This is a genomic window from Streptomyces sp. SudanB25_2051 (genome assembly GCF_964272635.1).
GTDB lineage: Bacteria > Actinomycetota > Actinomycetes > Streptomycetales > Streptomycetaceae > Streptomyces.
Genome location: NZ_OZ186787.1, coordinates 4,934,162 through 5,049,504, shown reverse-complemented (window position 1 = coordinate 5,049,504; position 115,343 = coordinate 4,934,162). Strand labels below are relative to the sequence as shown.

General features: G+C 72.7%; 81 protein-coding genes, 1 tRNA gene and 3 rRNA genes (2 of these 85 running past the window's edge). 30 read left to right on the top strand and 55 right to left on the bottom strand.

The window, feature by feature from the left end; all coding sequences use genetic code 11:
* Positions 1–206 carry the beginning of an RNA polymerase sigma factor gene (locus ACSUPT_RS22670; protein WP_351965029.1) on the bottom strand. 1,348 nt of this gene lie to the left of the window's left edge, so the window shows 206 of its 1,554 coding nt (coding positions 1–206); it begins with the start codon at positions 204–206; its stop codon lies beyond the left edge, outside the window.
* On the opposite strand from ACSUPT_RS22670, the gene ACSUPT_RS22665 reads away from it, so the two are divergent.
* Positions 139–288 (top strand): hypothetical protein, encoded by a 150-nt coding sequence (locus ACSUPT_RS22665; RefSeq protein WP_187645443.1) that lies wholly within the window; start codon positions 139–141, stop codon positions 286–288. The two genes, ACSUPT_RS22670 and ACSUPT_RS22665, sit on opposite strands and share 68 nt — an antisense overlap.
* Before the next feature lie 754 nt (positions 289–1,042).
* Here ACSUPT_RS22665 and ACSUPT_RS22660 read toward each other — a convergent pair.
* The 5 genes from ACSUPT_RS22660 to ACSUPT_RS22640 form a co-directional block, all read right to left on the bottom strand.
* Positions 1,043–1,927 carry a FadR/GntR family transcriptional regulator gene (locus ACSUPT_RS22660; RefSeq protein WP_351965030.1) on the bottom strand — a complete coding sequence of 295 codons (885 nt, stop codon included), beginning with the start codon at positions 1,925–1,927 and terminating at the stop codon, positions 1,043–1,045.
* Positions 1,928–2,096: 169 nt separating this feature from the next.
* Positions 2,097–4,139 (bottom strand): ATP-binding cassette domain-containing protein, encoded by a 2,043-nt coding sequence (locus ACSUPT_RS22655; RefSeq protein WP_436945385.1) that lies wholly within the window; start codon positions 4,137–4,139, stop codon positions 2,097–2,099.
* 130 nt (positions 4,140–4,269) lie between these two features.
* Complete coding sequence (locus ACSUPT_RS22650) at positions 4,270–5,040, bottom strand: NUDIX hydrolase (RefSeq protein ID WP_351965032.1); 771 nt, start codon at positions 5,038–5,040, stop codon at positions 4,270–4,272.
* Between the two features lie 604 nt (positions 5,041–5,644).
* A complete protein-coding gene (locus ACSUPT_RS22645) occupies positions 5,645–7,708 on the bottom strand; it encodes a glycogen debranching N-terminal domain-containing protein (protein WP_436945384.1) in 2,064 nt (687 codons plus the stop codon).
* A gap of 115 nt (positions 7,709–7,823) precedes the next feature.
* Positions 7,824–9,386, bottom strand: coding sequence for a DUF4192 domain-containing protein (locus ACSUPT_RS22640; RefSeq protein WP_436945383.1), 1,563 nt, complete (start codon positions 9,384–9,386; stop codon positions 7,824–7,826).
* 112 nt (positions 9,387–9,498) lie between these two features.
* On the opposite strand from ACSUPT_RS22640, the gene ACSUPT_RS22635 reads away from it, so the two are divergent.
* Entirely contained in the window at positions 9,499–11,670 is a 2,172-nt protein-coding gene (locus tag ACSUPT_RS22635) for a RecQ family ATP-dependent DNA helicase (RefSeq protein WP_365724609.1), read from the top strand.
* A gap of 217 nt (positions 11,671–11,887) precedes the next feature.
* Positions 11,888–12,517, top strand: coding sequence for a hypothetical protein (locus tag ACSUPT_RS22630; protein ID WP_351965036.1), 630 nt, complete (start codon positions 11,888–11,890; stop codon positions 12,515–12,517).
* Between the two features lie 377 nt (positions 12,518–12,894).
* On the opposite strand, the gene ACSUPT_RS22625 is transcribed toward ACSUPT_RS22630, so the two are convergent.
* From ACSUPT_RS22625 to ACSUPT_RS22610, 4 genes are all read right to left on the bottom strand, one after another.
* Positions 12,895–13,527 (bottom strand): hypothetical protein, encoded by a 633-nt coding sequence (locus ACSUPT_RS22625; RefSeq protein WP_436945382.1) that lies wholly within the window; start codon positions 13,525–13,527, stop codon positions 12,895–12,897.
* 89 nt (positions 13,528–13,616) lie between these two features.
* Positions 13,617–14,327 (bottom strand): ribonuclease HII, encoded by a 711-nt coding sequence (locus tag ACSUPT_RS22620; protein WP_351965038.1) that lies wholly within the window; start codon positions 14,325–14,327, stop codon positions 13,617–13,619.
* 240 nt (positions 14,328–14,567) lie between these two features.
* Positions 14,568–15,479 (bottom strand): ADP-ribosylglycohydrolase family protein, encoded by a 912-nt coding sequence (locus tag ACSUPT_RS22615; protein WP_361657753.1) that lies wholly within the window; start codon positions 15,477–15,479, stop codon positions 14,568–14,570.
* 85 nt (positions 15,480–15,564) lie between these two features.
* Positions 15,565–17,175 carry an ABC-F family ATP-binding cassette domain-containing protein gene (locus tag ACSUPT_RS22610; RefSeq protein ID WP_436945381.1) on the bottom strand — a complete coding sequence of 537 codons (1,611 nt, stop codon included), beginning with the start codon at positions 17,173–17,175 and terminating at the stop codon, positions 15,565–15,567.
* A gap of 109 nt (positions 17,176–17,284) precedes the next feature.
* Between ACSUPT_RS22610 and ACSUPT_RS22605 the strand changes: the two genes are divergently transcribed.
* Entirely contained in the window at positions 17,285–17,989 is a 705-nt protein-coding gene (locus tag ACSUPT_RS22605; RefSeq protein WP_436945380.1) for a TetR/AcrR family transcriptional regulator, read from the top strand.
* Positions 17,990–18,101: 112 nt separating this feature from the next.
* Here ACSUPT_RS22605 and ACSUPT_RS22600 read toward each other — a convergent pair whose 3' ends face one another.
* A complete protein-coding gene (locus ACSUPT_RS22600; RefSeq protein WP_351965042.1) occupies positions 18,102–18,707 on the bottom strand; it encodes a YdbC family protein in 606 nt (201 codons plus the stop codon).
* A gap of 133 nt (positions 18,708–18,840) precedes the next feature.
* On the opposite strand from ACSUPT_RS22600, the gene ACSUPT_RS22595 reads away from it, so the two are divergent.
* On the top strand, positions 18,841–19,365 hold the full coding sequence (locus ACSUPT_RS22595; protein ID WP_351965043.1) for a TerD family protein: 525 nt from the start codon (positions 18,841–18,843) through the stop codon (positions 19,363–19,365).
* A gap of 211 nt (positions 19,366–19,576) precedes the next feature.
* On the opposite strand, the gene ACSUPT_RS22590 is transcribed toward ACSUPT_RS22595, so the two are convergent.
* Entirely contained in the window at positions 19,577–22,462 is a 2,886-nt protein-coding gene (locus ACSUPT_RS22590; protein WP_351965044.1) for a vitamin B12-dependent ribonucleotide reductase, read from the bottom strand.
* A 155-nt stretch (positions 22,463–22,617) separates the two neighbouring features.
* Positions 22,618–23,127, bottom strand: coding sequence for a transcriptional regulator NrdR (gene nrdR / locus ACSUPT_RS22585; protein WP_351965045.1), 510 nt, complete (start codon positions 23,125–23,127; stop codon positions 22,618–22,620).
* 519 nt (positions 23,128–23,646) lie between these two features.
* Between nrdR and lexA the strand changes: the two genes are divergently transcribed.
* Positions 23,647–24,447: a transcriptional repressor LexA gene (lexA, locus tag ACSUPT_RS22580; protein WP_351965046.1), complete on the top strand. Its 801-nt coding sequence runs from the start codon at positions 23,647–23,649 to the stop codon at positions 24,445–24,447.
* Positions 24,448–24,647: 200 nt separating this feature from the next.
* Here the strand turns inward: lexA and ACSUPT_RS22575 are convergent, their stop codons facing one another.
* Positions 24,648–26,621 carry an ATP-dependent DNA helicase gene (locus ACSUPT_RS22575; protein ID WP_351965047.1) on the bottom strand — a complete coding sequence of 658 codons (1,974 nt, stop codon included), beginning with the start codon at positions 26,619–26,621 and terminating at the stop codon, positions 24,648–24,650.
* Positions 26,622–26,780: 159 nt separating this feature from the next.
* Positions 26,781–28,118: an aminotransferase class III-fold pyridoxal phosphate-dependent enzyme gene (locus ACSUPT_RS22570; protein ID WP_436946252.1), complete on the bottom strand. Its 1,338-nt coding sequence runs from the start codon at positions 28,116–28,118 to the stop codon at positions 26,781–26,783.
* 479 nt (positions 28,119–28,597) lie between these two features.
* On the opposite strand from ACSUPT_RS22570, the gene ACSUPT_RS22565 reads away from it, so the two are divergent.
* On the top strand, positions 28,598–29,776 hold the full coding sequence (locus ACSUPT_RS22565; protein WP_361657767.1) for a trypsin-like serine peptidase: 1,179 nt from the start codon (positions 28,598–28,600) through the stop codon (positions 29,774–29,776).
* A gap of 70 nt (positions 29,777–29,846) precedes the next feature.
* Here ACSUPT_RS22565 and hflX read toward each other — a convergent pair whose 3' ends face one another.
* The 6 genes from hflX to miaA form a co-directional block, all read right to left on the bottom strand.
* Positions 29,847–31,340, bottom strand: coding sequence for a GTPase HflX (hflX, locus tag ACSUPT_RS22560; protein ID WP_351965049.1), 1,494 nt, complete (start codon positions 31,338–31,340; stop codon positions 29,847–29,849).
* 135 nt (positions 31,341–31,475) lie between these two features.
* Positions 31,476–32,978, bottom strand: coding sequence for a M1 family metallopeptidase (locus ACSUPT_RS22555; RefSeq protein WP_436945379.1), 1,503 nt, complete (start codon positions 32,976–32,978; stop codon positions 31,476–31,478).
* Positions 32,979–33,174: 196 nt separating this feature from the next.
* Positions 33,175–35,256: a RelA/SpoT family protein gene (locus tag ACSUPT_RS22550; protein ID WP_436945378.1), complete on the bottom strand. Its 2,082-nt coding sequence runs from the start codon at positions 35,254–35,256 to the stop codon at positions 33,175–33,177.
* A 301-nt stretch (positions 35,257–35,557) separates the two neighbouring features.
* Positions 35,558–36,430 carry a diaminopimelate epimerase gene (gene dapF / locus ACSUPT_RS22545; RefSeq protein ID WP_361657778.1) on the bottom strand — a complete coding sequence of 291 codons (873 nt, stop codon included), beginning with the start codon at positions 36,428–36,430 and terminating at the stop codon, positions 35,558–35,560.
* Between the two features lie 191 nt (positions 36,431–36,621).
* Positions 36,622–37,092: a hypothetical protein gene (locus tag ACSUPT_RS22540; RefSeq protein ID WP_351965100.1), complete on the bottom strand. Its 471-nt coding sequence runs from the start codon at positions 37,090–37,092 to the stop codon at positions 36,622–36,624.
* 105 nt (positions 37,093–37,197) lie between these two features.
* A complete protein-coding gene (gene miaA / locus ACSUPT_RS22535) occupies positions 37,198–38,136 on the bottom strand; it encodes a tRNA (adenosine(37)-N6)-dimethylallyltransferase MiaA (RefSeq protein WP_351965053.1) in 939 nt (312 codons plus the stop codon).
* Positions 38,137–38,318: 182 nt separating this feature from the next.
* Here miaA and ACSUPT_RS22530 point away from each other — a divergent pair, with 182 nt between their 5' ends.
* Entirely contained in the window at positions 38,319–38,612 is a 294-nt protein-coding gene (locus ACSUPT_RS22530; protein WP_399219384.1) for a hypothetical protein, read from the top strand.
* Positions 38,613–38,681: 69 nt separating this feature from the next.
* Positions 38,682–38,951 (top strand): antitoxin, encoded by a 270-nt coding sequence (locus ACSUPT_RS22525; RefSeq protein ID WP_351965055.1) that lies wholly within the window; start codon positions 38,682–38,684, stop codon positions 38,949–38,951.
* 147 nt (positions 38,952–39,098) lie between these two features.
* Here the strand turns inward: ACSUPT_RS22525 and ACSUPT_RS22520 are convergent, their stop codons facing one another.
* Positions 39,099–39,833 (bottom strand): class III extradiol dioxygenase subunit B-like domain-containing protein, encoded by a 735-nt coding sequence (locus ACSUPT_RS22520; RefSeq protein ID WP_351965056.1) that lies wholly within the window; start codon positions 39,831–39,833, stop codon positions 39,099–39,101.
* 304 nt (positions 39,834–40,137) lie between these two features.
* Positions 40,138–41,652 (bottom strand): tRNA (N6-isopentenyl adenosine(37)-C2)-methylthiotransferase MiaB, encoded by a 1,515-nt coding sequence (miaB, locus tag ACSUPT_RS22515; RefSeq protein ID WP_361657786.1) that lies wholly within the window; start codon positions 41,650–41,652, stop codon positions 40,138–40,140.
* A gap of 703 nt (positions 41,653–42,355) precedes the next feature.
* On the opposite strand from miaB, the gene ACSUPT_RS22510 reads away from it, so the two are divergent.
* The 4 genes from ACSUPT_RS22510 to ACSUPT_RS22495 all read left to right on the top strand — a co-directional run bounded on the left by ACSUPT_RS22510 (position 42,356) and on the right by ACSUPT_RS22495 (position 47,882).
* Entirely contained in the window at positions 42,356–45,697 is a 3,342-nt protein-coding gene (locus ACSUPT_RS22510; RefSeq protein WP_404148682.1) for an ALF repeat-containing protein, read from the top strand.
* A 96-nt stretch (positions 45,698–45,793) separates the two neighbouring features.
* On the top strand, positions 45,794–46,171 hold the full coding sequence (locus ACSUPT_RS22505; RefSeq protein ID WP_361657792.1) for a hypothetical protein: 378 nt from the start codon (positions 45,794–45,796) through the stop codon (positions 46,169–46,171).
* A gap of 103 nt (positions 46,172–46,274) precedes the next feature.
* A complete protein-coding gene (locus tag ACSUPT_RS22500) occupies positions 46,275–46,769 on the top strand; it encodes a hypothetical protein (protein WP_436945377.1) in 495 nt (164 codons plus the stop codon).
* Between the two features lie 99 nt (positions 46,770–46,868).
* Positions 46,869–47,882 carry a TAXI family TRAP transporter solute-binding subunit gene (locus ACSUPT_RS22495; RefSeq protein ID WP_436945376.1) on the top strand — a complete coding sequence of 338 codons (1,014 nt, stop codon included), beginning with the start codon at positions 46,869–46,871 and terminating at the stop codon, positions 47,880–47,882.
* Positions 47,883–48,010: 128 nt separating this feature from the next.
* Here ACSUPT_RS22495 and ACSUPT_RS22490 read toward each other — a convergent pair whose 3' ends face one another.
* Both ACSUPT_RS22490 and ACSUPT_RS22485 read right to left on the bottom strand, forming a co-directional pair.
* Positions 48,011–49,435, bottom strand: a complete 1,425-nt coding sequence (locus ACSUPT_RS22490) for a sensor histidine kinase (RefSeq protein ID WP_351965062.1) — start codon at positions 49,433–49,435, stop codon at positions 48,011–48,013.
* A 32-nt stretch (positions 49,436–49,467) separates the two neighbouring features.
* Entirely contained in the window at positions 49,468–50,205 is a 738-nt protein-coding gene (locus ACSUPT_RS22485; protein ID WP_351965063.1) for a response regulator transcription factor, read from the bottom strand.
* 429 nt (positions 50,206–50,634) lie between these two features.
* Here ACSUPT_RS22485 and ACSUPT_RS22480 point away from each other — a divergent pair, with 429 nt between their 5' ends.
* The 5 genes from ACSUPT_RS22480 (at position 50,635) to ACSUPT_RS22460 (ending at position 56,094) form a co-directional block, all read left to right on the top strand.
* Complete coding sequence (locus tag ACSUPT_RS22480; RefSeq protein ID WP_365726254.1) at positions 50,635–51,420, top strand: amino acid ABC transporter ATP-binding protein; 786 nt, start codon at positions 50,635–50,637, stop codon at positions 51,418–51,420.
* Between the two features lie 55 nt (positions 51,421–51,475).
* A complete protein-coding gene (locus ACSUPT_RS22475) occupies positions 51,476–52,300 on the top strand; it encodes a glutamate ABC transporter substrate-binding protein (protein ID WP_351965065.1) in 825 nt (274 codons plus the stop codon).
* Positions 52,301–52,416: 116 nt separating this feature from the next.
* Complete coding sequence (locus ACSUPT_RS22470; RefSeq protein ID WP_436945375.1) at positions 52,417–53,091, top strand: amino acid ABC transporter permease; 675 nt, start codon at positions 52,417–52,419, stop codon at positions 53,089–53,091.
* A complete protein-coding gene (locus tag ACSUPT_RS22465) occupies positions 53,088–53,966 on the top strand; it encodes an amino acid ABC transporter permease (protein ID WP_351965067.1) in 879 nt (292 codons plus the stop codon). Before ACSUPT_RS22470 ends, ACSUPT_RS22465 begins: the two co-directional genes overlap by 4 nt.
* A gap of 268 nt (positions 53,967–54,234) precedes the next feature.
* On the top strand, positions 54,235–56,094 hold the full coding sequence (locus ACSUPT_RS22460; protein WP_436945374.1) for an FAD-dependent monooxygenase: 1,860 nt from the start codon (positions 54,235–54,237) through the stop codon (positions 56,092–56,094).
* Positions 56,095–56,676: 582 nt separating this feature from the next.
* Here the strand turns inward: ACSUPT_RS22460 and recX are convergent.
* Both recX and recA read right to left on the bottom strand, forming a co-directional pair.
* Positions 56,677–57,246, bottom strand: coding sequence for a recombination regulator RecX (recX, locus tag ACSUPT_RS22455; protein ID WP_436945373.1), 570 nt, complete (start codon positions 57,244–57,246; stop codon positions 56,677–56,679).
* A 3-nt stretch (positions 57,247–57,249) separates the two neighbouring features.
* Entirely contained in the window at positions 57,250–58,380 is a 1,131-nt protein-coding gene (gene recA / locus ACSUPT_RS22450) for a recombinase RecA (RefSeq protein ID WP_351965070.1), read from the bottom strand.
* Positions 58,381–58,825: 445 nt separating this feature from the next.
* On the opposite strand from recA, the gene ACSUPT_RS22445 reads away from it, so the two are divergent.
* The 5 genes from ACSUPT_RS22445 (at position 58,826) to ACSUPT_RS22425 (ending at position 65,550) form a co-directional block, all read left to right on the top strand.
* Positions 58,826–60,046: a sensor histidine kinase gene (locus ACSUPT_RS22445; RefSeq protein WP_351965071.1), complete on the top strand. Its 1,221-nt coding sequence runs from the start codon at positions 58,826–58,828 to the stop codon at positions 60,044–60,046.
* Positions 60,043–60,711: a response regulator transcription factor gene (locus ACSUPT_RS22440; protein ID WP_351965072.1), complete on the top strand. Its 669-nt coding sequence runs from the start codon at positions 60,043–60,045 to the stop codon at positions 60,709–60,711. Before ACSUPT_RS22445 ends, ACSUPT_RS22440 begins: the two co-directional genes overlap by 4 nt.
* Before the next feature lie 386 nt (positions 60,712–61,097).
* Positions 61,098–62,405, top strand: coding sequence for a cytochrome ubiquinol oxidase subunit I (locus ACSUPT_RS22435; protein ID WP_436945372.1), 1,308 nt, complete (start codon positions 61,098–61,100; stop codon positions 62,403–62,405).
* Positions 62,406–62,420: 15 nt separating this feature from the next.
* Positions 62,421–63,206 (top strand): cytochrome d ubiquinol oxidase subunit II, encoded by a 786-nt coding sequence (locus ACSUPT_RS22430; protein ID WP_365726265.1) that lies wholly within the window; start codon positions 62,421–62,423, stop codon positions 63,204–63,206.
* Between the two features lie 37 nt (positions 63,207–63,243).
* Complete coding sequence (locus tag ACSUPT_RS22425) at positions 63,244–65,550, top strand: MMPL family transporter (protein WP_436945371.1); 2,307 nt, start codon at positions 63,244–63,246, stop codon at positions 65,548–65,550.
* A 43-nt stretch (positions 65,551–65,593) separates the two neighbouring features.
* Here the strand turns inward: ACSUPT_RS22425 and ACSUPT_RS22420 are convergent, their stop codons facing one another.
* Together ACSUPT_RS22420 and ACSUPT_RS22415 are read right to left on the bottom strand one after the other, a co-directional pair.
* Positions 65,594–66,925 (bottom strand): AI-2E family transporter, encoded by a 1,332-nt coding sequence (locus tag ACSUPT_RS22420; protein WP_436945370.1) that lies wholly within the window; start codon positions 66,923–66,925, stop codon positions 65,594–65,596.
* Positions 66,926–67,005: 80 nt separating this feature from the next.
* Positions 67,006–67,200: a DUF3046 domain-containing protein gene (locus tag ACSUPT_RS22415; RefSeq protein ID WP_351965077.1), complete on the bottom strand. Its 195-nt coding sequence runs from the start codon at positions 67,198–67,200 to the stop codon at positions 67,006–67,008.
* Between the two features lie 79 nt (positions 67,201–67,279).
* On the opposite strand from ACSUPT_RS22415, the gene ACSUPT_RS22410 reads away from it, so the two are divergent.
* On the top strand, positions 67,280–68,206 hold the full coding sequence (locus ACSUPT_RS22410) for a hypothetical protein (protein ID WP_436945369.1): 927 nt from the start codon (positions 67,280–67,282) through the stop codon (positions 68,204–68,206).
* A gap of 79 nt (positions 68,207–68,285) precedes the next feature.
* On the opposite strand, the gene ACSUPT_RS22405 is transcribed toward ACSUPT_RS22410, so the two are convergent.
* Genes ACSUPT_RS22405 through ACSUPT_RS22395 form a run of 3 tightly spaced genes read right to left on the bottom strand, consistent with a single transcriptional unit; the run spans position 68,286 to position 70,259 of the window.
* On the bottom strand, positions 68,286–68,603 hold the full coding sequence (locus ACSUPT_RS22405; RefSeq protein ID WP_351965078.1) for an AzlD domain-containing protein: 318 nt from the start codon (positions 68,601–68,603) through the stop codon (positions 68,286–68,288).
* Entirely contained in the window at positions 68,600–69,376 is a 777-nt protein-coding gene (locus ACSUPT_RS22400) for an AzlC family ABC transporter permease (RefSeq protein WP_436945368.1), read from the bottom strand. Before ACSUPT_RS22400 ends, ACSUPT_RS22405 begins: the two co-directional genes overlap by 4 nt.
* A gap of 10 nt (positions 69,377–69,386) precedes the next feature.
* A complete protein-coding gene (locus tag ACSUPT_RS22395; RefSeq protein WP_351965080.1) occupies positions 69,387–70,259 on the bottom strand; it encodes an AraC family transcriptional regulator in 873 nt (290 codons plus the stop codon).
* 90 nt (positions 70,260–70,349) lie between these two features.
* On the opposite strand from ACSUPT_RS22395, the gene ACSUPT_RS22390 reads away from it, so the two are divergent.
* Positions 70,350–74,975 (top strand): ATP-dependent helicase, encoded by a 4,626-nt coding sequence (locus ACSUPT_RS22390; RefSeq protein ID WP_361657849.1) that lies wholly within the window; start codon positions 70,350–70,352, stop codon positions 74,973–74,975.
* A 77-nt stretch (positions 74,976–75,052) separates the two neighbouring features.
* Positions 75,053–75,856, top strand: a complete 804-nt coding sequence (locus ACSUPT_RS22385) for a DNA-formamidopyrimidine glycosylase family protein (RefSeq protein ID WP_436945367.1) — start codon at positions 75,053–75,055, stop codon at positions 75,854–75,856.
* Positions 75,857–75,923: 67 nt separating this feature from the next.
* Here ACSUPT_RS22385 and ACSUPT_RS22380 read toward each other — a convergent pair whose 3' ends face one another.
* The 10 genes from ACSUPT_RS22380 to ACSUPT_RS22335 form a co-directional block, all read right to left on the bottom strand.
* On the bottom strand, positions 75,924–76,256 hold the full coding sequence (locus tag ACSUPT_RS22380) for a hypothetical protein (RefSeq protein ID WP_351965083.1): 333 nt from the start codon (positions 76,254–76,256) through the stop codon (positions 75,924–75,926).
* Positions 76,257–76,690: 434 nt separating this feature from the next.
* Complete coding sequence (locus ACSUPT_RS22375; protein WP_351965084.1) at positions 76,691–77,161, bottom strand: Dps family protein; 471 nt, start codon at positions 77,159–77,161, stop codon at positions 76,691–76,693.
* Between the two features lie 167 nt (positions 77,162–77,328).
* Positions 77,329–77,712: a helix-turn-helix domain-containing protein gene (locus ACSUPT_RS22370; RefSeq protein WP_028963738.1), complete on the bottom strand. Its 384-nt coding sequence runs from the start codon at positions 77,710–77,712 to the stop codon at positions 77,329–77,331.
* A gap of 109 nt (positions 77,713–77,821) precedes the next feature.
* The gene (locus ACSUPT_RS22365; RefSeq protein ID WP_436946251.1) at positions 77,822–78,337 is read right to left on the bottom strand and encodes a CinA family protein; all 516 of its coding nucleotides are present in this window, start codon (positions 78,335–78,337) and stop codon (positions 77,822–77,824) included.
* Positions 78,338–78,411: 74 nt separating this feature from the next.
* Positions 78,412–79,149 (bottom strand): CDP-diacylglycerol--glycerol-3-phosphate 3-phosphatidyltransferase, encoded by a 738-nt coding sequence (pgsA, locus tag ACSUPT_RS22360; protein WP_351965085.1) that lies wholly within the window; start codon positions 79,147–79,149, stop codon positions 78,412–78,414.
* A complete protein-coding gene (gene rimO / locus ACSUPT_RS22355; RefSeq protein WP_351965086.1) occupies positions 79,146–80,633 on the bottom strand; it encodes a 30S ribosomal protein S12 methylthiotransferase RimO in 1,488 nt (495 codons plus the stop codon). Before rimO ends, pgsA begins: the two co-directional genes overlap by 4 nt.
* Positions 80,634–80,885: 252 nt before the next feature.
* Complete coding sequence (locus ACSUPT_RS22350; protein ID WP_351965087.1) at positions 80,886–81,764, bottom strand: helix-turn-helix domain-containing protein; 879 nt, start codon at positions 81,762–81,764, stop codon at positions 80,886–80,888.
* A 187-nt stretch (positions 81,765–81,951) separates the two neighbouring features.
* Positions 81,952–84,792 carry a DNA translocase FtsK gene (locus ACSUPT_RS22345; RefSeq protein WP_436945366.1) on the bottom strand — a complete coding sequence of 947 codons (2,841 nt, stop codon included), beginning with the start codon at positions 84,790–84,792 and terminating at the stop codon, positions 81,952–81,954.
* A 131-nt stretch (positions 84,793–84,923) separates the two neighbouring features.
* Positions 84,924–85,604 (bottom strand): response regulator, encoded by a 681-nt coding sequence (locus ACSUPT_RS22340; protein WP_361657864.1) that lies wholly within the window; start codon positions 85,602–85,604, stop codon positions 84,924–84,926.
* 244 nt (positions 85,605–85,848) lie between these two features.
* Positions 85,849–91,332, bottom strand: a complete 5,484-nt coding sequence (locus ACSUPT_RS22335) for a HAMP domain-containing protein (RefSeq protein ID WP_436945365.1) — start codon at positions 91,330–91,332, stop codon at positions 85,849–85,851.
* A 350-nt stretch (positions 91,333–91,682) separates the two neighbouring features.
* Between ACSUPT_RS22335 and ACSUPT_RS22330 the strand changes: the two genes are divergently transcribed.
* A complete protein-coding gene (locus ACSUPT_RS22330) occupies positions 91,683–94,334 on the top strand; it encodes a SpoIIE family protein phosphatase (RefSeq protein ID WP_436945364.1) in 2,652 nt (883 codons plus the stop codon).
* A gap of 55 nt (positions 94,335–94,389) precedes the next feature.
* Here ACSUPT_RS22330 and ACSUPT_RS22325 read toward each other — a convergent pair.
* From ACSUPT_RS22325 to thyX, 7 genes are all read right to left on the bottom strand, one after another.
* Positions 94,390–94,462, bottom strand: a tRNA-Thr gene (locus tag ACSUPT_RS22325).
* A gap of 253 nt (positions 94,463–94,715) precedes the next feature.
* A 5S ribosomal RNA gene (rrf, locus tag ACSUPT_RS22320) occupies positions 94,716–94,832 on the bottom strand.
* Between the two features lie 77 nt (positions 94,833–94,909).
* Positions 94,910–98,033: ribosomal RNA gene (locus ACSUPT_RS22315) — 23S ribosomal RNA — on the bottom strand.
* 316 nt (positions 98,034–98,349) lie between these two features.
* Positions 98,350–99,877 (bottom strand): 16S ribosomal RNA (locus ACSUPT_RS22310).
* Together the 16S, 23S and 5S rRNA genes with 1 tRNA gene alongside form the textbook arrangement of a ribosomal RNA operon.
* 492 nt (positions 99,878–100,369) lie before the next feature.
* Positions 100,370–102,055, bottom strand: coding sequence for a ribonuclease J (locus tag ACSUPT_RS22305; protein ID WP_351968107.1), 1,686 nt, complete (start codon positions 102,053–102,055; stop codon positions 100,370–100,372).
* A gap of 123 nt (positions 102,056–102,178) precedes the next feature.
* Positions 102,179–103,078 carry a 4-hydroxy-tetrahydrodipicolinate synthase gene (gene dapA / locus ACSUPT_RS22300; protein WP_351968108.1) on the bottom strand — a complete coding sequence of 300 codons (900 nt, stop codon included), beginning with the start codon at positions 103,076–103,078 and terminating at the stop codon, positions 102,179–102,181.
* 209 nt (positions 103,079–103,287) lie between these two features.
* Positions 103,288–103,968, bottom strand: a complete 681-nt coding sequence (thyX, locus tag ACSUPT_RS22295; RefSeq protein ID WP_351968142.1) for an FAD-dependent thymidylate synthase — start codon at positions 103,966–103,968, stop codon at positions 103,288–103,290.
* Positions 103,969–104,213: 245 nt separating this feature from the next.
* Between thyX and ACSUPT_RS22290 the strand changes: the two genes are divergently transcribed.
* Positions 104,214–104,453 carry a hypothetical protein gene (locus ACSUPT_RS22290; protein WP_351968109.1) on the top strand — a complete coding sequence of 80 codons (240 nt, stop codon included), beginning with the start codon at positions 104,214–104,216 and terminating at the stop codon, positions 104,451–104,453.
* Positions 104,454–104,549: 96 nt separating this feature from the next.
* Positions 104,550–105,101 carry a hypothetical protein gene (locus ACSUPT_RS22285; protein ID WP_351968110.1) on the top strand — a complete coding sequence of 184 codons (552 nt, stop codon included), beginning with the start codon at positions 104,550–104,552 and terminating at the stop codon, positions 105,099–105,101.
* A 109-nt stretch (positions 105,102–105,210) separates the two neighbouring features.
* Here ACSUPT_RS22285 and ACSUPT_RS22280 read toward each other — a convergent pair whose 3' ends face one another.
* The 6 genes from ACSUPT_RS22280 to eccD form a co-directional block, all read right to left on the bottom strand.
* The gene (locus ACSUPT_RS22280; RefSeq protein ID WP_351968111.1) at positions 105,211–105,663 is read right to left on the bottom strand and encodes a tetratricopeptide repeat protein; all 453 of its coding nucleotides are present in this window, start codon (positions 105,661–105,663) and stop codon (positions 105,211–105,213) included.
* A gap of 3 nt (positions 105,664–105,666) precedes the next feature.
* Complete coding sequence (gene dapB, locus ACSUPT_RS22275) at positions 105,667–106,419, bottom strand: 4-hydroxy-tetrahydrodipicolinate reductase (RefSeq protein WP_351968112.1); 753 nt, start codon at positions 106,417–106,419, stop codon at positions 105,667–105,669.
* Positions 106,420–106,471: 52 nt separating this feature from the next.
* Entirely contained in the window at positions 106,472–107,851 is a 1,380-nt protein-coding gene (locus ACSUPT_RS22270) for a M16 family metallopeptidase (protein ID WP_403499207.1), read from the bottom strand.
* Positions 107,848–110,076, bottom strand: a complete 2,229-nt coding sequence (locus tag ACSUPT_RS22265) for a polyribonucleotide nucleotidyltransferase (protein WP_351968143.1) — start codon at positions 110,074–110,076, stop codon at positions 107,848–107,850. Before ACSUPT_RS22265 ends, ACSUPT_RS22270 begins: the two co-directional genes overlap by 4 nt.
* A gap of 364 nt (positions 110,077–110,440) precedes the next feature.
* Positions 110,441–110,731 (bottom strand): 30S ribosomal protein S15, encoded by a 291-nt coding sequence (rpsO, locus tag ACSUPT_RS22260; protein WP_175409976.1) that lies wholly within the window; start codon positions 110,729–110,731, stop codon positions 110,441–110,443.
* 281 nt (positions 110,732–111,012) lie between these two features.
* A complete protein-coding gene (gene eccD, locus ACSUPT_RS22255) occupies positions 111,013–112,515 on the bottom strand; it encodes a type VII secretion integral membrane protein EccD (protein WP_365725287.1) in 1,503 nt (500 codons plus the stop codon).
* Between the two features lie 265 nt (positions 112,516–112,780).
* On the opposite strand from eccD, the gene eccCa reads away from it, so the two are divergent.
* Positions 112,781–115,343, top strand: partial view of a type VII secretion protein EccCa gene (gene eccCa / locus ACSUPT_RS22250; RefSeq protein ID WP_436945363.1) — the 5' portion only. The gene runs 1,406 nt beyond the window's last position; only the first 2,563 of its 3,969 coding nucleotides appear in the window; it begins with the start codon at positions 112,781–112,783; the stop codon falls past the right edge of the window.

Sequence of the window (115,343 nt, the reverse complement as noted above, 5' to 3'; positions counted from 1 at the left end):
AGCGTCACACCCTCTTCCTCGAGGATCTGATTGAGGCTGCGCAGAACATTCTTCCACTGGGTTGGCGGAATCTGGTCAGCCTCGAAGGCCCGACGCACGTCATCGCCCGCGATCTGCCCATCAGCCTTTCCCCGCTCGATGAGCGCCATCACAGACTCGGACTCGGCGATCTCCGGCGGGAGCGTACGGGATGTGCTGGCCGACACGAACAACCTCTCGGAACGATGGAAACGGCTTCCGGCCCCGCCCATGATCGGGCCGGAGCCGACGACCGCCGGCGGGGAATGAGCCGACGACGCGGGCTGAACCTCGGAGGTGCACAGCGCCATGCTCGGCTGCTGTATTCCCTCTTCGGCTGTCACCTCTTAGGTCATCGCCGTGCTTCGAGGAGCGTTACGCCCAATCCGCGTGGCCCGAGTCACACCACAAACGGGACGAATGGGGCATTACGTGATCACTTGGCCATTACGCGGCCAAGGTGTGCGCTCCAGCGAGGCCGTGCTGATGGTGCCGCCGCGAGGGCCGCGCGACGCCTTCCCGGACGGCCGCCCCCTCGGGCCGCCCCCTCTGGTTCAGGCCGCGGGCTGCGATTCGGGCCGGCTCCTCTGGTCGGCCGCTCTCGCCGGCTGCCTCTGGTGGGCTGCTCTCGTCCGGACCCGCGCTTCGGCGGTGCGGTGACGGTGGCCCTTCGTGGCCCTGGGTGCGGGGCCGGGCGGCCGGGACACTCGGTGTCCGGTCGGGGGTGCCCCTGGACCCGGTGCGGGGTGGCCGGGGTGCTCGGGAGCCGTAGGGGGTGCCACTCGACCGGGCCGCCGGGTTGAAGGTGGCGCCCCGGGCTGAGGGTGGCCTCAGGTCTCGGGCCCGGGCGGGACCGTGGAGGCGGGGCCCGGTTCGGTCCCCACCGGGGCCCCGCGGCACCCGTGCGGCCCCGCGGCACCCGTCCGTGCGGCGATGCGCGCAGGACGGCTGCCCGTCCCGTACGAGCAGGGCTGCCCCGGCGTCGTACGTCACCGCGCGTGCGGCCGGTGGCCACGGTCCGCGGTCAGTGCTCGCGCGGAGCCGGTACGACCCCCGCGTCGGGCTGCACGGTCAGGAGCTGCCGCATGGCGGCCTCGGCGGCGGCGCCGTCGTCGTCTGCGAGGGCCTGGACGATGCGGCCGTGGTGGTCGAGACACGCCTCGCTGGGGCGGTCGCAGCTGATCGGCGGGGCGCCGGAGACCTGGAGCGCCGCCGAGACGATGCCGGAGAGGTGCTCCAGCATGCGGTTGCCGGCGAGCTGGATGAGGAGGGAGTGGAACTCGGTGTCGGCGCGGGAGAAGGTGAGGGCGTCGCCCTGGGCGAGGGCGTGGCCCATGATCTCGACCATGTCGGCGAGCCGCTGCTGGACGTCCGGGCGGCTGTGGCCCGCGGCGAGGCGGGCGGCGAGCGGCTCGATGGTCCAGCGGAGATCGGCGAGCTCTCGGCGCTGGGCGTCGCGCTGCGGCCCGAAGGCGCGCCATTCGATGATGTCGGGGTCGAGGAGATTCCAGTCGCTGACCGGGCGGACCCGGGTGCCGACGTTGGGCCGGGCGCTGACGAGGCCCTTGGCCTCCAGTACGCGCAGGGACTCGCGCACGACGGTGCGGGAGACCTCGAATCGCTGGCCGATCTCCTCGGGGACAAGCGGGCGGTCGGCGCCCAGATCGCCGGAGACGATCATCTGACCGAGCTGCTGGACGAGTTGGCCGTGGAGGCCGCGGCCCCGGTTGCCCGCGGAGCGGCGGCTCGCCCGGCCCAACTCCGTTTCACCGGCGTCCCACGCGGGGGCTCCGACGCGGTCGGCCGCGGCGCCCTCCCCGTAGGGATAGCGGTCAAGACCGCCCGGAGCGGGAAGGCCGGCGTCGGCGGCGCGGGCGGCGGTCATCATGGTGTGCGCAAGGGTACTCACGCATCCTTTGTCGGCGCCCTTTCCAAACCTCTTGAGGTCTTTGGTGAAAAGCACACGAAAGGGTGATCGGCGCCCGCGCGGCAATTGACGCCTTATCGGAAGGAAGCGGGCAAATTCCAAGGAGTCGCGACCGATTGGCACGCAATGATCAGTTCTGATCGCCGCACGGTCACCAACGGGCGTCTCGTCGTAGCCCTGTGAGCAGAAACGCGCAGAGGAGCGCGGTGAGGGAGAGGGCGAGTGCCGCGCCGACCGGTTGGGCGAGGACCCGCAGGGCCCCGTCGAGCCAGCGGTCCGCCTCCTGCGGCCAGCGGGGCCAGGCGAGTTCGCGCACGCGGGCGGGCAGCCCCGCGACGGTGCGGACGGCCGGGCCGAAGAGGGCGCCCTCGACGGCCGGGGCGATGAGCACGGGTACGGCGAGGACGGCGGCGATCCCCGCGGCGGCGGCCCGGAACACCCCTGCCGCCAGCAGCCCGGCCCACGCGCAACCGACCACGAGCGCGGACCAACTGACGCACAGGGCGGCCCAATTGCGCGGTACGGGAATCAACGCGCCGCCGTAGACGAGACGCAGCACCTCCAGGTCGACGACGGCGACGACGACGGCGAGCAGCAGGGCGGTGACCGCCGTGACGGCGAGCTTGGCCAGCAACAGCCCCAGGCGGCGCGGGGCGGCACCCAGGGAGGTGGAGAGCGCCGGGTAGCGGTACTCGTCGCCGAACGCGAGCGCCCCGATGAGGCCCGCCCCCAGGGCTGCGGGCGGGAGCGGCAGCAGTTCCGGCCAGGCGGCGACGGCGACGGGCGCCGGGGTGCCCGCGGAGCGGCCCAGCAGGACGGCGAGCAGGGCGGAGCCGGCGACGGTGCCGCCGAGCGCGAGGGCCGTGGAGGGCACGCCCATGAGGCGCCGGAGCTCGTAGCGCAGCGGCCGCGAGGGCCCCCGCCGCACCCTGCGGCGACGCCTACGGGGCGTCGCGGTGTGGAGGCCGCGGGTCCCCTCCGCGGCGGGGCTCCGGGATGTGGATGCCTGCCGGTCGGCGGGGGTGGTGGGGGGCGGCGTTTCGTGGTCGGAGGGTGGGGCGGCGTGGATGGTCGCCGGGGCGGCGTGGGTGGTGGGCGGGGCCGGGTCCCCGGTGGGCCGCACCGGGTGGTCGGCGAGCGGGGTGGCGTGGTCCGTGAGCGGGGCGGCGTGGCCCACGGCCGGGGTGGTGTGGTCGGCGCGCAGGGACGCTTGCCCGGCGGGCGGGGCCGTGTGGCCGGTGGGCGGGGTCTGGAGGTCTGCTCGGGCCTGCGGGTCCTGGGCGGTGCCGCCGGGCCCGGGGGGCGCGGTGCGGGACGGCTCGGGGGCGGGGCCCGTCTCCTCGGCGAGGCGGTGGAGGAGGATGCCGTGGCGGAACGCGGTCTCCCCGACCTCGGCGCAGTCGCTGCCGTACACGTACAGGCGGTTGCCGCGCTCGGTGACGGTCTCGACGGTGCGGCGGGCGGCGCGCGCCTCGCGGGCGAGCTGCGCGGCGAGGCGGGCGGCGTGCGGGGTGCGGACGGCGACACGGGGGCGCAGTCGCGTACGGGCGAAGGCGGCGGCGTCCTGGTCGGCGACGAGGCGCCCGGAGCGGATGGCCACGACGTGGTCGGCGGTGCGGGCGGCCGCCTTGGTGTCGGTGGTCGTGTAGAGCACGGTGCCGCCTGCCGCGGCATGGGTGCGCAGCACTCCGTACAGCCAGGCCGCCTCGTCGGGTGAGATTCCCCTGGCCGGTTCGTCGAGGATCAGCGTGTGCGGATCGCCCAACAGGGCGGCGGCGAGGCCGAGTCGGCGGTCCATGCCGCGGGAGAGGGCGCCCAGGCGCTGGTCGGCGAGGGCTTCGAGACCCACCGCGTCGAGCAGGTCGTCGGCGCGGGACGCGGGGACGCCCGCGGCGGCGCAGAGCATCCGCAGCTGGCCGCGCACGGTGCGCGCGGGGTGCCCCGGCACGTCGCCGAGGAGGACCCCGACCTCACGCATCGGGTGGGCGACGCGGTGGAGGGGGCGGCCGCGGAAGTAGGTGACGCCGCGGCCCTGTTCGAGGCCCAGCATGAGACGCAGCGCCGTGGACTTGCCCGAACCGGCGGGGCCGAGGAGGGCCGTGACCTGTCCGGGCCTCGCCTCGAAGGTGAGGTCGTCCACGGCGGGCGGGCGGTTCCGGCGCGGCGTGCTGGTGAGTCCGATTGCCTGGAGCATCGCTTCTCTCGCGGTAGGTGAGACCGCTCGGCGGCAGGGCGTACCGCAGCACGATAACCCGGCATTTCGGACTTTTTGCGCAGGCTGGGAGGCCGCGGGGTGCCGGATTCCGGCACGGCCCGCGGGCTGCTCAGACTTCCGGGCGGAGCATCGGCGGGTTCAGCAGCGTGGCGCCGCCGGCGCGGAACAACTGCGCGGGGCGGCCGCCCTGGCGGGTGGTGGTCCCGCCGGCGGGCACCAGGAAACCGGGCGTCCCGGTCACCTTGCGGTGGAAGTTGCGCGGGTCCAGCGCCACGCCCCACACCGCCTCGTACACCCGGCGCAACTCCCCCACCGTGAACTCCGGCGGGCAGAAGGCCGTGGCCAGCGAGGAGTACTCGATCTTCGAGCGGGCCCGCTCCACGCCGTCCGCGAGGATGCGGGCGTGATCGAACGCGAGCGGCGCGGGCGGTTCCTCCTCGCCGCTCAAGCCGCTTTCGGGGGACAGCAGTTCCTCCACGGGCGCCCAGCGGACACTGTTGGCGTCACCGCCCGGCCGGGGCGCGGGCAGATCGGGCGCGAGGGCGAGGTGCGCGACGCTCACGACCCGCATGCGGGGATCCCGGTCGGGGTCGCCGTACGTGGCGAGCTGCTCCAGGTGCGCACCGGTGCCCGGCGGCGGCGTGGGGTCGCCCGGGTCGTGGACGCACAGCCCAGTCTCCTCGGCCAGTTCCCGCGCGGCGGCGGCGCCGAGGTCCTCGTCGGCGCGCACGAATCCCCCGGGCAGCGCCCACCGCCCCTGGAACGGCGGCTCCCCGCGCCGGACGACCAGTGCGCACAGGGCATGGCGGCGCACGGTGAGGATGACCAGATCGACGGTAACGGCGAAGGGCGGGTAGGCCGAGGGGTCGTAGGGGGGCATGCCGCGATCATAGTCGTCTTCCTGACGATAAACACGCTCGTCGCGCACTCCGGCCGCGGTGATCGACGCGTTCCCGCCTGCCGGTCCGCGCGCTCGCCGGGGTCCGCCGGAAGCCTGGCGGGGCCGGGGTGCGCTCAGGCTGCCCGGCGGGGTGTGCTCAGGCTGCCGGGCGGGGTGTCGGGCAGCCGTCTGGGGCCTGTCCGCCCTCTGTGGCGGCCGTGCGCCCGGCTCACCGGCCGCCACACTTCGCGGCGGCCCGTGCGCCCCGGCCCACCGGCTGCGTGAGGGTCCTCCGTCGGCATGGTCTGCGGCCAGGCGCGGGCTCGGTGTCCGCGTGCGGGCCCGGCGGGTGCAGCGGACCGCGTACGGTATCGCCGCCCCGTCCGCTACGCCCGCGAACTCCGCCCGCGCCCTGACGGTGGCGCGCCTCCCGGGCTGCGGGCCGTGCGGTGGGCACGCGGCCTGGTGCGGGGCTCGAAGAAGGCCGCAGGACGGCGGAGTTCGGCCGGGCGGAGTGCCCGACGGCACCGGCGGCAGCCGACCCGGCGGGCGGCTCACCCTCCGGCGCCGGGCCGCGGATTCGGACACCGCCGCCCTCCGGTCGTCACGCCCCCAATTGCAGTCCCGCTGCGGCCTCCTCGACCATGCCGAGCCCCAGCTTGCTCACGCGTACCGCGAACGGTTCCCCCGCGACGCTGAGTCCGGAGAACCGGATCGCCCCCAAGGGGGCACTGCGCACCGGGTGCAGCGCGACCGCCCGGTCCGGGACGTCCGGGCGGACGCCCGTGAGCGCGGTGAGCACGTGGACGGCCGCGGCCGCCGCCACGGCGGCCGGACGGCACGCCGCCGGGTGCGGCACCGGGGCGTCGCCCTCGGTGCGCTGCTCCCCCGCGTACATCTCCGGCAGCCGGTACGCGAACGCCTCCGCCGCGTCCAGCAGGCCGCGCAGCAGCCCGGACGCCTCCTTCTCGTACCCGGCGGCGGCGAGGCCGGACACGGCGACGGCGGTCTCGTGGACGCGGACCGCCCCGGCGCGGTGCCCGAACGGGTTGTGTCCAGGCTCCCTTGCGCCGAGGCTGCGCAGGCCCCAGCCGGAGTCGAGCGCGGGCCCGCCGAGCAGCCTGGCGACCTGTTCCGTCCGTACCCGGTTCAGCAGCCCTTCGGCGTGGCGTCCGCCCGCCACGAGGCCGGTGTCGAGGAGGTGGGCCATGGCCCCGCCCAGGTGGGACAGGGGGCGGCCGTCCGGGGTGAGGGCGGCGGCCGGGCGACCGCCGGACCGGTCGTCCAGCCAGAAGTCGTCGCGGAACCGCCGTCGCATGGCCCGCGCTCGGTCGGGCCACTCGTCGGCGCCCGGCCGGCCGCAGCCTTCCAGGAGCTCGGCGCCGAGGACGGCGGCCCGGTGTGCGTGGGCCTGGGTCTCGGCACGCCGTACGGGCCCTGCCGGGCCGGGCTCGGGGAGCAGTCCGTCGCCGTCCAGTGCGGTGCGCAGCCATGCGAGGCAGCGCTCGGCGGCGGGCAGCAGCGCCGTGACGTCCTGTTCGGGGAGGCCCCAGAGGCGGGCCTCGGCCAGTACGGCCGGGAAGGCGAGCGTGGCCTCCACTCCGGTGCACGCGGGCGGCAGATGGGGGCCGGCGTCGCGGAGCGGCCCCGGTACGCGCCCGGACGCCCCGGGTGCGGTGTCCAGCGTCCGGGCGACGACGCGCAGGGTGTCGGCGGCGAGCCGGGTGCCGAGGGGCAGGAGCATGCGGGCGGCCCAGAGCGCCTCGGCCGGTGCGCGGCCCGTACGCCAGGGCACGCCGGCCGCGAGGTGCAGGTCTGACGGGTGGCCGGGGTCGCGGACGAGCAGGCCGCGCAGGTCGTCGAGGGCGGCCTCCAGGAGCTTGCCCGCCCGTGGGTCGTCGGCCTCGGCGCGGGCTCCCGGAAGGTGCGGGAGTCCGGCGCGGCCCGCCGGTCTGAGGGGGCGCCCCGCGTGGACGGACAGGTGGATCCCGCGGTCCTCGCCGGGGGCCAGGTCCAGCTCCCAGCGCAGGAGCCCGGCCGACGCGAGGGCGTCGTGCGGTGGGGGGTCCGCCGTGACGTGGGCCTGGGCACCGTCGGGTGCCGTCCAGCGGAGCCCCGAACCGTGGACGGTGGCCGGCAGTTCCGGTCCGGGCCTCCCGGAGACGACGGCGCCGAGCGGGGCGAGGTCCGTGCCAAGGGCCAGCTCCACGGGGAGGTGCAGGGGGCGGGCGGTCGTGTTGCGCAGGGTGATCCGCTCCGTGCCGTCGGCGTCCCGCGACCGCTCGACGACGATCCCCGGGTCGGGGCCGGGGTCGGCGGCGGTGCGGACGACGGCCACGAACCGGGCGCTTCCGGCGGAGGCGAGTCTCCCTTGCACGGTGAGCGGTTCGCGGTCGAGGACGCGCAGCCGGCAGCGGGAGAGCAGGCGCCGGCCCGACTGGTAGACGCCTTCCAGGCCGTGCCCGGTGAGCTGCCCGTGTTCGGCGGAGACGGCCAGGCCGGGTAGCGCGACGGCAACGAGGGCGTGGTGCACCGGCGGCAGTTCGCCGGGGCGGCCTCCGTGCACGGGCCCGCGGCCACTGGCGGACGGCTGTCCTGGCCGCCGCGCGGACCGGGCGGGTGCGGAGGCGGCGTGGTCGGTGGTCGGGGTGGGGAGGGTGAGGTCCATGGGTCGTCTGCTGAGCCTTCTCTGCGCTCCGGACAGCCGCTGGAGGTACGGCGGCACGGGTCGGGCGACTCCGCCATCCACGTGAACGGCCGTACCGGGGCGGGGGTCACGGCCGTCACCGCGAGCTCCCCTGACCGCTCGTCTCCGCGCCTCCCGGCGTGGAGGGGCCGTCGCCGGGTGCGCCGCCGGGCGTTCCCCCCGACGTGGGGCGGGCCGCACGCCGTTCCCCGCTCGCCCCGACCGCGTCAGTGGACCGGGTGGTGCCGGGCCCCGTGGCGGGCCCGCGCCGGCTAGGGGCGGGCCTTGTGACGGGCCGGCGCCGGGTGGTGCCGGGACCCGTGGAGGGGCTGGCCTCGCTGCTGCCCGGACCCGTGGAGCGGCCGCCCTGGGTGGTGCCGGGCCTGCCGACGCGGGCGCGCAGCCCTCGTCGTACCGCCCGGGCGCCCGCACGCGCCGCCGTCCGGCTGCCCGTGGCGCGGCGCACGTCGGCCTGCGTCCGGGCCTCGCGCTCGCCGCGCAGGCATTCGCGGAGCGTTTCCGGGTCCAGCTGCTCGTTGCACGCCTGGTGCAGCAGCCGGGCGAAGACGTACTCGGGGTCGGCTTCGAGGGCCAGGCCGAGGGCGACGCGGGCGCCGGGCTCGTCGGCCGTCGACCAGGCGACCCAGCCGGCGAGGCTGAGAGGCGCGGCGGCGTGTTCGCCGTAGATGCCGACGCAGCGGCGGGACAGGGCGCGCCACAGGCGCAGCGCGAGGTCGGCCTCGCGGCCCTCCATCCATTCGGCGGCGCGGTCGCGGGTGCGGCGGTCCTGCAGCCCGACGATCAGTTCGGCGGCCTCCTCGTGGGTGATCAGCGCGTCGTCCCTGGCGTCCGAGGTCTCCGGCTCGGCCAGCGGCGGATGGTCCGCGAGCCGGTCGATGAGCCGCTGCGCCAGGCGGATCATGTCGTCGCGGACGCCTCGGCGTTCCGTCGTGTCGAGGATGCGGCGGACGAGGGCGGCGCTCGCCGAGTCCAGGGCGCGCTCCTGGGCGGCGACCATGGCGCGGGCGGTGCGCGGCCTGAGCCGGGCCTCCATGTCGCGCAGCGAACCGCGGACGTGGATGCCCGCGTACGCGGCGGCGGCCGCCATGACGGAGGTGCCGGTCGGGGTGAGCGCGGTGCCGTCGGGCGGGCAGCAGTCGCTGTCGGGGCAGAGGTAGGACCAGAACCGGCCGTCGGAGAGGCACAGCGCCTCGTACACGGGGACGTCGAGGGCGCCGCACGCCGTGCGGAGCTTCTGCGCGAAGGGCCGCAGCCGCTCCATGACGCGGCGGGGGCTCTCCCCTTCGGCGGGGTCCTGGCAGAGGAAGACGACGATGCCGTCCGGTCGGGAGCCGCGCCGCTCGCACCCCTCGACGAGGCATTCGGCGAGCCGCTCGGCGGTGGGCGCCCAGTCGCGGGGCGAGGAGGGAATGCCGAGCCGCAGCCTTCCGCCGAAGCGGCCGTGCTCCTCGCCGTGCAGGGCGACCATGACCACGGAGTCGGTCGGGTGGAAGCCGAGCAGATACGGAAGGGCCTCGGCCAGTTCCGCCGGCCCGCGCAGCGTGATCTTCGGCTCCTCGGTGAAGCCGGTGGTGGTGGCGGGCAGCTCGGCGCCGGACGGGGAGCGGTGGCGACCGGTGTGGTCGTGGTGTGCGTTCATGGCTCGACGGTCTCGTTCACCCCACGATCCGTCGACCCCTGTGGATAACTTTGTCCACAGGCCCGGGTCCACCGTTCGCCCGTTGTCGGTGCCGTGCTGTTCCATGTGAGGCATGGAGCTCACGAACGACCAAGACCTGCGTGCCGCCGCGGACGCCGTGCTGGCCCGCCTCGTCGGTGACACCACCGGCACGGCACGGCTGCGCGAGGACCAGTGGCGGGCCATCGAGGCGCTGGTCGCGCACCGGAGACGTGCGCTGGTCGTGCAGCGGACCGGGTGGGGCAAGTCGGCCGTGTACTTCGTGGCCACGGCCCTGCTGAGGGCTCGGGGCGGCGGGCCCACGGTGATCGTGTCGCCGCTTCTCGCCCTCATGCGCAACCAGGTGGAGGCCGCCGCCCGGGCCGGTATCCACGCCCGGACGATCAATTCCTCCAACACCGAGGAGTGGCAGGACGTCCAGAGGGAGATCGCGGACGGTGCCGTGGATGTGCTTCTGGTGTCACCGGAGCGGCTGAACAATCCGGATTTCCGCGATCAGGTGCTGCCCGCCCTGGCCGCGGCGACGGGCCTGCTCGTCGTGGACGAGGCGCACTGCATCTCCGACTGGGGCCACGACTTCCGCCCTGACTACCGGCGTCTGCGCACGATGCTCGCCGAGCTGGCGCCCGGTGTTCCGGTGCTCGCGACGACGGCGACGGCCAATGCCCGGGTCACGGCCGACGTGGCCGAGCAGCTCGGCACGGGCGCGGAGTCCGACGCCCTGGTGCTGCGCGGTCCCCTCGACCGGGAGAGCCTGCGCCTCGGGGTCGTACGGCTGCCGGACGCGGCGCACCGGCTGGCCTGGCTGGCGGATCATCTCGGCGAGCTGCCGGGATCGGGCATCGTGTACACGCTCACGGTCGCCGCCGCCGAGGAGGTCGCCGCCCATCTGCGGCAGTGCGGCTACGCCGTCGCCTCCTACACGGGTCGCACGGAGAACGCCGACCGGCAGCAGGCCGAGGAGGACCTGCTGGCCAACCGCGTCAAGGCGCTGGTCGCGACGTCGGCGCTCGGCATGGGCTTCGACAAGCCGGACCTCGGCTTCGTGGTGCATCTGGGCTCGCCCTCCTCGCCCATCGCCTACTACCAGCAGGTCGGGCGCGCCGGCCGCGGCGTGGAGAGCGCCGAGGTGCTGCTGCTGCCGGGCAAGGAGGACGAGGCGATCTGGCAGTACTTCGCCTCGGTGGCGTTCCCCCCGGAGGAACAGGTGCGGCGCACGCTGGACGTGCTGGCGCGGGCGGACCGCCCCTTGTCGCTGCCCGCGCTGGAGCCGCTGGTCGAGCTGCGGCGCACACGGCTGGAGACCATGCTCAAGGTCCTCGACGTGGACGGTGCGGTGCGCCGGGTGAAGGGCGGCTGGACGAGTACGGGCCGCCCGTGGACGTACGACACGGAGCGGTACGCCTGGGTGGCGCGGCAGCGGGCCGCGGAGCAGCAGGCCATGCGGGACTACGTGGCGACGGACGGCTGCCGGATGGAGTTCCTGCGGCGGCAGCTGGACGACGAGGAAGCGGCGCCGTGCGGCCGGTGCGACAACTGCGCGGGGCCGCGTTTCGACGCCAAGGTGTCGGCGACCACGCTGGACGCGGCGCGGGGCGAGCTGAGCAGGCCGGGTGTGGAGGTGGAGCCGCGCCGGATGTGGCCGACGGGGCTGCCCGCGGTCGGTGTCGACCTGAAGGGCCGCATCCCGGCTGGCGAGCAGTCGTTCACGGGTCGCGCGCTGGGGCGCCTGTCGGACATCGGCTGGGGCAACCGGCTGCGGCCGATGCTGGCGGAGGGCGCGCCGGACGGGCCGGTGCCGGACGACGTCGTGGACGCGGTCGTGCGGGTCCTGGCCGACTGGGCGAAGGGCCCGGGAGGCTGGGCGGCGGGCGGCCCGGACGCGCCGCCCCGGCCGGTGGGCGTGGTCACGGTGGAGTCGCGGACGCGGCCGCGGCTGGTCGGTTCGCTGGGCGAGCGGATCGCCGAGGTGGGCAGGATGCCGCTGCTGGGCTCCGTCGGCTACGCGCCGGAGGCGGCGGACGTCCGCATCTCCCGCACCAACAGCGCGCAGCGGGTGCACGGTCTGCACAGGGCGTTGGAGGTTCCGGCCGATCTGGCAGATCGGCTGTCGTCGGTGGACGGGCCGGTGCTACTGGTGGACGACTTCTCCGACAGCGGCTGGACGCTGGCGATGGCGGCGCGGCTGCTTCGCAGGGCCGGAGCGACCGGGGTGTTTCCGCTGGTCCTCGCGGTGGCGGGGTGATCGCGGCCGGCGAAGGGAATTGTTCCGGCCGGGAATTGGGTGTCATAACAGCCCATTCCCGTCAGGGGCCGCAATTGCTCGTTGCCGCCCGCCCGTGTGGCCAGCAAGAATTGGATTCCGCCCCGCACGGTCCGTTCGCGGTCCGGAGGGCTGTGTCGCGGCGGGCCCTCACCCGACCCCTGCCCGCTGACGTGGGCGCGTATGCGAAGGGAGGACCGTGACCTTCGGATTCGCTCCGTCCGCAGCCGGCTCGTTCGCCTCGCCTACCGGTTCCGCCAGCCGTCTCGCCCGTATGCTCGAGCCCGCCGAGTGGGCGGCGGCCGGAATTCCCTTGCTGCGCAACCCGCGTGACGTCGTCACCGGGCTGCACGCCCGCCATCTGCCGAGGCCCGCGACCGCGGTGGTCGCCGTCCTCGACCACGAGGAACGGCTCATCGCGAGCGCGTCGTTCACCCCGAGGCCGATTCCCGCGGACGGCTGGGACTTCCGCAATGCGCTGCTGGCGCACCTGCGTCGGGTGATCCCGCACGATCTGCGGCGCCGCACCCCGGCGCGTACGGCCGTCCTGCTGTTCTGCCGCGAGGGCGACGCGCGCTGGACGGAGGAGGACGGGGCGTGGATGTGGGGCCTGCGCGACGCCTGCACGCTCCACGGATTGCGTTGCGGGGCCTACATCACCCTGACCGGTGACGGCTGGCAGGTGATGGGTGAGGGCCGCGGAGGTCGCAGCCCACACGCGTCGTCACCGCCGACCGACCTGTCGGAGGCCGGCGCGGACGACGCCCCGCACACGCTGCGCCGGGCCGGCGGCGCCGCCGAGGTCCTGCGGCGCACGGCGGCCCGCTGAACCGGCCGACGCTCCCGCCGCTCCGAACCGGCCTGCGGCACACGCGGACCGGCGCTTCCGGCACCGCCTCCCGCAGGCCGGTGGTCCCGGCACCGCAGCTCGCAGGCCAGCGGTCCCGGGTCACTACGGGGGACCGGCACCGCGGCCGGCGCCCGGCGGTCCGGCATCACAACCGGCAGGCCGGACCTGGTGTCGGCGCTCCAGCACCGGACCGACGGACCAGTACCGGACCAACGGGCCGGAACCGCGACCGACAGTCCGGTCGTGTGTCCCGCGGGCGGAACTCCTGGTGCGGAACCAGCGGGTCGGCCGCGCGATCGGCGGAGGCTCGTACCGTGCCGGGCGGGAATGCCGCCCGGCACGGCCACGAGCCTGCGTCAGAACGCGGTGCCGAGCGCGGCGTTGATCCGCTTCGGCTCGCCGCACACGATGAGCAGTGCGCCGGCGCGGCTCAACGCGGCGGGCAGCGCCCGGGCGGTGGTGGCGTCGTCGCCGCCGTTGACCGCGACGACGACCACGGGCCGGGCCGAGGCGCGGTCCAGAGCCGACGCGTCGGCGAAGAACACGTCGTCGCGGGCGTCGTGCTGCGCCCAGTACGACGCCTCGCCGAACGACAGCTCGTGCGCCGCCCACGGGTGCTGCTCGCCGGTGGTGAGCACCAGGATGTCGCCGGGTGCGCGGCCGGTCTCCAGCAGCAGGTCGACGGCCTCCTCGGCGGCGTCGAGCGCGCCGTCCAGCGGGGCCGGGATCAGCTGGATCTGCGGTTCGTTCCGGGACTGCCCGGAACGGTTCTCCGGCCGGGCCGCCTGCTGGGTGCCGGAGGCCTGCGGGCGCGGCGCCGCAGGCGTGGGCCTGGCCGGGCCGGGACCCGGACGGCCGGGGCGGGGCGAGGCCGCGGTGCGCGGGCCGGGTACGGGTCGGGGGGTCGGCGCGGGACGGCTGGCGGCCGGCGTGGCGCGGGGACCCTGGGCACTCTCGTGAATCTGAGGCTCCTCGGGGGTGAGAGGCATAATCGGATGTTTATCAAACGCCGGTGCGAGTGGCATCGGCGGGTGGCTCATATGCGACAGCCCGTCGTTGCGGGCCGTCTGGCGGTGGGTCAGAAGTCGAAGCCGAGCTGGCCCCCGCTTTCCAGTGCGGCCGCCTCCGCGGAGACACGGACCTTCTTCAGGTGCCGCCACCGGGGCAGCGCGTCCAGGTACGCCCAGGTCATGCGGTGGTGCGGGGTGGGGCCGAGCTCGGCGAGCGCGGCCTTGTGCACGGGCGACGGGTAGCCGGCGTTGGCCGCGAACCCGAAGGGCGCATATGTGTCGTACTGCGACTCCAGTTCGGCCATCATGGCGTCCCGCCGCACCTTGGCGATCACCGATGCGGCCGCCACGGCGACGCAGGACTGGTCGCCCTTGATCACCGTGCGGACCTGCCAGGGGTCGCCGAGGTAGTCGTGCTTGCCGTCGAGGATGACCGCGTCGGGGCGCACCGGCAGCGCGTCCAGCGCCCTGACGGCGGCCAGCCGGAGCGCGGCCGTCATGCCGAGCTCGTCGATCTCCTCCGGTGAGGCGTGCCCGAGCGCGTGGGCCGTGACCCACTGCTCCAGCTCCACGGCGAGCTCGGCGCGGCGCTTGGGGGTGAGGAGCTTGGAATCGGTGAGCCCGGCGGGGGGCCGGCGCAGTCCGGTGATGGCGGCGCACACCGTGACGGGCCCTGCCCACGCCCCGCGTCCGACTTCGTCGACTCCGGCGATGACCTTGGCGCCGGTTGTCGCCCGGATCGAGCGCTCGACGGTGTGTGTGGGTGGTTCGTACGGCATGGCGCCTGACAGGTTACGCCGCCCGTCCCCTCCCGCGACACCCGGATTGGCATCCCGTGCCTTCCGCCGCTCCGAGCGGGGTCGGCGGACCGGGGTGCGGAAGGCCGCGGCGGTGGCGGGGCGGCAGTCGCCACCGCGTTCCCGACACCATCATAGGTACGCCGATGCGGCCGTCGGCCAGCCCTCTGACCTGCGCGGGGACCGTTCGTGGGCGAGCGCGGGCACGGGGGTGGGCAAGCCTCAGCGGGCGGGGCCGGCCGGCATCCAGTCGGGGAAGTCCTCGGTGCGGGCCACCCAGTCGGCGGGCGGGGCGCCGGCGGGTGTGGCGGCGACCACACCGCCGACGATGGCGCAGGTGGTGTCGACGTCGCCGCCGGCCTGCGCGGTCGTCCAGAAGGCGCGTTCGTAGTCGCCGAGGGCGCGGGCCGCGGACCACAGGGCGAACGGCACCGTGTCATGGGCCGTGGTCCGCCGCCCGCAGCCGAGGACCGCGGCGACGGTCTGGGTGTCGTCGTAGTCCAGCATGTCGCGGGCGCGCCGCAGGCCGGCGCCGACGGCGCTGCGCGGTACGAGGGCGATGACGGCGTCGAGGAAGTCGGTGGCCTTGGGGGGTCCCTGGGGTGCCGCGGCGAGGGCGGCGGCGGCCGCGACCGCCATGCAGCCGACGACCGCTTCGCGGTGCTGGTGGGTGGTGTAGGAGGAGATCTCCGCCTGGTGGGTGGCCTGCTCGGGGTCGTCGGCGTACCAGGCGCCGAGGGGGGCGATCCGCATGGCCGCGCCGTTGCCCCAGGAGCCTTGGCCCTGGAACAGTCCTGCGGCGAGTTCCCGCCAGTCTCCGCCTTCCCGGACGAGGCGGAGCATGCGGTTGACGGCCGGGCCGTAGCCGCGGTCGAAGTCGTGGTGGACGGCGAAGGAGTGGGCGAGCGCGTCCTGGTCGATGCGGCCGTGGTCGGCGAGGACGGCCACGACGGAGCAGGCCATCTCGGTGTCGTCGGTCCACTGCCAGGGGTCGGGCGGCAGCTCGCGCCGCTTCAGGAGGGGGTAGTTGGCGGGGACGAAGAACTGGGAGCCCAGGGCGTCCCCCACGGCCAGTCCGCGGAGACTGGCGAGAGCGCGTTCGAAGCGCCGGTCGGGAGAGAGGTCAGCGGTCATCGCCCTGCCACTCTATCCGGTGACGTCTCTCCCGTCCGGGTTCAGCTTGCGAGGCGTCCGGGCTCGGCGGGCGAGGCGTCCGGGCTCAGTTTGCGAGGCGTCCGGCCTCCAGTCGCTGGACGCGGCCGGTGAACCGGCGGCGGAGCAGCCGGTCGTGGGAGACGACGACGAGGGCGCCGGTCCAGTGGTCGAGGGCCTCGTCCAGTTCTTCCACCAGGCCGAGGGCGAGGTGGTTGGCCGGTTCGTCGAGCAGCAGCAGGTCGGCGGGGCGGGCCAGGAGCCGGGCGAGCGCAAGCCGGCGGCGCTGCCCGGCGGAGAGGGAGCCCACGGGCGTGTGGAGCTCCCTGGGGCGGAACAGCCCGTATGACAGCAGGAGTTCCTCCTTCTCGTCGTCCGTTCCGGTGAGGCCTCGGCCGAAGGCGGTGAGCAGCCGCTCCGCCGGGCGGCCGACGGGTATCTCCTGGGCGAGGTACCCGATGCGGCCGCGCCGGGTGACGGTGCCGGTGTCCGGGGTGAGCTGTCCGGCCATGACGCGCAGGAGTGTGGACTTGCCCGCGCCGTTGCCGCCGTGGACGAGCAGCCTCTCCCCCGCCGCGACGGTGAGCCGCTCGACGGCGAGGCGGTCGCCCACGCGCACGTCCGAGAGGGTCACCAGGTCACCGTCGGCCGTGCCTGCGATGGGCCGGGCGGAGAACGCGAGGGGGCGCGGGGGCGGCGGCACCGGGTCCTCGTGGAGGCGGCGCAGCCGCTCGCGCGCGGCGCGGACGCGCCCGGAGACCGACGCCTGGACCCGTCCGGCCGCCCGGTCGTAGGCCATCTTGTTGTTGTCCTTGATGCCGCGGCCCGCGGCGACACCGTGGGCGGTGGTGGCGGCATACGCCTCCAGCCGGGCGGTCTCGTCGCACCAGTCGGCGTAGGACTGCTCCCATCGGCGGCGGGCGGCGGCGCGCTCCTCGCGGTAGCCGGCGTAGCCGTTGCCGTAGCGCACGACGGTGTGGCGGTCCGCGTCCACGTCGAGCACGGTGGTGGCGACGCGCTCCAGGAACACGCGGTCGTGGGAGACGGCGACGACCGTGCCGCGGTGGGCGAGGAGGGCGTCCTCCAGCCAGTCGAGGGCCGTCTCGTCCAGGTGGTTGGTGGGCTCGTCCAGCAGCATCACCTCGGGGGCGGCGGCGATGAGGCAGGCGAGGCCGAGGCGGGCCTGTTCGCCGCCGGAGAGGCTGCCGAGGAGCCGGTCCCGGCCTGTCCCGGCGAGGCCCAGGCCGTGCAGGGCCTTGTCGACCCTGGCATCCGCCTCGTAGCCGCCGCGCAGTTCGTACGCGGTGAGCAGCTCGCCGTACGCGGTGAGGGTCGCTTCGTCGGCACCGCCCAGGGCGGCTTCGAGGTCGCGCAGTCGCCGCTCCATGGCGCGCAGCTCGTGCAGGGCGGCGTCGACGGCCTCACCGACCGTGCGGTCCGGCGGCAGCTGCGGCGTCTGGGTGAGGAGACCGGCGCCGCCCTCGGCGAGCGTGATCACCTCCCCCTCGTCGGGGGTCTCCGTGCCGGCCAGGAGGTGCAGCAGCGTCGACTTGCCCGCGCCGTTCTCCCCCACGATGCCGATCCGCTCACCGGGGCGCACCGTGAGGGACACGTCATCGAGCAGCAGCCGCTCACCTCGGGACTTGGTCACGTGGTGCAGGGAGATCTGTGTGGGCAAGGGCACCTCCGGTCGCGCGGCAGCGGGAACGAGCACCACTAAACGCAACTTCAGTGGCGTTATGGAGAGTGTGGCACACTCGTTCCATCTAACGCAACAGGAGTAGCAATTGGCTGACGAAGAGGACCGGGCGAACCACCGGCCCGAGACCGAGCGCTCCGATGTCGGCCGCCCGGGAACCCGCCGCCCGGGCGGCCGGACGGCCAGGACCCGCGCGGCCGTCCGCGACGCGGTGCTGACGGGGCTGGCCGAGCACGGCTATCCCGGTCTCACCGTGGAGTACGTGGCCGAGCGGTCGGGCGTGCACAAGACGACGCTGTACCGCAGGTGGGGAGGGGTCGAGGAGCTGGTCGCGGACGCCCTCGACCTGGCGGGCGAGGACTCCTGGACACCCCCGGACACCGGCGGCCTGGAGGGCGACCTGCGGGCGCTCGCGCGGGAGGTGTGCGACTCGTTCGCCGACCCGGCGGCGGCGGCCGCGCCGACGGCGTTCATCGCGGCGGCGTTCCAGTCCGAGCGCGCGGCCGACGCGTTGCGGGCCTTCTACGCGGAGCGGTTCGCGCGCTGCGAGGCCGTGGTCGAGCGGGCGGTGGAGCGGGGCGAGGCCCCGGCCGGTACGGACGCGGGCGCCGTCGTACGCGCCGTCTCGGCCCCGCTGTTCCTCCGGCTGTTCGTGACGCGGGAGCACGTGGACACGGCGCTGGCCGACCAGGCGGCCGCGGCGACGATCGCGGCGGTACGGGCGGGGGCCTTCACGCCCCGGACGGGCTCGGACCGGGCGGTCCGCGCGAGCGCACCGGCCGCGCGGGACTGACCACCCGGCCGACCGCCACGGGCCGGGCACCGGGCGGCAGGCCACGAGCCACCCCGCGCCGGGACGACGACCGGCAAGGCCCGTGCCGCCGGCGGCGCCGCCCGCCGCCGTGTCACACCGTCCAGGCCGCCTCGAGGTCCACGACGTCCCCGGTCAGGGCGACGACGTCCACGGCCAGTTGGGCGCGCAGCGCGAGCCGCTCCACCCGCTCGGCGCGGTACTTGCCGTGCTCGGCCGCCGACTGCCACATGGACAGGACCAGGAACTCGTTGCCGGGGGCCTCGCCGAACATGCCCCGCAGCATGCCGGGCGATCCGGCCATGGCCGGGTTCCAGACCTTCTCCTGCATCAGGGCGTAGTGCTCGACCCGGTCCTCGCGGATGCGGCTGTGGGCGACCCGTACGACATCGGCGTCCGTGAAGCGCGGCTCGAAGCCGGTCTTCACGTCGAAGCGGTAGTCGAACAGCTTCACCTGCGCGTCCTTGAAGGTGCCGGACTGCGCGGCGGCGAGCCGGTCGTGGGAGCGCGCCATGAAGGAGTCGTAGAAGGGGCGGCTCTCCCAGAAGGAGAAGACATGGGCCACGCCGGGGCGCAGCCGGCTCCAACCGCCGCCCTGTCCCCGGAAGCCGGGCTCCCCCGGCAGCCCCGCCCATTTCCGCTGCCCCCGTTCGAACCCGCGACGGTCCACCACGGTGCAGCGAATCCACTTGACCAGCACCGCGCCATCGTACGGCGCCGGGAACCGGCCTATGAGGCGTTCGTCACTGACGCTCCGTGACACCATGGACAACGGGTTCGCAGCGAAGGGGACTTGGCCCCTCCGCTGGACCGCACCCGGAGAGGGGGAAGCAGTGAGCAGTCTCAACAAGGGCGTGGCCAAGGTCGAGGTGGCCCTCAAGTGGGACCCGAGCAGCAGCGGCCCGGTCCACGACCTCGACATCATCGCCGCGGTCTACGGCGCGGACGCTCCGACCGGCGAACCGGCATACCTGGTCCACTTCGACAGCCGCTCCCCGGACGGCACGATCACGCTGAACCGGGACAGCCGTACGGGGCAGGGCTTCGGCATCGACGAGTCCATGACGCTGGAGCTCAACCGGCTCGCGCCCGCCTACGCGCGCGTAGTGGTGGGCGTCGCCATCCAGCAGGGCGCCGGACGGGTCACCTTCGGCGACGTGGCGAACACCGGCGTGATCGTCAAGGAGGGGTACGACGAGCTGTTCCGCGACGACTTCGGCGCCGTACGGGACGCCACGTCCGCGACGGTCGTGGAGTTCACCCGCGAGGGGCCGAACACCTGGACGTACAAGCCCGCGGTACGCGGCTTCGACTCCGACCCGGACGCCTTCACCCGGCTGATGGGGGCGCCCCGGTAAGGCCCGGCACCGTCGGCGGCCTCCGGTGCGTGTGCCGCCCCCGGGCGCAGCGGTGGGACAGCAGGCCGGCCGTCCGGAGCGGCGGGGCCGGTCCCGCACGCAGGTCAGCGGTACGCCGAAGGGGACCGGCCAAGGATGGTCGGTCCCCTTCGCGTGCTGCCGGTCAGCCGGCCCTACGGGCCACCGCCCGCGGCGACCGCCGGGCCCGGTATCAGCTGCAGCCGCTGGTCGAGCCGCAGCCCTCGCAGATGTAGCAGGAGCCGGCGCGCTGCATCTTCGTGCCGCACGAGAAGCACAGCGGGGCGTCGGCCTGGATGCCCAGCTGCATCTCCACCAGCTCGGCGGACGTGTGCGCCTGCTTCGGGGCCGGGACGGCCGCCGGGGCCTCCGCCTTGGGGGCGGGGGCGGCCTTCGGGGCCTCCTGCTGGCGCGGGGCGGACTGGGCCAGGCCCTCGACGTCCACCTCGTCGTCGGCCGGCTCGTACGAACCGGTCTCCAGGTGGCGCTGGCGCTCCTCGGCGGAGTGGATGCCGAGCGCCGAGCGGGTCTCGAACGGCAGGAAGTCCAGCGCCAGGCGGCGGAAGATGTAGTCGACGATCGACTGCGCCATCCGCACGTCCGGGTCGTCCGTCATACCGGCCGGCTCGAAGCGCATGTTCGTGAACTTCGAGACGTACGTCTCCAGCGGCACGCCGTACTGCAGGCCGACCGAGACGGCGATGGAGAAGGCGTCCATCATGCCCGCGAGGGTCGAGCCCTGCTTGGACATCTTCAGGAAGACCTCGCCCAGACCGTCGTCGGGGTAGGAGTTGGCCGTCATGTAGCCCTCGGCGCCGCCGACCGTGAAGGAGGTGGTGATGCCGGGACGTCCCTTCGGGAGGCGCTTGCGGACCGGGCGGTACTCGACGACCTTCTCGACCTTGGCGGGCTCGACGACCTCGGCCTTCTTCTCCTCCTCCTTCTTCTTGGCGGAGAGCGGCTGGCCGACCTTGCAGTTGTCGCGGTAGATCGCGAGCGCCTTGACGCCCATCTTCCACGCCTCGAAGTAGATCTCCTCGACCTCCTCGACGGTCGCCGTCTCCGGCATGTTGACCGTCTTGGAGAGCGCGCCGGAGATCCACGGCTGGATCGCGGCCATCATCCGGACGTGGCCCATCGGGGAGATGGCCCGCTCGCCCATGGCGCAGTCGAAGACCTCGTAGTGCTCCTGCTTGAGGCCCGGCGCGTCGATCACATTGCCGTGCTCGGCGATGTGGGCGACGATCGCCTCGATCTGCTCCTCCTGGTAGCCCAGGCGGCGCAGGGCCTGCGGGACCGTGCCGTTGACGATCTGCATGGAGCCGCCGCCGACCAGCTTCTTGAACTTGACCAGGGCGAGGTCGGGCTCGAGGCCGGTGGTGTCGCAGGACATCGCGAGACCGATGGTGCCGGTCGGGGCGATGACGGACGCCTGGGAGTTGCGGAAGCCGTTCTTCTCGCCGAGGCGGAGCACGTCCTGCCAGGCCTCCGTGGCGGCGGCCCAGATCGGCGTGTCCAGGTCGTCCATACGGACGGCCTCGGAGTTGGCGTCGGCGTGCTGCTTCATGACGCGCTTGTGCGCCTCGGCGTTGCGGGCGTAGCCGTCGTACGGGCCGACGACGGCGGCCAGCTCGGCGGAGCGGCGGTACGAGGTGCCGGTCATCAGCGAGGTGATGGCGCCGGCCAGGGCGCGGCCGCCGTCGGAGTCGTACGCGTGGCCGGTCGCCATCAGCAGGGCGCCGAGGTTGGCGTAGCCGATGCCCAGCTGGCGGAAGGCGCGGGTGTTCTCGCCGATCTTCTCGGTCGGGAAGTCGGCGAAGCAGATGGAGATGTCCATCGCCGTGATGACCAGCTCGACGACCTTCGCGAAGCGCTCGATCTCGAAGGACTGGTTGCCCTTGCCGTCGTCCTTCAGGAACTTCATCAGGTTCAGCGAGGCGAGGTTGCAGGACGTGTTGTCCAGGTGCATGTACTCGCTGCACGGGTTCGAGCCGTTGATGCGGCCGGACTCGGGGCAGGTGTGCCAGTGGTTGATCGTGTCGTCGTACTGGATGCCCGGGTCGGCGCAGGCCCAGGCGGCCTCGGCCATCTTGCGGAAGAGCGCCTTGGCGTCGACCTCCTCGATGACCTCGCCGGTCATCCGGGCGCGCAGGCCGAACTTGCCGCCGGACTCCACGGCCCTCATGAACTCGTCGTTCACGCGGACGGAGTTGTTGGCGTTCTGGTACTGGACGGACGTGATGTCGTCGCCGCCCAGGTCCATGTCGAAGCCCGCGTCGCGCAGGGCGCGGATCTTCTCCTCCTCCTTCACCTTGGTCTCGATGAAGTCCTCGATGTCGGGGTGGTCGACGTCGAGGATGACCATCTTGGCGGCGCGGCGGGTGGCGCCGCCGGACTTGATGGTGCCGGCGGAGGCGTCGGCGCCGCGCATGAAGGAGACCGGGCCGGAGGCGTTGCCGCCGGAGGACAGCAGCTCCTTGGAGGAGCGGATGCGGGAGAGGTTCAGGCCGGCGCCGGAGCCGCCCTTGAAGATCATGCCCTCTTCCTTGTACCAGTCGAGGATCGACTCCATGGAGTCGTCGACGGACAGGATGAAGCAGGCGGAGACCTGCTGGGGCTGCGGCGTGCCGACGTTGAACCACACCGGCGAGTTGAAGCTGAAGATCTGGTGGAGGAGGGCGTAGGCGAGCTCGTGCTCGAAGATCTCCGCGTCGGCGGGCGACGAGAAGTAGCCGTACTCCTCGCCGGCCTTGCGGTAGGTCTTCACGATGCGGTCGATGAGCTGCTTCAGGCTCGTCTCGCGCTGCGGCGTGCCGACGGCACCCCGGAAGTACTTGCTGGTGACGATGTTGACCGCGTTCACCGACCAGAAGTCGGGGAACTCGACGCCACGCTGCTCGAAGTTGACCGAGCCGTCGCGCCAGTTGGTCATGACGACGTCACGGCGCTCCCAGACGACCTCGTCGTACGGGTGCACGCCGGGGGTCGTGTGGATCCGCTCGATGCGCAGGCCCTTGCCCGCCTTGTTGGACCCCTTGGCGCGGGAGCCTCGTGCCGGGCCGCTCGTCGTCTCTGTCATGCCGCCTCCCATATACGGGCAAAAACGCCCTGATGTGCCCAGATCTTCCCAAGGCACGGTTTCCGTCTGTTGTCGTGAGCACTGCGAACAGCACCCGTGACAGGTCGATTGGCCGCTCCGCGGCCGGTCGCCGGACGCCGGGTCCGGCCGGCCGCTCAGTCGGCGGAGGCCGCGGGCACCGGGACCGCGGGGGTCGCGCCGGTGCCGCCCTCCTCCGCGGGCCGCCGCTCGCGCAGCTCCGCGATGGCGGCCTCGAAGTCTTCCAGCGTGTCGAACGCGCGGTACACGGACGCGAAGCGCAGGTACGCGACCAGGTCGAGCTCCCGCAGCGGGCCGAGTATGGCGAGGCCGACGTCGTGCGTGGTGAGCTCGGCGCTGCCGGTCGCCCGGACGGCCTCCTCGACCCGCTGGCCGAGCTGCGCGAGGGCGTCCTCGGTGACGGGGCGTCCCTGGCAGGCCTTGCGCACGCCGTTGATGACCTTGGTCCGGCTGAAGGGCTCGGTCACCCCGCTCCGCTTCACGACCATCAGCGAGCAGGTCTCCACCGTGGTGAAACGGCGGGAGCAGTCGGGGCACTGGCGGCGGCGTCGGATGGACGTCCCGTCGTCGGTGGTGCGACTGTCGACGACACGGCTGTCGGGGTGCCTGCAGAAGGGGCAGTGCATGGTCCCAAGCCTCCTTCACAGCACGACTGAATAGCCTCGCGAGGCCCTCCCGGACCCCCTCGAAGCAGCCACAAGCATAGGCGATGCCCAGCCCCCGATTGGACGGGGGACCACAACTTCTAGGTGGCTGTCACCATGCAACCACTACATGTAGGGGCCGAGCCTCATTCGCGGCGCAGCGCGTGTCGCGCCGCCCACCGGCTTGCGGGCCGCGCACGAGCCTACGGCACCGCCCGCCCCGGACCCCTGCGGGGCACCCCGCGCCGAGCCGCTGGGAACGCTCGGCGGACGGCGTGTCGCGCCGCGCCGCGGGGGGTGCGCGATTTTCCATGAGCGGCGGGCGATACCGTAATAGCCCGAATTGCCTCCGCGCCGCCGGCGGCGAAAGGTCGCACATACACCCAGGCGCACGCACACGTAAGCCATTCCGCGTTTTTTCACTCGAACGTGTGTTTGGCGCAACCTTTCGAAAGCAACTACCGTTGTGCCAGCCAGGGAGACCATTCGAGAGGGGCCGACGTGACCACCACCGCAGACAGTGCCACCATCACAGCCCAGGACCGCTCCCAGGGCCGATTCGAGCCGGTACACGCCATGACCGTGAAGAACGCGAACGATGCGGGCACGACGCCCGAGCCCGCCAAGCCCGCACGAGCGCTCCCCGGCCGACCTCCCGGCATCCGGGCGGACAGCTCGGGCCTCACGGACAGGCAGCGGCGGGTGATCGAGGTCATCCGCGACTCGGTCCAGCGACGGGGATACCCACCGTCCATGCGGGAGATCGGCCAGGCGGTCGGCCTGTCGAGCACGTCCTCGGTGGCGCATCAGCTGATGGCGCTGGAGCGCAAGGGCTTCCTGCGGCGCGACCCGCACCGCCCGCGCGCGTACGAGGTGCGGGGCTCCGACCAGCCGAGCACCCAGCCCCCGGACACGGCCGGCAAGCCCGCCGCGTCGTACGTCCCGCTAGTCGGCCGGATCGCCGCCGGTGGTCCGATCCTGGCCGAGGAGTCCGTCGAGGACGTCTTCCCCCTCCCCCGGCAGCTGGTGGGCGACGGTGAGCTGTTCGTCCTGAAGGTCGTCGGCGACTCCATGATCGAGGCCGCCATCTGCGACGGCGACTGGGTGACGGTCCGCCGCCAGCCCGTCGCGGAGAACGGTGACATCGTGGCCGCCATGCTCGACGGCGAGGCCACGGTCAAGCGCTTCAAGCGCGAGGACGGCCATGTCTGGCTGCTCCCGCACAATGCCGCCTACCAGCCCATCCCTGGCGACGAGGCGACCATCCTCGGCAAGGTGGTGGCGGTTCTGCGGCGGGTCTGACACCCGCCGGCCCCCGACCGGGCCCCGGGACCCCTGCGCCGGTCCCGGGGCCCTGCCATGCCCGGCGCACCGGCGGTGCTGGGCGCGCCGCCGCGTTTCGGCCAGTCGACGATGCCGTGTCATGTCCGGCCGCGCTGTGCCCGGCGCACCGGCGGTGCGGGGCGCGCCGCCGTGTTTCGGCCGCCGTGGCGCCTCCGGCCTCAGACCGCCGTCTTCTCCTTCGCCGCCTGGTCGATGGCCGCCAGGGAGCGGCGCACCTGATTGCGGTCCGTCGTGTACCAGAAGTCCGGCATGGAGGCGCGCAGGAAGCTGCCGTACCGGGCGTTCGCCAGGCGCGGGTCCAGGACCGCCACCACTCCCCGGTCGCCCGTCGCGCGCACCAGGCGGCCCGCGCCCTGCGCCATCAGCAGCGCGGCGTGCGTCGCGGCGACGGCCATGAAGCCATTGCCCCCGGCCTCCTCCACGGCCTTCTGGCGGGCGCTCATCAGCGGGTCGTCGGGGCGCGGGAACGGGATGCGGTCCATCACCACCAGCTGGCAGTTGGGGCCCGGCACATCGACGCCCTGCCAGAGCGAGAGCGTTCCGAACAGGCAGGTCTCCGCGTCGTTGGCGAACGCCTTGATCAGTTCACCGAGCGTGTCCTCGCCCTGGAGCAGCACCGGCACGTCCAGGCGGCCCCGCATCTCCTCAGCGGCCGCCTGCGCGCCCCGCATCGACGAGAACAGGCCGAGGGTCCGGCCGCCGGCCGCCTCGATCAGTTCCGCCAGCTCGTCCATCATGTCCGTGCGGCTGCCCTCGCGCCCCGGCGTCGCCAGGTGCCGGGCCACGTAGAGGATGCCCTGCTTGCGGTAGTCGAACGGCGAGCCGACGTCGATGCCCTTCCACACCGGGAGGTCGTCGCCCTCGACCCCCTCGGGGGCGAGTCCCAGCGAGGCCCCCACACCGTTGAAGTCCCCGCCCAGCTTCAGCGTGGCCGACGTCAGCGTGACCGACCGGTCCGCGAACAGCTTCTCGCGCAGCAGTCCGGAGACGGACAGCGGCGCCACCCGCAGGGACGCGCCGAAGCGGTCGTGCCGCTCGTACCAGACGACGTCGTACTCGGAGCCGTTCGCGATGCGCTCCGCGACCGCGTGGACGTTCTCCACGGACGCCAGGGCCTGCTTGCGGACGGCGTCCTCGTCCTGGACCGACCGGTCGCGGGTGTTGCCCAGCGCCGTGATCACCGTGCGCGCCGCGTCCCGCAGCGCCATCAGCGCGTACGCCAGGTCCTCGGGAAGCTCCTGGAGGCGGCCCGGCAGGGCCAGCTCCATCAGCTTCTCGAACCCCTCGGCCGCCGTCTGGAGCTGGTCGGCGGCCTTCTCGTCGACGAGCTTCGCGGCCCGCCGCACCGCCCGGTTGACCTGGCCGGGCGTGAGCTCGCCGGTGGCGACACCGGTGACCCGGGAGACCAGCTCATGCGCCTCGTCCACGATCAGCACCTCGTGCTGCGGCAGGACCGGGGCGCCCTCGATGGCGTCGATCGCGAGCAGCGCGTGGTTGGTCACGACGACCTCGGCGAGCTTGGCGCGCTCCCGCGCGGCCTCGGCGAAGCACTCGGCGCCGTACGCGCACTTGGTGGCCCCCAGGCACTCGCGGGACGAGACCGACACCTGCCCCCAGGCCCGGTCGGAGACGCCCGGCGTCAGGTCGTCGCGGTCGCCGGTCTCCGTCTCGTCCGACCAGTCGCGCAGGCGCAGCAGGTCCTGCCCGAGCTTGCTGGTCGGCGCGGTGGCCTCGAACGGGTCGAAAAGCCCGTCCTCCTCGTCTTGTGGGACGCCCTCGTGGAGGCGGTGGAGGCACAGGTAGTTGGAGCGGCCCTTGAGCATGGCGAACTCGGGGCGGCGGCGCAGCAGCGGGTGGAGCGCGTCGACCGTGCGGGGCAGGTCCCGCTCGACCAGCTGGCGCTGGAGGGCGAGCGTGGCCGTCGCCACGACGACGCGGTCCCCGTGCGCCAGGGCGGGCACCAGATAGCCCAGGGACTTGCCGGTGCCGGTGCCGGCCTGGACGAGCAGGTGCGTCCCGTCGTCGATGGCCTGGGCGACGGCCTCGGCCATGGCGACCTGGCCTGGCCTTTCCGTACCGCCGACGGCGGCGACGGCGGCGTGGAGGAGCTCGGGGAGGGATGGCTTCGTCATAGCCCGTCCACCCTACGGGGCCGCACTGACAGTCGGCCCGTCCCGCGGGGGTCCCCGTCCGGTTCCGGCCACTCCCCCGGCGGCGGCCGCCCCGCGCAGAAGCCGGAATTCCCCGTGCGAGGGGATTCCGGCACGTCGGATTGACGGTCGGGGCGGTTCTCAGCCGCGCTGGGCCCGTTCGGCCGCGGCGAGGGCGTCGGCGAACCGGTCCAGTACGGCGTCGGCCTGCCCGTCGGTGAGCGTCAGCGGCGGGAGGAGACGCACGACGCCGGAGTGCCGCCCTCCCGTGCCGACGATGAGGCCGCGCTCCAGGCACTCCCGCCGTACGGCCTCCGCCAGTGCCGGCGCGGGCGGCGGCACGTCCCCGAAGCGGGCGTCCGTGTCGACCAGTTCGACGCCGATCATGAGCCCGCGCCCCCGGACGTCCCCGACGGCGGGGTGCGCGGCGGCGAGTTCCCGCAGCCGGGCCAGGAGCCGGGCGCCGAGCTCCGCGGCCCGTTCCGCGAGGCGGTTCTCCCGTACGTAGCGGAGGGTCGCCGTCCCCGCCGCCATCGCCAGCTGGTTGGCCCGGAAGGCGTCGGCGCGCCCGCACGGCCCGCCGCGGTCGAGGGCGGAGCGGTAGACGATCACGGACAGCGGGAGCGAGCCGCCCAGCGCCCTGGACACGACCAGCACGTCCGGTACGACCCCGCTGTGCCCGACCGCCCAGAACGCCCCCGTACGCCCGAGACCGGTCAGCGTCTCGTCGGCGACCAGCGGGACCGACCGGGCGGCGGTGATCTCCCGCATGCGGCGCAGCCAGCCGTCGGGGGCTGGCACCACCCCGCCCCCGGCCTGGACCGGTTCCACGATCATCGCGGCGGGCGGGTCTGTCCGGAAGTCCGGGGCGTCGAGGAGGGTCTCGGTCCAGCGGGCGGCGAGGTCGGCGCCGCCCCCGCCGCCGACGCCGAACGGGCAGCGGTACGGGTGCGGGTACGGCAGCCGCGTCACCCGTCCGGTGCCGCTCGGGGCGCCGGGGCGGCCGGGCGGGGCCTCGCCGCCGTACGGGGCTTCGCCGCCTGCCGGGGCCCCGGCGAAGGCGAGCAGGCCGGTGCGGCCGGTCGCGGCGCGGACCAGGTCGAGCGCCGCGTCCACGGCGTCCGTGCCGGCGGGCCCGCAGAACTGGATGCGGGCCTCCCGTGCGAGGTCGGGCGGCAGGGTCGCGAACAGTTCGGTGGTGAAGGCGTCGCGGACCGGGGTGGCGAGGTCCAGGACGTGGAGCGGCGCCCCGGAGTCGAGGACCTTCTTGACGGCTTCGAGGACGACCGGGTGGTTGTGTCCGAGTGCGAGGGTGCCCGCGCCGGAGGTGCAGTCGAGGTAGCGGCGGCCGTCCGCCCCCTCCACGGTCACGCCGCGGGCCCGTACGGGGACGACGGGCAGCGAGCGGGCGTAGGTGCGGGCGGCCGGTTCGCGCAGGGTCTGCCGCCGCAGGATGCCCTCGGGTCCGGCGGGCGGGATTCGCTCGCATGCGGCGGCCCCGACGGCCGGGAGGCCGGTGGGCGGGGTGGCCTCGCCCGGGGCGGGCGCGATGCCGGGGGCGCCGGCGGGCGGGGCGGTTCCGGGGCCGGCGGGCGGTGCCGCCGTGGCTGGTTCGGTCGCGGCCACGTCTGGGGTCCTCCCGTCGGTAGGGGTGTCGCACATCGGTACGGCGCCCGGCCGCCCCGCGTTCGCCTCGGGGCCGCCGGGGCGTCCGCCCGTACCAACGACGACATCTCCGGGGGATCACGGTCATATCGAAGATCCGTCTTAGGGGGAACCGCCGCCCTGCCGCACGCCGTCCCCAACGGCACCGGCATAGTGGGGGCCGCACTTCGGCGTCCGGCGCCCCGGCAGCGCCCGGTGCCGCCGGAGTGCGGAGTTCCGTACTCCGTAGTTCCGCGTTTGGAGGAGCGCTTCCGCGGAGGCGCTCGGTTCACGAAGTCCCAGGGGGATCACTCATGCGAACGATTCGTCCGCTGCTCGCGTCGACCGCCGTGGCGGCGGCGCTGGCGCTGACCGCCACGGGCTGCGGTCCCGAGGAGGACCCGGCCGCCGCGCCCAGCGCCTCCGCGGTGCAGACGCCCGGCGGGGACGGGAAGATCACCATCCCGGACGATCTGAAGGACCGGCTCAAGCAGCACGGGATCGACCTCGACAAGTGGCGGGGCGGTGAGTGGAAGAACTGGGACAAGGACAAGTGGCTGCGTGAGGCCCAGGACTTCGTCAACCCGATCATCGAGGACCTGTGGGACCCGGACCGCATGCGGGAGGCGGAGGAGCCGGACCAGCCCGTCGAGGACGGTGACCTGCCCGACGACGCCGGGGTGACCGACCCGACCCCGAAGCGGATCGAGGCCACGCAGGTCGAGCCCGAGTACCACAGCAGCGCGCCGGAGGCCGGCAAGCTGCTGTTCGACGGCCCCAAGGGCTCGATGGTCTGCTCGGCCACGGTCGTGAAGGACCCGGCGAACCCCGGCAAGTCGAACCTCGTGTGGACGGCCGGGCACTGCGTCCACGCGGGCAAGAACGGCGGCTGGTACCGGAACATCGCGTTCGTCCCGTCGTACAACGACAAGGGCCTGTCGACGGCCGAGCTGGAGAAGGCGTCCCGCGAGGAGATCGCGCCGTACGGCGTGTGGTGGGGCGACTGGGCGCAGACCTCGCAGCAGTGGATCGACCAGGGCGCGCCGACCGGCGGCCAGGGCGCCCCGTACGACTTCGCCGTCATCCATGTGACGCCGGAGAAGGGCAGCGGCGGCAAGTCGCTGGAGGAGACGGTCGGCTCGGCGCTGCCGGTCGAGTTCGCGGCGCCGGCCGTGTCGAAGATCGCCAGCATGGAGGCGACCGGCTACCCGGCCGCGCCGCCGTACGACGGTCAGAAGCTGTTCCAGTGCGCCGACAAGCCGGGCCGGCTCTCGGTGAAGGCCGACCAGCCGACGATGTACCGCATCGGGTGCAGCATGACCGGTGGCTCGTCGGGCGGTGGCTGGGTGGCCACGGGCAAGGACGGCAAGCCGGCGCTGGTGTCGAACACCTCGATCGGGCCGGTGCAGGCGGGCTGGCTCGCCGGGCCGCGCCTCGGCGCGGAGGCGAAGGGTGTCTTCACGGCGGTCAGCGAGAAGTTCGCCGGACGCTGAGCGGGCCCTCCCGGCAGAGTGAAGCGGGGCCCCGGCCGATGTGGCCGGGGCCCCGCTCCATGTTTGTCGGTCAGGCCGTCACGGCGCTGAACGGAGCCAGCAGCGCGGCGAGCTCGCTGTGGACGCGCGCCTTGAGCAGCGTGCCCTCCGGGGTGTGCTCCTCGGAGATCACCTCGCCCTCGGCGTGCACCCGCGAGACGAGTCCGCCCTGCGTGTACGGGACGAGCGCCTCGACCTCGACCTCCGGGCGGGGCAGCTCGGCGTCGATCATCGCGAGCAGTTCCGCGATGCCCTGGCCGGTCCGCGCGGAGACGGCGATCGAGTGCTTCTCGACCCGCAGCAGCCGCTGCAGGACGAGCGGGTCGGCCGCGTCCGCCTTGTTGATCACGACGATCTCGGGGACGTTGGTCGCGCCCACGTCGCGGATCACCTCGCGCACGGCGGCGAGCTGCTCCTCCGGCGCCGGGTGCGCGCCGTCCACCACGTGGAGGATCAGGTCGGAGTCGCCGACCTCCTCCATGGTGGAGCGGAACGCCTCGACCAGGTGGTGCGGCAGGTGCCGGACGAAGCCGACCGTGTCGGCCAGCGTGTAGAGCCGGCCGCTGGGCGTCTCGGCCCGGCGCACCGTCGGGTCGAGGGTGGCGAACAGCGCGTTCTCCACCAGCACGCCCGCGCCGGTCAGCCGGTTGAGCAGGGACGACTTGCCGGCGTTGGTGTAGCCGGCGATGGCGACCGAGGGCACCTTGTTGCGGCGGCGCTCCTGGCGCTTGATGTCGCGCCCGGTCTTCATCTCCGCGATCTCCCGGCGCATCTTCGCCATCTTCTCGCGGATCCGCCGCCGGTCCGTCTCGATCTTGGTCTCACCGGGGCCTCGGGTGGCCATGCCGCCACCGCCGCCGCCGCCCATCTGCCGGGACAGCGACTGACCCCATCCGCGCAGCCGCGGCAGCATGTACTGCATCTGGGCGAGCGCGACCTGCGCCTTGCCTTCGCGCGACTTGGCGTGCTGGGCGAAGATGTCGAGGATCAGGGCGGTCCGGTCGACCACCTTGACCTTGACGACGTCCTCCAGGTGGATGAGCTGGCCGGGGCTCAGCTCACCGTCGCAGACGACCGTGTCCGCGCCGGTCTCCAGCACGATGTCGCGCAGCTCGTCCGCCTTGCCCGAGCCGATGTACGTGGCCGGGTCGGGCTTGTCGCGGCGCTGGATGACGCCGTCCAGGACGAGCGCGCCCGCCGTCTCGGCGAGGGCGGCCAGCTCGGCCAGGGAGTTCTCGGCGTCCTGCACGGTCCCGGAGGTCCAGACCCCGACCAGCACGACGCGCTCGAGGCGCAGCTGCCGGTACTCGACCTCGGTGACGTCTTCGAGCTCGGTGGAGAGGCCTGCCACACGGCGGAGCGCGGCGCGCTCCTGGCGGTCGAACTGGTCGCCGTCGCGCTCTCCGTCGATCTCGTAGCTCCAGGCGACGTCCTCTTCCATCAGGGCATCGGCCCGAAGGCTCTCGGCGCGGTTCGGCTCCGCGGAGCTCTGCTTGTCCTGGGAAGGGGATGAAGAGGAGGTCATTGGGTCCTTACGTCGATGGAAAAGTGATTCGTCGGACTCAACGCCCGCACTTCACGGATGATTCCCGGAAAGGGGCGGGCCACTCCGCTGCGGCGCCGCCGACGTGACGATGGTCGCACGGCCGCGCCGGACCCGTCACGCGGGTTTCCGCCCGTGTGCGGCCGGGGCCTGGGGCGGGGCAGGGGCCTTCGTCGCGGTCGGGGCCTTGCTGCGCCAGTCGGGGTGGCCGGGCATCGGCGGGGTCTTCTCGCCGTACAGCCAGCCCCGCAGGAAGCCGGTGAGGTCGCGGCCGGCGACGGCGGAGGCGAGCCGGACGAAGTCATCGGTGCCCGCCGTGGAATGCGCGTGGTCGCTGACCCAGCGCCGCTGGAGGGTGTCGAAGGCGGCGGTGCCGATCTCCTGCCGCAGGGCGTACAGGACGAGGGCGCTGCCGTCGTAGACGACCGGCCGGAACAGGCCGCTCTTGCCGCCGCGGCCGGGCGGGCGGGGCGCGGCCGGGGGTCCGCCGGCGGCGCGCCAGCCGTCGGACGCGGCGTACGCCTCGCGCATCCGCCGCTCCAGCGAGGCGTGGCCGGTCTCCTCGGCGTACAGGGCCTCGTACCAGGTGGCGTGCCCCTCGTTGATCCACAGGTCGGACCAGGCGCGGGGCGTGACGCTGTTGCCGAACCAGTGGTGGGCCAGCTCGTGCACCATGATCGATTCGACGTACCACTGGGGCAGGTCGGGGTCGGTGAACAGGCCGCGCTCGAAGAGGGAGAGCGTCTGCGTCTCCAGGGCGAAGCCGGTGGTCGTGTCGGCGACGAGCACGCCGTACGTCTCGAAGGGGTACCGGCCGGTCCTGGCCTCCATCCAGCGCAGGTGCGCGGGGGTCCTGCGCAGCCAGCGCTCCATCCGCTCCCGGTCGGCGGCCGGGACGACGTCGCGCAGCGGCAGTCCGTGCGGGCCGGTGCGGCGTACGACGGCGGAGCGGCCGATGGAGACCTGCGCGAGCTCCGTCGCCATCGGGTGGGCGCCCCGGTACGTCGTGGTCGCCGTGGGTCCGGCGACGGCGTGGGCGACGGCGCGGCCGTTGGCGACGGCGACGAACTCCTTGGGGGTGGTGACGCGGATGGTGAAGTACGCCTTGTCGGCGGGGTGGTCGTTGCAGGGGAAGACGCGGTGGGCGGCGTCGGCCTGGTTGGCCATGGCGAGGCCGTCGGCGGTGCGGATCCACCCGCCGTCGTCCCCGGCGGCGGCCGGATCGCTCGTGTGGGTGACGGCGATGGTGAGCCGCTCCCCCTTGGCGACGGGCCGGTCGGGGTGGATGACCAGGTCTTCCTTAGCGGCGCTGAAGTCGGCGGGGCTGCCGTCGACGGTGACGGAGGTGACGGTGCCGTGGGAGAAGTCGAGGTTGACGCGGTCCAGCCGTTCGGTGGCCCGTGCGTCGATCTTGGTGAGGGTGTCGAGGGGCTTGCGGTTGTCGCCGGTGTAGGTGAAGGCGATGTCGTACGCGAGGACGTCGTAGCCGGGGTTGCCGAGGTGCGGGTACAGCGGGTCGCCGATGCCGAGCGGCTCGGGTGCGGGTACGGCCGCCGCGATGAGCCCCGCGGACGCCGCGGCGAGGAGGGCGGCGCGCAGGCGTGGGGAGGTGAGGGTCATGGGTCACCGCTATCAGCGTGCGGGGCGCGCTCCGGGGCGGCGCGCGCCCGGCGCACCCGAACGAGGGCGGCGCGCGGGCGCACGGTGGTCCGTCCGGCGGGGTCGGCGCGCTGGACAGGGGCTACCGGGGCGAGGCCGGGTGCTGGGCGCGGGACGGCTACCGGGGCGGGGCCGGACGTGCTGGGCCCGGGCAGGGCTACTGGGCCGGGTGCTGGGCGCGGCTCACGTCGTACACGCCGGGTACGTCGCGCATGGCGCGCATCAGCGCGGGCAGGCCGCTCGCGTCAGGCAGCTGGAGCGTGTAGGTGTGGCGGACGCGCTGTTCGGCGGGGGGTTCCACGGTGGCGGAGACGACCGCGGCACCGGCCGTGGCGATGGCCTCGGTGAGGTCGGCGAGCAGCCGGGGGCGGCCGAACGATTCGGCGACGAGCGTGACGCGGCAGGGTGCGGCACCGCTCCAGCGCACGGCGACGGGCTGCCGGCCGAGTTTCTCCATACGGCGTACGGCGGGGCATTCGGTGCGGTGGACGGTGACGGCGCCGCCGCGTACGGAGAATCCGGTGACGGCGTCGGGCGGTACGGGCGTACAGCAGCCCGCCAGGCGGACGCCCGTGTGGGGGGCGTCCACGACGGCGTTGGCGGTGGGCTGGGGGCCGGTGACGACGGCGGCGGCGGGCGGGCGCGGGTCGGCGGCCGGGGTGTCCGGGTCGTGGGGGTGGGTGGCCAGCCAGTGGCTGATGGCGATGCGCGCGGTGGGGGTGATGGCGTGTTCCAGCCAGTCGGGGGACGGACCGGAGCCGGCGTCCTCGGCGAGCAGCGGCTGGACGGTGTCGCCGTCGTGGAGGACGGTGCCGAGGGTGGCGAGCCGGCCGTTGACGCGGGCGCCGACGCAGGCGTGGGCGGCCGTGCCGTGCTGCTCGTACGCGGCGTCCACGCAGGTGGCGCCGGCGGGGAGGGCGAGGGTGCCCCCGTCCGGGAGGAAGACGGTGATCTCGCCGTCCTGGGCGAGATCGGCGCGCAGCGAGGTCCAGAACGTGTCGGGGTCGGGGGCGGACTGCTGCCAGTCGAGGAGGCGGGAGAGCCAGCCGGGGCGGGTGGGGTCGGCGCGCTCGCCGTCGTCGGCGGTGTCGGAGCCGTCGGCGGGGGCGGCGTAGGGGTTGCCGAGGGCGACGACTCCGGCCTCGGCGACCTTGTGCATCTGGTGGGTGCGGATGAGGATCTCCGCGACGGCGCCGTCGGGCGCGGCGACGGCGGTGTGCAGCGACTGGTACAGGTTGAACTTGGGCGCGGCGATGAAGTCCTTGAACTCGGAGATCACCGGGGTGAAGCAGGTGTGGAGCTCGCCCAGCACGGCGTAGCAGTCGGCGTCCTCGGAGACGAGGACGAGCAGCCGCCCGAAGTCGGTGCCGCGCAGTTCGCCGCGTTTGAGGCTGACGCGGTGCACGGAGACGAAGTGCCGGGGGCGGACGAGGACTTCGGCGCTGATGCCGGCGTCCCGCAGGACGGTGCGCATGTCGTCGGCGACGGTCGCGAGGGCGTCGCCCGCGTCGGCGTTGCGGGCGATGAGGGCGCGGGTCCGCTCGTACTCGACGGGGTGGAGGATGGCGAAGACCAGGTCCTCCAGTTCGGTCTTGAGGGCCTGGACGCCGAGCCGCTCCGCGAGGGGGATCAGGACGTCGCGGGTGACCTTGGCGATGCGCGCCTGCTTCTCGGGGCGCATGACGCCGAGGGTGCGCATGTTGTGGAGCCGGTCCGCCAGTTTGATGGACATGACGCGGACGTCGTTGCCGGTGGCGACGAGCATCTTGCGGAAGGTCTCGGGCTCGGCGGCGGCGCCGTAGTCGACCTTCTCCAGCTTGGTGACGCCGTCGACCAGGTAGGCGACCTCCTCGCCGAACTCCTCGCGGACCTGGTCGAGGGTCAGGTCGGTGTCCTCGACGGTGTCGTGGAGGAGGGAGGCCGTCAGTGTCGTGGTCTCCGCGCCGAGTTCGGCGAGGATGAGCGTGACGGCGAGGGGGTGGGTGATGTACGGCTCGCCGCTCTTGCGGAACTGGCCCCGGTGGGAGGACTCCGCCAGCTCGTACGCGCGGCGCAGGACGGCGAGGTCGGCGTCGGGGTGGTGGGCGCGGTGCGCGTCCGCGACGTGGCCGATGGCGTCGGGCAGGCGGTCGCGGGCGGTGGGGCCGAGCAGTGCGGCCCGGCCGAGCCTGCGCAGGTCGATTCTGGGGCGGCCGCGCCTGCGGCCGGTGGCACTGGGGTTGGTGGCCTCTGCGCTCATGGGGCACCTCCGGCGGCGTCGACCGGCGGTGGGCGGGTACGGCGTGGCCGCCCTGCCGGTGCTTGATGCTACCGAGCCCACCACGTGGCGCAGTCGCGCTCTCGCCCAGCGTGAACGGGATCACCCATTCGAGGGAGGCTCGCGCGCGTACGGTTTCGCCCGCTGACCGAACCTGTGCCGAGACGGCCGTTTCGGCCCGTGCCCTGACGGCGGCGTGCGCCCCGCACGCGAACGGCCGTCCCGGCGCTCCGCCCGGACGGCCGCTCCTGTCCCGTGCCGGGACGGCCGATTCCGCCTGTGCTCAGGCGGCCGTCCCGGAGAGCCAGGCGGGGTCGATGTGCCCCTCGGCGACGATCACGGCGGGGCCGGTCATCTCGATCTGCCCGTCGGGCCGCTCGGTGATCACCAGCGTGCCGCCGAGGACGTCGACGGTGTACGTGACGGGGGTGCCGGTCTCGGCCGGGTCGAGCCCGTCGCGGCGGGCGGCGGCGACGGCGACCGCGCAGGCGCCCGTGCCGCACGAGCGGGTCTCGGCGGCGCCGCGCTCGTGGACGCGCATGGCGACGTGCCGGGGGCCCCGGTCGGCGACGAACTCGATGTTGACCCCGTCGGGGTAGACGGCGGCGGGGGCGTACGGCGGCTCGGTGTGGAGGGTCCCCGCGTGGGCGAGGTCCTCGACGAAGGCGACCGCGTGGGGGTTGCCCATGTTGACGTTGCGCGCGGGCCAGCTGCGGCCGTCGACGGTCACCGTGACCCCGGCCTCGGGGAGCACGGCGCGGCCCATGGAGACGGTCACGTCGCCGTTCTTCGCGAGGTGGACCGGCTTGACGCCGCCGCGGGTGGCGACGGCGACATCGCCCGCGGTGACGTGCCCGGCGTGCATCAGATAGCGGGCGAAGACGCGGACGCCGTTGCCGCACATCTCGGCGATGGAGCCGTCGGCGTTGCGGTAGTCCATGAACCACTCGGCCTCGTCGGCCATGTGGCGGGCGTCCGGGTGGGCGGCGCTGCGGACGACGTGCAGCACCCCGTCGCCGCCGATGCCGGCGCGGCGGTCGCAGAGCCTGGCCACCAGGTCTGCGGGCAGGTCGATGGCGTTGTCCGGGTCGGGCAGGATCACGAAGTCGTTCTCCGTGCCGTGTCCCTTGAGGAAGGCGAGGGGTGCGGTGGTCACGCGATCAATCGTACGGGTCCGGTACGACAAAGCACCGGGCGGGCGTGCGGCCACGGGCCGGGAGCGCGTCCCGCCTGGTGGCTTCGGGCGGTGCTCGGTGGCGCCACGCGGTGGGGCTGGTGCGCCCGCCCGGTGATGCCGCGCGGTGGGGGCGCCCGGCGGGGCGTGCCACCCCGCCGTGCGGACGGGTGTCAGCGCAGGCGGGCGACGCGCCAGACGGCGAGGGCGACCATCAGGGTGACCCCCGCGGCGTACAGGGCGATCACGCGCCAGTCGGGGCGCTCACCGGAGCCGCGCGGCGGCAGGCCGGGCCAGGTGTAGCCGACGCGGCGGGCGGCCATCATGCCCCAGCCGGCCGCGCAGCCGCACAGCAGCAGCCCGAGCATCGCGAGGACGGCGCCGCCGTCGCCGGAGCCGAAGGCCAGCGGGAAGGCGAACATCAGGGAGCCGAGCGCGCCGAGGCCGACGATCGGGGCGAGCTGCCAGATGCGCAGGCGCCGCTGCGGGCGCAGCTCCACCTCGACCTCGTCGGGGGTGATGTCCTGCGCCCCGTCCTCGGTCAGCTCGGGGCCGTCCGGGCTGAGCCGCGGCGCTTCCGGCGCCTGCGGTTCTCCGCCGTCCGGCGCCTCTCGCCGTTCTCTGTCGCGAGGGCCGGCCTCCATCGCCACGCGCCCTCCCCACTCGGTCCACTGGTCGATCGATGCTCGATGATGGCACGGCCACGGCCACGGAAATGACGGGCAGGGCGTCCCGATGCCATCACGTGATCAGGCTGTAACCGCTCGTTCGACCAACGTCAGGGCACGGCGCGGGAGTTCCCCGCGGTCCGCGGCGCCTCCGCTGAGCCATCTGACCCGCGGGTCACGGCGGAACCAGGAGTCCTGGCGGCGCGCGAAGCGCTTGGTGGCGCGCACGGTCTCCTCGCGCGCCTCCTGCTCGGTGCACTCCCCCGCGAGCGCGGCGAGGACCTGCTGGTAGCCGAGGGCGCGGGAGGCGGTGCGGCCCTCGCGCAGGCCGCCGCGCTCCAGCTCGCGCACCTCGTCGACGAGTCCGGCCTCCCACATGCGGTCCACCCGCTCGGCGATCCGGGCGTCCAGCTCGGGGCGCTCGACGTCCACGCCGATCTGGATCGTGTCGTACACGGAGTCGTGGCCCGGCAGGTTGGCGGTGAACGGCTTGCCGGTGATCTCGATGACCTCCAGGGCCCGCACGACGCGCCGTCCGTTGCTGGGCAGGATGGCGCGGGCGGCCTCGGGGTCGGCGGCGGCGAGCCGGGCGTGCAGGACGCCGGAGCCGCGCTCCTCCAGCTCCGCCTCCAGACGGGCGCGGACGGCCGGGTCGGTGCCGGGGAACTCCAGGGCGTCGATGGCTCCGCGTACGTACAGGCCGGAGCCGCCGACGAGGACGGGCGTGCGGCCCTCGGCGAGCAGCCGGTCGATCTCCGCGCGCGCGAGGCGCTGGTACTCGGCGACGCTGGCGGTCTGGGTGACGTCCCAGATGTCGAGGAGGTGGTGGGGGATGCCGCCGCGCTCCTCCGGGGTCAATTTGGCGGTGCCGATGTCCATCCCTCGGTACAGCTGCATGGAGTCGGCGTTGACGACCTCGCCGCCGAGCCGCTGCGCCAGGTGGACGCCCAGATCGGACTTTCCGGCTGCGGTGGGGCCGACGACGGCGATGACGCGGGGGGCGGGGACTGTGCTGCTCACCGCCCCAGTCTCGCAAACGCCGGGGGGTGTCCCCGAACGAGCTACGTGACGGGGCGCTGACGGCGTCGTTGCCAGTTGCGAGGTTCCGCCCGCCGGTCCGGGTACCGGCCTTGCCGGGCGACGCAATGGGGCGCTCCGGACAGCGCGGGATTTCGCCCACACGAGTACGCTATGGAGTTGAAATGGGCGTTTTTGCATGGTTTCGCCGGAAGGGTGAGAAAGGCGAGCAGTCCGCGGAAGCCGTCGGTGACGCACCGGCGGCGGGTACCACGCCGACGGCCGACCCGCAGGAGCCGGCCGCCGCTCCGTCCGGTGTGACGGGATCCGGGGAGCGCTCCGAGGAGCCCGCGGCCGAGGCGGAATCCGGCCAGGACGCGCGGGAGGAGCGGGAGGAGGCCGAAGGCGTGGAGATCCCGAAGCAGCAAGCGGCCGACGAGGCGGCCGACCGCGAGGCAGGCGAAGGCGCCCGCGCGTAAGCAGGGCCGGCGGAACTGGTCCGTCCGGCCGGTCCGGTGCTAACCGGCCAGTTCGAGGGAAGGTGGGCCATGGGCTTCCTGGACACGCTGAAGACCAAGCTCGGCCCGGCCAAGGGCAAGGTCTCGGACCTCGCCCAGCAGCACGGCCACAAGATCGACCACGGCATCGAGAAGGCCGCCCGGATGGTCGACCAGAGGACCAAGGGCAAGTACACCGACAAGATCGAGACGGGCACCGTCAAGGCCAGGCACGCCGTGGACCGGCTCGCTCACCGGGACGACGGGCACGACACGCCGCCGGGGCCTTCGACGACGCCTCCCACGCCGCCGCCGGCCTGAGCTGCCGGTCCCGGGCGTCATGGACGGGCGGCCCGGACGCGGTCCGCCGGCCAGTGCGGCCGGATGGGACGACGGCACAGCGGGCGGTCGCGGAGCACGGTGCTCCGCGGCCGCCCGCCGCTGTGCGGGGGGCTGTTTCCGGCCGCGTCAGGACCAGGCGGCGACCAGGTAGCCGACGCCGTACGGGGCGTCGTCGTACAGCAGCCGCCCCTCCGGCGAAGCGGTGTGCGCGGCGCCGGCCAGGACCTGCCACGGGGCGCGCCCGGCAGCCTTCAGCTCGTACGCCAGGGGGGCGTCCAGCGCGGCGATGGCGCCCGTGTCGGCGGCGCCGAGGGCGCGGGCGGCGCGGGCGTCGAAGTCCGCGGCCCGCTCGTCGAGGTAGCCGGGCGCCTTCACGGATCGGCAGGCGCTGCCGTCGCCCATCACCAGCAGGGCCACGCGAGGAGCCCGTACGGCCAGCTCACGGCCCAGCTCCGCGCAGCGCTCGGGTGCCAGCCGCTCGGCCACCCCCAGGCCCTCCACCGGCGCGTCCGCCCAGTCGGCGCGCTGGAGCAGCCAGGCGGCCACGGCCAGGGACGGGGGCAGCGCGCGTGCCCCGGCGCCGTCCCGCGCCCCGCCCGCGCCGAGCCGCACGTCCACGTCCACACCGAAGCCCCGGAAGTCGCCCGGCGCTCCCTCCGGGTACGTCACGGCGCCCGCCGCCCCCGGGTCGGCCTCCGGGTCGGGGCCGACCACCACGAGGAGGTCGGGGCGCGAGGCGGCCAGCACGCCCAGCGCGTCGAGGCAGGCGGCGCGCGCGTCGTCCAGTTCGGGCGCGGCTCCGGTGGCCACGGCGGGGACGAGGAGCGGCGGGCAGGGGCAGACGGCTGCGGCGACAAGCATGATCCGCAGCGTAACGCGGGAGCCGCCGGGGCTCGGCGCGGCGGACCGGTACGGGCGCACGCCCGCCGCTCCGCGCGGTGGCCGGGGTGCGGCGAGCCCGGGGCGCGCGGAGTCTGGGGCGTGCGGTGCCCTGGGCGCGCGGAGTCTGGGGCGTGCGGAGTCTGGGGCGCGCGGTGCGCGGGGCGTGCGGAGTCCGGGGCGCGCGGAGAGAACGGGGGCCGCGGCTCACCGCGCGGGCGCCCGGCTGCCGGGCGTCACAGCCGCCCCGCCGGCGGCCGGTACGTCCCGGCCGCCGAGGCCCGTCTCAGCTGACCGCGCAGCCGTTCTCGGCCGGCGGCAGCGGGGCCGGGACGCCGATCTGGGGCAGGCCCAGCATGACGCCCGCCGGCTTGGGCGCCTGGGCGCCCTGGCGCTTCTCCCAGGCGTCGCCCGCGCGCGTACGGCGCACGGCGGCGACGGGGCCCTCCGCGAGAAGGTGGTGCGGGGCCGCGTACGTGATCTCGACGGTCACCACGTCACCGGGGCGCACGTCCTCGTCCGGCCGGGTGAAGTGGACGAGGCGGTTGTCGGGGGCGCGGCCGGAGAGGCGGCGGGTGGCGTCGTCCTTGCGGCCCTCGCCCTCCGCGACCATGACCTCCAGCGTTCGGCCGACCTGCTTCTTGTTCTCCTCCCAGGAGATCTCCTCCTGGAGGGCGACCAGCCGCTCGTAACGGGCCTGCACGACCTCCTTGGGGATCTGGTTGTCCATCTCGGCGGCGGGCGTGCCGGGCCGCTTCGAGTACTGAAAGGTGAACGCCTGCGCGAAGCGCGCCTCGCGGACGACGTGCAGCGTCTGCTCGAAGTCCTCCTCGGTCTCGCCGGGGAAGCCGACGATGATGTCGGTGGAGATCGCGGCGTGCGGGATGGCGGCGCGGACCTTCTCGATGATGCCGAGGAAGCGCTCCTGCCGGTACGAGCGGCGCATCGCCTTCAGGACCGTGTCGGAACCGGACTGGAGCGGCATGTGCAGCTGCGGCATCACATTCGGCGTCTCCGCCATCGCCGCGATGACGTCGTCGGTGAAGTCGCGGGGGTGCGGCGAGGTGAAGCGGACGCGCTCCAGGCCCTCGATCTTCCCGCAGGCGCGCAGGAGCTTGCTGAACGCCTCGCGGTCGCCGATGTCGGAGCCGTACGCGTTGACGTTCTGGCCGAGCAGGGTGATCTCGGAGACGCCCTCGGCGACGAGCGCCTCGATCTCGGCCAGGATGTCGCCGGGGCGGCGGTCCTTCTCCTTGCCGCGCAGCGCGGGGACGATGCAGAACGTGCAGGTGTTGTTGCAGCCGACGGAGATCGAGACCCAGGCGGCGTACGCGGACTCGCGGCGCGTCGGCAGCGTGGAGGGGAACGCCTCCAGCGACTCGGCGATCTCGACCTGCGCCTCCTCCTGGACGCGGGCGCGCTCCAGCAGGACGGGCAGCTTGCCGATGTTGTGCGTGCCGAAGACGACGTCGACCCACGGCGCCTTCTTGACGATGGTGTCGCGGTCCTTCTGCGCGAGGCAGCCGCCGACGGCGATCTGCATGCCGGGCTTGCGGGCCTTGACGGGGGCGAGGCGCCCGAGGTTGCCGTACAGCTTGTTGTCGGCGTTCTCGCGGACCGCGCAGGTGTTGAAGACCACGACGTCGGCCTCGTCGGCGCCCTCGGGCGCGCGTACGTACCCGGCGTCCTCCAGCAGGCCGGAGAGGCGCTCGGAGTCGTGGACGTTCATCTGGCACCCGTAGGTGCGAACTGCATAGGTACGCGTGACGTCCACTGTCTGGCTCCGGTCGCTGCTGGTCATGGAACAAGGGTAAGGGGGCGCAAGGACACCCCTCTCTACGGCGTCTCCGCGACGCCCGGGAGCGCGCGGTGCGGCGCCCTGGCGCCCGACGGGCGGGGCGGGCGGTGGCCGTACCGGGTGGCGGGTGCCGGGCGACGGTCCCGCCGTACGGCGGGGCGGCGGCCGTACCCGGTGGCGGGTGCCGGTCCCGTGATCGCCCCGCACGGTGGGGGCACGGGTGCCGGATGTCGCCGGGGCGCGGGTGCGCCGGTGCGCGGTTCCACCTGCGGGGCGCGGCAGCCCCCGTACGGAGCCGCAGGACGTCGGCGGTGCCCCGCGCGCCCCGCACCGCATCGGGCGCGGCCGCCGCGCCCCGGCGGCACCCGGCACCCGGCACCCGGCACCCGGCACCCGGCACCCGGCACCCGGCACCCGGCACCCCCGACGGGATGAGCGCCCGTCAGGTTGCCTGTAGCGGGCACGCTTTCGCGCCAAATTCCGGCCGCCGGGCGAGGCAAACCAGACAAGTCCCCCGCGCCATGGCGCAAAATCGCTCCCCCGTGAAAAGAAGTCGATCTTTCCCCCGGACGGGTCGCGAACACCTGTACTAGGGTCGCGGCTGTTCCTCCGGACGCGCTTTGGCTCGCCAACACGCCTCGTGGGCACGGGGGTTGGGCGACAACGCGTCCGGGCCGTCGTATCCCTTAGGGGAAGGATGCACGCGTTGTCGCAGACGTTCTGGAGCAGACGCCGGGTACTCACCGCCGCAGCGGGAGCCGCCGCCGCGCCCGCGCTCCCCTCCGTCCTCACCCTGGCCGCGAGCCCCGCCCACGCCGCCGGGACCTCCACCGAGACCACGGGGCTGCCCGACACGGACCGCGGCCGGGCCGTGTGGGCGTACAAGACCGGCGGCCGGGCCGTCCGCGAGGCGGCCGCCGCCGCGCTCGCCGGTTCCCCGGCGGCCGTCTCCGCGTTCCTCACCAGCGAACTGCCCGTCGCCAAGGCGGACGACAACCGCTTCGCGCTGATCAGCGGCCTGTCCTACGCGGGCCGGTCCGTGCGCGGCTCGGCGGGGGCGGCACTGGCCGCCGGTGACGACGCGATCGCCGCCTTCCTGCGCGACGGGTTCACCTCCGCGCTGGAGACCGACATGCGGGCGGCCGTCTTCACGGTGATGAACAACGGCGGCACCGCTGTGAAGCGGGAGGCCAACGCGGCGCTGAACGCCGGCACGACGGCGGCTCTGCGGACCTTCCTCCAGGAGACGCAGTACACCGCGCAGCAGGAGGACGAGAAGGTCGAGGTCTTCACGATCCTCAGCACCGCGTCCCCGCAGGTGAAGCTGTACGCGGAACGTGCCCTGTCCGACGGGTCCCCGGAGGCCATCCGGCAGTTCCTGGTGTCCGGGCAGTACATCGCGCGGGCCCGCGACGAGGAGGCGGCGACGATCGCCCAGCTCGTCGACATCGTGGAGCGCGAGGGACGGCGGGCGAAGCTCCAGACGGAGAAGGCCGTCGCCGCGTCGGACCGCGCGAAGGAGGCCGCCGAGAAGGCCAAGGCCGCCGCGCTCAAGGCGGCCGAGGAGGCGCGCCTCGCCCAGCAGGACGTGCGCCGGTCCGCCAGGGCGGCCAACGACGCCGCCAGCGCCGCGCGCGGGGCCGCCGACGCCGCGAACACCGCGATCGCCGCCTCCCGCACCGCGCAGGCCGCCTCCAGCCGCGCCGCCGCGGCCGCGCAGGCCGCCGCCGCTGCCGCCGCGTCGGCGGGCAACGCCGCCTCGCGCGCGTACAACGCCGCCATCGCCGCGTCCAAGGACGCCACCAAGGCGTCCGCCGCCCGCGCCGCCGCCCAGGGCGCCCGCGACGCCGCCGCCCGGGCGCGTACCGCCGCCGCCGCGGCCGACCAGGCCGCCATCGCCTCCCAGCAGGCGTCGTCCGCCGGCTCCGCCGCGGCGAGCGCCGCCTCCAACGCCGCCGCGGCCGCGAACGCCGCGGCCGACGCGGCGGCCTCCGCGGGCATCGCCCAGAGCCAGGCCGCCAAGGCCCGCCAGGCCGCCGCCGAGGCGAACGCCGCCGCCGCGCGGGCCACCCGGGCGGCGGGCACCGCCCAGGCGCTGGCGAACCGCGCCGCCGCGGCGGCGCGCGTGGCGCGCGACGCCGCGAACAGCGCCGCCGCCCACGCCGAGAAGGCCGCCGCGGCGGCGGACGAGGCCGCGGCGAACGCCGGCAAGGCCATCGAGTACGCCACCCGCTCCACCGCCTACGCCGAGGCGGCCATGCAGGCCGCGACCACCGCCGCCAACGCGGTGAAGGAGGCCCAGGCCGTCGAGCAGGCGGCCCGCGAGGCGGAGGCCGCGCGGATCGCCGAGGACACCGAGCTCGGCATCCTGGAGGCCCGCGCGAGGGCCCAGGCCGAGGCCGAGGACGCCGCCCGGATCAACCGGGAGCGCACGGAGGCGGACAAGGCCGCCACCGAGACCAAGGACCTCATCGCCGCAGCCGAGGCGGCGCTGCGGTCCGGCGACACCGCCACGGCCGTGGCGACCGGCCGGAAGGCCGCCGTACGCCTCCTCGACGCGCCCGGCACCTGGACGCGGGAGGCCGCCGAGTTCGCCCTCGCCGGCACCGACGAGGACGTCGTCAACTGGGTGAGCGCCGACCGGGTGCTGGCGCAGCAGCAGGACGACCGCGAGAGCGTCCTCGCCATCGCGAAGGCCGGCAAGGCGGCCGTCGCCGAGGCCGCGGCACGCGCGCTCGCCAGCGACGCGCCGAACGCCTGCGGCGACTTCCTCACCACCGGTGTCATCGAGGCGTCCGCGACCGACAACCGCGTCCTGGTGTTCAAGGTTCTGTCGGAGAATCCGGGCCCGGCCGTGAAGGCCAAGGCGGAGGCGGCGCTGAACGCGGGGACGGCGCAGGCCCTCCACCGCTTCCTCACGGTCGAGCTCGCCGAGGCGATCAAGGAGGACGACAACGTCGAGGTGTTCCGCCTGCTGAACACCGGCGGCCCCTACATGCGGTCGGCGGCGCAGATCGTGCTGGAGGGACCGGCACGGATGCGGCGGAGCTTCGTCAGCCGGGACAAGTACCACATCGCCCGTCTCGACCACGACCACGCGACCCACGTGGCCGCCATCCGCGCCGCCATCGCCCACGCCGCGAAGATCGCGGCGAAGGCGCTGGAGGACGCCGCCCTCGCGTCCAAGGCGGCCGCCGAGGCCCGCCAGGCCGCGGCGGAGGCGGCCGACTGGGCGCAGAAGGCGCAGGGGTACGCCGCGGACGCCGCCGCGTCGGCGCGCGAGGCCCAGGAGAACGCGGCCGCCGCGGACCAGTCGGCGGCCGCCGCCGCCCAGTCCGCGCAGAGCGCGAAGAACGCCGCGACCGTCGCCCGGGGCGCCGCGGCGTCGGCGAACTACGCGATGAAGCAGGCCGTGGCGTCCGCGCGGCAGGCTGTCACCTACGCCTCGAGCGCCCAGTCGTCCGCCGCGCAGGCGCACGCCTCCGCCCTCCAGGCGGGCAAGGACGCCCGGGCCGCCGCCGACGCGGCGAGCCAGGCCCACAGCATCGTGGTCGCCAAGCGCAAGGCCGAGGCCGCGGCGGCCGCCCAGGCGGCGGCCGAGGAGGCCAAGCGCCACCAGGCGGCCGGCACGACCCCGGTGAAGCAGGACGACGACGGCGACACCAAGTGGCTCGGCATGTGGCCGGAGGACGTCTCGGACCCGAAGGACTGGGCCGAGGCCACCGGGCACTGGAGCACGGTCGCCGGCGGTGCCGCCGTCGTCCTCGGCGGCATCGGCATCTTCTTCCCGCCGGCCTTCGCGGCGGCGGGGATCGCCGGTGCCGTGTCGTGGGGCCTGCAGGGTGTGAGCAGCATCCTGACCGGCTTCGGCTACGGCTGGGACAGCGGCAAGTTCCACGAGGCGCTCGGCATCTTCCTCGTGGGCGGCGTGTTCTTCGGCAAGGGCCAGCTGTTCAAGAGGTTCGGCGTGGCGGAGGAGGTCGGCGCCAAGGTGTCCACCGTCGTCAGCGACGCGGCCACCACGGTGATCGGCTGGCTCGGCTGGTAGCGGGTACCGGCGTGCAGGGGAGGGCCGGGTCGCGTTCCGCCGCGCCCGGTCCTCCCGGCGCGCCGCCGCCCTCGACGTACGACGGAAGGAGAAGGGGTGCTGACCTCGTCGCTGTCCCCCGGCCAGTGGTGGATCGCCGCCGTCCTCTCGGGGGCCGCCCTCGCCGTGGCGGCCCAGTCGATGGCCACCACACGGCGGGACAAGCTGATCGCGGTGTCCCTGCCGCTGGCGGGCGCGGTCAGCATCGCCCTGGCGTCGGCGGCGCGCGGGTACGAGGGCCCCATGCCCCTGGTGCTGTACACGGCCACCATGATCGTGCTGGTGGTCCTGCGGATCGTCTTCGCGCCGTACATCGCCCGGCAGCTGCGGCTGAAGCGCGCGGGCCGGCCGATGGAGGAGGTGACGCGGAAGCAGTCGTGGATCTTCCTGGTCGTCTTCGTGGTCACGCTCGTCGGCGTGGCCTTCGTCCTGTGACCGCCGTGCGGCGCGCGTCCGCGGTGAGTTCCGTGACCACCGGGCGGCCCGCGCGGTCGGGAGCGGCCGGCCGGTGTGGTGCGCGAGCGGCGAGGAGTCGTGGATGACGCTTCCCCTGTGGGTGGTGGCGGCGCTCCTCCCCGAGGTGGTGCTCACCTGTGTGCTGCTGCGGTGGCTGCCGGTGCGGCACGAGCGGTGGATACCCGCGGTGCCGCTGCCGGTGACGCTCGTGGTGGCGCTGGGCCTGCGCTTCGTGGCCGAGCTGCCCTGGGCGGCCGTGCTCGCCGGGTGCGCCGGGTTCCTGTGGGGTGTCCTGGCGGCGCTGCTGCCGTTCCGCGGCTGGGTGTCGTCCTGGACGCTTCCCGTGCGCGGCGACGGACGGCTGCGGTGGCGCGAGGTGGGCCTGGTCGCGCTGGGCGCGGTCACGCCGCTGTCGACCGGGGCGGTCCGCGCCGCGATGGACAAGGCCTTCGCCGTACGCCGGGTGGTGCGGGCCCGGGGCGGCTTCCCGCCGCTGGTGGGTGTGGCGCTGCTGGTCCTGCCCGTCGCGGGCGCGGTGGCCGCCGGCTGGGTGGTGTCGGCGGTCGGTGCCGGCTGACCCGCGGGACGGCGCACCGGGTCGCGTACCGGGGTGGTGTGCCGGGGGCCGGGCGGCCCGCGGTTCCCTTCGCCGGGAGGTGCTGGCAGGATCGCGGGCATGTCTGGCGTCCCGTCCCCCGCCGCCCCCGCGCCCCGCGCCGCCCGCCGCCGTGTCCTGTGGTCGGCCGCGGCGCTGCTCGCGGTGGCCGGCCTGCTGCTGTGGTGGCTGGTGCCGTTCGGCCCGGAGCAGCCGAGCGGGAAGATCACGTTCAGTACGGGTGTGCGGACCGGCGTGTACCAGCGGTACGGGCAGCTGCTGAAGGACGCCCTCGACCGGGAGCTGCCCCGGGTGGCGGTGACGCTGCGCGACAGCGAGGGCTCGCAGCAGAACCTCGCGCGCGTGGCGTCCGGCGAGGCCGACTTCACGATCGCCACGGCGGACGCGGTCGCCACGTACCTCCAGGAGGGCCGGCCGGGCGCGGAGAGCCTGCGCGGCTGCACCCGGCTGTACGACGACTACGTGCAGCTCGTCGTCCCGAAGGGCTCGCGGGTCCGGTCGGCGGGCGACCTCAAGGGGCTGCGCGTGGGCGTCGGCCAGGAGGGTTCGGGCGTACGGCTGCTCGCGGACCGGCTGCTGTCGGCGGCCGGCCTGGACCCGGCGGCCGATGTGCGTCCGGTGCCGGCCGGGATCGACACGATGCCGGGGCTGCTGGAACAGGGCAGGCTGGACGCGTTCTTCTGGTCCGGCGGCCTGCCGACCAACGCGGTGCTGCGGCTCTCCGAGCGCTTCCCGGTGCGGCTGGTGCCGCTGGACCAGAAGCTGGTGGACACGGTCCACGCCGAGGGCGGGCCGAGCCGCTACTACCGCTCGGCGGTCATACCGGCCGACGCCTATCCGCTGGCGCAGGACGAGCCGGTGCAGACGGTCGCCGTGCCGAACCTGCTGGTGACGACCGACCGGATGGGCGCGGCGCTCACGGAGGGCGTCACGCGCACGGTGATCGGCAGCCGCGACCGCGTGGGCCGCGAGGTGCACCCCGCGCAGGTGGTGGACCTCCGGACGGCCATCTACACAAACCCGCTGCCGCTCCACGACGGCGCCCGCCGCTACTACCGCTCGGTCAAGCCGTAGCGGTCACGGGCACGCCCTGCCGGTCGGCGGGGCTGAAACGGGCAGGGGCGCCCTACCGGTCGGCGGGGCCGTAGCGATCGCGGGTACACCCCACCGGTCGGCCAGGCTGCGACGGTCAGGGGCGCGCCCTACCGGTCGGCGGGGCCGTAGTCGCCGCGCGCCGGCGCCGGCTCGGTGCGCGGCACGGCGATCGTCACGCGCAGCCCGTGCGGGTCGTTGTGGGCGTACGTGAGGGAGCCGCCGCCCGCGGCGAGCAGGGCCCGGCTGATGGACAGGCCCAGGCCGGACCCCTTGACGTTCTGGTGGCGGCCGCTGCGCCAGAAGCGGTCGCCCACGCGGGCCAGTTCCTCGTCGGTCAGGCCCGGGCCCCGGTCGGCGACGACGATGGTGGACGTGTCGCCGCCGGCGTCGACCTCCACGGTGACCTCCTCGCCCTCCGGGGTGAACTTCAGGGCGTTGTCGATCACGGCGTCGAGGGCACTGGACAGGGCGATCGGGTCCGCCCAGGCGGTGACCGCGGGGCCCGTACCGGTCAGGCGTACGCCCCGCTCCTCGGCGAGCGGCCGCCACGCGGCGACCCGTTCGGCGGCGAGCTCCTTGATGTCGGTGAGCTTCAGGTCGGCGGATGCGTGCTCGGCGAGCGCGAGGTCCAGCAGGTCGTCGAGGACCCGGGCGAGGCGCTTGCCCTCCGCCTGGACCGAGGCGATCTCCTCGTTTCCCTCGGGCAGTTCGAGCGCGAGCAGTTCGATGCGGAGCAGCAGCGCGGCGAGCGGATTGCGCAGCTGGTGGGAGGCGTCGGCGACGAACGCCCGCTGCTGCTCCAGCACCTGTTCGACGTTGTCGGCCATCTCGTTGAACGAGCGGGCGAGCCGCCGCAGTTCGGGAGGGCCGCCGGCCGCGGCCACGCGCGAGTTGAGGCGGCCGGTGGCGATGTCGTGGGTGGCCGCGTCGAGTACCCGTACGGGCTTGAGCACCCAGCCGGTGAGCCGGAACGCCGCGCCGACGGCGAGCAGCATGGCGGCGCACTCGCCGGCGGCGATGAGCAGCCAGCCGCGCAGGATACGGCTCCGCAGCGCGCCCGTCGGCGAGTCGGTGACCACCACGGCGACGACGTCCCCGTCCCGTACGACGGGCGAGGCGACGGCCAGGCGCGCGTCCGGCTGCCAGGGCCACACCTGCGGCGGGTCGTGGGAGCGGCGCCCGAGCCGCGCCTCGACCAGCGCGCGGCGCAGCTCGCCGTCCTCGGGGATGCGCCAGCCCTCGGGGGCGGCGGCCATGGCGGTGCCGTCGCGGTAGAAGACGCCGGCGTCGATGCCGTACACCTCCCGGTAGCGGACCAGCTCCCCCTGGAGGGTGGACTTCCGCTCGTCTATGCCGGGCCCGCTGTCGGTGACGTACTGGGCGAGCGCCGCGAAGCGGGCCGTGTCGTCGATGCGGTCCACGACGACGGTCTGCTGATAGGCGGAGGCGAGGCTCCCCGCGAGGGGGAACCCCAGGGCCAGCAGGACGCCGGCCATGAGGACGATCAGCAGCGGGAGGAGGCGTGTGCGCAAGGGGCGGCCCGTCGTTTTCGTCCTGTGGGGTGCTAGACGCGCGGGGGCGCGGCCGGGGCGACGAGCCGGTATCCGACGCCGCGTACCGTCTCGATCAACGCGGGCATCCTCAGCTTGGAGCGCAGGGACGCCACGTGGACCTCCAGCGTGCGGCCGGTCCCCTCCCAGCTGGTGCGCCACACCTCGCTGATGATCTGCTCGCGGCGGAAGACCACGCCGGGCCGCTGGGCGAGCAGCGCGAGGAGGTCGAACTCCTTGCGGGTGAGCTGGACGGCCGCGCCGTCCACGGTGACGCGGCGGGTGGGCAGCTCCACGACGACCTGGCCGAGGCGTACCGGTTCGGCCGGGGCGCCGAGCACGGGGTGGGAGCCGGTGTCCTCCGGGTCGCCGGGGCCGGTCGCGCGCCGGCTGACGGCGTGGATGCGGGCGAGCAGCTCGCCCGTGTCGTACGGCTTGACCACGTAGTCGTCGGCGCCGAGGTTCAGGCCGTGGATGCGGGAGCGGACGTCGGCACGGGCCGTCACCATGATCACGGGGGTGGTGGTGAGCTTCCGGAGCTTGCCGCAGACCTGGTAGCCGTCCTGGTCGGGGAGGCCGAGGTCGAGGAGGATGACGCCGAACGGGGGCCGTCCCGGGTCGTCGCACGGGAGGACGGCCTTGAGCGCCTCCTCGCCGTTGCGGGCGTGGGTGACGGTGAAACCGTGCTTCTTGAGGACGGCGGACAGAGCGGCGGCGACGTGGTCGTCGTCCTCGACCAGCAGCAGTCTCATTCGGGCCCCCCTCCGGAAGTGGCTCACAGGTCTCGCGTGTACGCCGCGTGCGCCGCGCCGTGGCGGCGCGGTGTGCGGACACGCGGATGGCGCCGCCTTCGTTCCCCGGGGTGGCGCGTGGTCGGTCGTACGGCGTGTCAGCCTGCCAGGTGCAGCGGCGTCGGTACACCCGGAATGGTGCCAGGACATGACGGTCCCCGGGCACTGTTGCGACATGAGCATGAATCCTGATGCGGAGGCGCGAGTCAAGAGCTCTCCGCTCCGGGGCGCACATCCGTTATGCAGCCGTACTCCGACACACCGCCCCGTTCACGCGGAGTGTCCGGTTGCGGCCGGATCGTTATGCTCAATTTCCGCTCAGATGTAATGACGCTGCTCGCAGGGCGTGCTTAATGTCCTGTGCAACCGAGCAGGACGGAGCGAGAGGCGATGAGCGGAGTGTCAGTGACCAAGGGAGCAGCGAACGCCGCACCGACGGCGGGCGACCTGGTCGTACTGAGCAACGTGAACAAGCACTTCGGCGCGCTGCACGTGCTCCAGGACATCGACCTGACGATCGCCCGTGGCGAGGTCGTGGTCGTGATCGGGCCGTCCGGGTCCGGAAAGTCCACGCTGTGCCGCACCATCAACCGCCTGGAGACGATCGACTCGGGCACCATCACCATCGACGGCAAGCCGCTGCCCGACGAGGGCAAGGAGCTCGCCCGGCTGCGTGCCGACGTCGGGATGGTCTTCCAGTCCTTCAACCTCTTCGCGCACAAGACGGTGCTGGAGAACGTCACGCTGGGCCAGATCAAGGTCCGCAAGGCGGACAAGAGGGACGCCGAGCAGAAGGCGCGGGCGCTGCTGGACCGCGTCGGGGTCGGTACGCAGGCCGACAAGTACCCGGCGCAGCTCTCCGGCGGCCAGCAGCAGCGCGTCGCGATCGCGCGGGCGCTGGCGATGGACCCCAAGGTGATGCTCTTCGACGAGCCCACGTCGGCGCTCGACCCGGAGATGATCAACGAGGTCCTCGAGGTGATGCAGCAGCTGGCGCGCGAGGGCATGACGATGGTCGTCGTCACCCATGAGATGGGCTTCGCCCGCTCCGCGGCGAACCGGGTGGTCTTCATGGCCGACGGCCGGATCGTCGAGCAGGCCACACCGGACCAGTTCTTCAGCAACCCGCGCAGCGACCGGGCCAAGGACTTCCTGTCGAAGATCCTTCACCACTGACCACCCCCCTGCGCCGGACGACCACGGCCGGACCACGACACAAGGGATGTTCACCATGCAGTTCCGCAAGACCAGTGCGGCCCTCGCCGCGGTTCTGACCCTTTCGATCACCGCGACCGCGTGTGGCTCCGGCAACGACAAGGGCGGCGACGGCGACAAGATCACCATCGGCATCAAGTTCGACCAGCCCGGTCTCGGCCTGAAGACGGCGGACGGCAAGTACACCGGCTTCGACGTCGATGTCGCCACGTACGTCGCCAAGGAGCTGGGCTACAGCGCCGACAAGATCGAGTGGAAGCAGGCTCCCAGCGCCGAGCGCGAGAACCTGATCCGCAACGGTGACGTCAAGTTCGTCGTGGCCAGCTACACGATCAACGACAAGCGCAAGGCCGTCGTCGACTTCGCCGGCCCGTACTTCCTGGCCCACCAGGACCTGCTGGTCCGCGCCGACGACAACTCGATCAAGAAGGCCGAGGACCTCAACTCCAAGAAGCTCTGCTCGGTCACCGGCTCGACCTCCGCGCAGAACGTCAAGACCAAGCTGGCCCCGAAGGCCGACCTGCAGCAGCTGGGCGGCTACTCGGAGTGCCTCACCGGCCTGGAGAACAAGGCCGTTGACGCTCTGACGACCGACGACTCCATCCTCGCCGGATACGCGGCGCAGAAGGAGCACCAGGGCAAGTTCAAGCTTGCCGGTCTGAAGCTGAGCGACGAGCCGTACGGCATCGGCCTGAAGAAGGGCGACAAGGAGCTCCGCGACAAGATCAACGCGGCGCTCGAGAAGATGAAGTCGGACGGCTCCTGGGACGCGTTCGTGAAGAAGAACTTCGGCCCGGCCAACTACAAGAACGAGCCCGCGCCGCAGATCACCGAGAAGTGAGCCGCGCCGCCGCGTGAGCGGCGGGAACGTGAGAGGCAACAGCAGCGAGGCGCCGTCGGCCCCGGCCGGGCCGGCGGCGCCTCCCACGATCCAACCAGGGGAGAGCGCGGGTCATCGTGTTCGACTTTCTTGATTCTCCGCAGTACGACCTGCTCGGCGCCTTCTGGGTGACCGTCCAGCTCACCCTCTACTCGGCGCTGGGCTCCCTGATCTGGGGCACCCTGCTGGCGGGTATGCGGGTGAGCCCGGTACCGCTGATGCGGGCCTTCGGGACCGCGTACGTCAACGTGGTCCGGAACACCCCGCTGACCATCGTGATCGTCGGCTGCTCGCTGGTGCTCAACCAGACGCTGGGCTTCGCGCTGGGCGGGGAGACGTTCAAGGACATCGGCTTCCGGATGGCCGTCCTGGGTCTGGTCGCGTACACGGGCACGTTCGTCTGCGAGGCGCTGCGCTCGGGCATCAACACGGTGCCGGTCGGGCAGGCGGAGGCGGCCCGTGCTCTGGGCCTGAGCTTCTTCCAGGTACTGACCATGATCGTGCTGCCGCAGGCGTTCCGGTCGGTCGTGGCCCCGCTGGCCAACGTCCTGATCGCGCTGGCGAAGAACACGACCGTCACGGCGGCGATCGGTGTCGCGGAGGCGGCGCTGCTGATGAAGGAAATGGTCGAGAACGAGGCCGACGCGCTGTTCGCCGTATTCGGCGTCTTCGCCCTCGGGTTCGTGCTCCTCACTCTGCCCACCGGCCTGATCCTCGGCTGGGTGGCCAAGCGCGTGGCGGTGAAGCGATGACCTCCGTTCTCTACGACACCCCGGGACCCCGGGCCAAGCGGCGGAACCTCCTCTACTCGGCCGTCTTCCTGGTCCTCCTGGCTCTCGCGATCTGGTGGTTCCTGTCGGTCATGGCCGACAAGGACCAGCTGACGGCCGAGAAGTGGAAGCCGTTCGTCACGGACGGCGCCGTCTGGACCACGTTCCTCCTGCCGGGGCTCGGCGAGACGCTGAAGGCGGCGTCGCTGGCCTTGGTGATCGCCCTGCCGCTCGGCGCGCTGCTCGGCATCGGCCGGTTGTCGGACCACGTCTGGGTGCGGGGCCCTGTGGGCACGGTCGTGGAGTTCTTCCGCGCGATCCCCGTCCTGCTGATGATGGTGTTCGCCAGCGCGGTCTTCGCCCAGTTCACCCCCATCGAGTCGGATGTCAGGCCGCTGTACGCGGTGGTGACCGGCCTCGTCCTGTACAACGCGTCCGTCATCGCGGAGATCGTCCGGGCGGGCATCCTGTCCCTGCCGCGCGGGCAGACCGACGCCGCCAAGGCCATCGGTATGCGCAAGGGCCAGATCATGGGGTACGTCCTGCTGCCGCAGGCGGTCACGGCGATGCTTCCCGCGCTGGTCAGCCAGCTGGTGGTCATCGTCAAGGACACCGCTCTGGGCGGCGCCATCCTGGGCCTGAGCGAGCTGCTGTTCCAGATCCGTCCGATCACCGCGAACTACGGCGCCAACACGATCGCCGCCTTCACCGTGGTGGCGCTGATCTACATCGTCGTGAACGGGGCGCTCACCCAGTTCGCGTCGTGGCTGGAGGCCAAGCTCCGGGGCCGCAAGAAGAGCACCGGCGCGGTCGTCGAGGTCAAGAAGGTCGACGCCAAGATGGGCGGTGGCGCGTAGCCGCGAGGCCGGCGGACTCGGCGCGCGAGAGCGCGTCGGGGAGCGGCACGGCGCGGGCGGTGGTCCGCGGGATCGTGTGAAGGGGCGGTGGCCGAGGGGCCGCCGCCCCTTCGCGCGTCCGCCCCTCACTGCCCCGTCACTTGACGCAAGCACGAGCAGTGGGTTGCATACGTTCTGTGATCACTCACCGGGTTCCAGTCGTATATTCATGCGTTTCCCCTGTTCATCGGAGGGCCATCCGAGTCTCAGGAGCCACAGGAGTCACGCCGTGGACCCGGTGATCATCGTGGGCGCGGGTCCGGTCGGACTCGCGCTCGCCCTGGCTCTGGCCGCCCGGGACGTGCCCTCGGTGGTACTGGACGAGGGGACCGGCGAGGACGAGTACCGGCCCGCCCGCACGGTGGTGCTGCGCGCCGACACCGCCGGGTTCGTGGAACGGCTCGGCTGCGCCGGTGCGCTGCGCGCCGACGGCGTGCGCTGGACCGGGTGGCGCTCGATGCGGCGCCGCCAGCTCGTCCACCGGGTGGTCTTCGCGGAGACGGATGACGGCGCGGGGACCGGCGGGGCCGCCACCGAGGCATCCGGCCCGTTCGACGCGTCCGAGCGGGGCGGTGCGCGGCCGGGGTCCGCGTCCGATGGCGTGGCGGCCGCCGGACCGCGCGGCAGGGTGGCCCCCGCCAGGGCCGGGGCGGGCGTCGACAGGGCGCCCGGTACGGGCGGCGGCGTCATGGGTGCGCCCGCGGGGGCGACCGACGAGGACGGCGAGGAGGCCGCGGCCGGGTACGCGGCGACGCCGCTGCACATCCCGCAGCACGCGCTGACCGCCGCGCTGCGTACCGCCCTGTCGACGGGGCCTGCCGCCCGGCTCGTGCGGGTCGTCACGGAGTGCCGCGTCGACGCGCTGGAGCAGGACGCGACCGGCGTGGCGGTCCACACGCGGGGGCGGCAGGAGACGTGGTGGCGCGGGAGCCATGTGGTGGGCTGCGACGGGGCGCGCTCGACGGTCCGCAAGCTGCTGGACATCCGCTTTGCCGGGCGCACGGCGGTGGAACGGCACGCCGTCGCGATGCTCCGCGTCGGACTGCCGTGGCCCGGCGAGGGCGTGCTGCACCGGCGGCCGCCGTGGCGGGGCGGCGGCGATGAGGTGACGGCGCGCCCGCTCCCCGGCGACGGCTGGCGGCTGGACTGGCTGCTGCCGCCGCGTGGCGACCTGGTGACGCCGGAGGCGCTGGTGGCGCAGATCCGGGAGACGCTGGCGGGCTGGTGCGACGACACGCCCGCGTACGAACTGGTCGACACGGGCGTCTACACCCTGCACCACCGGCTCGCCCGGCGCTGGCGCGTGGACCGGGCGTTCCTGGCGGGGGACGCGGCGCATCTGCTGGGTGCGCTGGGCACGCAGGGCCTGGACGAGGGACTGCGCGACGTGGAGAACCTGGCGTGGAAGCTCGCCGAGGCGTGGCATGACGGCGGCCCGGCCGAGGTACTGCTGGACAGCTATCAGGCGGAGCGGCGCACCGCCGTCGCCGCGCGGCTGCGGGCCGCGGACCAGTCGCTGCCCGTTCTGCGGGGCGGGGGCGGACTGCGGACGTACCTGCGGGGCGGTGCCCGGCAGCATGACGCACTGCTGACGGACGGGCACCTGGGCCGAGGCCCGCTGGGCGCCCCTCCCGCGTACCCGCACTCGCCGCTGGCGCCTCTGGACCCGGAGGGCGCCGTGGAGGTCGGTACCGCGGCGGGCGCCCCGGTCGCGGATGTGCCGGTGACCGCGCCGGACGGCACGACGGGGTGGCTCCGGGACCGGCTGGGGCGTGGGCTGCTCGTCGTGCTGGTCGCGCCGGGCACGGGGGTGTGGGACCGGCGCCACTGGGTGACCGCCGGTGTCATGCCCCGGCTGGCCGAGACGGTACGGACGCTGCCGCTGCGGGGCGAACTGCTGGTCACGGAGGCGTACCCGGGCGCGGCCGCCCACACGGTGCTGCTGGTACGCCCCGACGGCCACCTGGCCGCCGCTTTCACGGGCGTCCACCCTCCGTCCCTCCACGCGGCGGCGGAGGCCCTGCGCGGCAACGCCCCCGGTCAGGCGCCCGCCGAAGCCCCTGAGGAGGCGACTGCCCAGGCCCACTGAGCGCCCCGCCCGACATGGGCGGGATCCACATCAGGGACTGGCCCACATCCGGGGCTGGCCCACCTGGTGCGGGGGCGGCGCTGGCGGGGGCGGCGCCGACGGCTGCTCGGACCACGGCCGGCCCGACAGGGGCAGGTGGACCCACCCAAGTACGGGCGCGGTGGCGGCGGCTGGGCGCGCTGGCCCCACATGGGCGATGGGTGCACCGAGCTCCCGGCACGGGTGCTCGGTGCCCAGAGCGCGTGGGCGGGCGGTGTGCAGAGCGCCGGGCGGCCGCGCGCCGGGCGGCCGGGCGGTACACAGAATCCGCGCGCGGTCGGTGCACAGGGCTCGCGGCGGGCATGTACCCACAGCGCGCGGGCGGGCGGTCAGTGCGTAGGGCGCGCGGATGGGCGGTCCGGGCGCAGAGCTGTCGCGGGCGGGCCGTGCGTGAAGCTCGCGGCGGGCAATCGGTGCGCAGAGCTCTCGGGCCGGCGGTCCACATCGTGGGTGCGTCGGGCGGCCGCCCGACCTGTCGGCCCCGGGCCCGCCCTGCCCGGTGATGTCGGCCGACTGCCGCGGCCCGCCCCCGCGATCAGTCGGTCAGGTCCCGTCGAGGTCCAGGTCCTCCGTGTCCTCGCCCTCCTCCTCCAGGGCGCGGCGGACCACCCGGAGGGCGAGGCCCTCGGGGTAGCCCTTGCGGGCGAGCATGCCGGCGAGGCGGCGCAGGCGGCGGTCCCGGTCGAGGCCGCGTGTGGAGCGCAGCTTGCGCTGGACGAGCTCGCGGGCCGTCGCCTCCTCCTGATCGGCGTCGAGCTGCCCGACCGCCTCGTCGATCACGGCGGAGTCGACGCCCTTGGTCCGCAGCTCCCGGGCGAGGGCGCGACGGGCCAGGCCCCGCCCGTGGTGCCGGGACTCCACCCAGGCCCCGGCGAACGCCGCGTCGTCGATCAGTCCGACGTCCTCGAAGCGGGACAGGACGTCCTCCGCGACGTCCTCCGGGATGCCCCGCTTGTGCAGCGCGTCCGCGAGTTGCTTGCGGGTGCGCGGCATCCCGGTGAGCAGGCGCAGGCAGATCGCCCGCGCCTGCTCAGCCGGGTCCTGGGGCGGCAACTCCTTCTCGGCCCTCGACGAGTCGGTGCTGCCGCCCGGCCATTCGGTGCGCCGGGCCATGGGTTACGCCTTGGCCGCTGTGGCCTTGGTCGCCTTGGTCGCCTTCACCGCCGGTGCGGGCACCGACTTCGTGGCGTCGGCCGGGGTGTCCGCCGCGCCCGCGGCGTCCGGGGCCGGCTCCGCCGCTGCGGCGTCCGGCCGGACACCCACGCCCAGCTTCTCCTTGATCTTCTTCTCGATCTCGTTGGCGAGGTCGGGATTGTCCTTGAGGAAGTTGCGGGCGTTCTCCTTGCCCTGGCCGAGCTGGTCGCCCTCGTACGTGTACCAGGCGCCGGCCTTGCGGATGAAGCCGTGCTCGACGCCCATGTCGATCAGGCCGCCCTCGCGGCTGATGCCCTCGCCGTAGAGGATGTCGAACTCCGCCTGCTTGAAGGGCGGGGCGACCTTGTTCTTGACGACCTTGCAGCGGGTGCGGTTGCCGACCGCGTCCGTGCCGTCCTTGAGCGTCTCGATGCGGCGGATGTCGATGCGCACCGAGGCGTAGAACTTCAGTGCGCGGCCACCGGTCGTGGTCTCCGGCGAGCCGAACATCACACCGATCTTCTCGCGGAGCTGGTTGATGAAGATCGCCGTGGTCTTGGACTGGTTGAGCGCGCTGGTGATCTTCCGGAGCGCCTGGCTCATCAGGCGGGCCTGGAGGCCCACGTGCGAGTCGCCCATCTCGCCCTCGATCTCCGCGCGCGGCACGAGCGCGGCGACGGAGTCGATGACGATCAGGTCGAGCGCGCCGGAGCGGACGAGCATGTCCACGATCTCGAGGGCCTGCTCGCCGTTGTCCGGCTGGGAGAGGATCAGGTTGTCGATGTCGACGCCGAGCTTGCGCGCGTACTCGGGGTCGAGCGCGTGCTCCGCGTCGACGAAGGCGACCTGGCCGCCGGCCTTCTGCGCGTTGGCCACGGCGTGCAGGGTCAGGGTCGTCTTACCGGAGGACTCCGGTCCGTAGATCTCCACCACACGGCCGCGCGGCAGGCCACCGACGCCGAGCGCCACGTCGAGCGCGGTCGAGCCGGTCGGGATGACCTCGATGGGCTCCTTCGACCGCTCGCCCATGCGCATCACGGCGCCCTTGCCGAATTGCCGTTCAATCTGTGCGAGCGCGGCGTCGAGCGCCTTCTCGCGGTCGGTTCCTGCCATGGGTTCCACCCGGTTTGCTTGAGTCGATCGCTTCACGTCAAAGACGCTAACCCCTGCCACTGACAATGCGCCTCGACGTGCCTCCCGGCCTGTGGATAACCCCCGCCTCATCGCACGGAGGACCAGGCCACGCCCCCATAAGAATGGATGTTCGATTTTAGTGTCAAGCGAGCCACACCGGCTGTGGACAACCTCCGGACCAGGTGGCCCGGGCCACGGGTCGGGGGCGCCGACGTGCCGCAGGGCAGGCTCGGACCCCGAGCCGACCGGGGACGCCGGGGCGGCCGGGGACGGCGGGGCGGCCGGGGCCCTGGGCAGACCGGGACCCCGGGGCGGCCGGGGCCCTGGGGGCAGGGGTGCCGGGCAGGCCGGACCCTGGTGGGCGGGCCGGGGCGGCACGCCCGATGCGCTCGGGCGCGGCCGCCGGGCGCCTATCCTTCCTGGCATGGCCCTCCCCTCCCCCGTGCGACGCGGCCGGGTGACCGCGCGGACGGCCGACCTGGCCGTGACCGCCGTCGTCACCGCCTTCGTGGCCGGCTGGACGGCCCTGTCGATCGCGTCCGCGCCCTCCGGGAGCGAGCCGCTGTCCCGTACGGTCCTCGGCTGGCTCATCGTCGCCGTGGGGTGCGGGGCGCTGCTGTTCCGGCGCCGCAGACCGGTCGCCGTCGCCGTCGTCACCCTGCTCGCCTCGGCGCTCTACTACCCGACGAGCTCGTATGACGGGCCGCTCATGGTCACGTTCGCGCTGGCCCTGTACACGACGGCTGCCGAGGGGCGGTTCGTGGCCGCCGTCGCCCTGGCCTCCGTGACGCTGCTCGCCGTCGGGCTGGGCGAGATCCGCCAGGACGAGGGACGGCGCCAGATCGACGACACGTCCCTGGTGATGCTGGCCGGCTGGCTGATCAGCCTGGTCGCCGTCGGCCGTGCCCAGCGGACCCGGCTCGCCTACCTCCACGAGGTGGAGCAGCGCGCCCTGGCGGCGGAGCGGGAGCAGGAGGCCCGCGCCCGGCAGAGCGCCACCGAGGAGAGGCTGCGCATCGCGCGCGAAGTACACGACGTGCTGGGCCACAGCCTTTCCTTGATCAACGTCCAGTCGAGCGCGGCCCTGCACCGGCTGGCCAAGAAGCCCGAGCCCGCCGAGGCCCTGCCCGCCGCGGCGGAGGCGCTGGAGGCGGTCAAGGCGACCAGCAAGGACGCCCTGCGCGAGTTGCGCGGCACGCTCGGGGCGCTCCGCCAGGCCGACGAGGAGGCGCCCACCGCGCCCGTCTCCGGCCTGGACCGGCTGGACGAGCTCGTCGGCCGGGCCCGCGCCGCCGGTCTGGACGTCACGGCCCGCACGGAGGGCACGCCCCGACCGCTGCCGCCCGCACTGGACCTGGCCGCGTACCGCATCGTGCAGGAGTCGCTGACGAACGTGACCCGCCACGCGCGCGCCCGTACGGCCCTGGTCACACTGTCCTGGGCGGACGACGCGCTGGAGCTGCGCATCGAGGACGACGGGGAGGGCGCGCCCGACGCCGGGGCGCACGGCAGCGGCCTGCGCGGTATGGCCGAGCGGGCGCGTGCCTTCGGCGGCGAGCTCACCGCGGGGAACACCGGCCGCGGCTTCCGGGTCTTTGCCCGCCTGCCGTTCACCAGCAGCCTCACCACCAGGGGGACCGAATGATCCGCGTCGTGCTCGCCGACGACCAGACCCTCGTACGGGCCGGGTTCCGGTCGATCCTCGCCGACGAGGCGGACATCGAGGTCGTGGGCGAGGCCGCCGACGGCGAGCAGGCCGTCGCCCTGGCGCGGGAGCTGCGCCCGGACGTCGTCCTGATGGACATCCGCATGCCCGGCACGGACGGCCTGGAGGCCACGCGACGGATCACCGGGGACCCGCGTCTCGAAGGGGTGCGGGTGGTCATCCTCACGACCTTCGACATGGACGACTACGTGTACGGGGCCCTGCGGGCGGGCGCTTCGGGCTTCCTGGTGAAGGACACCGAGCCGATGGAGCTGCTGCACGGCGTCCGGGTGGTGGCGCGCGGCGACGCGCTGATCGCCCCGGCGGTGACCCGCCGGCTGATCGCCGAGTTCGCGGGGCGCGGCGGCCGGCGGCCGGACCCGAGCCCCCGGCTCAACGCGCTGACGGAACGGGAGCGCGAGGTGATGGGCCTGGTCGGGGCGGGGCTGACCAACGACGAGATCGCGCAGCGGCTGGTGCTGTCGCCCGCCACGGCCAAGACCCACGTCAGCCGGATCATGACCAAGCTGGACGTCCGCGACCGCGCGCAGCTGGTGATCCTCGCGTACGAGTCGGGCATGATCACGCCCGGCTGGCTCGCCTGACGCGGGGCGCCCGGCCCCGAGGGGGCCGGGCCCGCGGGGGCCTCGCCCTCAGCGCGTCCGCCCTCCAGGCACCGCCCCGAAGACACACCCGACCCCGAGGCGTCCGGCCCTGAGGGCGTCCGGCCCTGAGGGCGCCCGGCGGTGAGGGCGTACGCCCCTGAGCGCGCCGGTCCGACGACGCGCCGGTCCCTGAGGGCGTCCGGCCGCCCGCTGCCGGGGGACGCGGCCCCGGACCCTGATGCCATCCCTGACTTCCCCCTGACCCGGCGGGCCCTCCGGCGCAACCACCGGTGTACGCCGCCGGGGCGACCCGCAACCGCTGGGGTAGGGGCACTGCCCACCGGCGGGTGACGACGGGGACGCAGCCGTGATCCGACGCTGTCCGCGTGAATCCAGACGCCTCGGAAGTCCTCGACCTCGCCCGGCTGCAGTTCGCGCTCACCGCGGGCGGCCACTTCCTGTTCGTCGCCCTCACCCTGGGCCTCGCCACGGTCATCGCCTGCCTGCAGACGAAGGCGGCCGTCAGCGGCAGCGAACCGGACGCCCGCCAGGTGCGCTTCTGGGGGCAGCTGTACGTCATCAACTACGCAGTCGGCATCGTCACGGGCATCGTCATGGAGTTCCAGTTCGGCCTGAGCTGGAGCGGTCTGACGCACCACGCGGGCAACGTCCTCGGGGCGTCGCTCGCCGTGGAGACGATCGTGGCGTTCTTCGTGGAGTCGACGTTCCTCGGCCTGTGGATCTTCGGCTGGAACCGGATGGGCCGCTGGACGCACCTCGCGGCCATCTGGATCGTCACGCTCACCGCGTACGCGTCGGCGTACTGGATCCTCGTGTCGAACGGCTTCCTGAACAATCCCGTCGGCCACCGCGTGGAGGACGGGCAGGTGGTCCTCGACGACCCGGTGGCCGTGCTGACGAACCCGAGCGCCCTGCTGGCGTTCGGGCACATCATGGCCGGCGCGCTGGTCACGGCCGGGTTCTTCATGGCGGCCGTCAGCGCGTACCACCTGTTCCGCAGGACCCCCGAGTGGGCGTTCTTCGGGCGCGGCCTGCGGATCGGGGTGTTCCTGTCGTTTCCCGCCGCGATGGTCACGGCGGTCTTCGGCGGGCTGCAGCTGCAGTCCATCGCGACGCTGCAGCCCGTGAAGTCGGCGGTGTTGCGCGACGACACGGCGGAGCTGGCACGGCTCCAGGCGGAGCTGACCGCCCGCTTCGGGCCGGGTGACTACATCCCGTCGGAGGCGTGGACCAGGGGCGCCGCGCTGATCATGATGATCGCCTTCGGTCTGATGATGTACTTCACGCTCGCCGGGTTCGTCCTGGCCTTCTTCCGAAGGGCCGTCTTCCGGTTCCGGCTCTGGCACGTGGCGCTGATCGCGGCCGTCCCCCTGCCCTACATCGCCATGATCAGCGGCTGGGTCTTCCGCGAGGCGGGCCGCCAGCCGTGGGTGGTGTACGGGCTGCTGAAGACCGAGGACGCGGTCTCCGACCTGTCCCCCGCCGCGATGCGCACCTCCCTCGTGGCCTTCACCGCGCTGTTCGCGCTGCTCGCCGTCGTCAACACATGGCTGCTGGTGCGCCACGCGCGGCGCGGCCCCGCCGACGTGGGCCTGGGCCGGGACGAGCGGCCCGCAGCGGACGGCGACAGCCGCGTAGACCCCGCCGACGCCCTGCCCGCGCCGCGCTACTGACCGAAGGAGCTTTCCGTGGAGACCCTCGCCATCGCCCTGCTCGGCTTCTACGCCGCGGGCTACTTCGTCCTCGCCGGCGCGGACATCGGGACCGGGATGGTCGCGCCGTACCTGGGGCGCACCGACCGTGAGCGGCGGCTCGTCATCGCCTCGTTCGCGCCGTTCTTCCTGGGCAACGAGGTGTGGCTGGTCGCCACCGCCGGTCTGCTGGTGGGTTGTTTCCCGGTCCTGGAGGGCGAGCTGCTGAGCGGCCAGTTCGCCGTGGTCGTCCCGCTGCTGGTGGGCTGGGTCGTCCGCGACGCCGGTCTGTGGATGCGGGGGCGGGTGACCGGCCGGGCGGGGCGGGCCTGGCGGGCGGGGTGCGACGGCGCGGTCGTGTGCGGCAGCTGGACGGTGGCCCTCGCGTGGGGCTGGCTGCTGGCGGGGGTGCTGAGCGGCACGCCGGAGCGGGCGGCGGGCGGGGCCGTGGCGGTAGTCACGGCGGTCGCCGTCGCCGCGCTATTCGCCGCGCACGGGCTGGGCTTCGCCGCGGCCCGGCTCACGGGACTGCCGTACGAGCGGGCCCGGCGGCTGGTGGGGCGTACGCGCTCCTGGCAGTCGTTCGCGCTGACCGGCGCCCTGATGGCGTGCGTCCCGGTGGCCGCCGGGGCGGCGCTTCCCCTGGCCCGGTCCGCGGCGGACGGGGCGACGCTCGCGCTGCTCGTTCCTGCCCTGCTCGTGGTGACGCCGCTGCTCGTCGCCGTACAGGCCTGGACGTGGTGGGCGTTCCGCCGCCGCGTGACCGGCCCCTCCTACCTGTGACCGGGCTCGCGGAGCCCTCTGCCGAAAGGACGTGCACATGATCACGAAGGATGCGGTCGGGGAACGGGCGGCCGAGCCGGGGCGCGCCAGCGTCTTCGAGCGCCTGGCGGCCTTCTCGTACCGCCACCGCTGGGGTGCCGTACTGCTGTGGGTGGTGCTGGTGGCGGGGATCACCGCGGCCTCGTCGGCCGTCGGCAGCGGCTACCACAACGACTTCTCGCTGCCGGGCACGGACTCGCAGCGGGCCAGGACGGTCCTGGAGCGGCACGGAGCCGCGCAGGCCGGTGCGACGGTGCAGATCGTCGTGCGGTCCGACGACGCGGACGGGGTGCGGGACGCCGCCGTGCAAAGGCGCGTCGAGGCGCTCCTGGGCACGGTCGCGGAGCTGCCGGGGGTCACCGGCGTGCGGAGCCCGTACGAGGACACCGCGGCCGTCTCGCGGGACGGGGCGGTCGGCTACGCGACGGTGACGTGGGCGGAGTCGGCGGAGAACGTGCCGCAGGAACAGGTGCGGAAGCTCCTCAGCACGGTCGACCGGGCCGCCGGCGACGGCTTGCAGACGGCGGTCGGCGGTGACGCGGTGCGCGGCGCCGAGGAGGGCGGGGGCGGCGCGGCAGAGGGCGCGGGCATCCTGGGCGCGCTGGTGATCCTGGTGTTCCTGTTCGGGTCGCTGGTGGCGGCGAGCCTGCCGGTGATCACGGCGGTGTTCGCGGTGGCCGGTTCGATCGGGCTGATCGCGCTCGCCTCGCACCTGGCGACGGTCGCGGATTTCACTCCGCCGGTGATGATGCTGGTGGGGCTGGGGGTCGGGATCGACTACGCGCTGCTGGTCTTCTCCCGGTACCGGGGCGAGCTGCTGGCGGGTGCCTCGCCGGAGCGCGCCACACGGGCCGCGCTGGACGCGGCGGGCCGCACGGTGTTCTTCGCGGGCTGCACGGTGATCATCGCCCTGATGGGTCTGGTGGCGCTGGGCCTCGGTTCGCTCCAGGGTGTGGCGCTCGCCGTCGCGCTGACCGTCCTGGTGACCATGGCGGCGTCGCTGACGCTGCTGCCCGCGCTGCTCGGCGTGTTCGGGGCGCGGATCGCCCGCCAGGTGGCGCGTCGCGTGGAGCGGCGGGCGGCGCGGGGCGGCCGGGACGAGGGCGCCGGGTGGCGGCGCTGGGCGGCCGGGGTGCAGCGGCGCCCGGGCGCGGCCCTGCTGGTGTCGCTCGTCGCGCTGGGCGCGCTGGCGGCGCCCGCGGCCGGCATGCGGCTGGGCTTCGCGGACGCGGGCAACGATCCGGCCGCGTCCTCCAGCCGGCGGGCGTACGACATGCTCGCCGACGGGTTCGGGCCCGGCTTCAACGGCCCGCTGGTCGTCGTCGTGGAGGCGGGCCGCGCCGGGGGCTCCGCCAGCGAGGGGGCCGGCGGCTCCGGACCGGCGGCCGGCGCGGGCGGCGACGCCATGGCTGCGGGGGCGGCCGTGCGGGACGCCCTGGACGGCGTGCCGGGCGTCACGGCGCTGGCCGGACCGTTCCCGGCGGCGGGCGGCGACCGGGTCCCCAGCGGTGGCGCGGCGGCGGGCGGCGACCGGCGCGGTGGTGGCTCGGCGGCGGGCGGCCCGGTGGCGACGGTGCTGGTCTTCCCGTCCTCCGCGCCGCAGGACGAGGCGACGGCCGAGCTGGTCGAGCGGCTGCGCTCCGATGTGCTGCCGCCCGTGGAGCGCGCGTCCGGCGCGGACGTGCTGGTCGGCGGACCGACCGCCGCCACGGAGGACTTCGCGGCGACCGTCGCCGAGCGGATGCCGCTGTTCGTGGCGATCGTCGTCGGCCTGTCCGCCCTGCTGCTGCTCGCCGTGTTCCGGTCGGTGCTGATCCCCGTGAAGGCCGCGCTGCTGAACCTGGTGAGCATCGGGGCGGCGCTCGGTGTGATCACGCTGGTGTTCCAGCACGGCTGGTTCGGCGTCGAGGAGGGACCCATCGAGGCGTTCATCCCTGTGATGATCTTCGCGATCGTCTTCGGGCTCTCCATGGACTACGAGGTGTTCCTGCTGTCCCGCGTCCACGAGGAGTGGCGGCGCGGCCTGGACCACCAGAGCGCCGTGCGGGAGGGCCTGGCCGCCACGGGCCGGGTCATCACCGCGGCCGCCGCCATCATGATCGTGGTGTTCGCCGCGTTCATGCTGAGCGATGACCGGATGCTCCAGCAGTTCGGCCTCGGACTGGCCGTGGCGATCCTGCTGGACGCGGTCGTCATCCGCTGCCTGATCGTCCCCGCCGTGATGCAGGTGCTGGGACGGCGCGCCTGGTGGCTGCCGTCCTGGCTGCGCCGCGCCCTGCCGGAGGTGGAGCTGGAGCGCCACTGAGGCCCGCGCCGCCCCCGTACGGCTCCGGGGGCGGCGTCCCGGATCAGGCGCCGTCCTCGGGCGGCGCCTGGTCGCGCCCGGTGCGCAGCGCCCGCTGGAGCCTGGCCAGCACCATCTCGCCGTGCCGCCGGTGGCCGTGCACGCGCGGGTCCTCCGTCACCGCGTACCGCTTCACGTACGCGCCGAGGAACGCCTGCAGCGTGGCGACCGCCGGGATGGCTATCAGCGCCCCGACCGCGCCGAGCAGCGCCGTGCCCGCGACGACCGAGCCGAAGGCGACCGCCGGGTGGATGTCGACGGTCCTGGCGGTCAGCTTCGGCTGCAGCAGGTAGTTCTCGAACTGCTGGTACACGACGACGAACGCCAGCACCCACAGCGCGTACCAGGGGGCGACGGTGAACGCGATCAGCATCGGCAGGGCGCCCGCCAGATAGGTGCCGATGGTGGGCAGGAACTGCGACACCAGGCCGACCCACACGGCGAGCGCGGGCGCGTAGGGGACGCCCAGGAACTCCAGCAGGATGTAGTGCGACACGCCGGACGCCAGCGCCATCAGGCCGCGCGAGTAGAGATAGCCGCCGGTCTTGTCGACGGCGATCTCCCACGCCCGCAGCACCTCCGCCTGCTTCGCCGGCGGCAGGACCGAGCAGAGCGCGCGGCGCAGCCGGGGGCCGTCGGCGGCGAAGTAGAACGAGAACAGGAAGATCGTCAGCAGTTTGAAGAGACCGCCGAGGACCGTGGCCGAGACGTCCAGCACGCCGCTGGCGCTGTTCTCCACGTACTGCCGCAGCCAGTCGGAGCGCAGCAGGCTGTCCTGGACGGCGACCCGCGAGAGCTCGGTGTGGAACGTGTGGTTGATCCAGTTGATCAGCGAGTCGAGGTACTTGGGGATGTCCTCGACCATGTCGACGATCTGGCCGGCGAGCATCGACCCGAGGAGCACGACGAAGCCGACGCTGACGACGAGGACGCCGAGGAACACCAGGAAGGTCGCGAGGCCCCGGCGCATGCCCCGTGCGGCCATGCGGCCCACGGCGGGCTCGACGGCCAGGGCGAGGAAGAACGCGATCAGGATGTTGATCAGCAGTCCGATGAGCTGGTGGAAGGCCCAGCTGCCCAGCTGGAAGCAGGCGTAGAGGGCCAGCGCGAGCACCATCGCCTTGGGCAGCCAGCGCGGCATCCGGCCGGGGGCCGCGACGGGCCGGGCGGGTGCGGCGGGAGGAGCCGCCGGTGTGGGCGAGCCGGTCGGTGCGGCCGTCGTCCCGGCCGCAGCGCCGGTCGACGCGGCGACCGCCGAGCCCGCCGCGTCGGCGGCGGGCTCGCTGGTCTTCTCGGTGTCGGGGGCGTTGTTCGGGGTCTGGTCTTTCGAGGCCACGGGCCAAGTGTCGCCTACGCGTACGACACCGCGCTCGGCCCTGTGGACAACCGGCCCGGCATGGCGTCCGGGCGGCCGGATCAGCGCTTGTCCACGGGGACGTCGACGGCGGCGCACACCGCGCGCCACACGTCCTTCGCCTCCCAGCCGGCGTCGAGCGCCTCGTGGACCGTCCGCCCGCCCAGCTCGGACATCACATGGTCGCGGGCGAAGGACTCGGCGTACGCCTCGCCGAAGTGGTCCGCCATCCGCTCCCAGAAAATCGTCAACCGCATGTGCCCAGTATCCCGCTCCTGAGAGTGCACACCGGCCGGGGCCGCTTGCGGGGAGCCCGTTCCGCCCTACGGTCGTGCCATGGGTCGACACATGGCGGGAACTCCCCTCGCGCGCGCCGGGCAGTTCGTCTGGCTGACGGCGCGCGTCCTCGAACAGCGCCGCTTCGCCTACCACTTCCTCGGCGGCGACGCCGACGCCGTGGAGGCCGCCCTCGCCCCGTACGCCAACGAGGACGGCGGCTACGGGCACGCACTGGAGCCGGATGTGCGCGGCCCCGTCAGCCAGCCGCTGCACACCGCGCACGCGCTGCGCGTGCTCGACTCGATCGGCCGGTGCGGCGGGCCGCGGGTGGAGCGGGTCTGCCGGTATCTGACCGGTGTCTCCACACACGCCGGCGCGCTGCCGGCCATCCACCCCTCCGTGCGCGGCTATCCCGTGGCGCCGTTCGTGCCGGTCGTCGACGATCCGCCGAGCGACCTGCTGGCCACGGGGCCGGTCGTGGGGCTGCTGCACCGCAACCAGGTGTGGCACGCGTGGCTGTTCCGCGCGACCGACTTCTGCTGGGCGGCGGTCGAGGCGATCGCGGAGGGCCGTGCGACCCATCCGTACGAGGTCGAGGCGGCCGTGGCGTTCCTCGACGGCGTCCCGGACCGGGCCTGGGCCGAGGCGGCCGCGGAACGGCTGGGCCGGGTCGTGCGGGAGCGGCGGCTCGCGGTACTGGAGCCGGAGCGGGCGGACACGTACCCGCTGGCGCCCGGGTACGCGCCGGGCGAGTACCACTTCCCGCACGACTACGCGCGCGTGCCGGGCTCTCTCGCCCGCCGGTGGTTCACCGACGAGGAGATGGCCCGCTCCCTGGACCACCTGGCGGCCGAGCAGGCGGAGGACGGCGGGTGGCCGGTGAACTGGCGGCAGTGGGCTCCCGGCCCCACCCTGGAGTCGCGGCCGCTCGTCACGATCGAGGCGCTGCGCACGCTGCGGGCGCACGGCCGCCCCATCGGCTGACCGCACCTGGGCGGATCGCAGCGGCCCACCACTGGGCATGCCCCGGCACGGCGGCGGGCCGCCGCTCGGCCTCCGGCCCTCAGCCGCCCAGCGCCCGCACCCCCGCGGTGACCGCGACGGCCACGCCCACGACCACCAGGAACGGTGCCCGGAGCACCAGGGCGAGCGCCGCCGCGGCGAGGCCCGCCCCGCGGGCGTCCAGTACCAGCGCGCCGTCCGCGCTGAACGTCTGCTGCGCGGTGAGGGCGGCGAGCAGCGCGACGGGCAGCAGCGCCGCCAGTCGCCGCACGACGGGCCGTTCCAGGGCGGCGGCCGGCACCAGCAGCCCGCCGAGCTTCAGCAGATAGCACCCGACCGTGGTCAGGCCGATCGCGATCCAGACAGCGGTGCCGCTCATCGCCGCACCTCCCGGCGACCGCGCAGCCACAGCACGGCGGGCGCCGCGAGCGCCGCGACGAGCACCGGCACCCCGGCGGGCAGCACCGGCAGCAGGCCGAGCCCCAGCACCACGGCCAGCCCGGCGACGGCCCGGTCGGTCGTGGAGCGCAGCATGGGGGCGAGGAGGGCGAGGAACACGGCGGGCCCCGCCGCGTCGAGGCCCCAGGCGTCGGTGTCGCCGATGGCCTCCGCTCCCAGGGCGCCGACGAGCGTCGTGAGGTTCCACAGCACGTACAGGGTCAGGCCGGTGACGGTGAAGCCGAGCCGGGCAGCGCGGCGGGTCGGCTGCGCGAGGGCCACCGCCGCGGTCTCGTCGATGACCCACTGGGCGGCGAACGGGCGCGCCGCGCGCGGGAGGGCCAGCAGCTGGGACAGGCGCAGCCCGTAGAAGGCGTTGCGGGTGCCGAGGAAGAAGGCGCCCGCGGCGGCGGTGAAGGGGTTGCCGCCCGCGGCGAGCGCGCCGACGAGGGCGAACTGCGAGGCGCCGGTGAAGACGAGCAGGCTGAGCGCGCAGGTCTGGAGGAGGTCGAGGCCGGCGCCGACCGAGGTGACGCCGAACGCGAAGCCGGAGAGGCCGACGGCGACGCCGACACCAAGGGAGTCGCGTACGACGGCCCGGTCGGGCTTCGCCGGGTCCTGGCGGGCCGCCGTCGGTGTGCGCTGCTCCGCGTCGTCCGCGCGGGCGGGGGGCGCCGCTGTGGGCGCGCTCGGGGGTATTGACCGTTCTGCCACGCCCCGAAAGCTACGGCCGGCCCTCGCCGCCGGTCTTGTACGTTCTTGCGCGCTCCCGCTGGTAGGCGCCCGGGGGGACCCCGACGATCCGGGTGAAGTGCCGGTTCAGGTGCGGCTGGTCGGTGAACCCGACGGCGGCGGCCGCGTCGGCTGGAGCGGTACCGGCCTCCAGGAGGCGGCGGGCGGCCCGTACGCGCGCGTTGGTGAGCCACGCGTGGGGCGGCATCCCGTACGCCGTCCGGAAGGCGCGCAGCAGGGCGAAGGGGCTGGTGCCGAGCTCCCGGGCGAGCTGCTCCAGGGACGGCGGCTCGGCCATGCGGTCGAGGAGCGCGTCGCGGGCGGCGGCGGCCGTGCGGGCGCCCGCCGTGAGCGGGGTGCGCTGCGGGAGGGTCCCGCCGTGGCGGCGCAGCAGGCGGGCGACGACGATCCGCAGGACGCTGTCGGCGGCGAGGGCGTTGCCCTCCTCGGCGGCGCGGTGCACGGCGCTGATCAGCCGGGCGGTGCTCTCGTCCTCGACGATGGTCTGCCCGAAGGAGACCGTGCCGCGCAGGCTTGTCTCCTCCCGGGCGATCCCGGCGATCAGCTCCGACGAGGGGTAGAGGGTGGTGTACGACCAGCCCTCGGGCACCCCGGCGTGCGCGGAGTGCGGCACCTCGGGGTTGATCATCACGACGGTGCCCGGCCGGGCCTTGATGGTGCCCTCCGGCATGACGACGTCCTCGATGCCCTTGCGGACGGCGCCCAGCACATAGCCCTCGTGGCTGTGGCGGGAGAAGGAGTGGCGGACGTAGCGGGCGCGCAGGAGGTCGAGGCCGGGCACCTCCGGGTACTGCCAGTGCCTGGCCCACTCGTCGGGCCGTCCGCCGTCCGGGGTGGTCGCCATGCCTCCATTCTGCGCCGGACGCACCCCCGGTGACCTGCGGGTCCACGGTGCGGACGCCGGTTGTCAGTGGCGGGGTGCACGATGGGTGGCATGGCCGGGACCGCACTCGACTCCTTCTCCCCCGCGACCCGCAGGTGGTTCACGGGGGCGTTCAGCGCGCCCACCGCCGCCCAGGAGGGGGCGTGGCGGGCGATCGGCGCGGGTTCGGACGTGCTGGTCGTGGCGCCGACGGGCTCCGGCAAGACGCTGGCGGCGTTCCTCGCCGCGCTGGACCGGCTGGCGTCCACCCCGCCCCCGGCCGACGCGAAGAAGCGCTGCCGGGTGCTGTACGTGTCGCCGCTGAAGGCGCTGGCCGTCGACGTCGAGCGGAATCTGCGCAGCCCGCTGACGGGCATCCGCCAGGAGGCCGTGCGGCTGGGCCTGCCGGAGCCGGAGGTGCGGGTCGGCATCCGCTCGGGCGACACCCCCGCGGCGGAGCGGCGCTCGCTGGCGACGCGGCCTCCGGACATCCTGATCACCACACCGGAGTCGCTCTTCCTGATGCTGACGTCGGCGGCGCGGGACGCGCTGGCGGGCGTGGAGACGGTGATCCTGGACGAGGTGCACGCCGTGGCGGGCACCAAGCGCGGCGCGCATCTGGCGCTGTCGCTGGAGCGGCTCGACGAGCTGCTGCCGCGCCCGGCCCGCAGGATCGGCCTGTCCGCGACGGTGCGGCCGGTGGACGAGGTGGCGCGGTTCCTGTCGCCGCGGCGGAGGGTGGAGGTGGTCCAGCCGCCGTCCGGCAAGGAGTTCGACCTGTCCGTGGTGGTGCCGGTCGAAGACCTGGGCGAGCTCGGGGGCTCGCCGGCCGCCGACGCGGGCGGCGGCCCCGCCGAGAAGCCGTCGATCTGGCCGCATGTCGAGGAGCGCATCGCCGACCTGGTGCAGGAGCACCGTTCGACGATCGTGTTCGCCAACTCACGGCGCCTCGCGGAGCGCCTGTGCAACCGGCTGAACGAGATCGCGTACGAGCGGGCCACCGGGGAGGCGCTGCCCGACGACGCCACCCCCGCGGAGCTGATGGCCCAGTCCGGCGCCGCCAAGGGCGCCCCGCCGCTGCTGGCGCGGGCACACCACGGGTCGGTGTCCAAGGAGCAGCGGGCCCTGGTCGAGGAGGACCTGAAGGCCGGCCGCCTCCCGGCGGTGGTGGCCACGTCCAGTCTGGAGCTGGGCATCGACATGGGCGCGGTCGACCTGGTCGTCCAGGTGGAGTCGCCGCCCTCCGTGGCGTCGGGCCTGCAGCGGGTGGGGCGGGCCGGTCACCAGGTGGGCGCCGTGTCGCGGGGCGTGGTGTTCCCCAAGTACCGGGGCGACCTAGTGCAGGCGGCGGTGGTGACCGAGCGGATGCGGCAGGGCGCCATCGAGTCGCTGCGCGTCCCGGCCAATCCGCTGGACGTGCTGGCCCAGCAGCTGGTCGCCATGGTCGCGCTCGACACCTGGAGTTACGACGACCTGCTGGCGCTGGTGCGGCGGGCGGCGCCGTTCGCGTCGCTGCCGGAGTCGGCGTTCACGGCGGTGCTGGACATGCTCGCCGGACGCTATCCGTCGGACGCGTTCGCTGAGCTGCGCCCGCGCGTCGTGTGGGACCGGGTCACCGGGGCGGTCACGGGGCGCCCCGGTGCCCAGCGGCTCGCCGTCACCTCGGGCGGCACGATCCCCGACCGGGGCCTGTTCGGGGTGTTCCTGGCGGGGGCCGATCCGAAGCGGGGCGGGGGCCGGGTCGGCGAGCTCGACGAGGAGATGGTCTACGAGTCCCGCGTCGGCGACGTGTTCACGCTGGGCACGTCGTCGTGGCGGATCGAGGACATCACGCGCGACCGGGTGCTCGTGTCGCCCGCGCCCGGCGTGCCGGGGCGGCTGCCGTTCTGGAAGGGCGACCAGCTGGGCCGCCCGCTCGAACTGGGCCGCGCGGTCGGCGCGTTCCTGCGGGAGGTCGGCTCGCTGGACCCGGACGACGCGCGGCTGCGGCTGGTGGCGGCGGGCCTGGACGCCTGGGCCGCCGACAACGTCCTGGCGTACCTGGACGAGCAGCGCCGGGCGTGCGGGCACGTCCCGGACGACCGGACGATCCTCGTGGAGCGGTTCCGCGACGAGCTCGGCGACTGGCGGGTGGTGGTGCACTCGCCGTTCGGTGCCCAGGTGCACGCCCCGTGGGCGCTGGCGCTGGGCGCCCGCCTCGCGGAGCGGTACGGCATGGACGCGCAGGTCATGCACGCCGACGACGGCATCGTCCTGCGCCTGCCGGACGCGGACCTGATGGGCCTTGACCTGCTGGACGCGGAGCCGGCCGCGGCGGGCCTCGAGTACGACAGCGAGCAGGCCCCGCTCGGCGCCGCCGACGTCGCCTTCGACAAGGGCGAGGTGGACCGGATCGTCACCGAACAGGTCGGCGGCTCCGCCCTTTTCGCCTCCCGGTTCCGGGAGTGCGCCGCCCGCGCCCTGCTGCTGCCCAAGCGCAATCCAGGCAAGCGGACGCCGCTGTGGCAGCAGCGCCAGCGGGCGGCGCAGCTGCTGCAGGTGGCGAGCGAGTTCGGGTCGTTCCCCATCGTGCTGGAGGCGGTCCGTGAGTGCCTCCAGGACGTGTTCGACGTGCCGGGCCTCCAGGAGCTGATGGGCGACATCGAGTCGCGGCGCGTCCGGCTCGTGGAGGTCACCACCCCCGAGCCGTCGCCGTTCGCCCGCTCGCTGCTGTTCGGGTACGTCGCCCAGTTCCTGTACGAGGGCGACTCACCGCTCGCAGAGCGCCGCGCGGCCGCCCTGTCCCTGGACTCCCGGCTGCTGGCCGAGCTGCTGGGCCAGGCCGAGCTGCGGGAGCTGCTCGACCCGGAGGTGCTGGACGAGCTGGAGCGCGAGCTGCAGTGGCGCACGGACGAGCGGCGCGTGAAGGACCCGGAGGGCGTCGCCGACGCGCTGCGCGTACTGGGCCCGCTGACCGACGCCGAGCTGGTCGAGCGGGGCGCCGACCCGGCCTGGCCGCAGGAGCTGGCCGCCGCCCGCCGGGCGATCCGGGTGCGGGTCGCGGGCGCCGACCACTGGGCAGCGATCGAGGACGCGGGGCGCCTGCGCGACGCGCTGGGCACCGCCCTGCCGGTCGGCGTCCCCGAGGCGTTCACGGAGCCGGTGAAGGACCCGCTCGGCGACCTCCTCGCGCGGTTCGCCCGCACCCACGGCCCGTTCACGTCCGCTGAGGCGGCCGCCCGGTTCGGCCTGGGCACGGCCGTCACGGACGGGGCGCTGCACCGGCTCGCGGCGGCGGGCCGCGTCGTCCAGGGCGAGTTCCACCCGTCGGGCATCGGTCAGGAGTGGTGCGACGCCGCGGTGCTGCGCCGACTGCGGCGCCGCTCGCTGGCCGCGCTGCGCCAGGAGCTGGAGCCGGTTCCGCCGGCCGCGCTCGCCACGTTCCTGCCGCAGTGGCAGCACGTCGGCGGCAGCGCGCTGCGGGGCATCGACGGCCTGGCCCGCGCGATCGAGCAGCTGCAGGGCGCGCCCGTGCCCGCGTCGGCGCTGGAGAAGCTGGTCCTGCCGTCCCGCGTCCGGGACTACGGCCCGCAGCTGCTGGACGAACTGACCACCACCGGCGAGGTCGTGTGGGCGGGCGCGGGCGCCCTGCCGGGCAAGGACGGCTGGGTGTCGCTGTATCTGGCCGACGCCGCCCCGCTGCTGCTGCCGCCGCCGCACCCGCTGGAGCTGACGGCGCTCCACGAGTCCGTGCTCACCGCCCTGTCCGGCGGGTACGGGCTGTTCTTCCGTCAGATCGCCGACCAGGTCCGGGCGACCACCCATCCCGACGTGACGGACCCGCAGCTCGCCGACGCCCTGTGGGAGCTGGCCTGGTCGGGCCGGCTCACCAACGACACCCTCGCCCCACTGCGCGCCGTGCTCGGCTCCGGTCGTACGGCGGGCTCCACCGCGCACCGCGCCCGGCGCCCCGTGCCGCGCGGGCGGTACGGCACGCTGACGGCCGCCGCGCGCCCCGCGTCCCGCTCCGGGCCGCCCACGGTGAGCGGCCGCTGGTCGCTGCTGCCGCCCGCCGAGCCCGAGCCCACGCACCGCGCGCACGCCCTGGCCCGGACGCTGCTGGACCGGCACGGCGTGGTGACCCGGGGCGCCGTCGCCGCCGAGGGCGTCGAGGGCGGCTTCTCCGCCACGTACCGGGTGCTGTCCGCGTTCGAGGACAGCGGCCAGGCCCGCCGGGGCTATGTCGTGGAGGGGCTGGGCGCCGCGCAGTTCGCGATGGACGGCGCCGTGGACCGTCTGCGGGCGGCCGCGTCGGCCCGGGAGCGCGCCGAGGGCTCCGCCGACCCGCAGGCCGTCGTCCTGGCCGCCGCCGACCCGGCCAACGCGTACGGCGCGGCGCTGCCCTGGCCGGAGCCGCCGAACGGCGCGAGCCACAAGCCGGGCCGCAAGGCGGGCTCCCTGGTGGTGCTGGTCGACGGCGAGTTGACGCTGTACATGGAGCGCGGCGGCAAGACCCTGCTGTCGTGGGCGCCCGAACCGGACACCCCCGCGCTGCGGGCCGCCGCCGACGCCCTGGCGGCCGCCGCGGGCGCGGGCGCGCTGGGCACGGTCACCGTCGAGCGGATCAACGGCACGGCCGCCCTGACGTCCCCGCTGTCCCGCGCCCTCGAAGCCGCGGGCTTCCACGCCACACCGAGGGGGCTGCGCCTGCGCGCGTAGCGGGTCCGTACGCGGCAAACCGCGGGGCGCCCGGCGGGCAGCGCCGGAAAGCCGCCCCGGCGGCGCATCATGGAGCCATGCCCGAAGGCGACACGATCTGGCTGACCGCCCACCGGATGCACGCCGCGCTCGCCGGCCGGCTCCTCACCCGGTCCGACCTGCGCGTCCCGAAGCTCGCCACCGTCGACCTGACGGGCCGGGCCGTCGTCGGCGTCGTCCCGCGCGGCAAGCACCTGCTGACGCGCGTCGAGGGCGGTCTGACGCTCCACTCGCATCTGCGGATGGACGGCGCCTGGCAGCTGTACGCCCCCGGTGAGCGCTGGCGCGGGGGTCCGGACCACCAGATCCGCGCCGTCCTCGGCACCGAGGCGCACACGGCGGTCGGCTACCGGCTGCCGGTCCTGGATCTGCTGCGGACGATCGACGAGCCGTCCGTCGTGGGCCACCTGGGACCCGATCTGCTGGGACCCGACTGGGACTTCGAGGAGGCCGTACGGCGCGTCGTCGCCGACCCGGACCGCCCGCTCGGCGAGGCCCTCCTGGACCAGCGGAACCTCGCCGGCATCGGCAACGTCTACAAGTGCGAGCTGGCGTTCCTGGCCCGTGTCACACCCTGGTTCCCGGTCGGCGACCTGCCCGCCGGTGTCCCCGAGCGGCTCATCGCGACCGCCCGCCGCCTGCTGGAGGAGAACAAGGCCCGCTTCGACCGGCGCACCGTCCCCGGCGGCCGACCCGACCGCAAGCTGTACGTGTACGGGCGTGCCCGTCGGCCCTGCTACCGCTGCGGCGCCCCGATCCGCTGGGACGGCGGCGGCCGCGGGCCGACCGACCGGGTCTCGTACTGGTGCCCCGGCTGCCAGTCCGGCCCGGCGCCCGATTGAGCTGCGCCCCGGAAGAGCCGCCGAAGCAGGACACCCGCGCCCCACTCACACCGCGAGGAGCAGGCGTTCAGTCACCGCCACCGGGCCGATGGGGCGTCCCCCGGCCGAAGGCCCGTACGACGTCCCACACGAGACCCCGCAGCGCCTCCGGGAACGAGTCGCGCACCGCCGCGCGCCACCGGGAGCGCCGCCCGGCAGACCGCCCCGGCCGGGGCGCCGCCGCGGCGTGGACCGGGAGCAGGCTGAGCCCCCAGCCGCTCGCCGCCGCGACCCCTTCGGCCAGCCCGGCCCGGTGCGGCACGAACGCCAGGCGCAGCACCGCCCACCACCACAGTCCGCCGATCACGAGAAGTACGAGCGCCGACACAAGCGCCGGCAGCGGGACTCGTCGCCGTACCATGCCGCCTCCTCCGGTCGACGCTAGACCGGCACGATCACCGGACGGCAGGGGCGCACCGGAGCAGCCACCGGCGCATCCGCCGCCCCACGCCCCGTCCGGCCCTTGCCGCACCTCACACGGCCGTCCCAGCCTCTGCCACACCCCACCCGACCGCTCACGCCTCCGCCACGCTCCGCCGGGCCGCCCGATGCCGGGCCGCATCCCGCCCGGCTGCTCACGCCCCGGCCGTATCCGGGACCGCCGTACAGGCCGGCGACGTGCCCCGCCCCGGCCGCGCCGGGCGGCGGGTGAGGCCGCCCGGCGTTCCGGAAGTCTTCCGGTCGCGTCCCGGGTTCCGGTGATCCCGCGCGCTCCCACGCCTCCGCGCGGGCCCCGTAAGAATCCGTCGCAGGACGTGTTCGCGCAGGTCGCTGCGGCCACCACGGCGGACCGCCTCAGACGTTCTCCGCCTGGAACATCCAGGCGTGCTTCTCGAGCTCGCCCGTCAGCCCGATGAGCAGGTCCTGCGTCACCGGGTCCGGCTCGTCGGTCGCGGCGACGCGCTCCCGCATCCGCTGGATGACGGCGACCAGCGCGTCCACCATGATCCGTACGGCGTCCTGGTCCTGGATCCACCCGGTCGGCACCTCGCCGATGGCGCTGCCGGACGCCACGGTCGCGGCGCGCCCGTCCGGGTTGACGCCGATGGCCGAGGCGCGCTCCGCCATCACGTCGGAGTGCGTCCGGGCGGTGGTCACGACCTCGTCGAGCTGCAGGTGTATGGACCGGAAGCGCGGGCCCACCACGTTCCAGTGGACCTGCTTGGCGACCAGTGACAGGTCGACCAGGTCCACGAGCGCGCCCTGCAGGGCCTCACCGACCACCTTCAGTTCGGCGTCGGACAGCGAACTCTTGACGACAGCCATGCGAATCCTCCATTCCGTGCGCACGTTCCACCATGACACACAGTGCGCATAACGGGCATTCGACCAAAAGCGAAGCCCCGGTCGGCACCTCGGGTACCCGACCGGGGCTCAGCCCAAAACGTCGATCTTCCGGTTTCGCGGCGGTCGGGCCGCGAAACCGGTGGGGATCACGCGGCGACGACGTCCACCGCTTCGGCGGGTGCCTTGATGGTCACCCGCTCCGTCGGCACACCCGCCACCGACGTCACGGACACAGAATTGAGCATCGGGCGCACTGGCGCGGACACCGGCTCACTCGCCGCTGCCGATTCCGCCAGCTCCGCCAGCGACAGCTCGTCGCTCACTTCCCGCATGAGCTCGGACATCCGTACGTCCAGCGCGTCGCAAATCGCGGAGAGCAGTTCGGAGGAAGCCTCCTTCTGCCCCCGCTCCACCTCGGAAAGATAGCCGAGCGATACTCGGGCGGACGAGGAGACTTCGCGCAGAGTACGGCCCTGGCGCTGGCGCTGCCGACGCAGCACGTCACCCAGCAGGCGACGGAGCAGAATCATCGGTGGCTCCCTCCTCGGACCGCGTAGCCGCATCCTTCACGCCCCACCGTACCGCCTCGCGCTGCGGCCGTGCGGGGAGCGATGTCGTGTTCACTCAGGGCTGCAAACATCAATTCCCCCCGTTCTGTTCCGTATCCTTTGCCCGCGCATTCTCCGAGAGTTCGTCGACGAGCAGTTCCAGCACGCTCCGTACACTCTCTCTACGGATTTCCGCGCGGTCGCCGTTCAACCGCAGCGCGGCCACTTCTCCCGCCGCGACGGGCGATCCGGGCGGCCCGCACACGGCCACGTACACGGTGCCCACCGGCTGCCCGTCCTGCGGTTCCGGGCCGGCGACGCCGGTCGTCGCGGCGCCCCAGGAGGCACCCAGCCGCTCGCGCACACCGCGCGCCATCTGCAGCGCGACCTCCGCGTCGACGGCTCCGCGCCGCTCCAGCAGCTCCCCGTCGACCCCCAGCAGATCCCGCTTCAGCACGGTCGCGTACACCGTGACGGACCCGCGGAAGACACGGGAGGCACCGGGCACGGACGTCAGCTCGGCGGCGACGAGACCACCCGTGAGTGACTCGGCCACGGCCAGCGACTGGTCACGCTCGGCGAGCAGGCGCAGTACCCGCGCCGCCACCGGTTCCGCACCGGACCCGGCGCCGGACCGCCGCAGCGCGTCCCCCACCGGGTCCCCCTCCTGCACCGCCTGTCTCACCGGGGCGGCTCCGAAGCGGCACCGGACCCCTCCACAGCGCCGGACGCACCGGAGGTCCCCGCGCCGGCGGCCTCGGCCGCCAGGGCGGCCGCGCGCTCCGCGGCGATCCCCCGGCGGCGCAGCACGACGGCCTGCCGCACGTAGTCCAGCCCCGTGACGACGGTCAGGACGACGGCCAGGGCCATCACCCACCACCGCAGCGTGGCCAGCGGACCGGTCAGCGCCAGCACGTACATGCCCACGGCCGTGCCCTGGGCGAGCGTCTTCAGCTTGCCGCCGCGGCTGGCCGGGATGACCCCGTGCCGGATCACCCAGAACCGCATGAGCGTGATGCCCAGCTCCCGGAAGAGGATCACACCCGTCACCCACCACGGCAGGTCGCCGAGGCCCGACAGGCAGATCAGGCCCGCGGCCATGATCGCCTTGTCGGCGATAGGGTCGGCGATCTTCCCGAAGTCCGTGACGAGGTTGTACGTCCGCGCCAGGTGGCCGTCGAACACGTCGGTGATCATGGCGACGGCGAACGCGGCCCACGCCCAGGCGCGCCAGGCGGGGTCGTAGCCGCCGTCCTGGAGCAGCAGCACCACGAACGCCGGGACGAGCACCAGGCGCAGCATGGTCAGGATGTTGGCGATGTTCCACAGGCTGGCCTGGTTGACGGCCGCCGCTCCCAGCTTCCCGCCGGGCGCCCTCCTCCCCGTGCCGCCCGCAGCGGACGCCGGGACTCCGGTCATCTGCCCGCCTCCTCGAGTACCTCGGCCACCAGGTCGACGCCTTCGGTGCCCACGACCTTCGCCTTGACCATACGGCCGACGGCCAGCCCGGCGCTCGTCGTGAACAGCACCTGCCCGTCGGTCTCCGGCGCCTGGTGCGCCGCGCGGCCGGCGCCGGCGTACTCGTCGTCGTCGAGGTCGTCGCCCTCGACGGACTCGACCAGTACCTCCAGGGTCTCTCCGAGGCGCTCCTCCGCACGCTGGGAGGTGAGCTCCTCGGCGAGCCGGGAGAGGTGGGCGAGGCGCGCGTCGACGGTCTCCTGGTCCAGCTTGTCCTCGTACGTGGCGGCCTCGGTGCCGTCCTCGTCGGAGTAGCCGAACACGCCGATGGCGTCGAGGCGGGCGTGCAGCAGGAAGCGCTCCAGCTCGGCGAAGTCCTCCTCGGTCTCGCCGGGGAAGCCCACGATGAAGTTGGACCGCACACCGGCCTGCGGGGCCTTGCCGCGGATCGTGTCGAGCAGTTCCAGGAACCGGTCGGTGTCGCCGAAGCGGCGCATGGCGCGCAGCACGGCGGGCGCGGAGTGCTGGAACGACAGGTCGAAGTAGGGCGCGACCTTCTCGGTGGAGGTCAGTACGTCGATGAGGCCGGGGCGCATCTCGGCGGGCTGCAGGTAGCTGACCCGGACGCGCTCGATGCCGTCGACGGCGGCCAGCTCGGGCAGCAGCGTCTCCAGCAGGCGGATGTCGCCGAGGTCCTTGCCGTAGGAGGTGTTGTTCTCGGAGACCAGCATGATCTCCTTCACGCCCTGCTCGGCCAGCCAGCGGGTCTCGCCCAGCACGTCGGAGGGGCGGCGCGAGACGAAGGAGCCGCGGAAGGAGGGGATGGCGCAGAACGAGCAGCGGCGGTCGCAGCCGGAGGCCAGCTTCACGGAGGCGACGGGGCTCGTGTCGAGGCGGCGGCGCAGCGGGGCGCGCGGTCCGGAGGCGGGCGCGACGCCCTCGGGCAGGTCCTCGGGGGCGGGCGCGGGCTCCTGGGCGTGGCCGGGCAGCGCGATCCCGGCGGCGGCGTCCTGGCGCTGCACCGGGCTGAGGGGCAGCAGCTTGCGGCGGTCGCGCGGGGTGTGGGCCTCCACGCTGCCGCCGCTGAGGATGGTCTGGAGGCGGTTGGAGATGTCGGCGTAGTCGTCGAAGCCGAGCACGCCGTCGGCCTCGGGCAGGGCTTCGGCGAGCTCCTTGCCGTACCGCTCGGCCATGCAGCCGACGGCGACGACGGCCTGGGTGCGGCCGTGGTCCTTCAGATCGTTCGCTTCGAGGAGGGCGTCGACGGAGTCCTTCTTGGCGGCCTCGACGAAGCCGCAGGTGTTGACGACGGCGACATCGGCCTCGGCGGCGTCCTCGACGAGCTCCCAGCCGTCCGCTGCCAGGCGGCCTGCGAGCTCCTCCGAGTCCACCTCGTTACGGGCGCAGCCAAGAGTGACAAGGGCGACGGTACGGCGTTCGGGCATGGACTCAAGACTACTTCGTCCCCGGCACCCCTCCGCCGCGCAGGTCCGGCACCCCTCCCGCGGGGCCCCGGGGGCCGCGGTCCCGCCCCCGGGACGCGCAGGCGGAGCGGGTCCGGGATCACGCCCCGGCGCGGCGGGGCTTCCCGGAGGCGGGACGGCCGCAGGCCCCGCTCGTGCCCCCGGAGCGGGAGCGCGGGCGGGGCCTGCGGCGGGTGTGTCCTGTGGTGCGTGAGGGGCAGGGGACCGGGGTGGTCAGCCGACCTGGGGGTCGCCCTTGGTGTAGCTGAGCCGCTCGACCTGGCCGGGTGCGAACTCGTCCTCGACCTTCTTGCCGTTGACGAAGAGCTCGATCGCCCCGGCGTTGCCGAGGATGAGGTCGAGCCGCTCGTCGTCCTGGAAGGTCTTGGAGTCGCCCTTCTCCAGCAGGCCGTCGAAGAGCAGCTTGCCGTTGCGGGCCTTCGCCGAGATCCAGCTCTTGTCGTCGATCGCGGTGAGCTTGACCGTGACCTTGTCCTGGGGGACGGCCGCGATCGCGCTCTCCGTGGGGACGGGTGCGGGCTTGGACGGCGCGGGCTTGGGTGCCTGGCTCGGGGTCTTGGCCGGGGCGGGGGCCTCGGCCACATTCCTGGTCGTGCCGGTGCCGTCCTGTCCGAAGAGGGTGAAGCCGACGAAGCCGACCACCGCGACGAGCGCGGCGACCATGGCGGCGGTCCAGTTGGGCCGGCGCCGCTCCGGGCGGATCCGCTCCGCTTCGAACATGGGTGCGGCGGAAGTGGGGGCGGGACGGCCGCCGTGCTCCGCGTCGTACTGCTCGACGAGGGCGGCCGGGTCGAGCCCCACGGCCCGTGCGAGCGTCCGCACGTGCCCGCGGGCGTACACGTCGCCGCCGCACCGCGAGAAGTCGTCCTCCTCGATCGCGTGCACGATGGGGACGCGCACACGCGTGGAGTTGCTGACCTCCTCGACGGTCAGGTTCGCGGCGAGGCGTGCGTCGCGGAGCGCGCGGCCGATCGAGGGCCGGTTCTCCGAGGGCCGCTCGTCCTCGGGGAGCGAAGGCCGGTCGTCTTCGGGGGAGTTGCCGTCGGGGGCGTTGCCGATGGACACGAGGGCGCCTTTCGAGCGTGTAACCACCTGCTGGAGGTTCAGTCTATGGGTGGTACGAAAGGGTGGAGCAACCGGGCGGACGTGGTTTGTACGCCATCGGAATGGCCGTCGCCCATGGTGCGGGGGGCACCATTCTCCGCCCCTTCCTCCAACTTGACGTGCAGCCCGGGGCAACGGTTGCTCACGGTTCTCTTACGGGTGGGACACAGTCGGGTCAGGAGCCGCCCTCGCCCCGGATCGAGGCGAGTACGCCGTCCAGGTCGTCCGGTTTCACCAGGACGTCCCGCGCCTTGGACCCCTCGCTGGGGCCGACGATGTTCCGCGACTCCATCAGGTCCATGAGCCTGCCCGCCTTCGCGAAGCCGACACGCAGCTTCCGCTGGAGCATCGACGTGGAGCCGAACTGCGTGGAGACGACCAGCTCGGCCGCCTGGCACAGCAGGTCGAGGTCGTCGCCGATCTCCTCGTCGATCTCCTTCTTCTGCTTGGTGCCGGTGGTGACGTCGTCGCGGAAGACCGGCGCCATCTGCTCCTTGCAGTGCCGGACGACCGCCGCGACCTCCTCCTCCGTGACGAACGCGCCCTGGAGCCGTACGGGTTTGTTCGCGCCCATCGGCAGGAACAGGCCGTCGCCCTTGCCGATGAGCTTCTCCGCGCCCGGCTGGTCGAGGATGACGCGGCTGTCGGCGAGGGACGACGTGGCGAAGGCGAGCCGGGAGGGCACATTGGCCTTGATGAGGCCGGTGACGACGTCCACGGAGGGCCGCTGGGTGGCGAGCACCAGATGGATGCCGGCGGCGCGGGCCAACTGGGTGATGCGGACGATGGCGTCCTCGACGTCGCGCGGGGCGACCATCATCAGGTCGGCCAGCTCGTCCACGATGACCAGCAGGTACGGGTAGGGCTGCAGCTCGCGCTCGCTGCCGGGGGGCGTCTTCAGCTTGCCGCTGCGCACGGCCGCGTTGAAGTCGTCGATGTGCCGGTAGCCGAACGCCGCGAGGTCGTCGTAGCGCAGGTCCATCTCGCGCACGACCCACTGGAGCGCCTCGGCGGCCCGCTTGGGGTTGGTGATGATCGGCGTGATCAGGTGCGGGATGCCCTCGTACGCGGTCAGCTCCACCCGCTTGGGGTCGACGAGGACCATCCGGACGTCCTCCGGGGTCGCCCTTATCATCACCGACGTGATCAGGCAGTTGATGCAGGACGACTTGCCGGATCCGGTGGCGCCGGCGACCAGGACGTGCGGCATCGTCGCCAGATTGGCCATCACATAGCCGCCCTCGACGTCCTTGCCGAGCGCGACCAGCATCGGATGGTCGTCCTCCGCCGCGTCCGCGAGGCGCAGCACGTCGCCGAGCTTGACCATCTCCCGGTCGGTGTTGGGGATCTCGATGCCGACGGCGGACTTGCCGGGGATCGGCGAGATGATCCGCACGTCGGGGCTGGCCACGGCGTACGCGATGTTCTTGGCGAGCGCGGTGATCTTCTCGACCTTCACGGCCGGGCCGAGCTCCACCTCGTAGCGGGTGACCGTCGGCCCGCGGGTGAAGCCCGTGACCTCGGCGTCCACCTTGAACTCGGCGAAGACGTTGCGCAGGGACGCGGCGATGGCGTCGTTGGCGGCGGTGCGCGTCTTGCCCGGCCCGCCGCGCTCCAGCAGGTCGAGGGAGGGCAGGGCGTACGTGATGTCGCCGGCGAGCTGGAGCTGCTCGACCCGCGGCGGCATCGGCTCGGTCGTCTCGCGCACGGGCACGGGCTTGGTGAGGTCCGGTACGACGTGGCCGCCGTCCTCCTCGCGCGCCGGCGGTACGGCGGGACCGGCCGCCCCGGTACGGCCCCGCCCCGCGGCGCGCCCCGTGTCCGCGCCGCCGCTCTCCGCCCCGGCCGGCTCCTGGTGCCGGGCCCGGTCGTGGTCGTGGGTGACGTCCCTGGTCAGGTCGGCCACCAGCGGTGAGGGCGGCATCCCGTTCAGTACGGCGCCGTCGAGGTCGGCCGCGGCGGCCGCGGCGATGTCCACGGCGTCCATCGGGCGCCCGAAGCCGGGTTCGGCGGGCTCGGGCGCCTTGCGGCCGCGGCCCCGGCGGCGCCGGTTGAGCGCCTCCTCCTCGGCCTGCTCGGGGTGCGGGGGCCCGTCGGCCGCGGGGGCGCGGCGGCGGGCGGGGCCCGCCATGCTCTCGCGCCACTGCTCGTCGTACCGCTGGTCGTCGTCGCTCCAGGTCTCGTACGGCTCGATGACGCCGAGCCGCTCGCCGAGCGCGCGCAGGCGGCGCGGGATGGCGTTGACGGGTGTGGCGGTGACGACGAGCAGGCCGAAGACGGTCAGGAGGACCAGCAGCGGGACGGTGAGGACCTCGCCCGTCATGAAGATCAGGGGGGTGGAGGCGGCCCAGCCGATGAGCCCGCCCGCGTCCTGCATGGCCTGGGCGCCCTCGTCGCGGCCGGGCGAGCCGCACGCGATGTGGACCTGCCCGAGGACGCCGATGACCAGCGCGGACAGTCCGATGACGATGCGTCCGTTCGCCTCGGGCTTCTCGGGGTGGAGGATCAGCCGGACGGCCATGGTGCCGATGAGGAGCGGCACGAGCAGGTCGAGCCGGCCGAACGCGCCCGTGACGAGCATGTCGACGAGGTCGCCGACGGGGCCCTGGAGGTTGGCCCAGGTGCCGGCCGCGACGACCAGGGCGAGGCCGAGCAGCAGCAGGGCGAGGCCGTCCTTGCGGTGCGCGGGGTCGAGCCCCTTCGCGCCGCGCCCTATGCCCCGGAGCATGGCGCCGACGGCGTGGGCGAGGCCCAGCCAGAGGGCGCGAACGAGACGGTAGACGCCGTTCGTGGGCGACGGGGCCGGCTTGGCGGCCGCCTTCCTGGCGGGCTTCCGGGCCGGGGCCTTCTTCACCGCGCCCTTCTTGGCGGGGGCGGGCTGCCTGGCCGCGGCCTTCTTGGCGGGCGGTTTGCCGGGCGCCGCCTTCTTCGCGGCGCCCGTCGTACGGCCGGCGGCGCGCGGCTTCGCGGTGCCCGCCGTGCCGTGGGGACCCTTGCCGGACGTACGTGAGGCCATGGGGGTGAGGTTACCGGTGCGGGCGGCGCGGAACACGCGTCCGCCCCCTTCACCCGTTCGTGTCGTTCCGCGGAGGGCGGGAGGTGACGCGTGTGACGCACCCTCAAGTGGCGCTCCCCCGGCGGGGAGGGTCAGGAGGGCAGGCCGGCGCCGCCGCCTCCGGTGCCGGGCTCCAGCGCGTCCAGCGCCCGCCGCAGCCCGGTCAGCTTGCGCTCCAGGTGCGCGGCGGTGGCCACGGCCGCCGTGTCGGCGGACTCCTCGTCGAGCTGCTTGGACAGGGCCTCGGCCTGCTCCTCGACGGCGGCGAGCCGCGCGGACAGCTCGGCGAGCAGGCCCGCCGTCTCCTTCGACGCGGCGCCGCCCTGGCCGCCGTTGCTCCCCTCCAGCTGGAGGCGCAGCAGCGCGGCCTGTTCGCGGAGCTGACAGTTCTTCATGTACAGCTCGACGAATACGGAGACCTTGGCGCGCAGGACCCACGGGTCGAACGGCTTGGAGATGTAGTCGACCGCGCCCGCGGCGTATCCCCGGAAGGTGTGGTGGGGGCCGTGGTTGATGGCGGTCAGGAAGATGATCGGAATGTCGCGGGTGCGTTCCCGCCGTTTGATGTGGGCGGCCGTTTCGAAACCGTCCATGCCCGGCATCTGGACATCCAGAAGGATGACCGCGAAGTCGTCCGTCAGCAGCGCCTTGAGCGCTTCCTCCCCTGACGATGCCCGTACCAGCGTCTGATCGAGCGCAGAGAGGATGGCCTCCAGCGCCAGCAGATTCTCCGGCCGGTCATCGACCAGGAGGATCTTGGCCTTCTGCACCATGGCCCGTCCTCCTCGCCCCGGCAGTTGGCCGGGCGCCGCCCCAGGGGACGACTCCCTTGTGCCGTCCGTCCTTGTGCCGGTCATGGTAGCCGCACCCCGCCCGTCACCACACCCTGTCACCGCGATGTCACTGTGCACATAGCGGAAACGTGGCAGGAGACGAGAAGGTTCCCCGAATACCGCTCCCTCACACGCCTCCGGCACGTGCCATGTGGCGTGTTATCGAAAATTGTTCAAAACTCGATCACTTTCCGTGCATCCACTGATCCATTACAGCGAGAAGGTGATCAGGATCGACCGGCTTGGTGACGTAATCCGAAGCCCCGGAGTCGATCGCCTTCTCCCGGTCGCCCTTCATCGCCTTCGCGGTCAGCGCGATGATCGGCAGCCCCGCGAACTGCGGCATCCTGCGGATCGCCGTCGTCGTCGCGTACCCGTCCATCTCCGGCATCATGATGTCCATCAGCACCACCGCCACGTCGTCGTGCTGCTCCAGGACCTCGATGCCCTCCCGGCCGTTCTCCGCGTACAGCACCGACAGGCCGTGCTGCTCCAGCACGCTCGTGAGCGCGAAGACGTTGCGGATGTCGTCGTCCACGATCAGCACCTTCTCGCCGCCGAACTGGAACGTCCGGCTCTGCTCCGCCGCCTCGTGCCCGCCGGGCGCCTCCTGGCCCGTCCCCGCGCCCTCACGGCCGTCCGCGGAGCCCGTACGGGCCTGCGCCGCGGCCGTCTTGCGGCGGTGCCGGAACAGCGCGCCCGTACCGGTCGGCCGGGACTCCCCCGCGCCCGTGCCCGGCACCGGGGCCGCGGGGGCCTGCGTACCGGACGGCGCGGACACCGCGGGACCCGCCGGCAGCGCCGCACCCTGCGCGTCGAGCCCGGCCGGCTCCTCGGCCCCGCCGTGCGGCGCGTCCTGCGGGACGCCGGCCCCCGACCCGTATCCGTTCGGCGGCAGCTCGTTGACGTGCAGCGGCAGATACAGCGTGAACGTCGAGCCGCGGCCCGGCTCGCTCGCCGCGTGGATCTCGCCGCCCAGCAGCCGCGCGATCTCCCGGCTGATGGACAGTCCGAGCCCCGTACCGCCGTACTTGCGGCTCGTCGTGCCGTCCGCCTGCTTGAACGCCTCGAAGATCACCCGCATCTTGCTCGCGGCGATCCCGATGCCCGTGTCGGTCACCGAGAACGCGATCAGATCGGCGTCCGGGTCCCGCAGCGAACCGGCCTCCAGCAGCTGCTCCCGGATCGACGCCGGGACATCCGCCTTCGCCGGGCGGATGACCAGCTCCACCGCGCCCGTGTCGGTGAACTTCACCGCGTTCGACAGCAGGTTCCGCAGCACCTGGAGCAGCCGCTGCTCGTCCGTGTGGAGCGTCGCCGGCAGCTCCGGGGAGACCCGCACGGAGAAGTCGAGGCCCTTCTCGGCGGTCAGCGGCCGGAACGTCGCCTCCACGTAGTCCACCAGCTGCACCAGCGCGATCCGCGTCGGGCTGACGTCCATCTTGCCCGCCTCGACCTTCGACAGGTCCAGGATGTCGTTGATCAACTGCAGCAGGTCGGAACCCGCGCCGTGGATCGTCTCGGCGAACTCCACCTGCTTCGGCGACAGATTGCCGTCCGCGTTGTCCGCGAGCAGCTTCGCCAGGATCAGCAGCGAGTTCAGCGGGGTCCGCAGCTCGTGCGACATGTTCGCCAGGAACTCGGACTTGTAGCGCATGGACACCGCGAGCTGCTCGGCCCGCTCCTCCAGCACCTGCCGGGCCTCCTCGATCTCGGTGTTCTTCACCTCGATGTCGCGGTTCTGCCGCGCCAGCAGCTCCGCCTTCTCCTCAAGCTCCGCGTTGGAGTCCTGCAGCGCCTTCTGCCGGTTCTCCAGCTCCGCCGACCGCTCCCGCAGCTGCTCGGTCAGCTCCTGCGACTGCTTCAGCAGCACCTCGGTCTTGGTGTTGACGCTGATCGTGTTGACGCTCGTCGCGATCATCTCGGCGATCTGGTTGAGGAAGTCCCGCTGGATCTGCGTGAACGGCTGGAACGACGCCAGCTCGATCACCCCGAGGACCTTCCCCTCGAACAGCACCGGCAGCACGATCACATGCGCCGGCGCGGCCTCACCCAGCCCCGAGGAGATCTTCAGATAGCCCGGCGGGACGTTCACCTGGATCGTCCGCTTCTCCTCGGCCGCCGTCCCGATCAGCGTCTCGCCCGGCCGGAACGACGTCGGCATCGACCCGGCCGAGTAGCCGTAGCTCGCCCGCATCCGCAGCTCGTACGAGCCGTCGTCCTCACCGCCCGGCTCCGCCGAACCGCCGCCGGTCGGCACCGCCAGGAAGAACGCCCCGTGCTGCGCCGACACCACCGGCGTCAGCTCGCTCATGATCAGCGACGCCACGTCGTCCAGGTCCCGGCGGCCCTGCATCAGACCGGAGATCCGGGCGAGGTTGCCCTTCAGCCAGTCCTGCTCCTCGTTCGCCAGCGTCGTGTCGCGCAGGTTCGCGATCATCGTGTTGATGTTGTCCTGGAGGACCTGGATCTCACCGGACGCGTCCACGTCGATCTTCAGGTTCAGATCGCCGCGGGTCACCGCCGTGGCGACCGCCGCGATGGCCCGCACCTGCCGGGTGAGGTTCCCGGCCATCTCGTTCACCGACTCGGTCAGGTCGCGCCAGGTGCCGTCGACGTCCCGTACGCGGGCCTGGCCGCCCAGGATGCCCTCCGTACCCACCTCGCGGGCGACGCGGGTGACCTCCTCCGCGAACGACGACAGCTGGTCGACCATCGTGTTGATGGTGTTCTTCAGCTCCTGGATCTCACCGCGCGCATCGATGTCGATCTTCTTGGTCAGATCGCCCTTCGCGATGGCCGTCGTGACCGCGGCGATCTGCCGCACCTGACCGGTCAGGTTCGACGCCATCGAGTTCACCGACTCGGTGAGGTCCTTCCACGTACCGGACACGCCCGGCACCCGCGCCTGGCCGCCCAGTTCGCCCTCGGTGCCCACCTCGCGGGCCACCCGCGTCACCTCGTCGGCGAACGACGACAGCGTCGTCACCATCGTGTTGACCGTGTCGGCCAGTTCCGCGACCTCGCCGCGCGCCTCGACGGTCACCTTCTTCGTCAGATCGCCGTTGGCGACGGCCGACGACACCCGGGAGATGTTGCGCACCTGCGAGGTGAGGTTGTTCGCCATCACGTTGACGTTGTCGCTGAGGTCCTTCCAAATGCCGGTCACCCCGCGCACCCGCGCCTGGCCGCCGAGGATGCCCTCGGTGCCCACCTCGCGCGCCACGCGCGTGACCTCGTCCGCGAAGTTCGACAGCTGGTCGACCATCGTGTTGACCGTGGTGACCAGGTCGAGGATCTCGCCCCGCGCGTCCACCGTGATCTTCTTCGACAGGTCGCCCTTGGCGACCGCCGTCGTCACCTGGGCGATCTGCCGCACCTGCGACGTCAGGTTGCTCGCCATGAAGTTGACCGACTGCGTCAGGTCCTTCCAGGTGCCCGACACGCCCTGCACCTCGGCCTGGCCGCCGAGGATGCCCTCCGTACCGACCTCGCGGGCCACCCGCGTCACCTGCTCGGCGAAGTTCGACAGCTGGTCCACCATCGTGTTGAGGGTGTTCTTCAGCTCCAGGATCTCGCCGCGCGCGTCCACGTCGATCTTCTGCGACAGGTCACCGCGCGCCACCGCCGTCGCCACCTGGGCGATGTTGCGGACCTGCGCCGTCAGGTTCCCCGCCATGCTGTTCACGGAGTCCGTCAGATCACGCCACACACCGGCCACACCGGGCACCTGCGCCTGACCGCCCAGCCGCCCCTCGGTGCCCACCTCGCGGGCCACCCGCGTCACCTGCTCGGCGAACGCCGAAAGCTGGTCGACCATCGTGTTGATGGTGTTCTTCAGCTCCAGGATCTCGCCGCGCGCGTCCACGTCGATCTTCTGCGACAGGTCGCCCCGCGCCACCGCCGTCGTGACCTGGGCGATCTGCCGCACCTGGGACGTCAGGTTGCCGGCCATGAAGTTGACGGAGTCGGTGAGCTCCTTCCACGTACCCGACACACCCGGCACACGCGCCTGGCCGCCGAGCCGGCCCTCCGTACCCACGTCGCGCGCCATGCGCGTCACCTGGTCGGCGAACGCCGAGAGCTGCGCCACCATCGTGTTGACGGTGTTCTTCAACTCCAGCATCTCACCGGCCACATCGACCGTGACCTTCTGCGTCAGATCGCCGTTGGCCACCGCCGTCGTCACCTGCGCGATGTCCCGCACCTGACCGGTGAGGTTCCTGAACGCCGTGTTGACCGAATCCGTCAGGTCCTTCCACGTCCCGGCCGCGCCCCGCACCTCGGCCTGACCGCCCAGCCGGCCCTCGACACCTACCTCCCGCGCCACACGCGTCACTTCGGACCCGAACGCGGAGAGCTGGTCCACCATCGTGTTGACGGTGTTCTTCAACTCCAGCATCTCACCGGCCACATCGACCGTGACCTTCTGCGACAGGTCGCCGTTGGCCACCGCCGTCGTCACCTGCGCGATGTCCCGCACCTGACCGGTGAGGTTCCTGAACGCCGTGTTGACCGAATCCGTCAGGTCCTTCCACGTGCCCGCGGCCCCGGGCACCTGCGCCTGACCGCCCAGCAGCCCCTCGACGCCGACCTCCCGGGCCACCCGCGTCACCTCGTCGGCGAAGGTGCGCAGCGTCTCGGTCATCTGGTTGATCGTGTCCGCGAGCTGCGCGACCTCGCCGCGCGCGCTGACCCGCACCTTCTGCGACAGGTCACCGTTGGCGACGGCGGTCGTCACCTCCGCGATCCCGCGCACCTGGCTCGTGAGGTTGCCCGCCATCGTGTTGACGGAGTCGGTGAGGTCCTTCCACACGCCGGCCACACCGGGCACCTCGGCCTGCCCGCCGAGCTCGCCCTCCGTACCGACCTCACGCGCGACGCGGGTCACCTCGGACGAGAACGACGACAGCTGGTCCACCATCGTGTTGACGGTGTTCTTCAGCTCCAGCATCTCGCCGGCCACGTGCACGGTCACCTTGCGCGACAGATCGCCCTTGGCGACCGCCGTGGTGACCAGCGCGATGTCCCGCACCTGCGCCGTCAGCCGATACGCCATCGTGTTGACCGAGTCCGTGAGGTCCTTCCACGAACCGGACACGCCCCGCACCTGCGCCTGCCCGCCGAGCTTGCCCTCCGTACCCACCTCGAGGGCGACCCGCGTCACCTCGTCGGTGAACGACGACAGCTGGTCGACGAGGTTGTTGACCGTACGGGCGACCTTCAGGAACTCGCCCCGCAGCGGCCGCCCCGCCCCGTCGGGCCCCTCCGAGCGCAGCTCCATCCGCTGCTCCAGGTCGCCGTCCGCGACCGCGGACAGCACCCGGCCCACTTCGGAGACCGGCCGGGTCAGATCGTCCACCAGGGCGTTGGCCGCCTCGATCGCGGTGGCCCAGGCGCCTTCGCTGGCGCCGACCTCCAGCCGCTCGGACAGCTTCCCCTCCCGGCCGACGACGCGGCGCACCCGCGCCAGCTCGCCGGTCAGGTGCAGCTTGCGGTCGGCGACCTCGTTGAAGACGGCGGCGATCTCCGCCATCGTCCCTTCGCCGGTGACGGTCAGCCGCTTGCGGAAGTTGCCGTCGCGCATGGCGACCAGCGCCCCCAGCAGCCGCTCCAGTGCAGCGGCGTCCACCTCGACGGTTCCGCTGCTCCGGGACCGTCCGCCCATCGCGCGCGTGCTACCGCCTCGCGCCGCCACGCCAGACTCCACCGTGTCCCTCCCGCAGGGGTTGACCGTATTGCTCGGGCTCGTGCTCGGGTGTCGTTCCGGCCACGGCACCCGCGGTGGCCGATACCGGAAACCTTCCCAGTCTGTCACCGCGGGCGTCCCTGGCCATAACAGTTCGGCAGCTTCGCATAACGTCCCCATCCTCTGGGGACGGAAACAGCCGTGACCACCACCCGCCCGGACTGCGAAGGTAAGTAACCTGGCATGCGGCTGTCCAACCGCCCCGGTCCGCCCGGCGGGGGCGGTGTGGCCGCGCGACCAGGGGGTACCGGAAGGGGCGGGGGCCGATCATGGCGAAGCCGGGCGTCGAGACGCGTACGAGGAGTTCTGTGATCACCGCGCGGGCGGCTGCCACCTTCGAACCTGTGGGGCGGTCGGTCGCGACCGCCCGGGCCTTCGTCCGGGACACCCTGCAAGGCTGGGGCTACTCCGACGTCGTCGACGACGCCGTCGTCCTGACCAGCGAACTCGTCACCAACGCCGTCGTCCACGCCGGAACGGCGGCGGACGTGCTGTGCCTGCGCACGGAGCACGGCGTACGGGTGGAGGTCGCCGACCGCTACCCGGAGCGCGAGGTGCCGCTCCAGGGCGTCGCGCAGCCCGTCGCCGCACCGGACCGCGAGAACGGCCGCGGCCTGCTGCTCTGCGCCGCCCTGGCCACCCGCTGGGGCGTCGAGTACTCCCCCACCCGCAAGCGCGTCTGGTTCCAGCTGGACCTGCCGGAGCGCCCGGTCGGCACCCGCCACGCGGGGCCCGCGCTCCCGCCCGAGCTGCTGCCCGTGGCGGACGAGCGGGTCAGGGTCGCGGTGGTGCAGATCGACCGCTCGGGCGCCATCGCCGCCTGGAACGACGACGCGCACCACCTTTTCGGGTACGCCACGGAGCAGGTCGTCGGCAAGCAGCTCGGCGACTTCGCCGCGTGGCCGCACACGCCCGGCACGGGCACGGGCCTGGCGGAGGCGCTGCAGCTGTCCCGCTGGGAGGGCAGCTACGGCATCCGCTGCATGGACGGCCGCGTGATCCCCGTGTACGCCTCGCATCTGCGGGTCCGCGACACGCACGGCGAACCGTCGACGGTCTGCCTGCTGGTACGGGACTACGAGCGCGCCGTCCTGCAGACCCCGCCCCGCGCGGCGGGCGGCGACTCCTCGGGCGAGGGACGGGCCGCCGACCCGTTCGAGGTGTTCATCGGCTCCCCCGCCCCGGACGACCTGGACGGCCTGCTGCAGCGCACGGTGGAGCGGGCGCGCGACATGCTCGACGGCGACGCCGCGTTCCTGCTGCTGGCCACGGACGACGAGACGGAGCTGGAGGTGCGGGCCACCACGGGCCTGCCGTCGGCCCGCCAGCGCTTCGCGCGCGTCCCGGTGGAGGCGGGCACCAGCCGCTACGCCTCGGCCCGCATGCCGGCCGTCCACGAGGACCTGCTGGCCGTACCGGGCGCGGCGCCGCTGCTGAACGGCACGGGGATGCGCTCGGTGGTGACGGTCCCGCTGAAGGTGGAGGGCCGTCTGACCGGCTCGCTGGGGGTGGCCGCGGAGGCGGCGGGTCGCTACGCGAACGAGGACGCGCTGCGGTTGCAGTTCGCCGCGGACCGGATCGCCCTTGCCGTGGAGTCGGCCCGCCTGGGCGAGCTGGAGCGGCTGCGCCGGGGTTCGCTGAGCTTCCTGGTGGAGGCGTCCGACCTGCTGGCGGGCACGCTGGACCGGGACCAGACGCTGGCGCTGATGGCGCAGATGACGGTGCCGACCCTGGCGACGTGGTGCGCGGTGTACACGATCGCGGACCAGTCGTCGGACCCGTACCTGTCGTATGTGCTGCACGAGGACGAGGAGCGCATCGACGGGCTGAAGGAGCTGCTGTCGGGCGTCACCCCGCCGGACCCGGTGCCGACGCCCGGCGCCCGTGTGTGGGAGGCACCCGGGGAGGCGGCACAGCGGGCGGCGGTGGAGGCGTCGCGCCGGCAGCTCGGCGAGGCGTCGTCGCCGCTGTCGTCGGGGATCGGTACGGCGCTGGCGACGGCGGCCGCGGTGGGCGGTGAGACGGTGGTGCTGCCGCTGGTGGCGCGCAACCGGGTGATCGGCATGCTCACGCTGGGCAAGCCGTCGGACGACCACTTCCGCCAGGAGATCCTCGAGCTCGCGGAGGACCTGTCCCGCCGGGCGGCGCTGGCCTTGGACAACGCGCGGCTGTACAGCGAGCGGACGGCGATCAGCCAGTCGCTCCAGCGGAGCCTGCTGCCTCCGGGCCTGCCGCAGGTCCCGGGTGTCGAGGTGGACGTGATCTACCGGGCGGCCGGCGAGGGCAACGAGGTGGGCGGCGACTTCTACGACCTGTTCCCGATCAGGGACGGTGCGTACGGCTTCGCGATCGGCGATGTGTGCGGTACGGGGCCGGAGGCGGCCGCGGTGACGGGTCTGGCCCGGCATGCGCTGCGGTTGCTGGCCCGGGAGGGCTTCGGCGGCCCGGCGGTGCTGGAGCGGCTGAACGCGGCGATCCTCGACGAGGGGGCCCGCAGCCGGTTCCTGACGCTGCTGTACGGCGAGCTGTGGCCGCAGAAGGACGGCAGCGCCCTGCTCAAGGTGGTGTGCGCGGGCCATCCGCTGCCGCTGCGCCTCCGCCAGGACGGCACGGTGGTTCCGGCCGCGGAGCCGCAGCCGCTGCTGGGTGTGATGGAGGACCTGGAGCTGTACGAGGAGTCGGTGACGCTGGAGCCGGGCGATGTGCTCCTGTGCGTGACGGACGGGGTCACCGAGCGGCGTGAGGGCACCCGGATGCTCGGCGACGACGGGCTGACGGAGGTGCTGCGCACGTGTACGGGCCTGACGGCCGGCGCGGTCGCGGCGCGTGTGCTGCGGGCGGTGGAGCGGTTCGCCGCGGAGCCGGCGTCGGACGACATGGCGATCCTGACGCTGCGCGTCCCGGAGCCGCACCAGCAGTAGGAGACCGGATACGACAAAGGCCCCCCGCCGTGAGGCGGGGGGCCTTTTGTTTCGGAGCCCCCAAACGGAATCGAACCGTTGACCTTCTCCTTACCATGGAGACGCTCTGCCGACTGAGCTATAGGGGCCTGTCGCCTTTTCGAGGTTTCCCTCGCGGCGACGTGAAAACTATATCCCACACGCTCCCGAACGCCTAATCGGCTGGGCGGGACCGCGGCGTGGGATGTGGCCGGCTGCGACAAGGCGACGAACACCCGCCGGCGGCTGCCTTCCGGCCCCGCAGGGGTGCGGGAGAGTCGGCCCGGACACTTGGCATCCAGCAGGCTCCGGAAAATGCGGAAAGCCCCGTGCCATCAGGCACGGGGCTCCCCGTCAAAAATTGTTCGGCGGCGTCCTACTCTCCCACAGGGTCCCCCCTGCAGTACCATCGGCGCTGAAAGGCTTAGCTTCCGGGTTCGGAATGTAACCGGGCGTTTCCCTAACGCTATGACCACCGAAACACTATGAAGATATGAACTCAACCAGCCAAATGGGAGTTCGTTACTTCAGAACTAACACAGTGGACGCGAGCAACTGAGGACAAGCCCTCGGCCTATTAGTACCGGTCAACTCCACCCATCACTGGGCTTCCATATCCGGCCTATCAACCCAGTCGTCTACTGGGAGCCTTACCCTCTCAAGGAGGTGGGAATACTCATCTCGAAGCAGGCTTCCCGCTTAGATGCTTTCAGCGGTTATCCCTCCCGAACGTAGCCAACCAGCCATGCCCTTGGCAGAACAACTGGCACACCAGAGGTTCGTCCGTCCCGGTCCTCTCGTACTAGGGACAGCCCTTCTCAATATTCCTACGCGCACAGCGGATAGGGACCGAACTGTCTCACGACGTTCTAAACCCAGCTCGCGTACCGCTTTAATGGGCGAACAGCCCAACCCTTGGGACCGACTCCAGCCCCAGGATGCGACGAGCCGACATCGAGGTGCCAAACCATCCCGTCGATATGGACTCTTGGGGAAGATCAGCCTGTTATCCCCGGGGTACCTTTTATCCGTTGAGCGACGGCGCTTCCACAAGCCACCGCCGGATCACTAGTCCCGACTTTCGTCCCTGCTCGACCCGTCGGTCTCACAGTCAAGCTCCCTTGTGCACTTACACTCAACACCTGATTGCCAACCAGGCTGAGGGAACCTTTGGGCGCCTCCGTTACCCTTTAGGAGGCAACCGCCCCAGTTAAACTACCCATCAGACACTGTCCCTGATCCGGATCACGGACCCAGGTTAGACATCCAGCACGACCAGAGTGGTATTTCAACGGCGACTCCACCTGAACTGGCGTCCAAGCTTCACAGTCTCCCACCTATCCTACACAAGCCGAACCGAACACCAATATCAAACTGTAGTAAAGGTCCCGGGGTCTTTCCGTCCTGCTGCGCGAAACGAGCATCTTTACTCGTAGTGCAATTTCACCGGGCCTATGGTTGAGACAGTCGAGAAGTCGTTACGCCATTCGTGCAGGTCGGAACTTACCCGACAAGGAATTTCGCTACCTTAGGATGGTTATAGTTACCACCGCCGTTTACTGGCGCTTAAGTTCTCAGCTTCGCCTGGACGAATCCAAGCTAACCGGTCCCCTTAACGTTCCAGCACCGGGCAGGCGTCAGTCCGTATACATCGCCTTACGGCTTCGCACGGACCTGTGTTTTTAGTAAACAGTCGCTTCTCGCTGGTCTCTGCGGCCACCCCCAGCTCCGAGTGCAAGACTCATCACCAGGCGTGGCCCCCCTTCTCCCGAAGTTACGGGGGCATTTTGCCGAGTTCCTTAACCATAGTTCACCCGAACGCCTCGGTATTCTCTACCTGACCACCTGAGTCGGTTTAGGGTACGGGCCGCCATGAAACTCGCTAGAGGCTTTTCTCGACAGCATAGGATCATCCACTTCACCACAATCGGCTCGGCATCAGGTCTCAGCCTTAACGTGTGACGGATTTGCCTACCACACGGCCTACACCCTTACCCCGGGACAACCACCGCCCGGGCTGGACTACCTTCCTGCGTCACCCCATCGCTCACCTACTACCAGTCTGGGCCACCGGCTCCACCACTCCGTGCTTGTCCGAAGACGCACACGGCGGTTTCACGGGCTTAGCATCGCTGGGTTCAGCGCTGGCGCTTCAAAGCGGGTACCGGAATATCAACCGGTTGTCCATCGACTACGCCTGTCGGCCTCGCCTTAGGTCCCGACTTACCCTGGGCAGATCAGCTTGACCCAGGAACCCTTAGTCAATCGGCGCACACGTTTCTCACGTGTGTATCGCTACTCATGCCTGCATTCTCACTCGTGAACCGTCCACAACTCGCTTCCACGGCTGCTTCACCCGGCACACGACGCTCCCCTACCCATCACAGTCCCCGTTGGGGGTATGTACTGCAATGACACGACTTCGGCGGTACGCTTGAGCCCCGCTACATTGTCGGCGCGGAATCACTTGACCAGTGAGCTATTACGCACTCTTTCAAGGGTGGCTGCTTCTAAGCCAACCTCCTGGTTGTCTCTGCGACTCCACATCCTTTCCCACTTAGCGTACGCTTAGGGGCCTTAGTCGATGCTCTGGGCTGTTTCCCTCTCGACCATGGAGCTTATCCCCCACAGTCTCACTGCCGCGCTCTCACTTACCGGCATTCGGAGTTTGGCTAAGGTCAGTAACCCGGTAGGGCCCATCGCCTATCCAGTGCTCTACCTCCGGCAAGAAACACACGACGCTGCACCTAAATGCATTTCGGGGAGAACCAGCTATCACGGAGTTTGATTGGCCTTTCACCCCTAACCACAGGTCATCCCCCAGGTTTTCAACCCTGGTGGGTTCGGTCCTCCACGAAGTCTTACCTCCGCTTCAACCTGCCCATGGCTAGATCACTCCGCTTCGGGTCTTGAGCGCGCTACTAAAATCGCCCTATTCGGACTCGCTTTCGCTACGGCTTCCCCACACGGGTTAACCTCGCAACGCACCGCAAACTCGCAGGCTCATTCTTCAAAAGGCACGCAGTCACGACCCACATCCGAAGATGTGAGCGACGCTCCCACGGCTTGTAGGCACACGGTTTCAGGTACTATTTCACTCCGCTCCCGCGGTACTTTTCACCATTCCCTCACGGTACTATCCGCTATCGGTCACCAGGGAATATTTAGGCTTAGCGGGTGGTCCCGCCAGATTCACACGGGATTTCTCGGGCCCCGTGCTACTTGGGTGTCTCTCAAACGAGCCGTCAATGTTTCAGCTACGGGGGTCTTACCCTCTACGCCGGACCTTTCGCATGTCCTTCGCCTACATCAACGGTTTCTGACTCGTCTCACGGCCGGCAGACCGTGAAAGAGAGATCCCACAACCCCGCATGCGCAACCCCTGCCGGGTATCACACGCATACGGTTTGGCCTCATCCGGTTTCGCTCGCCACTACTCCCGGAATCACGGTTGTTTTCTCTTCCTGAGGGTACTGAGATGTTTCACTTCCCCTCGTTCCCTCCACTTACCCTATGTGTTCAGGTAAGGGTGACAGCCCATGACGACTGCCGGGTTTCCCCATTCGGACACCCCCGGATCAAAGCTCGGTTGACAGCTCCCCGGGGCCTATCGCGGCCTCCCACGTCCTTCATCGGTTCCTGGTGCCAAGGCATCCACCGTGCGCCCTTAAAAACTTGGCCACAGATGCTCGCGTCCACTGTGCAGTTCTCAAGCAACGACCAGCCACCCATCACCCCACCGCTATCGCGGCGAGTTCACTGGGGCCGGCGTTCGAAGGAACAAGCCTTACGGCCCGTGCCCTCAGACACCCAACAGCGTGCCCGGCCCGGTCCTGTCCGGAGATCATGCGTTCCACGCTCTTACGAGCAGTACTAGCAGCCTCCGGCCCAGTCACCTGGCCGAGTAGTCAACGTTCCACCCATGAGCAACCAGCATCAGACGTTCGCTGATGTACTGGCCTCTGGACCACATATGTGGCCTAGAAGTGCTCCTTAGAAAGGAGGTGATCCAGCCGCACCTTCCGGTACGGCTACCTTGTTACGACTTCGTCCCAATCGCCAGTCCCACCTTCGACAGCTCCCTCCCACAAGGGGTTGGGCCACCGGCTTCGGGTGTTACCGACTTTCGTGACGTGACGGGCGGTGTGTACAAGGCCCGGGAACGTATTCACCGCAGCAATGCTGATCTGCGATTACTAGCGACTCCGACTTCATGGGGTCGAGTTGCAGACCCCAATCCGAACTGAGACCGGCTTTTTGAGATTCGCTCCACCTCGCGGTATCGCAGCTCTTTGTACCGGCCATTGTAGCACGTGTGCAGCCCAAGACATAAGGGGCATGATGACTTGACGTCGTCCCCACCTTCCTCCGAGTTGACCCCGGCGGTCTCCCGTGAGTCCCCAGCACCACAAGGGCCTGCTGGCAACACGGGACAAGGGTTGCGCTCGTTGCGGGACTTAACCCAACATCTCACGACACGAGCTGACGACAGCCATGCACCACCTGTACACCGACCACAAGGGGGCACCCATCTCTGGGTGTTTCCGGTGTATGTCAAGCCTTGGTAAGGTTCTTCGCGTTGCGTCGAATTAAGCCACATGCTCCGCCGCTTGTGCGGGCCCCCGTCAATTCCTTTGAGTTTTAGCCTTGCGGCCGTACTCCCCAGGCGGGGAACTTAATGCGTTAGCTGCGGCACGGACGACGTGGAATGTCGCCCACACCTAGTTCCCAACGTTTACGGCGTGGACTACCAGGGTATCTAATCCTGTTCGCTCCCCACGCTTTCGCTCCTCAGCGTCAGTATCGGCCCAGAGATCCGCCTTCGCCACCGGTGTTCCTCCTGATATCTGCGCATTTCACCGCTACACCAGGAATTCCGATCTCCCCTACCGAACTCTAGCCTGCCCGTATCGAATGCAGACCCGGGGTTAAGCCCCGGGCTTTCACATCCGACGCGACAAGCCGCCTACGAGCTCTTTACGCCCAATAATTCCGGACAACGCTTGCGCCCTACGTATTACCGCGGCTGCTGGCACGTAGTTAGCCGGCGCTTCTTCTGCAGGTACCGTCACTTTCGCTTCTTCCCTGCTGAAAGAGGTTTACAACCCGAAGGCCGTCATCCCTCACGCGGCGTCGCTGCATCAGGCTTTCGCCCATTGTGCAATATTCCCCACTGCTGCCTCCCGTAGGAGTCTGGGCCGTGTCTCAGTCCCAGTGTGGCCGGTCGCCCTCTCAGGCCGGCTACCCGTCGTCGCCTTGGTGAGCCGTTACCTCACCAACAAGCTGATAGGCCGCGGGCTCATCCTGCACCGCCGGAGCTTTCCACCACCATCAGATGCCTGAAGTGGTCGTATCCGGTATTAGACCCCGTTTCCAGGGCTTGTCCCAGAGTGCAGGGCAGATTGCCCACGTGTTACTCACCCGTTCGCCACTAATCCCCCACCGAAGTGGGTTCATCGTTCGACTTGCATGTGTTAAGCACGCCACCAGCGTTCGTCCTGAGCCAGGATCAAACTCTCCGTGAATGCTTCCGGGTTATCCCGGTGAACACTCGCGTTGAGCGGAACCCGAAGGAGGAATAGTCCTTCCGGTTCTCAGCGTCCTCGCTGTGTTTTTCAAAGGAACCTCGTCTCAGAGAGACGGGGTTATCAACATATCTGGCGTTGACTTTTGGCACGCTGTTGAGTTCTCAAGGAACGGACGCTTCCTTTGTACTCACCCTCAGTTCCCTGCGGGCTTTCCTCCGGGCGCTTCCCTTCGGTGTTTCCAACCTTACCAGATCCTTTTTCCGTTCCGTTTCCGGTTCGGATTTCGTTTCCGGTGGCCGTTGGAGGGCCTTTGCCTTTCGGCGCTTTCCGACTTTATCAGAAGTTCTGAGCCGGATTTCCCGCCCCGCCGGGTCCCCCTCGGCGCGTGAACGTGCCGGGTTCCCCCGTGGGCGGAGCCGTAAACGTACTGGAGCGGGGCGCCCCGATGCAAATCGAGGGCGCCCCGCTCCGGTCGTGCCTGGTGAGGCGTCAGACCTCCACCACGACGGGCAGGATCATCGGGCGCCGGCGGTAGGTGTCCGACACCCACTTGCCGATGGTCCGCCGGATCAGCTGCTGGAGCTGGTGCGGCTCGACCACGCCGTCCTGGGCCGACTTGTTCAGCGCGTCCTCGACCTTGGGGAGCACCGCGTCGAACGCGCCGTCCTCGATGCCGGAGCCGCGGGCCTGGATGTGCGGGCCGCCCACGATCTTGCCGGTCGTGGAGTCGACCACGACGAAGACCGAGACGATGCCCTCCTCGCCGAGGATGCGGCGGTCCTTGAGCGCGCCTTCCGTGACGTCGCCGACCGACAGGCCGTCCACGTACACATAGCCCGCCTGGACCTTGCCGACGATCCTGGCCTTGCCGTCGACCAGGTCGACGACCACGCCGTCCTCGGCGATGACGATGCGGTCCTTCGGGACGCCGGTCATGGCGCCCAGCTCGGCGTTGGCCCGCAGGTGGCGCCACTCGCCGTGCACCGGCATCAGGTTCTTCGGCTTGCAGATGTTGTAGAAGTACAGCAGCTCGCCGGCCGAGGCGTGGCCCGAGACGTGGACCTTGGCGTTGCCCTTGTGGATGACGTTGGCGCCCCAGCGGGTCAGGCCGTTGATCACGCGGTAGACCGCGTTCTCGTTGCCCGGGATGAGGGACGACGCCAGGATCACCGTGTCGCCCTGGACGATGCGGATCTGGTGGTCGCGGTTGGCCATGCGGGACAGGGCGGCCATCGGCTCGCCCTGGGAGCCCGTACAGACGAGCACGACCTCGTCGTCCGGCAGGTCGTCGAGGGTCTTCACGTCCACGACGAGGCCCGGCGGGACACGCAGATAGCCGAGGTCCCGGGCGATGCCCATGTTGCGGACCATGGAGCGGCCGACGAACGCGACGCGGCGGCCGTACTCGTACGCCGCGTCGAGGATCTGCTGGATGCGGTGCACATGGCTGGCGAAGCTCGCCACGATGATGCGCCGCTGCGCGCCGGCGAACACGGTGCGCATCACATTGGAGATGTCGCGCTCGTGCGCGGTGAAGCCGGGGACCTCGGCGTTGGTGGAGTCGCTCAGCAGGAGGTCGATGCCCTCCTCGCTGAGCCGGGCGAACGCGTGCAGGTCGGTGAGGCGGCCGTCCAGCGGCAGCTGGTCCATCTTGAAGTCGCCCGTGTGGACGACCATGCCCGCGGGGGTGCGGATGGCGACCGCCAGGGCGTCCGGGATGGAGTGGTTGACCGCGATGAACTCGCAGTCGAACGCGCCGAGCACCTCGCGCTGCCCCTCGGCCACCTCCAGGGTGTAGGGGCGGATGCGGTGCTCCTGGAGCTTCGCCTCGATCAGCGCGAGGGTCAGCTTCGAGCCGATCAGGGGGATGTCCGGCTTGAGGCGGAGCAGGTACGGGACGCCGCCGATGTGGTCCTCGTGACCGTGGGTGAGGACGATGGCCTCGATGTCGTCGAGGCGGTCCTTCAGGGTCGTGAAGTCCGGCAGGATCAGGTCGATGCCCGGCTGCTCCTCCTCCGGGAAGAGGACGCCGCAGTCGACGATGAGCAGGCGGCCGCCGTACTCGAAGACCGTCATGTTGCGGCCGATCTCGCCGAGGCCGCCGAGCGGGGTGACGCGCAGGCCGCCCTTGGGCAGCTTCGGCGGGGCGCCGAGTTCAGGGTGCGGATGGCTCAAAAGACTCTCCTCACCACACACGCCACGTGCCGGTGGGACACGTGGCGCGCGTGAGTTTCATGCAGATGCACTGTCGTGCAGGTGCGGTGTCTGGATCTGCTTATTCAGTTGTGAAGTCCGTTGTCAGAGGTCTACCCCGCCTGCGGCGAGGTCTGCCTTGAGCTGCTCCGTCTCGGCCGGGGAGAGCTCCACGAGCGGCAGGCGCAGCGGGCCGGCCGGCAGGCCCTGGAGGGCGAGGGCGGCCTTGGTCGTGATCACGCCCTGGGTGCGGAACATGCCGGTGTAGACGGGGAGCAGCTGCTGGTGGATCTCGGTGGCCTTCTGGACGTCGCCGCTGAGGTGGGCGTCGAGCAGGGCGCGCAGCTCGGGGGTGACGACATGGCCGACGACGGAGACGAAGCCGCAGGCGCCGACGGAGAGCAGCGGCAGGTTGAGCATGTCGTCGCCGGAGTACCAGGCGAGGCCGGAGCGGGCGATGGCCCAGCTGGCACGGCCGAGGTCGCCCTTGGCGTCCTTGTTGGCGACGATGCGCGGGTGCTCCGCGAGGCGGACGATCGTCTCGGTGTCGATGGGGACGCCGCTGCGGCCGGGGATGTCGTAGAGCATCACGGGCAGGCCGGTCGCGTCGGCGATGGCCGTGAAGTGGCGGTACAGGCCCTCCTGCGGGGGCTTGTTGTAGTACGGCGTGACGGCGAGCAGGCCGTGTGCGCCGGCGCGCTCGGCGGCGCGGGCGAGCTCCAGGGTGTGGCGGGTGTCGTTGGTGCCGATGCCCGCGACGACGTGGGCGCGGTCGCCGACGGCCTCCAGGACCGCTCGTACGAGCTGGTCTTTCTCCGCGTCGCTGGTGGTCGGGGACTCGCCGGTGGTGCCGTTGACGATCAGGCCGTCGTTGCCCGCGTCCACGAGATGGGTGGCGAGCCGCTGAGCGCCGTCGAGGTCGAGTGCGCCGTCCGCCGTGAAGGGCGTGACCATGGCGGTGAGGACCCTGCCGAAGGGGGTCTGCGGAGTGGAGATCGGAGCCATGGGTAACACGCTACTCGCTGCTCAGCGCGCGGGGGTCCTCCGGGGATGTGCCGGAGTGGAGCCCGGCACTGCCTGCTCGGGGGTTCAAGCAGTGCCGGGTCCGTTTGATCAGCCTAGATGAAGTTCTCAGAACGCCGCAATACGGACACTTCGGACAGCTTGTGTGTACATCCGTACAGCTCTGGACCTTCTGATCCGGTGGGCCCGCGCTACGGGGCCACGCGGCCGTTCTTGTTGAACGCGGCGTACGTGAGCGGCATGAGCTTCGCCCACTCCGCTTCCATGCGCTCGCCGACCATCTCGATCTCCCGCTGCGGGAACGACGGCACCTTCGCCAGCTCGTGCTGCGTCCGCAGGCCGAGGAAGTGCATCAGGGAGCGGGCGTTGCACGTGGCGTACATCGAGGAGTACAGGCCGACGGGGAGGACCGAACGGGCGACCTCGCGGGCGACACCGGCGGCCAGCATCTCCTGGTACGCCTCGTACGCCTGGACGTACGACTCCTCCATCGCCCGGGTGGCGAGCTTGTGCTGCTCCTCGGTGCCCTCCACGAAGACGTACTTGCCGGGGCGGCCCTCCTGGACCAGCTTGCGGGAGGTGTCGGGCACGTAGAAGACCGGCTGGAGCTCCCTGTAGCGGCCGGACTCCTCGTTGTACGACCAGCCCACGCGGTGCCGCATGAACTCGCGGAACACGAAGATCGGGGCGCTGATGAAGAAGGTCATCGAGTTGTGCTCGAAGGGGCTGCCGTGGCGGTCCCGCATCAGGTAGTTGATCAGGCCCTTGGACCGCTCGGGGTCCTTGCTCAGCTCGTCGAGGGACTGCTCCCCGGCCGTGGAGACCCGGGCGGCCCACAGGACGTCCGAGTCGGCCGCGCTGTGCTTCACCAGCTCGACGGTGACGTCGCTGCGGAAGCTGGGCCGGACGGCCTCGGGGGCCTCGGCCTGGGGTTCCTGGGGGGCTGCGGCGGGGGTGTCGCTCACCGGCGGGTCCTTCCGAAAATCGCGTCGCACGGGCGGCGCCCACTCTACGGCCCCGCACCGACATCCCCATTCGGGCACCAAACGGCTCGTACACGCGTCTGTATCGGGTAGTAGGGCCTATCACCCGCATCGTCACGAAGGAGAGTCCCGTCATGTACCGCCGGCGAGAGGCCGTCCCGTTCGCGTTCGTCGCGGAGACCGACCGCTTCCGCAGCAATGTCACCCCTCCGGCACGGCAGCGTCCCAGCCTCCCGGAGATCGCCGGCCGTACGCTGATCGGACTGACTGTGGTGGCCGGGCTCGTGGGGTCGCTGCTGTTCGGAATGCCCGCGCTGGAGGCCGGCCCGGAGGCTCGGCACACGCAGCAGTCCGAGGCTTCCGAAGGCCGCTGACCCGTACGCGCCCCCTGCTGTGGCCGGGCTCCGGGGCGCTGGGTAGCCTCACCGGGCACAGCCCGAACGAGCGTGCAAAGAGTTAAGGAACTTGTCGTGCCCCTGCCCTTCCTGACGGCCGACCGCGCTTTCGAAGCCACGAGCGACGACATCGCGCTCCCGTTCGACGACCACGACCAGTGGCGTCGTCCCTACCGGCCCGGCCCCTGGCGGGTGATCGCGGCGGCCCTGGCCCTGCTGATCGCCTCGTTCATGCTGCTGGCGACCCTGATCGTCGCGGTGGCCGGCGCGCTGCCGGCCGCGGGCGGCTGCCTGGGCGCCGCGCTGCTGGTGATCCTCACGGCGCTGCGGCTGCTGCGCGTCGGCACGTGGGTGAGCCGGCACGGTGTGCGCCAGGTGCGGTTCCTCCGTACGGTCACGGTGCCGTGGGCCCGTACCGCGTCGCTGCGGACGGTGCAGCAGCCGGTGCGCTGGCTCGGCCTGCCGCGGACCGTGCAGGGGCAGGCCCTGGTGCTCGCGCGGCAGGGCGGCGAGCCGCTGACGCTGCTCACCGACCACAACGCCGACTTCCTGGCGCGGGTGGAGGCGTTCGACCGGGCCGCGGACACCGTGGAGGCCTGGAGCGCGGAGTACGCGCACGCCGTCTGAGCCGTCCCGCGGTACACGGCGGCCCGTCACGGGCCGCGCGGTACGGCTGTGCCCCGCGTCCCGGCGGAAGACCGGGGCGCGGGGCACGGGCGTATCGGGGCGGCGCCGCTCAGGACGCGGTGGGCCGCCCGTCGTACAGGGCGATGGCGCGCTGCATCGCCTTGCGGGCCCTCGGGGTGTCACGGGCGTCGCGGTAGGCGACGGCGAGCCGGAACCAGCAGCGCCAGTCGTCCGGGGCGTCCTCGGTCTCGGCGCGGCGGCGGGCGAACACCTCGTCGGCCGAGTCGCGGTCGATCCGCCCGTCCGGGGTGCGGCGCAGCTCGTCCACGGGGAGCCCGCCCTCGGCCTCCAGCTCGGCGGCCAGGCGGTTGGCCTTGGTGACGAACCGGGTGTTCATCCACAGGAACCACACGCCGATCGCGGGCAGCACGAGCGCCGCGATCCCGAGCGTCACGGTGACGGCGGTGCCCTGCTGGATGAGGGCCACGCCGCGGCCGCCGACCAGGACGAACCAGACGACCAGGAAGGCCGCCGTCAGGCAGTACATGATCTTCGCGGCCATGGGTCAGCCGAGGTCGAGGAAGTGCTCCAGGCCGAAGGTGAGGCCCGGAGCGGAGACGACGCGGCGGCAGCCCAGCAGGATGCCCGGCATGAAGCTGCTGTGGTGCAGCGAGTCGTGGCGGACGGTGAGCGTCTCGCCCTCGCCGCCGAGCAGCACCTCCTGGTGGGCCAGCAGCCCGCGCAGGCGTACGGCGTGGACGGGGACGCCGTCGACGTCCGCGCCGCGCGCCCCGTCCAGCGCCCTGGTGGTGGCGTCGGGCTGCGGGGCGCAGCCCGCCTCGGCGCGGGCGGCGGCGATGAGCTGCGCGGTGCGGGTGGCGGTGCCGGAGGGGGCGTCGACCTTGTTGGGGTGGTGCAGCTCCACGACCTCGACGGACTCGAAGTAGGGCGCGGCGAGCTGCGCGAACCTCATGGTGAGGACGGCGCCGATGGAGAAGTTCGGCGCGATGAGCACGCCCGTCTCCGGGGACGCCTCCAGCCACCCCTTCAGCCGCGCGAGGCGCTCGTCGGTCCAGCCGGTGGTGCCGACGACGGCGTGGATGCCGTGGCGTACGCAGAAGTCGAGGTTGTCCATCACCGAGTCGGGGGTGGTCAGCTCGACGGCGACCTGGGCACCGCTCTCGGTGAGCGCGTCCAGCGAGTCGCCCCGGCCCAGGGCCGCGACGAGTTCCAGGTCGTCGGCGGCCTCCACGGCTCGTACCGCCTCGGAGCCGATGCGGCCCTTGGCGCCGAGGACGGCCACGCGCAGCTTGCTCATGCTTGCTTCCTTACGGGTGTGCGGCGGGTCACGGGTGTGCGGCGGGGGTCGGTCAGGAGACGGCCGTGTGGAGGCGGTCCGCCTGCTTGTCCTTGAGCGGGCCGATCACCGCCAGCGACGGCCGCTGTCCGAGGAGCTCGGAGGCCACCGCGCGGACGTCGTCGGGGGTGACGGCGGCGATGCGGGCCAGCATGTCGTCGACCGACATCTGGTCGCCCCAGCACAGTTCGCTCTTGCCGATGCGGTTCATCAGGGCGCCGGTGTCCTCCAGGCCGAGGACGGTGGAGCCGGACAGCTGGCCGATGGCGCGGTCGATCTCGTCGTCGGGCAGTCCCTCGGCGGCGACCCGGTCCAGTTCGTCGCGGCAGATCCGCAGGACGTCGTGGACCTGGCCGGGGCGGCAGCCCGCGTACACGCCGAACAGACCGCAGTCGGCGAAGCCCGAGGTGTACGAGTACACGCTGTAGGCCAGGCCGCGCTTCTCGCGGACCTCCTGGAAGAGGCGGGACGACATGCCTCCGCCGAGCGCCGTGTTCAGCACGCCCAGGGCCCAGCGGCGCTCGTCGGTGCGGGCGAGGCCGGGCATGCCGAGGACGACGTGCGCCTGCTCGGTCTTGCGGCTGACCACCTCGACGCGGCCGGCCGTGCGGATGGCGCGCCGCCCGTCGCGCGGGGCGAGGGGGACGGCGTCCGTACGGCTCAGGGCGCCGGCCTTCTCGAAGGCGCGGCGGACCTGGCGGACGACGGTGGCGTGGTCGACGTTGCCCGCGGCGGCGACGACCAGGTGCGTGGGGTCGTAGTGCTTCTTGTAGAAGCGGGCGATCTGGTCGCGGGTCAGCGCGTTGATCGTGTCGACCGTGCCGAGGACCGGGCGGCCCAGCGGCGAGTCGCCGAACATCGTCTGCGCGAACAGGTCGTGCACCACGTCGCCCGGGTCGTCCTCGGTCATCGCGATCTCTTCGAGGATCACGCCGCGCTCGGCGTCGACGTCCTCGGCGCGGATCAGGGAGCCGGTGAGCATGTCGCAGACGACGTCGATGGCGAGCGGCAGGTCCGTGTCGAGCACCCGCGCGTAGTAGCAGGTGTACTCCTTCGCCGTGAAGGCGTTCATCTCGCCGCCGACCGCGTCGATCGCGGCGGAGATGTCCAGGGCGCTGCGCTGGTGCGTGCCCTTGAAGAGGAGGTGCTCCAGGTAGTGGGTGGCGCCGTTGAGGGCGGGCGTCTCGTCGCGGGAGCCGACGTGCGCCCAGATGCCGAAGGTGGCGGAGCGTACGGAGGGCAGCGTCTCGGTGACGACGCGCAGGCCCCCCGGCAGGGTGGTGCGGCGGACCGTGCCGATGCCGTCCTTGCCGGGCAGAAGCGTTTGGGTACGGGCGACGGCCCGCGCCTCCGAGGAGGTGCGGGCCGTCGTCCGGAGACTACGGGACGTCACTGGTCGGTGTCGTCCTTCGCGGTGTCGGTGCCCTCGGCGCCCTCTTCGTCCGCGAGGACGGGGATGAGGGAGAGCTTGCCGCGCTGGTCGATCTCGGCGATCTCCACCTGGACCTTGGAGCCGACCGCGAGCACGTCCTCGACGTTCTCCACGCGCTTGCCGCCGGCGAGCTTGCGGATCTGCGAGATGTGCAGCAGGCCGTCCTTGCCCGGCAGGAGCGAGACGAACGCGCCGAACGTGGTCGTCTTGACGACCGTGCCCAGGTAGCGCTCGCCGACCTCCGGCATGGTCGGGTTGGCGATGCCGTTGATCGTGGCGCGGGCGGCCTCGGCGGACGGGCCGTCGGCGGCACCGATGTAGATGGTGCCGTCGTCCTCGATCGTGATCTCGGCGCCGGTGTCCTCCTGGATCTGGTTGATCATCTTGCCCTTGGGGCCGATGACCTCGCCGATCTTGTCCACGGGGATCTTGACGGTGATGATCCGCGGGGCGTTGGGGGACATCTCGTCCGGGCGGTCGATCGCTTCCATCATCACGTCGAGGATGTGGAGGCGGGCGTCGCGGGCCTGCTTGAGGGCCGCGGCCAGGACGGAGGCCGGGATGCCGTCCAGCTTGGTGTCGAGCTGGAGGGCGGTGACGAACTCCTTCGTACCGGCGACCTTGAAGTCCATGTCGCCGAAGGCGTCCTCCGCACCGAGGATGTCGGTGAGGGCGACGTAGTGCGTCTTGCCGTCGATCTCCTGGGAGATCAGGCCCATGGCGATGCCGGCGACGGGGGCCTTCAGCGGCACACCGGCGTTCAGCAGCGACATGGTGGAGGCGCAGACCGAGCCCATGGACGTCGAGCCGTTGGAGCCGAGGGCCTCGGACACCTGGCGGATCGCGTACGGGAACTCCTCGCGCGACGGCAGCACCGGCACGATCGCGCGCTCGGCGAGCGCGCCGTGGCCGATCTCGCGGCGCTTGGGCGAGCCCACGCGGCCGGTCTCACCGACGGAGTACGGCGGGAAGTTGTAGTTGTGCATGTAGCGCTTGCGGGTCACCGGGGAGAGGGTGTCCAGCTGCTGCTCCATGCGCAGCATGTTCAGCGTGGTGACGCCCAGGATCTGGGTCTCGCCGCGCTCGAACAGGGCGGAGCCGTGCACACGCGGGATGGCCTCGACCTCGGCGGCGAGCGTACGGATGTCCGTGAGCCCGCGGCCGTCGATGCGGACCTTGTCCTTGATGATGCGCTCGCGGACCAGCTTCTTGGTCAGCGCGCGGTACGCGCCGGCGATCTCCTTCTCGCGGCCCTCGAAGGCCGGGAGGAGCTTCTCGGCGGCGAGCTCCTTGATGCGGTCGAGCTCGGCCTCGCGCTCCTGCTTGCCGGCGATGGTGAGCGCCTGGGCGAGCTCCGTCTTGACGGCGGCGGTGAGCGCCTCCAGGACGTCGTCCTGGTAGTCGAGGAAGACCGGGAACTCGCCGACCGGCTTGGCGGCCTTGGCGGCGAGGTCCGACTGGGCCTTGCACAGGACCTTGATGAACGGCTTCGCGGCCTCGAGACCGGCGGCGACGACCTCCTCGGTCGGCGCCTCGGCGCCGCCCTTGACGAGCTCGATCGTCCGCTCGGTGGCCTCGGCCTCGACCATCATGATCGCGACGTCGCCGTCCTCCAGGACGCGGCCCGCGACGACCATGTCGAAGACGGCGTCCTCGAGCTCGGTGTGCGTCGGGAAGGCGACCCACTGGCCCTTGATCAGCGCGACACGGGTGCCGCCGATGGGGCCGGAGAAGGGCAGGCCGGCCAGCTGCGTGGAGCAGGAGGCGGCGTTGATCGCAACCACGTCGTACAGGTGGTCGGGGTTGAGCGCCATGACCGTCTCGACGATCTGGATCTCGTTGCGCAGGCCCTTCGCGAAGGAGGGGCGCAGCGGCCGGTCGATCAGGCGGCAGGTGAGGACCGCGTCCTCGGAGGGCCGGCCCTCGCGGCGGAAGAAGGAGCCGGGGATCTTGCCGGCCGCGTACATCCGCTCTTCGACGTCGACCGTCAGCGGGAAGAAGTCGAGCTGGTCCTTGGGCTTCTTGGAAGCGGTGGTGGCCGACAGCACCATGGTGTCGTCGTCCAGGTACGCGACGGCGGAGCCGGCGGCCTGCTTGGCCAGGCGGCCCGTCTCGAAGCGGATGGTGCGGGTGCCGAAGGCGCCGTTGTCGATGACGGCCTCGGCGTAGTGGGTCTCGTTCTCCACCAGCGGTTTCTCCATTTGTGTCGTCTTTTCGCCCCGGCGCCCGTGTGGCGCGGGACGGGGGTGCGGAGAGAACTCGCCTTGTGTGCGGGCCGGTCTTCGATCGAAGCACCCGGGTGCGCCCTGGGCTCTGCGTCCCATGGGGCCCGGGGGCCACTACCGAGGACCGGCGACGGCGAGGCGGCCTCTCCTGGTGCCATGACGTGTTCCCCGCTCGGGGCGCGTCATGGCCTGTTCTGTTGTGTCGTCGTGCGACCAGATTACTGAGCCGGGGCCCAGGATCGCATTCCGATCAGCGGGTGCGGTACACCCGCGTACAGCAAAGGGAGCGGCTCCCCAGGTCGGGAACCGCTCCCCTCACGGCGTCTTACTTGGCGCCGCCGGCCGCACCGCGGCGGATGCCGAGGCGGTCCACCAGCGTACGGAAGCGCTGGATGTCCTTCTTGGCCAGGTACTGCAGCAGGCGGCGGCGCTGGCCCACGAGGATCAGCAGACCACGGCGGGAGTGGTGGTCGTGCTTGTGGGTCTTGAGGTGCTCGGTCAGGTCCGAGATGCGGCGGGAGAGCAGCGCGACCTGGACCTCGGGGGAGCCGGTGTCGCCCTCCTTGGTGCCGAACTCGGCCATGATCTGCTTCTTCGTGGCGGCGTCGAGAGACACTCGGTACTCCTCATGGGTGTTCGATGCGCCCGCGAGTGCCCCTGGTCTTGGTCTCAGGGGGACTTCCGTGACTCGGCGGACGAAGGCTCGATGAGCGCTGCTCCCAGAGGCTCCGGGAGCGCGTACACAAACGGCCGTTACACAGCGTACCAGCCCGCGCGGACGCCCCGGCTCCGGGCCCGCCTCGGGTCGGGCCGGGGGCCTGGCGTGCCGCATGCCGGATCGGCGCGGGGTCCCGGCCCCGGCGCGGTCGGGGAGCCGGGCGTGGCGCGGGGCGGGCGTCAGGACGTGAGGGCGCGGATGGAGTGGTACACGTCGAAGACCGCGAGGCACAGCGGGACCAGCGTGAGCAGGAAGAAGCCCTCCGCGATCTCCAGGAAGCGGCCCCAGAAGGGCGTGACGCCCTTCTTCGGCACGACCAGCCCGATGGTGACGATCAGGGCGGCGACCCCGGCGATCGCCGCGGCCAGCCACACCGTACGGATGTCCAGCGCCCCGCTGTCGCCGCGCAGCGCGGCGCGGATCATGCCCTCGGGCGGGTTGACGCACAGGCCGAGGCCGAGCAGCACGAGGGAGCCGAGGCCCGCGGCGAGCGCGCAGCCGACCTGGGCGGAGTAGCGGAACAGGTGGGCGCGCGTCATCATCGCGACGCCCGTGGCGAGGGCGAGGAGCTGGGCCCACACGTTGTCGGAGAAGCCCAGGACCCCGGCGGCGGTGACGGCGACCAGGGCGCAGCCGCCGACGAGGCCGACGAGCAGTTCGTGGCCGCGGCGGGCCTGGGCGGCGATGCGGGCGGCGTCGACGGGGCCTTGCGGGGCGCTCTCGCCGCCGTCGTACCCGCCGACCGTGGTGCGGGGCGGGTCGAAGCCGATGGGGAGCCGGGCGAAGCGGGTGGACAGGGAGGGGAGGAACGCGAGCGCGCCGGCGGCGAGCGGCGGGCAGACGGCGGCCGTCTCGACGGTGGTCATGCCGGTGAGGATCGCGACGAACGTGACGAGGAGCCCCACGGTGGAGGCGAGGACGAACGCGACGAACGGCCCGTCGCCGGAGGGCGAGACGAGCATGAGGACCAGCGCGGTGATCAGCACGGCGGCGCAGGCCAGCAGGAACTGGAGCCGCCCGGGGCCCTGTCCGGCGGCGAGGGAGAGCAGGCCGGAGCCGCCGACGGCGGCGTTCGCCATGGCGCCGAGCCCCAGGGCGACGGCCGATCCCCGGTCGTCGTACACGCGGGCGCGGACGCAGGACAGCGCCAGCAGCAGGAGCGCCGCGACACCGGCGAGGATGCCGGGGAGCCCGTGCATGTCGTGGCGCGGGTCGGCCTGCCACAGGACGAAGGCGAGCAGCACGAGCAGGACGGAGCCGCCGAAGAGGCCGGAGCCGCGCATCAGGCCGTCCGTCCAGAAGCGGCGGTCGCGCGACACGGCGGAGGCGACGGCGTCCGACACGTCGTCGAAGACGGCGGGCGGCAGCGACTCGGCGAACGGCCGCAGCGACAGCAGCTCGCCGTCGAGGATGCGCTGGGCGGCCAGCGACCTGGCCGAGTCGAGGACCGTTCCGTCGCGGCGGACGAGGTGGTAGCCGACCGGGCCGCCCTCGACGGGGCTCTGGCCGGACAGCCGGAGGATCTCCGGGTAGAGGTCGGCGACCGGGATGTCCTCGGGCAGTGCCACGTCGACGCGCCCGTCGGGTGCGACGACCGTGACGCGACAGAAGCCGGTTCCGCCGCCGGACGGCGTCGCGGGAGCCGGGTGACCGGTCGTGGTGGCCGCCGCCTGGGCCGTCATGCTCACCTTCTGCTTCCCCTCGTGAAATCCGTGACTTCTCGGGCACGGACGGCGGTGCTCTCGGCGCCGTCGTGGCCGGAGTGCTCGCCCGCGCTCCGAATGTCCCTTGTTCCGCGGTAGTTCGCAGCCTCCGTGGAATCCGTCGCGTCACCCTACCGCCCGGCCGTCACCCCCTACGCAAGTAGGATCGCCAACCGCGGATGGAACCCGTCGCCACGGGGGCGCCGATAGGAACATTTCCGTCCGGCAAGGGAATTGGTGAGCTGTGAGTCAGATCGTCGTCAAGCGCCCACCACGGGTCCTGCCGTCCGAAGTGCCCGGCGAGGAGCTGCAGGTGCAACCGCCGCCCGAGCTGCCCCGCGGGCAGCAGGAGGGCGCGCTGATGCAGATCCTGCCGATGCTCGGCATGGGCGGTTCCGTCGTCTTCTTCTTCATGACCCCGAATCCGATCATGCGGATCATGGGCATGGTGATGATCGCGTCGACCCTGGCCATGGGCATCGCGATGCTGGTGCGCTACCGGCGCGGTACGCAGGGGCAGCTCGCCGACCTGCGCCGCGACTACCTCAAGTACCTGAACCAGACGCGCCGCTTGGTGCTGCGGACCGCGCGCCTCCAGCGGGACGCCCAGTTCTATCTGCACCCCTCCCCCGAGCAGCTGTGGGCGCTGGTCGCCGAGGGCAGCCGGGTGTGGGAGCGGCGCGTGGGCGACCCCGACTTCGGGCAGGTGCGCGTCGGGCTCGGCAGCCAGCAGCTCGCCACACCGCTGATCGCCCCCGAGACGGCGCCGGTGGACGACCTGGAGCCGTTGACGGCGGGCGCGATGCGCCAGTTCCTCGCCACGCACGGCACGCTCGACGGGCTGCCGATGGCGGTGTCGCTGCGGGCGTTCTACCACGTGACGGTGAGCGGGGAGCAGGAGTCCGTACGGGCGTCCGCCCGCGCCATGATCGCCTCGCTCGCGTCGCTGCACTCGCCCGAGGACCTGGTCATCGCCGTCGCCGCCGGCCAGGACGCCGCGCCCCGGTGGGAGTGGGCCAAGTGGCTGCCGCATGTGCAGGCACGGGGCGCCGTGGACGGTGCCGGTACGCGCCGGCTGATCACCACGGACCCGATGGACCTGCAGACCCTGCTGGGCGGACTGCTGGAGGGCCGTCCGCGCTTCCAGGGCGGCGACCATCCGCTGCTGGACCAGCCGCACGTGGTGGTCGTCCTGGACGGCCAGACCGTGCCGCCGATGTCGCCGCTGGCGGCTGCGGAGGGGCTGCAGGGCGTCACGATCATCGAGGTCGTCCGCGGTGAGGGCGCCGGCGCGCGCGGTCAGCTGTCGGTGGTGGTCCGCCCCGGCGAACTGCGGCTGGAGTCGGGCCACGGGATGGTGTACGAGGGCACGCCCGACGGGCTGAGCCTGGAGGCCGCCGAGGCGCTGGCCCGGCAGCTGGCGCCGCTGCGCATGGCGTCGGGCGGCGACGACGACGAACCGCTGCTGGCCAACCTGGAGTTCACCGACCTGCTGAACCTGGGCGACGCGGCGTCCGTGGACGTGAGCCGGACCTGGCGGCCGCGCTCGCAGTCGGAGCGGCTGCGCGTGCCGATCGGTGTCGGCGAGGACGGCTCGCCGGTCATGCTGGACCTGAAGGAGGCCGCGCAGGAGGGCATGGGCCCGCACGGCCTGTGCGTGGGCGCGACCGGTTCCGGCAAGTCGGAGCTGCTGCGGACGCTGGTGCTGGGCCTCGCGGTCACGCACTCGTCGGAGACGCTGAACTTCGTCCTCGCCGACTTCAAGGGCGGCGCGACCTTCGCGGGCATGTCGCAGATGCCGCACGTCGCGGCCGTCATCACCAACCTGGCGGACGACCTGACGCTGGTGGACCGCATGGGCGACTCCATCCGCGGTGAGCTCAACCGCCGCCAGGAGATGCTGCGCGACGCGGGCAACTACGCGAACATCCACGACTACGAGAAGGCCCGCGCGGCCGGCGCCCCGCTGCAGCCGATCCCTTCGCTGGTCCTCGTCATCGACGAGTTCAGCGAACTGCTCACCGCGAAGCCGGACTTCATCGAGATGTTCGTGCAGATCGGCCGTATCGGCCGGTCGCTGGGCGTGCATCTGCTGCTGGCGTCGCAGCGTCTGGAGGAAGGCCGGCTGCGCGGTCTGGAGACGTATCTGTCGTACCGGATCGGTCTGCGGACGTTCTCCGCGGCCGAGTCGCGGGCGGCGATCGGCGTGCCGGACGCGTACCACCTGCCGAACGTGCCGGGTTCGGGCTATCTGAAGTTCGGCACGGACGAGATGGTGCGGTTCAAGGCGGCGTACGTGTCGGGCGTGTACCGCTCGAACGCGCAGGCCATGGCCTCGGCCGGCGGGCCCCTGCCGGTGGACCGGCGGCCGGTGCCGTTCACGGCCGCGCCGGTGCCGATCCAGTACGTGCAGCCGGCGGCGCGGGCCGTGCAGCCCGAGGGGCCGGCGGAGGACGACGCGCTGGCCGACTCCGTACTCGATGTGATCGTGCGGCGGCTGGAGGGCCGCGGTGTGGAGGCGCACCAGGTGTGGCTGCCGCCGCTGGACAACCCGCCGCCGCTGGACGAGCTGCTGCCGGGCCTGGCGGAGGTGCCGGGACGCGGGCTGACGCAGCCGGGCTTCGAGGGCGCGGGCCGGCTGATCGTCCCGCTGGGCGTGGTGGACAAGCCGTTCGAGCAGCGCCGCGACACGCTGTACCGGGACTTCTCGGGCGCGGCCGGCCACATGCAGATCGTGGGCGGTCCGCAGTCCGGCAAGTCGACGCTGCTGCGGACGATCGTGTCGGCGTTCGCGCTGACGCACACCC

Excerpts from the sequence above, each read along its gene's own strand:
- ACSUPT_RS22665 (WP_187645443.1), top strand. The coding sequence starts at position 139 with ATGAGCGCCATCACAGACTCGGACTCGGCGATCTCCGGCGGGAGCGTA.
- ACSUPT_RS22655 (WP_436945385.1), bottom strand. The coding sequence starts at position 4,139 with ATGCTCCAGGCAATCGGACTCACCAGCACGCCGCGCCGGAACCGCCCG.
- ACSUPT_RS22650 (WP_351965032.1), bottom strand. The coding sequence starts at position 5,040 with ATGCCCCCCTACGACCCCTCGGCCTACCCGCCCTTCGCCGTTACCGTC.
- ACSUPT_RS22645 (WP_436945384.1), bottom strand. The coding sequence starts at position 7,708 with ATGGACCTCACCCTCCCCACCCCGACCACCGACCACGCCGCCTCCGCA.
- ACSUPT_RS22640 (WP_436945383.1), bottom strand. The coding sequence starts at position 9,386 with ATGAACGCACACCACGACCACACCGGTCGCCACCGCTCCCCGTCCGGC.
- ACSUPT_RS22635 (WP_365724609.1), top strand. The coding sequence starts at position 9,499 with ATGGAGCTCACGAACGACCAAGACCTGCGTGCCGCCGCGGACGCCGTG.
- ACSUPT_RS22625 (WP_436945382.1), bottom strand. The coding sequence starts at position 13,527 with ATGCCTCTCACCCCCGAGGAGCCTCAGATTCACGAGAGTGCCCAGGGT.
- ACSUPT_RS22620 (WP_351965038.1), bottom strand. The coding sequence starts at position 14,327 with ATGCCGTACGAACCACCCACACACACCGTCGAGCGCTCGATCCGGGCG.
- ACSUPT_RS22615 (WP_361657753.1), bottom strand. The coding sequence starts at position 15,479 with ATGACCGCTGACCTCTCTCCCGACCGGCGCTTCGAACGCGCTCTCGCC.
- ACSUPT_RS22590 (WP_351965044.1), bottom strand. The coding sequence starts at position 22,462 with ATGACAGAGACGACGAGCGGCCCGGCACGAGGCTCCCGCGCCAAGGGG.
- nrdR (WP_351965045.1), bottom strand. The coding sequence starts at position 23,127 with ATGCACTGCCCCTTCTGCAGGCACCCCGACAGCCGTGTCGTCGACAGT.
- ACSUPT_RS22575 (WP_351965047.1), bottom strand. The coding sequence starts at position 26,621 with ATGACGAAGCCATCCCTCCCCGAGCTCCTCCACGCCGCCGTCGCCGCC.
- ACSUPT_RS22565 (WP_361657767.1), top strand. The coding sequence starts at position 28,598 with ATGCGAACGATTCGTCCGCTGCTCGCGTCGACCGCCGTGGCGGCGGCG.
- hflX (WP_351965049.1), bottom strand. The coding sequence starts at position 31,340 with ATGACCTCCTCTTCATCCCCTTCCCAGGACAAGCAGAGCTCCGCGGAG.
- ACSUPT_RS22555 (WP_436945379.1), bottom strand. The coding sequence starts at position 32,978 with ATGACCCTCACCTCCCCACGCCTGCGCGCCGCCCTCCTCGCCGCGGCG.
- ACSUPT_RS22550 (WP_436945378.1), bottom strand. The coding sequence starts at position 35,256 with ATGAGCGCAGAGGCCACCAACCCCAGTGCCACCGGCCGCAGGCGCGGC.
- ACSUPT_RS22540 (WP_351965100.1), bottom strand. The coding sequence starts at position 37,092 with ATGGAGGCCGGCCCTCGCGACAGAGAACGGCGAGAGGCGCCGGACGGC.
- ACSUPT_RS22530 (WP_399219384.1), top strand. The coding sequence starts at position 38,319 with ATGGGCGTTTTTGCATGGTTTCGCCGGAAGGGTGAGAAAGGCGAGCAG.
- ACSUPT_RS22525 (WP_351965055.1), top strand. The coding sequence starts at position 38,682 with ATGGGCTTCCTGGACACGCTGAAGACCAAGCTCGGCCCGGCCAAGGGC.
- ACSUPT_RS22520 (WP_351965056.1), bottom strand. The coding sequence starts at position 39,833 with ATGCTTGTCGCCGCAGCCGTCTGCCCCTGCCCGCCGCTCCTCGTCCCC.
- miaB (WP_361657786.1), bottom strand. The coding sequence starts at position 41,652 with ATGACCAGCAGCGACCGGAGCCAGACAGTGGACGTCACGCGTACCTAT.
- ACSUPT_RS22500 (WP_436945377.1), top strand. The coding sequence starts at position 46,275 with ATGACGCTTCCCCTGTGGGTGGTGGCGGCGCTCCTCCCCGAGGTGGTG.
- ACSUPT_RS22495 (WP_436945376.1), top strand. The coding sequence starts at position 46,869 with ATGTCTGGCGTCCCGTCCCCCGCCGCCCCCGCGCCCCGCGCCGCCCGC.
- ACSUPT_RS22485 (WP_351965063.1), bottom strand. The coding sequence starts at position 50,205 with ATGAGACTGCTGCTGGTCGAGGACGACGACCACGTCGCCGCCGCTCTG.
- ACSUPT_RS22480 (WP_365726254.1), top strand. The coding sequence starts at position 50,635 with ATGAGCGGAGTGTCAGTGACCAAGGGAGCAGCGAACGCCGCACCGACG.
- ACSUPT_RS22475 (WP_351965065.1), top strand. The coding sequence starts at position 51,476 with ATGCAGTTCCGCAAGACCAGTGCGGCCCTCGCCGCGGTTCTGACCCTT.
- ACSUPT_RS22465 (WP_351965067.1), top strand. The coding sequence starts at position 53,088 with ATGACCTCCGTTCTCTACGACACCCCGGGACCCCGGGCCAAGCGGCGG.
- recX (WP_436945373.1), bottom strand. The coding sequence starts at position 57,246 with ATGGCCCGGCGCACCGAATGGCCGGGCGGCAGCACCGACTCGTCGAGG.
- recA (WP_351965070.1), bottom strand. The coding sequence starts at position 58,380 with ATGGCAGGAACCGACCGCGAGAAGGCGCTCGACGCCGCGCTCGCACAG.
- ACSUPT_RS22445 (WP_351965071.1), top strand. The coding sequence starts at position 58,826 with ATGGCCCTCCCCTCCCCCGTGCGACGCGGCCGGGTGACCGCGCGGACG.
- ACSUPT_RS22440 (WP_351965072.1), top strand. The coding sequence starts at position 60,043 with ATGATCCGCGTCGTGCTCGCCGACGACCAGACCCTCGTACGGGCCGGG.
- ACSUPT_RS22425 (WP_436945371.1), top strand. The coding sequence starts at position 63,244 with ATGATCACGAAGGATGCGGTCGGGGAACGGGCGGCCGAGCCGGGGCGC.
- ACSUPT_RS22415 (WP_351965077.1), bottom strand. The coding sequence starts at position 67,200 with ATGCGGTTGACGATTTTCTGGGAGCGGATGGCGGACCACTTCGGCGAG.
- ACSUPT_RS22410 (WP_436945369.1), top strand. The coding sequence starts at position 67,280 with ATGGGTCGACACATGGCGGGAACTCCCCTCGCGCGCGCCGGGCAGTTC.
- ACSUPT_RS22405 (WP_351965078.1), bottom strand. The coding sequence starts at position 68,603 with ATGAGCGGCACCGCTGTCTGGATCGCGATCGGCCTGACCACGGTCGGG.
- ACSUPT_RS22395 (WP_351965080.1), bottom strand. The coding sequence starts at position 70,259 with ATGGCGACCACCCCGGACGGCGGACGGCCCGACGAGTGGGCCAGGCAC.
- ACSUPT_RS22390 (WP_361657849.1), top strand. The coding sequence starts at position 70,350 with ATGGCCGGGACCGCACTCGACTCCTTCTCCCCCGCGACCCGCAGGTGG.
- ACSUPT_RS22385 (WP_436945367.1), top strand. The coding sequence starts at position 75,053 with ATGCCCGAAGGCGACACGATCTGGCTGACCGCCCACCGGATGCACGCC.
- ACSUPT_RS22380 (WP_351965083.1), bottom strand. The coding sequence starts at position 76,256 with ATGGTACGGCGACGAGTCCCGCTGCCGGCGCTTGTGTCGGCGCTCGTA.
- ACSUPT_RS22375 (WP_351965084.1), bottom strand. The coding sequence starts at position 77,161 with ATGGCTGTCGTCAAGAGTTCGCTGTCCGACGCCGAACTGAAGGTGGTC.
- ACSUPT_RS22370 (WP_028963738.1), bottom strand. The coding sequence starts at position 77,712 with ATGATTCTGCTCCGTCGCCTGCTGGGTGACGTGCTGCGTCGGCAGCGC.
- pgsA (WP_351965085.1), bottom strand. The coding sequence starts at position 79,149 with ATGACCGGAGTCCCGGCGTCCGCTGCGGGCGGCACGGGGAGGAGGGCG.
- rimO (WP_351965086.1), bottom strand. The coding sequence starts at position 80,633 with ATGCCCGAACGCCGTACCGTCGCCCTTGTCACTCTTGGCTGCGCCCGT.
- ACSUPT_RS22345 (WP_436945366.1), bottom strand. The coding sequence starts at position 84,792 with ATGGCCTCACGTACGTCCGGCAAGGGTCCCCACGGCACGGCGGGCACC.
- ACSUPT_RS22340 (WP_361657864.1), bottom strand. The coding sequence starts at position 85,604 with ATGGTGCAGAAGGCCAAGATCCTCCTGGTCGATGACCGGCCGGAGAAT.
- ACSUPT_RS22335 (WP_436945365.1), bottom strand. The coding sequence starts at position 91,332 with ATGGGCGGACGGTCCCGGAGCAGCGGAACCGTCGAGGTGGACGCCGCT.
- ACSUPT_RS22330 (WP_436945364.1), top strand. The coding sequence starts at position 91,683 with ATGGCGAAGCCGGGCGTCGAGACGCGTACGAGGAGTTCTGTGATCACC.
- dapA (WP_351968108.1), bottom strand. The coding sequence starts at position 103,078 with ATGGCTCCGATCTCCACTCCGCAGACCCCCTTCGGCAGGGTCCTCACC.
- ACSUPT_RS22290 (WP_351968109.1), top strand. The coding sequence starts at position 104,214 with ATGTACCGCCGGCGAGAGGCCGTCCCGTTCGCGTTCGTCGCGGAGACC.
- ACSUPT_RS22280 (WP_351968111.1), bottom strand. The coding sequence starts at position 105,663 with ATGGCCGCGAAGATCATGTACTGCCTGACGGCGGCCTTCCTGGTCGTC.
- dapB (WP_351968112.1), bottom strand. The coding sequence starts at position 106,419 with ATGAGCAAGCTGCGCGTGGCCGTCCTCGGCGCCAAGGGCCGCATCGGC.
- eccD (WP_365725287.1), bottom strand. The coding sequence starts at position 112,515 with ATGACGGCCCAGGCGGCGGCCACCACGACCGGTCACCCGGCTCCCGCG.